Consider the following 115,343-nt stretch of genomic DNA (forward strand, 5'->3'; position numbering starts at 1 on the left):
TGCGAGGCCATTCTGCGATGAACCACTTCCGCCGCCACATCCTTTGCAATGCACTTGCCGTCGCCATGGGCATCGGTGGCGCGGTGTCGAATGCCCACGCACAGGAGGCCGCCGACAGGAAGAGCTTCGATGTGCCGGCACAAGCCGCTGCTTCGGCACTCAATGCGTTCGCCGAGCAGGCCGACATCACCCTGGTGTTCTCCCGGGATCTGGTGGCGGGCATCACGACACATCCGCTGGAAGGCACCTATACCGCTGTCGATGGCCTGCAGGCCATGCTGGAAGGCACGGGACTGACCATCCGGAGGATCAATGAGGGCACGATATCGATAGGAAATGAAACGCCCTCGACCGGCACCGACCAAGGCACTTCGCAACAAGTGGCCGAGGGCAAGACGCTCGATACCGTCACCGTCACCGGTACGCGCATTCGTGGCGGCGAGACGCCGTCGCCGGTCATCGCCATTGGGTCCAAGCGGATTCAGGAAGAAGGCTTTCACGACTTGGGCGAGGTGATCCGCAGCATCCCGCAAAACTTCTCGGGTGGACAGAATCCGGGGGTCGTCAACGGTTCCGCCGGCAGCCTTGCCAACCAGAACCTCGCCGGAGGCTCGAGCCTGAACCTGCGCGGCCTGGGTCCGGACGCAACCTTGACGCTGCTCAACGGCCGGCGCCTGTCGTACGGCGGCTTCGTGCAGGCTGTCGATATCAGTGCGATCCCGGTCGAAGCCGTGGAGCGCCTCGAAATCGTCCCGGACGGGGCTTCCGCGATCTACGGTTCCGATGCAGTCGGCGGTGTTGGCAACGTGATCCTCAAGCGCGACTTCGACGGAGTGGCGATAGGGGTGCGTTACGGTGACACGACCGATGGTGGGCTGAGCACGCACGAATACAACCTCACCGCGGGCACGACCTGGTCCACTGGCGGCCTGATCGCGACTTACAAGGATGTCTCCGCCGATCCCATCTACGCCGATCAGCGCGACTACACCCAGAACATGTACGACCCCTACACGATTTACTCGGGCAATGACCTGCACAGTGGCCTGCTCAGCGCCCACCAGTCGCTTGGCGATGTCGTGGAGTTGCGCCTGGATGCGCTCAGGACGGAACGCAGTGGAACCGTCTATCAAGGATTCTCCGGCCTCTACGCCATCGCCGCGCCCGAAACCACGACATCTCTGCTGTCACCCAACATCGAGGTCCTGCTGCCTAGCGACTGGACGCTGTCGATCGGGGGAAGCTGGGGCGAGGAAAAGACCGACTACTCCACATCGACGGTGCTGCCGACAAAGGTGTCGTCGGGTGGAACCTTCTACGGCAACAAGAGCCGCACGTACGAGGTGGGCGCCGAAGGTCCGTTGTTTACCCTGGCCGGTGGCGATGCGCGGCTCGCCGTCGGTGCCGGTTACAGGTCGAACGAGTTCGTGCAGCGCAGCCTGACAACCGGGAGTACCAGTGCAAGTGGAGATAACAACAGTCGCTTTGCCTATGCTGAAATCAACCTGCCCCTGATCGGCCCGGATCAGGACATGCGCGGCGTGAAGAGGCTGGAACTGAGCGCTGCGGTGCGCGGTGAGGACTATGACAGCTTCGACGGTGTCACTACTCCCAAAGTCGGCCTGATCTACGGCCCCCACGACGATTTCACCCTGAAGGCATCCTGGGGCAAGTCCTTCAAGGCGCCTACGCTGTTGCAGCAAGGCCAGGCCCAATCCACCTATCTCTACACTGCGAGCTACTTCGGCGGCACCGGATATGCCGCCGACGCCACGGTATTGATGCCCTACGGCGGCAACCCCGACTTGAAGCCCGAACGGGCAGAGACCTGGAGCGCGTCGCTGGCATTTCACCCCGCGGCATTGCCCGACCTGGAAACGGAGTTGACCTGGTTCGACATCAACTATACCGACCGCGTAGTGCAGCCTCTTCCCAATTTGTCCCAGGCCCTTGGCAGCCCTGCTTACGCCAAGTTCATCGATTATTCCCCGACGGCCGCGAAGCAGGCGAATATCCTCGCAACGACTTCCGCGTTCTACAACTATGCCGGCGCCGCCTACGATGCGAGCAAGGTGGTTGCGATCGCCAACGACCTGTACACAAACGCAGCGCGGCAACGGATCAAGGGCCTCGATCTGTCGGGTTCGTACCGGTTCGATCTTGGTGCCGGCCGGTTGACGATCCGCGGCTCGGCCAATTGGCTGCACAGCCGGCAACAGACCAGCTCGAACCAGGCTGCCTTTGACCTGGCGGGCACCCTGTTCAACCCGCCGAAGGTCACCGCTCGCATCGGTACGGTCTGGAATCACGGCGGCTTCAGCGCCTCGACCTTCGCCAACTACGCCGGTGGCGTGACCAACACATTGAATGGCGTGAGGTCGGCCTCGTTCACTACCTTCGATGCCACCCTGCGCTATGCCACCGGGGAACGCGACGATGCGTTGTCCGGCCTGGTGTTCGAGCTGTCGGCGCAGAATCTGCTCGATCGGGCGCCGCCGTCGTACACGCCCACTTCGGCCACGGCCTTTCGCTACGACTCGACAAATTATTCGGCGATCGGCCGCTATCTGAGCATCGCGATATCCAAGCACTGGTGATACCGGCGCATCGTCCGGGCAGGTGACTCGACCCGCAACACCGCCTGAAGCGCAGGGCCAGTCCCGGCTTGCGCGACTTCGTCCCTCGCCACCAGCGTCCACGGCGGACATGACGGGCGGAATGCCGGTCATGACAGACCGTCCCGGGAAAGCGGTGCGGCGGGCCGTGCCCTTGCCCAATCCATGCCACGTGAACGCGCTTGCGAGAAAACGATGATGAAGATTGCATGGATGCCAGCATGGGATCCGAAGCTGGCTTCGCGGGTGCTACTCGGCTCAGCGGCGCTGTTGCTGGCGCTCACCGGGGCGGAAGCATGCGCACAGAAGAGTGGTGCTGCCGTCGGCGCAGTGTCGGGCAGGAGCGCGAGCGGTCTACTCCGTCCTCCGGTTCTCGAGGACTTCCTGAAGCTGACGGAACTCGGCGCTGTTCGGCCATCTCCCGACGGCGCGCTGCTCGCCGTCGAGGTATCTCGCCCGCGCAACGTGGAAGTACAAACGCTTGATGCCGAGCGGCAGGATATTTGGCTGATCGATGTGGCGACCGGCCGGAGCACGCGCCTGACGGATGGCTCGAACGACGCGCGAGCGGCGTGGAGCCCCATCTGGTCTCCCGACAGCCAAAGCCTGGCATTCCTTCATGGTGATGGAATCGACATGGTGCCGGTCGTCTGGAAACGCTCGACCGGAAGCCTCGCTGCCGTTGCCCCTCGGAATGTCGACTTCCAGGTGAACTTCGGCAGGTCCGATTCGCCCGTTGCGCGGGAGTGGGCTGGATGGGTCGACAACCACACGCTGCTGATGCAACTCCAGGTCGGTGGGCCGTCGCGCAGCGACCGGAGCTACCCGGCGGGCAGGCCGGACAAGATATGGAATGAGCGATGGGCAGACCTGCGCGAGGGTCGGGCGTCCGCAACGGTATGGGACTCCCGCAAGCCTTCGGTCTGTGGCGTCGAGGATGTTCTGGCGCTCGTGGATATCGAGTCCGGCCACATCACGGAATTGCTTGCCGGTGCGGTGCGCGCAGTGTCGTTGTCGCCTGACCGAGGGTTCGCAGCAGCAATCGTTGCGACGGCGCCGAAGCCACCTGGCACAGCCGGACTCCAGGCATCGGTCCTCGAATACAACCAGACGCACATGGATGCACACGTCGAGACGGAACTCCACATGGTGGACCTTGCTGCGCGGAAAGACCTTGGCGCCGTACCCGGCGTAAACGGTTTCAACTTCGTTTCTCCAAGGCGATTCCCCCGCTGGGCAATCAATAGCCGCCTCATGACGGTGCCGGTCTACCTGGGACCGGAACGCAACTTCGTGGCAAGCATTACGGTGCCCGACATGCAGGTGCAACGTGTCGAGGCTGAATCCACGCTCGATGCCGAAGTGCTTGCCGAACTGTTGTCCCTCAACGGCGGGCAAGTGCAGTACCTGGCCAGTCGAAGTCCGTTTGCCGCAAGCGACATGATTTCCCGGAGATCCGGAGCCTGGGGGTTTCGGGTCCCGGGGCGCGTGCTGCGTACTCCCGACAACCGGGTCGCCGTTGTTGTCGAGCAACAGCTTCAGGTACTGGATCGTGAAGGGCGTATCGAGCTCTCGCTACCGTTGCAAGGCGAAATGGCGTTGCCGAAGCCCGGGGACCCTTCGAGCGCAGGCCTTGCCATCGCCCGGGGCGAAGACTACCTGCATGTCGACCTTCGTCTCCCGGAAACCCGCGCCACTCCCATAGCGAAGCCCTCACGCGAGGCAGTGCTGACCGCGATCGTGGGCGACGATCGCGCTTACGTGTTTACGGAAGCACGAAACAATGGAACGTATCTTTGGGTCGGGAGAGACGGATCGTGGAAGCAGCTTGAATGGAACAAGCATCTTGGGGCGATCCGTCCAGCCAGGCAGCGCATATTCCACTACACGCTACGTTCGGGCCAATCCGTAGCCGGTCGCCTGTGGCTTCCGGACGATCACGTCGAAGGACGGTCATCTCCCGCCGTAGTGCTGGGTTATCCCGGGACCGTGGTCAATGGGACCCGAAAGAACTCACTCAACAATTTCCATCTCTACCACCAAAATTTGCTGGCGGCTGCCGGCTATGTGGTGATCGAGCCAACGATCCCCTACGGCGACCAGGCCACGGACGAGCCGCTCCAGCATTTCGCGGACACAGCTCTCAGCGCCTTGGATGGCGCCATTAGGCAAGGTTATGCCGACCCGCAGAAAGTCGGATTCGTCGGCCACTCATTCGGCGGTTACCTGGGTCTCGCACTGGAGGTCAAAACCGACCGCTTCCGGGCGATTGTGGTATCGGCAGCCTTTCCGGATTTGATCGATCTGGCGCAGACCCCCTATCCATCCGAAGCCCTTAGTGAATGTGCGCCAAGCCTGATGAGGCTGCGCGGGCCGCTATACCTCGAAACAGAAGGCATGGCGCTGGACATGAAGGGCCCTCCGCACGAACAGCTCGATCGCTACTTGCGCAACAGTCCGTATTTCCAAATAAAGTCCGCTCGAACACCCTTGCTTCTCACTTACGGCGAGTTCGACACGGTGCCTACTTCGGTGCGCAAGCTCTATGTCGCTCTGGATCGGCAGGGCGTTCCCGTGCAGCTTGCGCAATATTGGGGAGAGGGGCACAACCTGCAGGCCAAAGCCAATATCCGCGACTCCTGGCAGCGCTCCCTGGAATGGCTCGACTACTACGTGAAGGCACAGCCGGCAAGCAGGACTGCCAAGTAAACGAGCGAAGTACAAAGGGAGCGGACAGGGAGGCAGTTGCCCCGGATCGGCCGCCACCGTCGCCCTCGGCCGCTCGATTCACCGGCGCGCGAGCCCGAAGCGAGGCGCTGGCTCCGCCAGCGGGATGCTGCGATGACCCATGGCATAGCCCTGCTTCGGGCCGTCAATGTCGGTGGTGCCGGCAAACTGCCGATGAGCGAACTCAAGACCCTGTACTAAACCATCGGCTTCGCGGACGTGCACACCTGCATCGTCAACGGCAACGCACGCCTCACCAGCAAGCTCGGCGAATCCGCGGTGAGAAAAAGCTGGAACAGCAACTGCACGACTATGCCGGCAAACCGGTCGGCGTGCCGATACGCAGCACCGCCGGGATGGCCCAGGTGCTGGCTGGCAACCCTTTTCCGAAAGCACCAGGCAAGCGCGTGGTGGCGATCTTTCTCGACGCTGACGCGCGATGACGCTCGCAAGCTCCGGCAGGCTGGCGGCACAAAACAGGATCGCCACGCCCCGACGATGGGAGGCGAGGGAGGGCCTACTTGGCAGCAAAGCGGCGCCAAGGATTTCTCAAATTCTGTGACGCACGTCACACACTGCGACGTACAAGCGTGCGATTTCACGGGCCGTCATAAAGACGCAATGCGAAACAGCCAACGAACGGGCCGAAAATCCGACCCTTTGCGTGACGCCAAATCCTTGTACCACCCCGCCCGGGAGGCATTCGCAGACAGGGAGTTCAGCTATGGATGCGATCCACTCCAAGAGCGTGTTCGTGTACGGACAAGTCAAATGCGCCCTGCGGTCGGGGCGCTATGCCCCCGGGCAGCGGATCGATCCAGCCGTGATTGCCGCGGAGTTCAACACCAGCCCCACGCCCGTCCGATTCGCCCTTTACCGGCTGGTCGGCGAAGCGCTGCTGGTCGATCATGCCCGCAGTGGGCTGCACGTTCCGCTGCTCACCGAAGTCGCCATGCGCGATCTCTATGACTGGATGGAGCGCCTGTTGTCGATGGCATGCGACATCGGCGTGGCGCCGACGGCCCGGAAGACAGAGCTGCTGGAGCTTGCCTCCGCCGACGACGACCTGGTCAAGCTGACCTGGCAACTGTTCGACGCCATCGCCCGCGCGACAGCCCAAGGGTTCCTGCACCATGCCGTGAAGCAGGCCAACGACCGGCTGGCGCCGATACGCCGGGCCGCGCAAGGGTTGTTCGGGAACCGCTTCGAAGAGCTTACGGAGCTGAACCGGCACTGGCAGGCTCGCGACATGCGGACCCTGAAATCCGCACTGCACGACTATCACGAGCGCCGCAAGCAACTCGTGCCGTGCATCGTGGCCCTGCTGAGCGAAGGCAGCGACTACCTTCACTAGACCTCGCCGACGTGCCCTGCCGGCGGGTCCGCCTTGCGCGACCACGGCGGTTGCCCGCTTCGGCCGCTGCCCTGCCAGCAAGCGGGCCTTAGGCAGCCGCTTTTCGGGGCCCGGAAGATGCCAGGGTTCCGGGCGCAGGTTTTCGTCTGCGCCGCGGAACGTGGCTCGCCTGGACCTCAGGCCGTTTTCTTGGCCGCTTTCCTGGCAGCGGTCTTTGCAACTTTCCTGGCCGCGCCCTTCCTGGCGGCCTTCGCCGGAGCCGCCTTGGGTGCGCCCTCGATCAGGAGGCTCTCGGCGGTGGTGCCGCGCTTCTTCAGCGCCTGAACGAACCACAGCGGCCGCTTGCCACGGCCCGACCACGTCTGGGCGGCGTTCGCAGGGTTGCGGTACTTGGGGGCCACTACCGACTTCGGCCCCTTGGCGCCCTTGCCACCACGTGCCGGATACACGTCGGCCAGGGTGAGGCCGCTGCTTTTCAGCAGGCGCTCGATTTTTTCCCGTACCTCTTTGACGTGATTGGCATGGGCAGCCTGCATCTGCGATTGGGCATCGGCGATGAGCGCTTTGAGTTCGGTAGGGGACAGCGTTTCAAGATTAATGGCCATGATTGTGCTCTTCGGCAGTGGGTCAAAAACGGGAGTCTATCCGAGTGAACAGGAATTTACCTACAAAAAGAAGAGGCATTCCCCTACACGTCGTCCGTTTGCTTCACGGCCTGAGTGGCGATGCGTGGATGAGCGCCTTAGAACCGGCGCCGAAGAGCCTCACGTACAGCTCAGCCCGAAGCTGACCAGCGCCAGCGAGTCGATCACGAGCGGCAGGTTCGGGCGATCGAGTTCAGCGGTGCGCGTACTGCGCGGCCATGCCGCCAGCCGATGAAGCGTCGAAGCAGGGGCCCGGGATTGCAGGGCGGCCGTCGCGTTCCCGGAATAATCATCGAGTGACAGCGCAAAAATCATTTGAAAATCAAATTTTCCGACTTCTACGCTGCCTGCGTCATGGAACTGCCATGACGTGAACGTAGGAGATCGAGATGAACACGAACGAGAACATCCGCAACGACACACCGGAAGACGTCATCGAGCTCGGCGTTGCCAGTGTCGAGACCAGGGGAGTACTGCCAATTGGCAATGAGTTCATGGGCCATGCCACCACTCCGGGAATCACCGAGTAACAAACGCGAGGCGCACCATACGGTGCGCCTCGCACTCGGTTATGTGAAGGCGAAGATGACCAGTTACTCGCTCCGCGACGATCTCTCATTCTGCCTAGTCGATGGCCACCCGATCTTCCTGGACATGGGCGGCGATCGTTACTTCAGATTATCGGGCAGCATGGAGCGTGCCTTCATGGACTGGCTCGACAACGCCGGCACTGAAGCCGACATTGCACTACTTGTCGAGCGAAATATTCTCACAAACTTATCGACCCACTCGAGGGATCCATGCGGGCCGACACAGAAGCCGCGGCTGAGCGCACTGGAACTACCTTTCACCTCTGTTCCATGCAGCGTCCGGACCCTAGCCGAAGTCTTCGCCACGGTTAGCTGGACACAGATTGAGCTGAAGACAATTGGAATCAAGAGGACTGTCGAACGAGAGCTCAGAGCTGACGGCAGGCTGGGAAGAGCGGAGACCGAAAGCAGCCAGCCACAGCTGTTGGACGCTGCGCATAATTTTCTGGAAGCGAGAAGACTCATACCTCTCGGTACACGCTGTCTTCTCGATTCCCTCGCGATGGCTAAGTTTCTGAAGAGACGGCGCCTGTGCGTCAACGTCATAGTTGGTGTCACCTGCGACCCGTTCTCCGCTCACTGCTGGGTGCAGGCAGGGGATTTGGTGCTGAACGACACGCTGGGGAACGTCATGATCTACTCGCCCATCAGGGTGCTTTGATGCGGTACACCTATCTCGTGCTTGTCGATTGGAAGGAGCAGACGGGTCAAGCGGAGTACTCCGAACCTGTGGCACGCCTGAAGGAGAACGGGATACGACCGAGATGGCAGGCCGGCGCCTCTTGCGTCCTGGCATCGAGCGACACGCCTATCATTGACTTGTCGCAAAACGGATCGATCATCGGCGACCTTTACTTCCGCGATGGCGAGCGGATCGTTGAAGCGGGGCAGCTTCCTACGCTGACTTCCGTTCCCGCAGCCCGTGATTACATCCTGTCGAACTGCTGGGGCGACTACATCCTTGTACAGCCTGTACCGGGCGACTGGCGTGCCCTCACGGTGACGCGGAGCCCATCCCATGCGTGCGAGCTTCCATGCCTGTATACGTTGAATGCGAACGAGGGCTTCGTCACTTCCGATGTCACACTTGGGACCCGTGCAGGTCTTTATCATCGGCACGTTGACTATGAGTCCATCGCGTATCGCTTGATCTACCCGAACCTCAAAACGAGTCGAACGACGCTGTCGGGAATCAGCGAGCTACTTCCGGGTCTCACACTGCACCTACGCGATGGCAGCGCCGACCTAGCCCGCCACTGGGATCCATGGAACTTCGTCCGCCCGGATGTGCGCTACGAGGATCGCAACGAGGCCGCATCTGCAATACGAAGCAGCGTGGAGATGGTCGTCAAGTCACTGGCTGATCTCGACCAGTCGGTCCTCCTAGAGCTCTCAGGCGGGCTGGACTCCTCGATCATAGCGGCTTGCCTGAAACGCTCGAGCGCAAAAGTGAGCTGTGCGACGATGATGGCACCGGTACCGGGCGCCGATGAGCGTGAATATGCCGCGGCGGTTGCCGACATGCTGGGCGTGGAATTGCTCGAGACCGAGCTTGGATTCGACGATGCGGCATTCGATTTCCCGGTGCCTCACGAGCTTGTTTCACCGTCCGTGGGGCCACTTCAATATGCCGTGGACCGCCTCTTGCAGTCATCGGCAGCGCGCTGCGAAGCGAACAGTTTCTTCTCCGGCGCTGGTGGAGACGCCGTATTTGGCTACCTCACCAGCGCCGCACCTGCAGCCGACGCGTTCATGGCGGCAGGAATTGGTACCGGCCTGCGCTCCATCGTCGACCTCTCCACGTTTCATCAATGTACCTATTGGAAGGTAGGCCGCCTTGCGCTACGCAAAATGCTGCACAAGACCCAGCAATACAAGGCGGACTTCTACTTGGTCTCTCCGCGGTTGCACGCCCTGGAACCCGAGTTGCATCCTTGGTCGATACACCCGCCCTACGCTCTTCCCGGAGATAGGCAACGCATCGCCGACCTCAGCACGGCACAGGCCTACAAGGACACTGGCCTGCGCAGCTTCGTCAAGCCGATCAGGATGCCGCTTCTGTCGCAGCCAGTCATCGAGACGTGCCTGCGCGTTCCGAGCTGGATGTGGTTCCATGACGGGCAGAATCGCGCTGTTGCCAGGCAGGCGTTCTCGGAGCTGCTTCCACAGAAAGTCATCGCGAGGAAGAGCAAAGGCACACTCACTGCCTACCTAGGTGCACTCCATCGAAGAAGGAAGCATGAGATCACCAACTTCCTCGCCGACGGCCAACTGCAAGCGCATGGCCTTGTGGACGTCGACGCATTGCGCCGACTGGAGCAGCGCGAACAAGTCCCGGACGACGGGTCTTTCATGCGGCTGTTCCAGCTGTGCGCCTTGGAGAACTGGGTTCGACAGCAGCGCCAATAGCCCTGAACCGAGCGCTAGTGCGGCTGCACAGCAGGCAGGCCTTGGCGCATCTGTCGCCAAGTGGCGTACTGGCTGGCCTTTGCCGAATCCGCGTCTTCCTCGCCGAGCAGCCAGAACCGGAACCAGTCCAGATTCCGCTGGTAGACAGCCAGCTTGTGCCGAGGTTGCGACTTCTGATGCTGCTCATGGGGGAACACATATACATCGGCACGGTGCCTTCGAACGAGGGGCACTATAAAGTCCAGCGAGTACCTGAATTCCCGTTCGGGCATCTGCATCAGGACGGGAGCACGCATCCGCTCGATATGGTAGGTCGGCGACAGCTGCCGCCAGTGATCCGGCGTTTCCTCAAGGGTTCCGAGCTGCCAATAGCGACGCATGCGCGAGTGCTCCGCCTCCCCACCCAGGCTCATCATCAGGCTACCCATCGGAGTGACCACTGGCGAGCTCACTGATATGGCGCGAAGCAGATCGGAGTGTATCGCGGTCCATACGGCGACTTCGGATCCAAAGCTCAGCCCGCCCATGCCGACGCGGGTCGGATCAATGACCCCCTGCTTCGCCAGCATCGTCACCGCCTCCTCTACCGCCGACAGCCCTTGCTGATAGCGCGCGACCGCATCATCCGACAAGGGTGCAGCGTTTATGCAGAGTGCCGCGATGCCGCTCCCTGCAAAGGTGGCAAGGGGCCACTCGTCCCCTACGCTGCCGCGCAGAAAACCCGTACATCGGTAGTAGACGATAAACAGGGGTGGTGGCCTGCCGTCTCCCGCGGTCGAGGGATAGAACTGCCCGGTGTAACGCCTACCCTGCGCATCGGTCCAGGTGACGAATCGAACGCGTACAAACTTCTTCATGTCCTGAGCGAGCGTCTGGTTGGGAGCGAAGAGAACCGTCCGACTTCCCGATTCCAGATCGATACGTTCCAGCCTCGGTGGCACATCTGCTTCGGCAGCGACGCACACCAGGGCCGAGGCGGAGGCTGCACATGGCTCCGCCCCCCAGCGCCCACCTCCTGTGATCTGACCACGCGAGCGAACCACCGGCAGTACATCGCCGGTGACGACGTTCCAGCGAAAAATCGACTGTTCCAGTTCGCTGTCACGCTCGGACACGGTGAAGAGGATCTCGTCGCTTCCCGGTCGCCAGACGATGTCGGTGATCTGCTTGCCCGTGCATGGCTCGGCGGTGCATTTGACCAATCGGCCAGACTTTATGCCGGGCAGCATGGACAGGACAACAGAATGCTGGCCTGCCCGCCCCTGCTGATCGCTTTGCTCACGAAGCACCGCAATCCGCTTGCTTCCGCGATCCTCCGCAATCCGCAATATCTCGCCGTCAGCAGGCGGCAGATCGGCAGCCTTCACCGGAGCTACAGGGTGTCGACCCAATGCCAGCTCGGTCGTGACGCCGGTGGAAAGCTTCAACGCCTTCCAGTGGTCAGGCGCATCGGACAATAGCGGCAGACGCACACCGCCCCTGAGCCGTTGCGTCGCCAGGCGACCGTCCTGGAATCCCGAGCGGAACAGCGCTTCTCCAAGCATCACGGTCCGATCGATATGGACACCCCGGTCATACTCGGCAAGCTCGGCATCGCTGACCGCCTGGCGTGTGGCGCCGACACTGTAATAGAGCACCGAACCGTCAGGATTCAGCGAGAAGCTGCGCACGTTTGCGGTCCCGTGCGTGAGCTGCTCGGTACGCGAGCCGTCCACCGCCGCGCGCCAGACCTCGATCCGCGCGTCATGGACCGCACGGAAGAAGATCCACCTTCCGTCGGACGACCACACTGGCAGCTCCGGCTTGGACGACCCGCCGCCGTCCGACAGCATCTCGCCACCGTCCCCCAGACGCCTCGGTGGCGATGCGCCGTCAACAGGCTGTACATACCAGACCGTCTCATAGGTATTCCGCTCGATCGACGCCTGCTCGGTCCGAAAGGCAACCAGCCGCCCATCCGGTGAAACCGATACATTCTTGATGTCGACAACCTCGACAAGCTGGCGGATGGTCGCAGCGACTCCACAAGGAGCATGGAGAAGCAGACCCAGCAATCCCGCACACGCCACCGCGCGTACGGTCTCTACAGCAATTTTTCCGCTCATGATTACCTCGTAGTTAGGCCGGCACCACCCGGAAAAGCGGTGGCAGATCCCGTCCGGCATTCGGTCCCGCCCGCACCGCGGGTCACAAAGACCGTCACCACCGCTTGGATACGGACAAGCTCACGAATCGACCGATGGCCGAATAGTTGGTCGAGTCGTACGGCGGCTGATCCGGCGAAAGAACCACATAGGACGGCGGAGCCCGATTCAGCAGGTTCTGCGCGGACAGCGCCATCTCGATGCCTGACAGGACACCTGTCGATTGACTGGTGACGTAGCGCAACGTGGCATCGAACGTCGTGAACGAAGCCGTCTTGCGGCCACTCACCCGGTCCGTCACACCGCTTCTGTAGTTGGCAAAGGTGGAGGCTGAAAAGCCGCCCTGGTTCCACGCTGCACCAGCCCGAGCGTTGACCCTGGCGGGATTGAAGAGAGTCCCGGCCACGTCGTAGGGCGCCTGCGTGGCCGAGTTCTGCTGCGTGCTATCGAGCCAGGTTGCGGAACCGATCACCGTGAGCCTGCCGGCACCGAGCTCGAAGCGATTGGACGCACTTAGATCCAAGCCCTTGACGCGCTGACTGGCAACATTGACGTACTGGTTGTACAGGATGGCCACGACGTTATTCGGGTCGTATGGGAGGCCTGAGTAGTTGTAGAACGCGGCAGAAGAGTCGATCGCGCTCCGGGTCGCCTGCGGCGTCGGCGCGTAATCGATGAACTGGACATAGTCCGGGTTGCCGATCGCACGGCTGTAGTCGGTGATCGGCTGCACCACGCGGCTGGTGTAATCGACGTCGAACCAGGTCAGCTCCGCTTCCAGCCCCTTGAACGATTCCGGGTGGAACGCCAGGGAAATGCTCTTGGTGGTAGCGCGCTCTGGCTTCAGATCCGGATTGCCGCCAGAGAGTTCCAGCGCAGTGGCATTGGGCCCGCCAGTCGACCCACCGTAATAGCTTTCAGGATCCAACACGGCCGACTTGGCCTGGAAGCGCTGGAGCAGCGTCGGCGCCTTGAAGGACTTGCCCCAGGACACTTTCAGGGTGAAGTCCGCATTGGGGCCATAGATAAGGCCCACTTTGGGCGTGGCGACGCGGCCAAAACTGCTGTAGTCCTCTCCCCTCACCGCAGCCGTCAGATCCAGGCGACGGATGCCGATGATCCCCTGCTCCGACCCGACGAGGGGCAGGCTTAGTTCCGCATAGGCAAACCGACTGCTTTCCTCGCCCCGTGTGGTGTCGGTGCCCATCAGCAGGTTGTGTTGGGTGTACTCGTTCTTCCTGTAGCCAGCGCCGACTGCAAGGCGGGCATCGCCACCCGGCATGACCATCAGCGGCCCTTCCGCTCCCGCCTCCCAGGAGAGCGCGCGGTTGCAATAGCAGTCACGGACGAAGGTCTGGGACATGGACGAGCCGATGTCCACGATCGATTCTCGCGGGATGCTTTCATCCCTGCCCCAACTACCACCCATCGACAGTGTCCAGTCGCCTGGCAGCGAGATATCCAGGGTCGGTGCGACCAGAGAGGTCTTCGTTTCAGTGTTCACGTGAAAGTAGTAGGGCGCCAGGCCCGAGTTCCACGGATACATGTCCTGCGAACGGGTGGTCCTCAGGGCATCCAGCCGAAATTCCACCGATTCCCCGAACGACTGGTGTGCGCTGACCAGCCCACTGCGCAGTTCACTCTGCGGGTAGAGCGTATTGGGATCAAACATGTAGTCGGTGTAATCGCGCTGGCGCGCGTAGATCGGATCGGTGGAGGTGTCCAGGAAGGTGGCAAGCAGCCCGCCGTTGGACCAGCCGGCGCCGGCGGTGGCGGTGTACTCCCGCGTAGCCAATCCGCCATCGGTCGCGCCGCCATAGCGCACCCCGACCTTCGCCCCCTCGTAATCCCGCTTTAGGATGACGTTGCCCACTCCGCCAACCGCATCCGAGCCATAGATGGCCGAAGCCCCGTCCGGGACGATCTCGATGCGATCGACCGCCTCCACAGGAATGGCGCTGATGTCCACCGCCTGCACGAAGCCGCCATAGGAGAGGCGCCGCCCATCGAGTAGCGTGAGGGTCGCGTCCGGCCCCAGCCCGCGCAGATTCAGCGACGAGCCACCCGTGATGTTCTGGTTTGCAATGCCGCCTGCACCGGCTGTCGCCCCAACGACAACACCCGGGTTTTGCCCTCCACTGAAGTTCTGCGGCACGCTGCGGACGACCTCGCCGAGATCGGTGAAACCTTCCTGCTGAATTTGCTCGCTGCCGATCGTGATGACTGGTGATGGCGAGCTGCCGCCGCGGATGCGCGTCCCGGTGACGGTCACGGTCTGCAGGCTGGTTGCCGCTGACGCTGCAGACTTGTCGGTCGATTTTTCCGGTTGCGCTTTGCCCGGCGCCTTGGTCACCGGCGCCCTGCCCTGCATGACCGCGTCTGTCATGGTGTCCTGGGCCATGGCCCACTCGCTTGTGCCGGTGATGGCCACGAGCAAAGCAATGGAAATGGCGTTGCGTAGCGTGCGTGTCTTCATGCTGCGTCCTTTGCTTTCCCCTGATTGGCGCCTTGCTGGTCGCTGCTTGATCACAGGCTCGGATCGCACTTCAGCGCCTACACACCTGCCGCCAGCTAAGCCGCCATGTCTCTGTTTTCACCTCTCTCCGGCTCCGGCTGGATACATTTGCGCCGGATCACCAGCAAAAGGCCCCATAGCTACGATAAACGTAGCTTCGTTAACACTACGTTTTACGTAGTATCAATGTCAAGCGCCCACCGGGAAGCTGCTGCGTATCGAAACTGATATGCGCTTATGACCGAGAAGTGCCCGGCAACCATCTACGGCCGTCGCCTACGCGAGGCACGAAACAGCTATGGCTTCTCTCAGACGGAGTTGGGGGTAGCGGCAAGACTTGATCAGTCAGTAGCGAGCAGCCGCGTCAGCCGCTACGAGACGGGCAAGCACGAGGTGAAACTTGGGCTGCAGAAATTGTTCGCCAAGGCTTTGGCACTGCCCTTGAAATATTTCTACATCGAGGACGACGAGGAAGCACGACTGATCGCGGAAGCTTCGCGCAGCGACAAGCCGCTCAAGCTGAAAGAAGCGGTCAAGAGAAAGATCAAGGGAAAGTAGATCCCCAGATGGGAACGGACCCTCGCCATCCTCTTGGCTCTCGATCGCTGCATAAACGACGTGCTTGAGAAGTGCGGCCGCCGTGCGATCGGCTGTCATCATGCCCACTTGTTCGCACGCGCACCTGGACTTCTTGGCTCGCGATACGCTTATTACGTTTAACGTAGTATCGCATATGCGCGCGTATCTGGAAGCTTCCACACATGGAAGTTCAATACGCACGCGACCGTGGTTGAGAAGGGACCACTCCCTGTGTATAGCCGTCGGCTGCGCGAAGCACGCGAGGCCTACGGCATTTCACAGCGCGCCCTAGGAATTGAAGCCGGATTGGACGAATTCGTCGCCAGCACGCGGGTCAACCGCTATGAGACGGGTGTGCACCAGCCCGACTTGCAGACCCTTCAGCGCCTCGCAGCAATCCTCAAGCTACCAGTTGCCTACTTTTACGCCGAAGATGACGAGCTTGCGCAGTTGATTGCCAATTTCAAAGGACGAAGCAAGAGTAAGCGCTGATTACGCTGTCATGCCCACGTCAGTTCACCCTAAATGAAACACGGGTGCCTACCTTAGTTGTCGGAGACACCCTACAAGACGCCGGCTCCGCCGCTCATACCCGAAAGCGGCCAAGTTGCAGAAACATGGCAGCCATGGACGAGCATATCGACATGGACAGCCCGCTCTCCCGTGCCTACTGGTGCGGCAACTTCAGCTGCAGCGACGCAGAGCTGGCCAGCACAGTGCGCATCATGGGAAGCACAGCAGTGGGTCTTGTCGGGCTCTACCTAGCCACTCACAGCTCAGAACCCCGTGACGTCGATCAGCATGACCCGCCATGGACGCTTGACGAATGGGTCGGAGCCCGATCCACGGACTCTGCAACGCCTGGTGAAGGTTCTCAACTTCCAGGCGACTGAACCGCCCCGGCTTTCCCGGAAGCTGTTTGGTTTGAGTCACGCCGCCTTGGGCAGCGTGGCCTCGAAATCGACCGAAATCGGGACGGAGGAAGTTAAGCAGAAGGCCAGAGCACGATGAACTCAGGAACCAAACGATTCAACCTCCTCCGCCCCGGTTTCGGAAGTCCTTTCGCTATGCGGTCCAACGCATAAGTGCGTATTATGCGTCAGATCGCATAAAACTAAAATATGCGCCAAATCCGATATTGATGCTCTATCGGAAAGAGCGCATAGTGCGAGCAAGGAGGCCGTCATGCATGACCTTGCCCGCACCCCCAAGCAGACCGGAACCCACATCCGCCGACAGCGCAAGCGCTTGGGCCTGAGCCAGCGCGAACTGGGGGACCGCGCCGGTTTGCGGCAGGAAACGATCTCGTTGATCGAGAACGGCAATGCCGCGACGCGCCTGGACACCCTGCTGATGGTGCTGGCCGCACTCGACCTGGAACTCCAGATCGCTCCACGCAACCGCGACGACGACATCGGGGCCCTGATCGGATAATGGCCAGAGCCCGTCGCCATCCGCCGCTGCGCGTCTACCAGAACGATCAGCTGGTGGGTCATCTGCTCAAGGAGTCGGGCGGCGCGATCGAGTTCCGCTACGCCCAGGAGTGGCTGGACCGGCAAGGCGCCTTCCCGGTTTCGCTGTCGCTCCCCCTGCGCGAGGACACCTGGCGGGGCGAGCCCGTTGTCGCCGTGTTCGAGAACCTTCTGCCGGACTCGGCCGAGCTGCGCAAGCGCGTGGCCGAGAAGGTGGGTGCCGCCGGCTACGACGCCTACAGCCTGCTGGCCGAAATCGGCAGGGACTGCATCGGCGCGCTGCAATTCATTGCCGGCGATGCGGAGAAGTTGGACAGCACGGCCGCACCCACAGGCGAAACCGTCGACGACGAAGCCATCGAGCGCCTGCTCAACTCGCTGGCGCACGCACCGTTCGGCCTCTCCCGCGACGACGACTTCCGGATCTCGGTCGCTGGCGTGCAGGAGAAGACCGCCCTGCTCCGACTCGGCGACCAATGGCTCAAGCCGCACGGGACCACGCCGACGACCCACCTGTTCAAGACACCGATCGGCAAGCTGAAGAACGGGATGGACCTGTCCCACAGCGTGGAGAACGAGTTCTACTGTCTGCGGCTGCTCCAGCATCTCGGCCTGCCCGTCAACCATGCGCGGATCATGACCTTCGGCCGGACCAAGGCGCTGGTGGTCGAACGATTCGATCGCGTCTGGGACCACGACCGCCTGATCCGCCTGCCTCAAGAAGACTGCTGCCAGGCGCTGTCGGTTCCACCTGCACGCAAGTACCAGAACGAAGGCGGTCCCGGCATCGTCGAGCTCGCGAACCTGCTGAAGGGTGCCGACTCGCCGGCGGATGATCAACGGACGCTGTTCCAGGCGCAACTGGTCTTCTGGCTGATCGGGGCGACGGACGGGCACGCCAAGAACTTCAGCCTCTTCCTCCGCTCCGGCGGCCGGTATGCGCTTACACCACTCTACGACGTGTTGAGCACGCAACCCAACCTCGACGCACACGAGATCGAGCGCAAGCGGATGAAACTCGCGATGTCGGTCGGCACGCAGCGCCACTATCGCATCGACGAAGTCCAGATTCGGCACTTCTTCCAGACAGGCGAAGCGGCAAGACTCTCGCCCACGCTCCTGAAGCGTGCGATCGAAGACATCGCCCACCGGATGGACAAGGCTCTGGCGGCGCTCGAGGCCGACCTGCCGGCAGACTTCCCGCAACCACTGCACGCATCCATCAGCCAAGGCGCCCGACAACGGCTGCGGGTACTGCAAGCGGGCTTGAAACAGTAACTGCGCGATAGGCGGCAGCTCGAATTTCGCGACCTGCAGTGCCAACGGATCGTCGCCGCGTGGGATGTTCGTCCAAGCTGGAGGCCGGCCCGAAACCAGGACGGAGAAAGTTAAGCAGAAGGCCAGAGCACGATGAACCCAGGAACCCGGGGCGATTCAATCAATATTACGTATCACCCATTCGCCACGCTGACAGAATATTTCAGACACAAGCCCGTCTTGTTCGTTCCGAATCACAGGGCCGAAGCTGAAGCCATTCCCAACATTTCTCCGCAGAATAGAATTGAATTGACTTAAATTAATTCTCATTCTTTTGATCTCAATCCCACCTGGATAATCAAAGCCACGTACTGGAAAAGTGCAACCACCTGGCCATTCATGTCCTTCAAGCTGCCCTACAAGTATATACTGGCCATTGCCCACTATGTCATTTGACTTACACCATGCCAAGAAAGAATAATCGTTTATTACATTAGCGCCGCTTGATGCTGAGACTGCGCCGTATAAATATGGCTTATCAAGTACTCTGGAGTCGGAATAGTAATCAAGAATTTCCGAGCACCCAATTTTATTGAAATAACTTCTAATATCTAATGGAACGGTATGGGTTTCCGAGGCATTCAGAGAAAGGGTAATCAACATAAGCACCAAAATAAACAAAGTTTTCATACTCACCTCATGGCTTGACGCAGATGTTGGCATTGTGGCTGGGGAATAGTGCCAGGAGGGAGGCTTATCCCAGTCGGATCCGAAACATGGTTTTGAACCTCTTTCCAAGCTGTAATGGCATCTTCCCTGACAGCGGCCATAAACACGAACCATAAACGAAAAGGGCGGCATCGCTGCCGCCCTCTCGATCCATCAGCGCATCGCAAGCGCACTCACCCGCACTTGCTATACCCGCAATTCAGACAAGTCTGGCAGTTGTCCATCAGCACCAGCGCCTTGGTGTTGCACTTGTCGCACATCATCGAGCCAGGCGGAAAGGTGAGTGTGTCGGCGGACGCGGTTTCGGCCGGCGCGGCGGCCGCTGCACTCACTTCAGAGTTTTTTTTTGCGCCGAGTGCCTCGTAGGCCGCACGCTTCTCGGCGATCAGCTTGCGCGTCGCCTCGTCCATCTCCGGGTCGTGGATCAGCCCGATGTTCTTCATGTGCTGTTCCACCACCGAGCCGATCTCGGCGACGATGCTGGGCATGTAGACGCCGCCGGCCTTGAAGTAGCCGCCGCGGGGGTCGAACACGGCCTTGAGTTCTTCCACGATGAAGGTGACGTCGCCGCCCTTGCGGAACACGGCGGAGAGGATGCGGGTGAGCGCCACGATCCACTGGAAGTGGTCCATGTTCTTCGAGTTGATGAAGATCTCGAACGGGCGGCGCTGCTCGTACTTGGTGCCGGCGTTGAGCACGATGTCGTTGATGGTGACGTACAGCGCGTGCTCGAACAGCGGCGACTTGATCTTGAAGGTGGAGCCGACCAGGGTCTCGGGGCGTTCCACGCTTTCGTGCATCTGGATCACTTCGGCCATCGGCGTCTCTTTCGGCGCGGCGGCAGTGACCGTGGGGGCGGCAACCTTGTCTTCGGGCTTGACCACGTTGTAGCCGGTGATCTTCTTGTCGATCTTGATCGCCATGGTGTTCGCTTCTTTTCTTATAGGGTGTTGGCGCCGGTGTGGACGCGGCGTGCGGCGAGATCATCCGGCCCGGCGCGACGGCCGGGCCGGATGAGGGTGTTGCCTACTTCCGTTTTGCGGCGGCCTTCCTGGCGGCAGGCTTGCGCGCTGCCGGCTTGACGCCCGCCTTCTTGCTGGCAGTGGACCTCTTGGCCGTCTTGGCGACGGCTTTCCTGCTGGCGGACTTCTTCGCTGCCGCCTTCTTCGGCGCGGCCTTCTTGCTGGCCGTCTTCTTGCTGCTGACCTTCTTTGCGGCCTTGGCGGCTTTCTTCTTCGCTACCTTGGCGACTTTCCTGGCGACCTTCTTCACCGCCTTCTTCGCGGCGCCGGCTTTCCTGGCGACCTTCTTGACGGCTTTCTTAGCAGCGGCCTTCTTCACCGCCGCTTTCTTCGCAACCTTCTTGGCCGTTTTCTTCACGGCTTTCTTGGCGGCAGCCTTCTTCGGCGCGGCCTTTTTTGCAGCAGCCTTCTTGGGCGCTGCCTTCTTCTTGGCGGCGGCCTTCTTCGGCGCTGCCTTCTTGGCCGCGGCCTTCTTCGGAGCGGCCTTCTTCTTCGCTGCCGGCTTCTTCGCCGGTGCGGGTGCGGCGACCGGGGCGGCCGGCGGCGGCACTTCCGGCAGGACCGGCAGGACGACGGCGGGCGCCTCGGCGGCGGCCGGCGTGGCGTTGGTGTCTTTCACTTCAATTTCGTTATCGATGGACATGCTGGTGTTCCCCTCCGGTGGACCGCTTGAGTTGCCGCCCGCGGCTGCATGGGCGGCGGTTCAGAACTTGCCGTAGTAGCCTTCCTTCAAGGCATCGAAGAGGTTGGCGGCAGAGTGCATTTCGCCGTCGTACTCCACCTGCTCATTGCCTTTCAGTTCGACAACGCTACCGTCTTCGAGCTCGAAGCGGTAGAGGGTGTTTTCAAGGTCCGCTTCCTTGACCAGCACGCCCTGGAACGCGGCGGGGTTGAAGCGGAACGTGGTGCATCCCTTCAGGCCCTGCTTGTAGGCGTAGAAGTAGATGTCCTTGAAGTCCTCGTAGGGGTAGTCGGTGGGCACGTTCGCGGTCTTGGAGATCGACGAATCGATCCACTTCTGCGAGGCGGCCTGGATGTCCACGTGCTGTTTCGGGCCAATGTCGTCGGCGGCGACGAAGTAGTCCGGCAGCTTGTTGGCCGGATCGTCGCTGGAGACCTTGGCGTCGGCGTTGATCAGGGCGCGGTAGGCCAGCAGCTCGTAGCTGAGCACCTCGACCTTTTCCTTGGTCTTCCTGCCCTCGCGGATCACGTTGCGCGAATAGCTGTGGGCGAAGCTGGGCTCGATGCCGTTGCTGGCGTTGTTGGCCAGGCTGAGCGAGATGGTGCCGGTGGGCGCGATCGAGCTGTGGTGGGTGAAGCGCGCGCCGGTCTCGGCCAGCTGCTCGACCAGGTTCGGCGCCACCGTGGCGATGCGCTGCATGTAGCGGCTGTACTTCGCGTGCAGCACGCGGCCGGGGATGGCGTCGCCGACCTTCCAGCCGTCGGCCGCCATTTCCGGGCGCTTGCGCAGCATGTCGCCGGTGACGGTGTAGTCGCGCAGCAGGATCGGCGCGGCGCCCTTTTCCTTGGCCAGCTCCAGCGCGACTTCCCAGCCGGCCACCGCCATCTCGCGCGAGACGTCTTCGGTGAAGCTCACCGCGTCGGCCGAGCCGTAGCGCATCTTCAGCATGGTCAGCGTGGACCCCAGGCCGAGGAAGCCCATGCCGTGGCGGCGCTTGCCCATGATCTCGTTGCGCTGCTGCTCCAGCGGCAGGCCATTGATCTCGACCACGTTGTCGAGCATGCGGGTGAACACCTTGACCACTTCGCGGTATTCGTCCCAGTCGAAGCGCGCCTTCGGGCCGAACGGGTCGCGCACGAAGGTGGTCAGGTTGACCGAGCCGAGCAGGCACGAGCCGTACGGCGGCAAGGGCTGTTCGCCGCAGGGGTTGGTGGCGCGGATGTGCTCGCACCACCAGTTGTTGTTCATCTCGTTGACCTTGTCGATCAGGATGAAGCCGGGCTCGGCGTAGTCGTACGTCGAGACCATGATCATGTCCCACAGGTGCCGCGCGCGGATGTGGCCGTAGATCTTGCAGGCGACCAGGCCGTCCTCGCGGTCGACGTAGTTCTCGTGGGTGGGCCACTCGCGCCAGACCACCTGGGCCGGGTCGGCCAGGTCGATCTCGTCCTGTTCCTTCACGTGCACCGGGAACACCAGCGGCCAGTCCTGGTCGTGCTCCACCGCCTGCATGAAGCCGTCGGTGATCAGCAGGCTCAGGTTGAACTGGCGCAGCCGGCCGTCCTCGCGCTTGGCGCGGATGAATTCCTTGACGTCCGGATGACCGATGTCGAAGGTGCCCATCTGCGCGCCGCGTCGGCCGCCGGCCGACGACACGGTGAAACACATTTTGTCGTAGATGTCCATGAAGGACAGCGGGCCCGAGGTGTACGCGCCGGCGCCGGACACGTACGCGCCGCGCGGGCGCAGCGTGGAGAATTCGTAGCCGATGCCGCAGCCGGCCTTCAGGGTCAGGCCGGCCTCGTGCACCTTCTCCAGGATGTCGTCCATCGAGTCGCGGATGGTGCCGGAGACGGTGCAGTTGATGGTGGAGGTAGCCGGCTTGTGCGCCAGCGCGCCGGCGTTGGAGGTGATCCGGCCGGCCGGGATCGCGCCACGGCGCAGCGCCCACAGGAAACGCTCGTACCAGTGGCCGCGCAGCTCGTCGCTGGCCTCCACGTCGGACAACGCACGCGCCACGCGCTGGTAGGTCTCGTCGATGGTGGCGTCGACCGGCTCGCCGGACTTCGCCTTCAGGCGATACTTCTTGTCCCAGATGTCGTAGGACGCCGGCTGCAGCGGAATTTCCACGGCGGCGTCGCGATGGGCGGCTGGATTCATGCTTGAACCTGGGTTCGCGCTGGGGACTGAACTGGTGGCTGGTGCACGCGCTGTGCTCATCGGCTTCTAAGACCTCTCGCTGCGACCTTGCGGCCGGCGTTGTTTTTTATTTGATACGGCAATGTCGCTCACGCCGTGTTGGCGACACCTGAAGGGCCAGCGGGGATAGCCCCGCGGCCCTTGCGCCAGCTGATTCCCGACGGCAACGACTCTCCCCAAGAGTGCGACGGTCGACACCAGTGCTTGTCTTGGCGCCGTCTCGTGAACACAAGATGTTGTGATTGATGTCGGGTAGGCAAGGTAACCCTCCTCGCGGCTGGTTGTAAAGTCCCGCAAGCACACGCGGCCATGCGGAACCGTGGCGCCGCGCCCCGGTCGAAGCAGCGCCGTTTTTTGCCGCTTGAGGAGGACCCCATGTTGCAGTTGCCTTCCCGCCCTGCGTCCTGGTTGACCAGCTTGCTGACGGTGGCCGTCATCGCCTTCGCCAGCGTGTCGGCCGGTGGCCGCGCGGCCACCTTGCCGGCAGCGGTCGGCGGCCAGCCGCTGCCGTCGCTGGCACCGATGCTGACGCGGGTGACGCCGGCGGTGGTGAACATCTCCACCACCACGCGGGTGCAGGTGCGCGACGCGTATTTCGACGACCCGATGGTGCGCCAGTTCTTCGGCCTGCCGGCGACGCCGCGCGAGCGGGTCGAGCAGAGCCTGGGCTCGGGCGTGATCGTGGACGCGGCGAAGGGCTACGTGCTGACCAACAACCACGTGGTCGGCGGCGCCGACGACATCAGCGTGACGCTGCAGGACGGGCGCACGTTCAAGGGCAAGCTGCTCGGCACCGACCCGGCCACCGACGTGGCGGTGGTGCAGATCCCGGCGCAGAACCTCAAGGCGCTGCCGCTGGCGGATTCGTCCGCGCTGCAGGTGGGCGACTACGTGGTGGCGGTGGGCGACCCGTTCGGGCTGGGCCAGACGGTCACCGCCGGCATCGTCTCGGCGCTGGGCCGCTCCGGCCTCGGCAACTCGGGCTACCAGAACTTCATCCAGACCGACGCCTCGATCAACCCGGGCAACTCCGGCGGCGCGCTGGTCAACCTGCGCGGCGAACTGGTCGGCATCAACACCATGATCTTCTCGCCGTCCGGCGGCAACGTGGGCATCGGCTTCGCGATCCCCAGCAACCTCACCAGCGAGGTAATGGCGCAGCTGCTGGCGCACGGCAAGGTGCAGCGCGGCAGCCTGGGCGTGCAGACCCAGGCGATCACCCCGCGCATCGCCAAACTGCTCGGGCTGAAGGACAGCAACGGCGTGGTGGTCACCGGCGTGGCTGACGGTTCGGCCGCCGCGCACGCCGGCCTGCAGCCGGGCGACGTGCTGACCACACTGAATGGCAAGGCGCTGCACAGCGTGCAGGAACTGAACAACGCCGAAGGCCTGCTGCCGCTGGGCAGCACGTTGCGCCTGGGCGTGCTGCGCGAAGGCAAGGTGCGCGAGGTCAGCGCCACGCTCACCGCAGAGAAGCTGGCCAGCGTCGACGGCGGCCAGCTCGACCCGCGCCTGGCCGGCGTGCGCTTCAGCGAACTGAGCCAGAACCAGCGCAACCAGGGCTGGTACGGCGCGGCGATCAGCGCGGTGCAGCCGGGCAGCCGCGCGGCACGCGCCGGGCTGAGTACCGGCGACGTGGTGATCGGCGTGGGCAACCAGCGCATCACCAGCCTGCACATGCTGCGCGGGCTGGCCGGGGTGAAGCCGCGCCAGCTGGTGCTGGTGGTCGCCGACGACGACGGCGCGCGCTACGTGGTGGTCAACTGAGAGGTCGCGGATTTTCCGGCCTCCCGGACCGGCCATGGCGAGGGCGGGATGCCCGAGTCGAGACAACGCGGGAGCCGGTGCCCGATGGCCGGGCGCAGATCCGTCACGCAGGCGACGGATCCGCGCGAACGCGTTCGGGCATGTGCCGGACGCGCGGATGGAAAATTCCACGGGATGCAGGATTTTCCCCAGGTTCCCGCCCGGGCAAGCCGTTCAGGCGAAAGCGTGGCCGGGATCGCCCCCAAGCCGTGTCGCGGCGCACAGCTTGGGCGCCTGCCGCCGCGCAAACCCATGAAGGCGCTTGATGTTCTGCATTCAGGCCGATGAAATATCCTCGCCGTTTCATCCTGCATGCGCCTGCGAGGCGCCATACTCGCGCCTTCCCTTCCACAGCCAAGTCACGTCGAGACTCCTCACCATCATGTCTGTCCGCCTTGCCCGCCTGTTGTCCATCACCCTGATCGGGGCCTGCCTCGCCACTCCCGCGTTCGCCAAGAGCAAACCGAAGGCGCATGCCAGCGCCCCGGCCAAGAGCAGCCTGGTCTGGCGCGGCGACGTCGCCACCGCGAACGGCGTGGTCAACGAAGTGGCGAAGGCGTGGGAGAAGGCCGGCCACGGACGGATCGAACTGCAGCCGTTCAACACCGCCTCGGGCATCGATGCGGTGGCCTCGGGCAGCGCCGACCTGGCCGGCAGCGCGCGCGCCAGCGACAACAGCGCACAGAACGCGAACCTCACCTTCACCCCGGTGGCGTGGGATGCGCTGGTGATCATCACGCAGTCGTCCAACCCGATCCGCAACCTCACCCTGAAGCAGGTGCACGACATCTACTACGGCCGCATCCACAACTGGAGCGAAGTCGGCGGCAACAACGCGCCGATCGACGTGTACGCGGTGGCCAGCCCCGGCGACGGCGTGGAATACAGCCTGCGCAGCCTGCTGTTCGGCCGCGGCAACCAGCCGGTGGCGGCCCCACGCCTGTACGTCAACACGCGCAAGCTGGAGGAAGGCATCGCGCTGAACCCGAACGGCTTGGGCGTGAGCACCCTGGCCAGCATCAGCGGCAACCCGAAGCTCAAGGCGATCCCGATCAACGGCAAGCCGGCCACCGCCGCCAACATCGCCGACGGCAGCTACCCGCTGTTCACTCCGCTGTACCTGGTGACCAACCCGCGCAGCCCGAAGGCCGCCCAGGCGCAGGCCTTCATCGACTTCATGCAGACCGAGCCGGCCAAGGCGGCGCTGCGCAAGCACGCGGTGCTGCCGTACCAGGGCGACGGCGCGCTGGTGGCGCTGGACGCCTCGCGGCGCAGCCGGATCCTGGCCGAGGTCGGCGCGCGCCCGGTCACCGGCACGCCGGTGTCGGCGCCGGGCGCCACCTACGCCGCGCGCGCCGCGATCGCGCCGACCTCGCCCGATACCGTGGCGGCCCGGCAGGCGGTCGAGCGCCGCCGCGCCGAAGCGCAGGACAACGCCCGCCTGAGCCGCATCCAGGGCAGCGTGAGCGACGTCACCGTCACCAGCGCGGACCATGCGAGCGGCAGCGCCACCACGCGCGAACAGGCCGCGGGCACGGACTTCGGCAAGGTCGACGCGGACGCCCGCCAGGCCGTGACCACCTACAAGGTGGCCAAGGGCGACACGCTGTCGACGATCGCCAAGCGGCATTCGGTCGAGGTGACCCAGCTGCGCGAGTGGAATCACCTGAAGAACGACCAGATCAAGCTGGGCCAGGTGCTGCGCATCCGCAACCGCTGAGCCTGCGCGGACGTGCCGATCCTCGCGCTGACGCTCGACCTCGACGACACCTTGTGGCCGGTGCTGCCGGCGCTGGAACGCGCCGACCAGGCGGTGGATGCCTGGCTGCGGCAACATCACCCCGAGGTCGCCCGCGCCTGGCCGATCGCAGCCATGCGCGAACTGCGCATGCGGGTGGCCGCCGAGCGGCGGGACCTGGCGCACGACTTCACCCGCCAGCGCCAGCTCACCCTGCAGCACGCGTTCGCCGCCTGCGGCGTGGACGACGCGCCGGTGGCAGCGCTGTGGGAAATCTACTTCGCTGCGCGCAATAGCGTGGAGCTGTATCCGGACAGCCTGCCCGCGCTGGAACGGATCACCGCGCGCTGGCCACTGGCCAGTTTGACCAACGGCAACGCCGACCTGCAACGCATCGGCATCCACGCCCACTTCGCCCACCACATTTGCGCGCGCGACAGCGGCGTGGCCAAGCCCGACCCGCGGATCTTCCTGGCCGCGGCCGAACGGCTGGGCGTGGCACCCGGGCAGCTCCTGCACGTCGGCGACGACCCGGCCATGGACATCGCCGGTGCCCGCGACGCCGGCCTGCGCACCGCCTGGATCAACCGCGAAGGCCTGCCCTGGCCGACCGAGCTGGGCGCTCCGCCGGAACTGGACCTGCGCGACCTGACCACGCTCGCCGACTGGCTCGACGCGCAGGCGGCTGCGACCAAGGGCCCATAGGCAGCCCCGGACAATGCGCGCATCATTGCCGATTGACCCTTGCACCGCCGCCCCGAAGGATTCCGCATGTCCGCCCTGATCGAACGCCAGTCCGGCAACCGCCACAGCATCGCCATCGAGACCACCGACGCCGCGCACTACGCCGCGAGCCGCCGCCGGCTCACCGCGGCGCAGCGGCGCTGGCTGGGCGACAACGGTTTCGCGGCCGCACCCGGCACCTTCGCGCTGCTGTCCGACGCTGCCGGCAAGCTGGTGCGCGTGCTGGCCGGCGTCGACACGCATGACCCGCTGGCGGCGCTGGCCGCGCTGCCGTGCAGCCTGCCCGAGGCGGACTACCACCTCGCCGACGAAGGCGTGCTGGACGATCCGGCCCAGGCCGCGCTGGGCTGGGCCTTGGGCGCCTACCAGTTCACCCGTTACCGCCCGGCGAAGCGCGCGCCGGCCCGGCTCGCCGTGCCGGCGGCGCAGCTGCAGGAACTGGCGCCGCTGGTCGAAGCCACCGCGCTGGTGCGCGACCTGGTCAACACGCCGACCGAGCACATGGGTCCGGAGCAACTGGGCGACGCGATCAGGCAGCTCGGCAAGATGCACAAGGCGAAGGTGCGCGACTGGGTCGGCGACGAGTTGCTCAAGGCGAACTTCCCGACCATCCACGCGGTCGGCCGCGCCAGCCATCGCGCGCCGCGGCTGGTCGAGCTGAGCTGGGGCAAACGCGAGCATCCCCGGCTCGTGCTGGTCGGCAAGGGCGTGTGCTTCGACAGCGGCGGGCTCGACCTGAAATCCGCCGACGGCATGCGCTGGATGAAGAAGGACATGGGCGGCGCGGCGCACGCGATCGCGCTGGCCGGACTGGTGATGCAGGCGCAGTTGCCGGTGCGGCTGACCCTGCTGGTCCCCGCGGTGGAAAACTCGGTGAGCGGCAACGCGCTGCGCCCGGGCGAGGTGGTGGTCACCCGCGCCGGCCATGCGGTCGAGATCGACAACACCGACGCCGAAGGCCGCCTGATCCTGTGCGACGCATTGGCTTACGGCTCCGAACAGCAGCCCGACCTGCTGCTCGACTTCGCCACCCTCACCGGCGCCGCCCGCGTGGCACTGGGCCCGGACCTGCCGGCGCTGTTCGCCAACGACGAGGTCGCGGCGGCCGGCGTGCTGGCCGCCGGCCGCCGCGTCAACGATCCGCTGTGGCAGCTGCCGCTGTGGCGGCCGTACCGCAAGATGCTCGATTCGTACCTGGCCGACTTCGCCAACGCCGGCCCGTCGCGCCATGCCGGCGCGATCACCGCGGCGCTGTACCTGCAGCGCTTCGTGCCGGACGGCACGCCGTGGCTGCACCTGGACACCTACGCCTGGAACGACGCCGACCGCCCCGGCCGCCCGCGCGGCGGCGAGGCGATGGGGCTGCGCGCGACGTTCGCGTTCCTGCAGCAGCGCTACGGCGGCTGAGGCCGCTGGCCGCGACAGCATGACTTTCGGCGTTGTCGCGTCGGAGTGAAAGATTGCATGCTGCGGGATTCCCCGACCGGAGCCCGCCATGCCCCTTCGCCCGCACCTGCTTGTCGCCTGCGTGGCGCTCGGCCTCGCCGCCTGCACCAGCGTACCCGTCGCCAGGACCGCGCCTGCCACCCGGCCGGCACTGACTGCACAGACGCTCAGCTCGGGCGGGGTGATGCCGGCCGAACAGGCGCGCGTGCACTTCGATCATGCCGAACTGCATTTCACGGTCGACCCGGCCGCGCAGAGCATCGATGCCAGCGCGACGCTGAGCTTCACCGCCAAGTCCGCCACCGACGCGCTGCTGCTGGACCTGGACCGCAACCTGCCGATCAGCGCGATCGAGCTGGACGGCCAGGCGCTCGCCGCCGGCGCGTGGAGCAACCCCGACGGCCGCCTGCGCATCCGGCTGCCCGCGCCGCTGGCCGCCGGCGGCAAGCTGCGCGTGACGATCCGCTACGGCGGCAAGCCGCACGTGGCGAAGAAGGCGCCGTGGGACGGCGGCTTCGTGTGGAGCCACACCGCCGACGGCCAGCCGTGGGTCGCCAGCGCGGTGCAGGGCGAAGGCTGCGACCTGTTCTGGCCGTGCATCGACCAGCCGCAGGGCGAGCCTGACCTGGTCGACACCTACATCACCGTGCCGAAGACGCTGGCCGCGCCCGGCAACGGCGTGCTGGTCGGCATCACCGACGCGGGCGACCGGCACACGTACCACTGGCGCGCCAAGCATCCGGACACCTACGCGATCTCGATCAACGTCGGCCCCTTCAAGTTGCTCAAGGGGGACTACGCCAGCCGCTACGGCAACACCATCCCGATGGAGCTGTGGTACCTGCCCGAACACGCGGCCGGCGCGAAGCAGCTGTTCGGCGAGTTCCCGCGCATGCTGGATTTCTTCGAACGGCAGATCGGCCCGTACCCGTTCGGCGACGAGAAGATGGGCGTGGTGGAAACCCCGCACCTGGGCATGGAACACCAGACCATCAACGCCTACGGCAACCAGTACCGCAAGAACGGCTATGGCTACGACAGCCTGCTGCAGCACGAATTCGCCCACGAGTGGTTCGGCAACCAGCTGACCAACGCCGACTGGGACGACATGTGGCTGCACGAAAGCTTCGGCACCTACATGCAGCCGCTGTATAGCCAGTACCTCAACGGCGACATGGACTACTTCAGCTGGCTGCACAACCTGCGCCTGCTGCTGCGCAACCAGCACCCGATCGTCTCCGGCAGCAGCAAGACCGAGGAGCAGGTCTACGACGAGACGGCCGGCCCCGGCCAGGACATCTACAACAAGGGCGCGCTGATGCTGCACACGCTGCGCCAGCTGATCGGCGATGAGGCCTTCTTCGACAGCATCCGCCGCCTGGTCTACGGCCGCCCCGACCCGCAGCCGGGCAACTTCAGCCCACGCTACGCCAGCACCAACGACTACGTCGCGATCGTCGACCAGGTCACCGGACGCGACCTGCGCTGGTTCTTCGACGTCTACCTGCGCGACGCCGCGCTGCCGCGGCTGGACGAGCAGCGCGTGGGCGACACGCTGAAGTTGCGCTGGGTCACCGCACACGGCAAGCCGTTCCCGATGCCGATCGAGGTGCAGGTGGGCGACACCGTGCACACGCTGGCGATGGAGAACGGCAGCGGCCAGCTGCAGGTGCCGGCCGGCGGCCTGCTGATCGTCGACCCGCGCTCGAAGGTGCTGCGCGAGCTGCCGCACGTCGAGGCCTACCAGCAGTGGATGAAACAGCAGCGGGCGGCGAAGCCCGCGAAGAAATAGCCGCCACGACGCGGGCCGGCAGCCGCCGCCCGCGTCCCTATAATCATCGGGCCGGTTCAACAGCGGATCTTCCCGATGAGCAAGCCGCCCCATGCCACCCCTGCCATGCGTCGCGAGCAGGCGCTTGCCGCCTGGCAGTGCGGCGACATGGCGCTTGCCGAGCAGGCCTTCCTGCACCTGCTGGAAGTACAGCCCGACGACGCCGAGGCGCTGCAGTTCCTGGCCACCCGCCAGCTGGAACGGGGCGACATGCAGCAAGCGATCGAATGGCTGCTGGCGGCACACCGCGCACAACCGCAGGACGCGGCCATCCTGCATCGGCTGGGTGAGCTGCAGATGCTGGCCGGGGATCTGCCGGCCGCCGTCGACAGCCTGCGCCAGGGCCTGCAGCTCGCGCCCGGCATGTTCGTGGCGCGCCTGCGCCTGGGCGTCGCGCTCGAGCAGCAGGGACGCCGCCGCGAGGCCATGCTGGCCTACTTCGGCGCGATCGATGTCGCGCAGGCGCAGGGACGCTGGCTCGACGACGCCACCACCGCGCCGGGCCTGCGCGACGCGGTGAAGCACGCCGTGCGCTACGTGGCCGCCGGCCGTCGCGAACTGTTCGACGCGGTCATCGAACCGCTGCGCCAACGCTACGGGCGATCGGAGCTGGTCCGCGTCGACCAGTGCCTGGCCATCTACCTCGGCGAGCAGGCCGCGGCGCTGCCCGACCCGCGGCAGCGCCCCACCTTCCTGTATTTCCCGGGCATTCCCAGCCGCACGTTCTACCCGCGCGAGCGCTTTCCGGAACAGGCGCGGCTGGAAGCCGCCGCCGACGCGATACGCACGGAACTGCGCGCCGTGCTCGCGCACGCGCAGGACGAGCTGGTGCCGTTCCTGGGCACCAACACGAGCGAGGAACTGCTGGGTTCGTCCGGCCCGCGGGAAGCGGCGTGGGATGCCTTCTTCTTCTACCGCCACGGCGTGCGCCACGACCCGCAGTGCGCGCGCTGCCCGCGCACCAGTACGCTGCTGGACTCGCTGCCGCTGGTGCGGGTGCGCGAGCACGCGCCGGAAACGCTGTTTTCCGTGCTGCGCCCGGGCACGCACATCCTGCCGCACCGCGGAGTCACCAATACCCGCCTGGTTACCCATCTGCCGCTGATCGTGCCGCCGGACTGCGCCCTGCGCGTGGGCGGCGAAACCCACGCGTGGCAGGAAGGCCGCTGCGTCACCTTCGACGACACCTTCGAGCACGAGGCGTGGAACCGCAGCGATCGCGACCGCGTGGTGCTGATCCTGGACAGCTGGAATCCCGACCTCAGCGAAGCGGAGCGGGCGGCGGTCACCGACCTGGTCGCCGCCATCGGCGACTTCAACCGGTCCGCCGATATGGCGCCGCCACTCCTGCCGCGGGAATCCTGACCGGCCAGGTCGAGCGGCGGCCGGGGCGACGGCTGTTGTGCGTGCGGTCTTTTCTGGGAGTAGTCTTTTGGCCATCGGGCAGCGCTGGCGGAATCGTCGCGCGGCCCGACGTGTGCCCGGGGGGGGACTCGACGCAGTCGAAGGCTGGGAGCGAATGACAACATCCACTGGGGAGGCCACATGAAATACGGCATGAATCACTTGTCACTGGCGGTGCGCCTGGCGTTGACTGCGGGCATGCTCTCGGCCGCGGGCCTGGCCCAGGCCCAGGCACCCCAGACCGGCACCGCGCCACCGTCCGACCAGAACACGCCACCGTCCAAGAGCAAGGCCAAGAACCTGGAGGCGGTGGTGGTGACCGGCTCGCTGATCCGCCGCGTGGACGTCGAGACGGCCAGCCCGGTGGTAACGCTGGACCGTGCCACCATCAGCAACTCGGGCAAGCCCGTGCTGGGCGACGTGCTGCAGCAGATGCCGGCCATTTCCGGCAACGCCACCAATCCGCAGAACAACAGCAACGGCGGCGGCGTGGCCAGCCCGCTGCTGGAAGGCGGCAACGGCGCCTCGCGCGTCTCGCTGCGCGGCCTGGGCATCAACCGCACGCTGGTGCTGGTCAACGGCCAGCGCATGGCCAACCCGGACATCAACCTGATTCCGCCGGAGATGATCGAGCGGGTCGACGTGCTGGCCGAGGGCGCCTCCACGGTGTACGGCTCGGACGCCATCGGCGGCGTGGTCAATTTCATCCTGCGCAAGGATTTCAAGGGCGCCCAGTTCAGCCTGAACGACGGCATCTCCAGCCACGGCGACGCCCAGCGCCGCGGCTTCAACCTGACTGCCGGCAATACCGGCGAGAACTACAGCATCGCCGGCGGCATCGACTACAACAAGTACGACGCCGTGCTCGGCAAGCGGCGCAAGTTCTCCAGGCAGCAGTTGTACCTGTCCAGCGGCTCGGTGGTGGCGGCCGGCTCCAGCTCGATCCCGACCGGTCGCATCACGCTGCCCGCGTCGATCGCCAACCAGTATGGCTGCCCGATCAATTCGAGCGGTACGGCGCAGGTGACCCTGGCGAGCGGCAACGGCTCCTCGCTGGCCGACTACCGCTGCCGGCTCCCCTCGGACACCTACAACTACGCCGCCCTCAACTACATCCAGACCGCGCAGAAGCGCAGCAACGGCTTCGTGCTCGGCAGCTACAACCTCACCGACAACCTGACCGCGTTCGTCGATGCGTTCTACAACCGCACGGTCTCCAGCGGCCAGGATGCGCCGTCGCCGGTCGGTACCGGCGACGGCCTGATCATCCCTTCCAGCAACCCGATCAATCCGTTCGGCATCACCTTCAGCCAGAATCCCGTCCCGGGCGATCCGAACAGCGGCTACAACTTCCAGACCCGCCTCACCGGTGCCGGTACCCGCGTGCACAGCTTCACCACCAACACCGGGCAGATCAACACGGGGCTGCGCGGCAACTTCGGCCAGGACAGCAGCTGGATCTGGGATGCCTCGGTCAACTACAGCCATACCAAGCGCAAGCAGAGCGACACCAACGAGGTGGACATTCCGGCGCTGCAGGCTGCCGTCGACGGCGGTGCCAACATCTTCGACCAGGCGAGCGTCGGCGACCAACTGCGGAACGGCGTGAAAACGCCGATCTACGTGTTTACCCAGTCCACCAAGCAGGCCCAGTTCAACGCCAGCGGCGAGCTGTGGGACCTGCCCGCCGGCACCATGCAGCTGTCCGCCGGCGCGCTGTACCGCAAGCAGTTCATGAACTACACGGTGAGTTCGTTCGCCGTGCTCGATCCGGTGAGCACCACCTGCCAGATCCTGCAGGAAGCCTGCGGCTCGCCCGGGCGCGGCGATTTCGACGTCAAGGAGGTCTACGCCGAAACGCTGATTCCGCTGCTCTCCGAGCAGCCGTGGGCGCACTCGCTGAACCTCGACCTCGGCATCCGCAGCTCCAACTACAGCACCACCGGCACCACCACCAACGGCAAGGTCGCGATCGAGTGGCGTCCCACCGCCGACCTGCTGATCCGTGGCACGGTCTCCCAAGTGTTCCGCGCCCCCAACCTCAATGAACTCTACGACGGTCGCACGCTGGTCCAGCCGGTCTTGAACGACCCCTGCGTCAGGCGCACGGCGGCCGAACTGGCGGCGCATGCGGCAGCCTGCCAGTTCGTTCCAGAGAACTGGGCCGGCAACGATCCGGCGCAGGTCAACACGTTCTACTCGGGCGCCGCCACCGTTGGCTCGACGCTGAAGCCCGAGAAGGGCAAATCCATCAACATCGGTCTGGTCTACGACCCGGACTGGTTGCCCGGCCTGTCCACCAGCCTCGACTTCTGGCACATCTACCTGTCCGACACGTTGACGGCGATCCAGGCCGATATCGTCGTGAACTCCTGCTTCAACAACAGCAGCAGTCCGTACTGCTCGTTCATCCACCGCGAAGACAACACCAGCCGCCAGCCCGGCCAGGTGTTCCTGATCAATACCCCGGTGGTCAATCTCGGCACCCTGAGTACCACCGGCATCGACTACACGCTGCGCTACAAGATCCCGCATTTCGACCTGGGCAGCGTGGATCCGGGCAACTTCCGCGCGGGCCTCAGCACCAGCTACACGTCGACGTACAAGGTCAACGCCACCCCCGGCGAGCCGGGTGCGGAAACGGTCAACTACGCCGGCACCTACAGCCCGCAGTTCGGCAACATCTCGCGCTTGCGCGGCACCGTCACGCTCAACTGGGAGAAGGGCAACTGGAACGCCCAGTGGCAGTCGCGCTACATCAACAAGCTGACCGCGCTCAATGCCGACTACAACATCGCCGGCGTGAACATCCCGCTGGCTTCGGTGACCTATCACTCGATCCAGCTGGGCTACGCAGTGCCGTCGATCCACACCCGCTTCGACGTCGGCGTGGACAACCTTGCCGACAAGCAACCGCCGCGGGTCTACCAGAACAGCGGAAACTACAACGTGGATACCGCCACGTACGACGTGCTCGGCCGCTATTACTGGGCGCGGGCGACGATCAAGTTCTGACCGCCTGACGGAACCGGCAGCCACCGGGAGGGCCGCGGACATTCGCGGCCCTCTTGCATAATGGGTCACGCAAGACCATCGATGGAGTAGGCATGCCCACCGCGAGCACGGATCTGGCCAGAGCCATGGCCGGTGCCTGGAACGCCGGCGAACCGGAGCGGGTGATCGCCCTCGCCGGGCAGGCCACGCCGTCGCAGGAGAAAGATGAAGGCGTGTTGCTGCTGCTCGGCCTGGCGCAGCAGGCCACCGCCCGCCTGACGCAGGCCACGGCCACCTTCCGGCAACTGGCGCAATGGCGGCCGGACGTCTCGGCTTACTGGAACAACCTGGCCGTCGTCTGCCGCCAGGCCGGCGACCTCGCGGGGGCCGAACAGGCGCTGCTGACCGCGCTGCCGCTGGCACCGGACGACGCCGAAGTGCACTACAACCTGGGCCTGCTCTACGCGCAGCAGCAGCACTGGATACAGGCCCGGCAGGCATTGCTGGACGCGGTGCAGCTGAACCCGCATTTCCTCGAAGCCCGGCTGCAGGCGGCCTACGCCTGCCATGTCTGCGGCGACAACACCCAGCAGGAAGCGATGCTGGATGGCGCCGCCGGCTGGCCGCCGCAACCGGCCGAGCAAGCCCTGGTGCTGTCCGCCATGCTGTCGGTCCAGGGCGACCTGGACGCGGCGCTGCACACGCTGGCGCAGGCGCGATTGCCCGACGACGAAGCCGCAGCCGGCGTCATGCGCCTGCGCATCGCCGCGCAACGCGTCCTGCTGCACGAAAGGAACAACCGGATCGAGGCAGCGCAAGACGAACTGCGCCAGCTGCCGCTGCGGGCGCTCGATGCCCTGCCGCCGCAGGCACGGCAGGCCCGCGCCGACGGCTGGCGCGCGCACGCTGTAATGGCGATGCGCACCGGCACCCCTGCCGAGGCCGAAACGCTGTATCAGCGCGCGCTCGCCTGCGCCGCCGAGGATGAAAGCCGGGCCAGCGCCGCCTTCGGCCTGGCTTCCGCCCGCGACCGGCAGGGACGGTATCCCGAGGCGTGGCAGGCCCTGCAGCAGGCGCATGCCGCGCAACTCGACATCGCCCGCAACGTGGTGCCGGAGCTGCTGGCGGCCGACAGTCAGCCGCTGCAGGTGGCGGGCAGCGACGCCGGGACCGACACCGGCGTCGACTGGAAACCGCTGTCCTCGCCCGACAGCCGGCACAGCCCGGTTTTCGTGGTCGGCTTCCCCCGTTCCGGCACCACGCTGCTGGAGCAGATGCTCGACGCCCACCCGGATTTCCGTTCCATGGACGAGCGCGCCTACATCCATGAGCTGATCGAGGCCATGCAGCTGGTCGGCCAGCGTTATCCCGCGGACTTGGCGAAGCTGACGCAGCAAGACGCCAACCAACTGCGCGACGTCTACCGGCGCAGGGTCGGCCGGGTCCTGCCCGATCTGGGCGGGCGCCGCCTGGTGGACAAGAATCCGCTCAACATGCTGTGCCTGCCGATGATCATGCGGCTGTTTCCACATGCGCGCATCATCCTGTGCCTGCGCCACCCATGCGACGTGCTGCTCAGCTGCAGCATGCAGCCATTTCGCTCGCCGGCCTTCATGGTGCTGTGTTCCTCGCTGCAGCGGCTGGCGCAGGGCTACGCGAGTGCCTTCGAGCAGTGGTATCGCGATGTCGAGGCGTTCGCGCCACAGGTGCTGGAGTGGCGCTACGAAACCGTGGTCAGCCGGTTCGACGACCAGGTCGCGCGGCTCGGGCAGTTCCTGGAAACCGCCGATACATCGCCCATGAGGCGCTTCGCCGAACACGCCCGGCACAAGCGCTTCATCAGCACCCCCAGCTACGCGCAGGTCACCGAGGGCGTCCACCGCAAGGCGGTCGGGCGCTGGCAGCACTATCGCGAGCAGTTCGAGCCGGTGCTGCCGCTGCTGCAGCCGTGGATCGAGCGCCTCGGCTACGCCACGTAGGAACCCGCTCGCGGGCGATGCCCTTGAAGCCGGGACGACCAGACGTTCGTCTGCTGAAAGCCGGGATTCGCAAGAGCAGAAGCCTCGCCCGCCAGCGGGCTCCTGCGCGCAGAACGAAGAAGGCAGCGCCGTGCGCTGCCTTCTTCGTCGTGCGGGAACCGGCCGCTCAGTGCGTGGCGCTGCTCGTCGCCGGGGCCGGCGCCGCCACGCTGGCGACAGCGTGCGGCGAGAACTTGCCGCCGTACGGCAGCACTTCGCCGGCCAGCTTCGGATCGGCCTTGATCATGCCGATCGCGTCGAACAGGATGTGCGCGGTTTCGTTGAGCTGCACGTCCTTGGCCTTCTTCGCGTCCTTCTCCTGCTTGAGCTCGCTCTTCAGGCTGCGCTCGTTCGCGTTGAGGCCGTCGTCGAGGCTGCTCGCCTCGTCGGCGAGCGAGGCGTCGGTGCCGTCGATGGCCTTGTGCCGCGCGCGGAAATCGGCCTGGATCGCTTCCAGCTGCTTGCGCTCCACCTCGCGCGTGGCGAAGTTCAGCGAGACCGAGGTCTTCGCGCGCATCGTGCGGTATTGCGCCAGCTCGTCCAGCATCAGTTTCCACGCCGGCGAATGCGCCACGCGCTCGACGTGCTTGCGCAGCAGCTGCGGCAGGTAGGCGTTGAGATTGGCCACCGGCTGATAGTCGGCCGGCGCGATCCGGGTCCACTTCAACGCGTTGTCGTAGGTGGACTCGCCGAAGTCCTTGTCGTCGCCGTTCTTCGGGAATGCGATGTCGGGGGTCACCCCCTTCAGCTGGGTGGAGCCGCCGTTGATGCGGAAGAATTCCTGGATGGTCATCTTCAGTTCGCCCAGCTGCGGCTTCTCGCTGTCGCTCTGCGAGAAGCGGTCCAGGTCGACCAGGTTCTGCACGGTGCCCTTGCCGAAGGTCGGCTCGCCGACCACCAGGCCACGGTGGTAGTCCTGGATCGCCGCGGAGAAGATCTCCGAGGCCGACGCCGTGCCGCGGTTGACCAGCACCGCCAGCGGCCCGCTCCAGACCATGCCCGGATCGTCGTCGCCCTGCACCTCGACCTGGCCCCTGGAGTCGCGCACCTGCACCACCGGCCCCCTGTCGATGAACAGGCCGGTCAGCGAGTTGGCCTCGGCCAGCGAACCGCCGCCGTTGTTGCGCAGGTCCACCACCACGCCCTGCACGCCGGCCTGCTTCAGCTCGCCGAGCAGCCTGGCGACGTCACGGGTGGCGCTCTTGAAGTTCTTGTCGCCGGCGCTGCGCGCGCCGAAGTCGGAGTAGAACGTGGGCAACTCGATCACGCCGATCTTGCGGGTGACCTCGCCGTCCTTGACCTCCACGACCTTCTTCTTCGCCGCCTGCTCCTCGATGCTGACCTTCTTGCGCACCAGGGTAACCATCTCGTGCTTGCCGTCCACGCCGACGTCGGCGGGGATGACTTCCAGCCGCACGGTGGTGTCCTTCTTGCCGCGGATCAGGTTGACCACGTCGTCCAGACGCCAGCCGATCACGTCGACGATCGGGCCACTGTCGCCCTGGCCCACGCCGACGATGCGGTCGCCGACCTGGATCCGGCCGGACTTGGCGGCCGGCCCGGCCGGCACCAGTTCGCGCACCTGGGTGTAGTCGTCGCGCGGCTGCAGCACCGCGCCGATGCCTTCCAGCGACAGCTTCATCGAGATGTCGAAGTTCTCCGCCGCGCGCGGGCCGAGGTAGTCGGTGTGCGGGTCGGTGGTCTCGGCGTAGGCGGTCATGAAGGTCTGGAACGCGTCCTGGCCGTCGAGCTGCCTGACCCGCTCGATGTAGTTGGCGTAGCGCTTGTCCAGTGTCTTGCGGATCTCGGCATCGTCCTTGCCGGCCAGCTTCAGGCGCAGCCAGTCGTTCTTGGTGCGCTTGCGCCACAGGTCGTCCAGTTCGGCCTGGTCCTTCGGCCAGTCGGCGTGCTCGCGGTCGAAGGTGTAGCTTTCGTCGGCGGCAAAGTCGAAGCCCTGCTTGAGCAGGCCGCGCGCATAGCCCATGCGCTCCACCGCGCGCTGCACGTAGAGGTTGAACACCGCGAACGGCGCGGACAGGTCCTGGTTCCAGATCGCGTCGTCCAGTTGGGTCTTCATCGGCGCGAACTTCGCCATGTCGGCCTGGGTGAAGAATACCTTCTCGCTGTCCAGCAGCTTGAAGTACGCGGTGTAGATGCGCGAGGACATGGCATCGTCGAGCGGCTGCGCGTCGTAGTGGAAACGGGTCAGGAAGCGTGCCGACAGCTGCGCGGCCTGCGCTTCCTCGGGCGTGAAGGTGAGCGGCCAGGTGGCGGCCTTGCGGGCCTTGCCGGCACCGAGGTCGGCGGCCGACTGCGCGAGCGCGCAGGTCGCGGTGAAGGCAAGCAGCAGCAGGACCAGCGCGGGACGGAATTTCATGGAGGTTCTCAGGCGGATGCGGCGACGCCGGCCGCGTGGGCCTGCAGGTCGGCGTGATAGGAGGAGCGCACCAGCGGGCCGGAGGCGACGTGATGGAAGCCCATCGCCTCGCCCTCCCTGCGCAGGTCGTCGAATTCTTCCGGGGTCCAATAGCGCACCACCGGATGGTGGTGCGGCGTGGGCTGCAGGTACTGGCCGATGGTGATCATCTCGACGTCGTGCGCGCGCAGGTCGCGCATGGTTTCCAGCACCTGTTCCTGCGTCTCGCCCAGGCCGAGCATGATGCCGGACTTGGTCGGCACCTGCGGGTGCTGCGCCTTGAAGCGCTTCAGCAGATCCAGCGACCACTGGTAGTCGGCGCCCGGGCGCACTTCGCGGTACAGGTGCGGCACGGTTTCCAGGTTGTGGTTGAACACGTCCGGCGGGAACTCCTTCAGTACTTCCAGCGCACGCTCCATGCGGCCCTTGCCGCGGAAGTCCGGGGTAAGGATCTCGATGCGGATGTCCGGGCTGGCGTGACGGGTGGCGCGGATGCAGGCGGCGAAGTGTTCGGCGCCGCCGTCGCGCAGGTCGTCGCGGTCGACCGAGGTGATCACCACGTACTTCAGGCGCATGTCGGCGATGGTCTGCGCCAGTCGCGCAGGCTCCAGCGGATCGGGCGCCACCGGGCGGCCATGCGCCACGTCGCAGAACGAGCAGCGCCGGGTGCACACCTCGCCGAGGATCATGAAGGTGGCGGTGCCCTTGCTGAAGCACTCGTGGATGTTCGGGCAGGACGCTTCCTCGCACACCGTGACCAGCGAGTTCTCGCGCAGGCGCGCCTTCAGCTGCTGCACGGCGTTGCCCTGCGGCAACCGCACGCGGATCCAGCTGGGCTTGCGCAGGGTCGGCACACTGGTGTCGAAACCGGCGCGGTTCAGCGCGATCTTGTCGCTGCCCAGCTGCTTTTCGCCTGCCGGCGCACCGCTGACGACGGTGATCGGGATGACCTTGGGGGAAGAGGAGGAAATTTCGCTCATGTAGACAGCTCAGACCGCTGCGCGGGCGGGGAGTTCGGGCAGGATGGGGGCGGCGGGCTCGGCGACGAAGCCGAACTGGCGGCAGAACTCCTCCACCAGCACGTCTTCGACCGCAGCCAGCTGCGACGGGCCACCCAAGTCTAGCAGCTGCGTGACCGCCAAACCCTTGTAGCCGCAGGGGTTGATGCGGTGGAACGGCTCCAGGTCCATGGCCACGTTGAAGGCCAGCCCGTGAAAGCTGCAGCCACGGCGCACGCGCAGACCGAGCGCGGCGACCTTGGCGTCGGCCACGTAGACGCCGGGCGCGCCTTCGCGCCGCACGGCCATCACGTTCCAGTGCGCCAGCGTGTCGATCAGCGCCTGCTCGATCCGGTGCACCAGCTCGCGCACGCCGACGCCGGCCCGGCGCAGGTCGATCAGCGGGTAGCCGACGATCTGGCCCGGTCCGTGGTAGGTCACCTGGCCGCCGCGATCGACCGGGATCACCGGAATGTCGCCCGGCGCCAGCACGTGCTCCATCTTGCCGGCCTGACCCAGGGTGAACACCGGGTCGTGCTCCAGCAGCCACAGCTCGTCGGCGGTGTCGACGGTGCGGTTGTCGGTGAACGCGCGCATCGCCTGCCAGGTGGCCGCATAAGGCTGGCGACCGAGGCGGCGGATTTTCAGCGGCAACGACATGACAACAGACCTTGGGGAACGGAAAGCAGGGAACGTTGGGGTACTTCGAAGGCGATCAATGCCACCCGGGCGAAACGGACGCGGCCAGCTCTTTCGCCGCGCCCCGTTCCCTGCACTTCACAGCGTGTAACGGATGTCCGGATCGGCGCGCAGCGCCTGGTGCGCCGCCTCGTACTGCTCGCGGCTGTCGCAGCGGAAGCTCACCGTGACCGAGACGAAGTTGCCCGCGCCGGAGTGCCGGTGCCGCACGGTCTCGTGCAGCACGTGCAGGCCGGCAAGCTCCAGCAGCTGCGGCACGTGGACCGGCAGGTTCGCGCTGGCGCTGCCGACCGCGGTGATCTCGAACTCGCCGGGAAACTGGAAGCCCTTGCCTTCCTGTTTCGCCTTGCTGAAGTCGACCGGCTGTATCACTTTGCACCCGAGTCCTTGGACGGTACGGCCGCATCGGCCTTCTTGTCGCTGTGGAACCACAGCAGGATGCTGTCCCACAGGCGCGAGAAGAAGCCGCCCTGCGGCGCGTCGGCCAGCGCCACCAGTGGCACGCTCTGCACCGGCTGGCCGTCCAGCGTGATGCGCAGCGTGCCGATCTGCTGGCCCTTGGTGAACGGCGCGATCAGCGTGGCGGGGATGTCCATGGTCGCCTTGAGCTGGTCGTACTGACCGCGCTTGACGGTGACCAGCACGTTGTCGGCCACGCCCAGCGGCAACTGGTTCGCCGCACCCTTCCACAGCTTCGGCGTGGCCAGCGGCTTGCCGGCCTCGTACAGCTTGTGTGTCTCGTAGAAACGGAAGCCGTAACTGAGCAGGGCCATCGCCGAGTCGGCTCGTGCCTTCTCGCTGCTGGCGCCCATCACGATCGCGATCATGCGCGCCTCGCCCTGCTTGGCCGAGGCGGCCAGGCAGTAACCGGCGCCGGAGGTGTGACCGGTCTTGATGCCGTCCACGCTGGGGTCACGCCACAGCAGGGTGTTGCGGTTGTGCTGCTTGATGCCGTTCCACTCGAAATCCTTGATCGCGGAAATCGCATAGTCCTCGGGGAAGTCGTGGATCAGCGCGCGCGACAGGATCGCGATGTCGTGCGCGGTGGTGTAGTGGTTGGCGATCGGGTAGCCGGAGGCGTTCTCGAAGTTCGAGTTGATCATGCCCAGTTGCTTGGCATACGCGTTCATCAGCGCGGCGAAAGCCTGCTCGGAGCCGGCGGTGTGCTCGGCCAGCGCGATCGCGGCGTCGTTGCCGGACTGGATGATCATGCCGTACAGCAGGTCCTTCAGCGGCACCTGGCTGCCCAGCTTGAGGAAACTGGTGGAACCGTCGGTGCCGGCGCCGCCGCCGCGCCAGGCGTTCTCGCTGATGGTGACCGGGTCGGTCATGTGGATCTTGCCGTTGGCGACCTCGGCTGAGACCACGTAGTCGGTCATCACCTTGGTGATCGAAGCCGGCTCCACGCGCAGGTCGGGCTCCTTGCTGGCCAGGATCTGGCCGGTGGCGTAATCCATCAGCACCCAGCTCTTGCCATCGACGTCCGGCGGCGGCGGCACCGGTGCATCCGGTACCACCGGACGCGGCACCGGCGACGGGCGCGGCGGCGTCTGGGCAACGGCAACGCCGACCAGCAGGACGGCGGCGAACGGGATCAGGCTGCGGCGGAAAAAATTCATCGTGTGGTTCAGTCCGGTGGCTGGGCGGCGGCGCGGCGGCGACGACGCGATGGAAAAAGATGCGGAAAAACCTGCTCAGTCTACCGCGACCTGGGGTCGCGGCAGACCCATGCCCTCGATCCGCGCGGTGACCTGGTCGGCCCGGTCCACGCTGGCCAGCGGCCCGACCCGCACGCGGCGAACCTGCTTGCCATTGATCACCGCCGCGCTCACCTGCACCGCGCCGAGGTTGGCCTGGCGCAGGCGCTGCGCCAGCCGGTCGGCGTTGTCCGCGTCGGCAAACGCGCCTACCTGCAGGTAGATTCCAGGATGTCCGCTTGTGACCACGGTCGGCGGCGGCAGTTCCTGCAGCGGCTGCGCGGGGTCGATCCCGCGCACCTCGACCAGGCCGGTGCCCTTGGGGTAAACGCCGATCTTCACCGCGGCGGCGTAGGACAGGTCGATCAGCCGGTTGTCGTGGAACGGGCCGCGGTCGTTGACCCGTACGATCACGCTCTTGCCGTTCTCCAGGTTGGTCACCCGCGCGTAGCTGGGCAGCGGCAGCGTGGTGCTGGCCGCGCTGAACGCGTACATGTCGTAGGTTTCCAGGCTGGAGGTCTTGTAGCCGTGGAATTTGTTGCCGTAGAACGAGGCGATGCCGCGCTCGTTGTAGCCGCGTGCGCTGGGCAGCACGCGGTAAGTCCGCCCGAGCACGGTGTACGGCGACTTGTTGCCGTACAGCGAACGCGGCTCGACCTTCGGCACCGGCTCGACCAGCTTGCTGACGTCCAGCGGCGGCGGCACGCTGTCCTTGCCGTCGCGGTAACGACTGCTTTGCGGCTTGCTGAGGTCGTCGTGGAAATCGTCACGAGCGCCGCCCGGCGACTGGCCCCACGCACCACCGTGCCGGCTGCCGGCCTGCGAGGGCTTCGTCCGGTGGCTGCCGCAGGCGGCCAACAGCAGGGCCGCCAGCGCCAGCGCCACAGCGCCTGCCGCCCTCATGGCGCGGCTTCCGCCGGGCCCACGCCGGCGGCGATGGCCTGCGCCAGCTGGTCAACCGCCATCGCGTACAGTGGGCTGCGGTTGTAGCGGGTGATCACGTAGAAATTCTGGAAGGTGAACCAGTACTCCGGTCCGTTCGGGCCTTCCAGCGTCTGCAGGCTGGCCGACTCATCCGGCGGCAGGTGTTGCAGCGGCGCGTAGCCCCACGCCACCAGTTGTTCCAGCGGCCATTGCGGCTTGGCGTCCTTCACCGCGATCGGCCTGGGCGCGCCGTCGGGCTGCGCCCGCGCCGCCACCGGGCCGCCGCTGACCCAGCCGTGCTGCACGAAGTAGTTCGCCACGCTGGCGAAGATGTCCGGCAGCGAGTTCGACAGGTCGATATGGCCGTCGTGGTCGGCGTCCACTGCGAAGTCGCGGATACTGGTGGGCATGAACTGGCCCCACCCCTGCGCGCCGGCATAAGAGCCGGTGAGCGTGTCGACCGGCCCGGCCAGGTGGTTGTCCGGCAGGCTCAGCAGTTCCTTCAGCTGCGCGCGGAAGAACGTCGCCCGCGGCGGGTAGTACAGCCCCAACGTGACCAGTGCGTCGAGCACCTTGTACTTGCCGGTGTTGCGCCCGTAATTGGTCTCCACCCCGACGATCGCCACGATGTACTGCGGCGCCACGCCGTACTGCTTGCCGACCTGCTCCAGCAGCGCGCGGTGCGCGCGGTAGAACGCGATGCCCTCGCTGATGCGCTGCTCGGTGAGGAAGATCGGCCGGTAGTCCTTCCACGGCTTCGCCTCGGCCGGGCGGCTGATCGCATCGAGGATGGCCTGCTGCATCTTCGCGCCGTCGAGCAGCGCGTTCAGCGCCTGCGGGCTCTTGCCGGTGTCGCGCGCCACTTCGCGGACCAGTTCGGCCTGGCCGGGATGCGTCGTCGCCGTGGCCGGGGCCGGTGTACCCATCCACAGCAAGGCGAGGATGGCGAGGAAACGGACCGGGAACGGCACGGGCGCAACTGTCATGTCGTGGCTTGCCTCACAGAATGTCGATGTCGCCGGAAGCCTAGCACGCACGCGGGCGCGAGCCGGGCGCAAAGCCGGCGTTTCTAAAGGTGCATCTTGCGGTTGGCGTGGATCGACATCAGCACGCCGAAGCCGGTCAGCAGCGACACCGCCGAGGTGCCGCCGTAGCTGATCAGCGGCAGCGGCACGCCGACCACCGGCAGCATGCCGGCCACCATGCCGCCGTTGACGAACACGTAGACGAAAAAGCTCATGCCGATCGCGCCGGCGAGCAGTCGCGAGTAGGTGTCGCGCGCCTCCATGGCGATCCACAGGCAGCGGCCGATGATGAACGCATACAGCGCGATCAGCGCGCACACCCCGACCAGGCCGAACTCCTCGGAGAACACCGCGAAGATGAAGTCGGTGGTGTGTTCGGGCAGGAAGTCCAGCCGCGACTGCGTGCTGTGCAGCCAGCCCTTGCCGAAGACGCCGCCGGAGCCCACCGCGATCTGCGACTGGATGATGTGCCAGCCGTTGCCGAGCGGATCGGATTCCGGGTTGAGCAGGGTCAGCACGCGGTCGCGCTGGTACTGGTGCAGGAAGTGCCAGCCGACCGGGATCATCCCGGCCACCGCGCCGACCAGCAGTCCGATGCGCCACCACGCCATGCCGGACAGGAACAGCGCGAACGCGCCGGCCGCGGCCACCAGCACGGCGGTGCCCAGGTCCGGCTGCTCGGCGATCAGCCCGGCCGGGACCGCGATCAGCAGGCCGGCTACCGCGATGTCCTTCCAGCCCGGCGGCAGCTGCCGCGGGTGCAGGTACCAGGCCACCATCATCGGCATGGTCAGCTTGAGCAGTTCCGACGGCTGGAAGCGCATCACGCCCAGGTCCAGCCAGCGGATCGAACCGCGCCCCTCGCCCAGCACCGCCACCACCACCAGCAACGCGGTGCTGCCGGCGTACAGCCAGGGCGTCCAGTCACGCAGTACCGGCGGCGGAATGCGCGACACCAGCAGCAGCAATGCGCCGCCCAGCACGAAGCGGCCGGCCTGGCCGCCGACCAGCGACAGGTTGCCGTCGCCGGCGCTGTACAGCGTGACCAGACCGGTCAGCGCCAGCGCGAACAGGCCGAGCGCCAACGGCAGATCGATCCGCGGCCGGGTCAGGCTGCGGCGCAGGAAGCGGTGCGCGCGCGCGTACAACGGCTCGATCATGGCGCGCCTCCGCTGGTGGTCGCCTGCGCCGGCAGATCCTCGACCGGCTCGCCGTCCTCGATGTTGGTGTCGGGCGGCGCGCCCCCGGCCGGCACGGCAGCCGGCGCCAGCGGCGCGGCCGACACCGGCAGGCGCTTGGCGTCCGCAAGCACGCCGTCGTGCCCGGCCAGCCAGGTATCGAGGATCGTGCGCACGATCGGCCCGGCCGCCGAGGAGCCCCAGGCGCCGGATTCCAGGATCGCCGCCACCGCGATCTGCGGGTTGTCGGCCGGGGCGTAGGCCACGAACCAGGCACGATGGCGGGTCGCCAGGTACTCCGTGCTGCGGTTGGTCTCGTAGGCCTCGGTGCGACGCGAGAAACGCTCGGCAGTGCCGCTCTTGCCGGCCATCAGGTAGGGGAAACCGACGCCGAGCTGGCGACCGGTGCCGCGGGCGCCGTAGATCACCCGTTCCATGCCCTGGTTCACCGCGTCCCAGTCGGCCGGCTTGCGGATCACCGACGGCCCGCTGGGCGGATTGGCCAGCGGCTGCGGCTTCCCGTTGACGCCGCCTTGGGTCGCCATCACCAGCCGTGGTGCGTACGGCACGCCGTGGCCGGCGAAGGTGGCGATCGCATGGCTCAGCTGCAGTGGCGTCACCGCCCAGTAACCCTGGCCGATGCCGGCGATCACCGTCTCGCCGGGGTACCACGGCTGCCGGTAGTTGGCCGCCTTCCACTCGCGCGAGGGCAGCACGCCGGACGACTCGCCGATCAGGTCGATCCCGGTCGGACGGCCGAAGCCGAACTTGCCCATGTATTCGCTGAAGCGGTCGATGCCCATGTCCAGCGCAAGCTTGTAGAAATAGGTATTCACCGACTGCTCGATCGCGCCGGCCAGGTCGACCCGCCCCACGCCACCGCGCTGGTCGTCGCGATAACCGCGCTGCTGCCCGGGAATGTAGAACACACCGGTGGAGACCACGCTGTCCTGTGGCGTGCGCATACCGGTCTCCAGCCCGGCCAGGCCGACCAGCGGCTTCACCGTGGAGCCGGGCGGATACACGCCGCGCAGCGCGCGGTTGTACAGCGGCTTGTCGGGGTCGTTGGTCAGCGCGGCATAGTCGGCCCGGCTGATGCCGTTGACGAACAGGTTGGGGTCGAACGTGGGCACGCTGACCATCGCCAGCACCTGACCGTTGCGCGGATCGATCGCCACCGCCGCGCCGGGACGGCCGTCGAAGGCCGCCTCGGCAGCCTTCTGCAGGCGCACGTCGAGACTGAGATAGAGGTTCTTGCCTGGCGTGGGCGCATGCGTCTCCAGCACGCGCTGGGTGCGTCCGTCGGCATTCACCTCCAGCAGCTCGTAGCCCGGCGTGCCGTGCAGGATGTTTTCGTAGGAGCGCTCGATGCCGCTGCGGCCGACGTGGCTGGTGCCCTGGTAGCGCTTGGGATCGAGTCGCTCCAGGTCGTCCGCGTCGATGCGCCCGACATAGCCCACCACGTGCGCGAGCAGACCGCCCAACGGATAGCGCCGGGTCAGGTAGGGCACCACGTCGACGCCGGGAAAGCGCCAGCGGTTCACCGCGAAGCGGGCGATCTCGTCCTCGGTCAGGCGCATCTTCAGCGGCACGCTGTCGAAGCGCCGGCTCTGCTTGAGCTGCTTGCGGAAGGCGTCGAGGTCGTCCTGGTCCAGCGGCACCACCTGACCCAGCCGCTCCAGCAGCGCCGGCATGTCCTTGACCTGCTCGGGCACCACTTCGAGCCGGAACGCCGGCACGTTGTCGGCCAGCAGCACGCCGTTGCGGTCGTAGATCAGCCCGCGCGCCGGCGGGATCGCGCGCGGCTTGACCCGGTTGGCCTGCGAGCGGGTGACGAACTCGTCGTGGCGCAGCACCTGCAGGAACACGAAGCGGCCGACGAGCAGGCTCAGGCACAGCACGATCAGCGCGAAGCCGGCCAGCGCACGGCGCCGGAACAGCAGGTTTTCGCCGCGGGGGTCCTTGATCGAACGCCGGGGTTTCATGTCACTGGTTCATGGCTCATTGGATCCGCAGGCGCGCGCGCAAGTCGTCGAGCAGCAGGAACAGGAACGGCCACAGCGCGGCGCCGACGAACGGCGAAATCCACCAGCTGGCCGGCGGCAGCGACGCACCGGCCAGTACGCGCACGATCAGCAGCAGGATGCGGTCGTTCAGCAGCAGCGCCAGCACCGCCAACGCCTGCTGCCACATCGGGAAGAAGCGCAGCCGCGAGCGGAAACGCAATGCAATGAACGCCAGCGCGCACAGGCGCAGTGCCTGCTCGCCCAACACCACGCCGTTGAGCAGATCCGCCGCCAGGCCCACCGCGAAAGCCAGCCCCAGGGTAACCCGGTCTTCCGATTCCAGCGACCAGTACAACAGGACCAGGGCCGGCCAGTACGGCTTGAACGGCTCCAGCACGCCGGGCAGCGGCACCAGCATCGACAGCAGCGCGAACACCAGCGTGCCGACGAACCACCACAGGCTCAGCCGCTGCCGGTTCATCGCAACGCCCCGCTGACGGCTGGCGGCGCGACCGAGGCGGCACCGGTCGGCGCCAGATCAGCCGGTGGCCCCATCGGCGTCACCGGCGCGGGCGGGCCGTCCGGTTCGGCCAGGTCGTGCAAAAGCAATACGTCCTCGCTGCGATCGAGATCGGCCGACGGCTGCGCCATCGCCACCAGGAACATCCCGGTCGCCGCCGGCGCCACCGAGCGCACCTCGCCGACCGGAAAGCCCGGCGGGAAGCGGCCACCGAGGCCGGAGGTGAGCAGTTTGTCGCCCGCGCGCACGTCGGCGGCCAGCGGAATGTTCGGCAGGCTGAGTTGATCGCCGTCGCGCGAGCCGTAGGCCACCGTGCGCAGGCCGGTACGCTCGATCACCACCGGGAGCGCGTGGGCCGGGTCGGTGATCAGCATCACCGCCGAGGTGGTCGGCAGCACTTCCTTCACCTGGCCCATCACGCCGTGCGCGTCGATCACCGGCTGGCCGGGCCGGACGCCGTCGCGCGCGCCCATGTTCAGGGTGAGCTGGTAGCGATAGGCGCCCATGTCCACGCCGATCACCCGCGCCAGCTGCACGTTCAATTCGAGGCTGTGCTGGGTATCGAGCAGTTCCTTCAGCCGCTGGTTCTGCTCGGCGACGGCCGCCATCCGGTTCAACTTGGCGTTGGCCAGCAGCAGGTCCTCGCGCAGGCGCTGGTTCTGCTCGGTGAGCACCAGGCGATCGGCGAAGGCCACGCTCAATGCATGCACGCCTGCCGCGGGCAGGCCGGCCAGCCGGTACACCGGCTCGACCACGCTGGCCGCCGCGTAACGCAGGCGCCACAGCCAGCCGTTGCGATGGTCGAGCACCATCAGCACCACGGCCAGCGCGAGATAGACGATCAGGCGCAGCGTGCCGGCGGCGTTGCCGGCAAACAGCGGCGAGGACTCATCGCGCGTGCGCGCCACGGCCGCGCCTTACTCGGGCGCGAAGAAATCGCTGCCGTGCTGATCGATCAGCTCCAGCGCCTTGCCGCCGCCGCGCGCCACGCAGGTCAGCGGATCGTCCGCCACCTGCACGTGCAGGCCGGTCTCCTCGGAGATCAGCCGGTCCAGGTCGCGCAGCAGCGCGCCGCCGCCGGTGAGCACGATGCCGCGCTCGGCGACGTCCGAACACAGTTCCGGCGGGGTCTGCTCCAGCGCCGACTTCACCGCCGCCACGATACCGGCGAGCGGCTCGTGCAGTGCCTCGAGGATCTCGTTGGAGTTGATCGTGAACATGCGCGGCACGCCCTCGGCCAGGTTGCGGCCGGAGATCTCGATCTCCTTGACCTCGCCCTGCGGGAACGCGCAGCCGATCTGCAGCTTGATCCGCTCGGCGGTGGATTCGCCGATCAGGGTGCCATGGTTGCGCCGCACGTAGTTGATGATCGCCTCGTCGAAGCGGTCGCCACCCACGCGCACCGACTGCGAATAGACGATGCCGTTGAGCGAGATCACCGCCACTTCCGAGGTACCGCCGCCGATGTCCAGCACCATCGCGCCGCGCGCCTCGTGCACCGGGATGCCGGCGCCGATCGCGGCAGCCATCGGTTCCTCGATCAGGAACACGTCGCGGGCGCCGGCGCCTTCGGCCGATTCCTTGATCGCGCGGCGCTCGACCTGGGTCGAGCCGCACGGCACGCACACCAGCACGCGCGGGCTCGGGCGCAGAAAGCGCGACTTGTGCACCTGCTTGATGAAGTGCTGCAGCATCGCCTCGGTCATGGTGAAGTCGGCGATCACGCCATCCTTCATCGGTCGCACCGTGGCAATGTTGCCCGGCGTGCGACCGAGCATGCGCTTGGCGTCACTGCCAACCGCCGCGATCGTGCGCGGGCCGCCGGGACCGCGGTCCTGGCGGATCGCCACCACCGAGGGCTCGTTCAACACGATGCCCTGGCTACGCACGTAGATCAGCGTATTGGCCGTGCCGAGGTCGATGGAGATGTCGTTGGAGAAGATCCCGCGAAACTTCTTGAACATGGGTCCGCCGTGGTCCGGCCTGGCTAAAAAGTAAGCTCGCCAGTCTAGTCAGCGTGATTCGCATGCGCAAGGACAATAACGTTAAGAAACCCTTTTACAACACGACCATAAGCGCACTTTCTGCGCCTTGAAGTGAGCTGGGTCCGCTGCCGGAAGTCGCCAATTCGAGCAGATGGCGGTAGCATGCACCCTTTTGATCGGCGCCTTCCGGTCCGGCTCCAGGCCGGTCGTGGCGGCGCGCCCTTCACCACGACCTTGCCCGGGGACTCCCGCACATCATGCCTGCTGTCATCTGCGGATCGCTGGCCTACGACACCATCATGGTGTTCCAGGACCAGTTCAAGAACCACATCCTACCCGACCAGATGCACATCCTGAACGTGTCGTTCCTGGTGCCACGCATGCGCCGCGAATTCGGCGGCTGCGCCGGCAACATCGCCTACAACCTCAAGCTGCTCGGCGGCGATCCGCTGCCCGTGGCGGCCGTCGGTCAGGATTTCGGTCCGTACCGCAAGCACATGGAGCAATGCGGCATCCGGCTCGACGGCGTGCGCGAGTTCGACGACCAGTTCACCCCGCAGTGCTTCATCACCACCGACCTGGACAACAACCAGATCACCGCCTTCCATCCCGGCGCGATGTCCAGCGCGCAGGAAAACCACGTGCGCGACATCCCGCAGATCGACTTCGCGATCGTCGCGCCCGACGGCCGCGAGGCGATGCTGCAGCACGTGGACGAGTTCGCCACGCGAGGCGTGCCGTTCATCTTCGATCCGGGCCAGGCGATGCCGCTGTTCAGCGGCGACGAGTTCCGCGCGATGATCGGCAAGTCGACCTACGTGATCGTCAACGACTACGAGTCGCAGCTGCTGCAGACCCGCACCGGCTGGAGCGCTGCCGAGATTGCCGAGCGGGTGACGGCGTATATCGTGACGCAGGGGCCGCGCGGCTCGATCATCCACGCCGGCAGCGACACTTACCGCATCCCGCCGGCACGCGAACGCCAGATTGTGGATCCCACCGGCTGTGGCGACGCTTATCGCGCCGGCCACGGTAGAGCCGCTCGCGCAGTTGCGGATCCATCGCCGGATCAAAGCGCCGCTCCATCCGCCACAACGTCGCGAGCTGCTCGCGACTGTCCCAGAAGCCCACGGCCAGACCAGCCAGGAAGGCGGCGCCCAGTGCGGTGGTCTCGGCAATTTGCGGCCGCAGCACCGGCACGCCGAGCATGTCGCTCTGGAACTGCGCGATGAAGTCGTTGGCGATCGCACCGCCATCGGCGCGCAACTCCTTCAGCGGTATACCGGCATCCGCCTCCATCGCGGCCAGCACGTCACGCGACTGGTAAGCCATCGACTCCAGCGCCGCGCGCACCACATGCTCCTTGCGGGTGCCTCGCGACAAACCGAACATCGCGCCACGCACGTCGCTGTGCCAGTACGGCGCGCCCAGCCCGACGAAGGCCGGCACCAGATACACGCCTTCGCTCGAATCCACGCCTTCGGCGCACGCCTGCGAATCGCTGGCGCGCACCAGCATGTGCAGGCCATCGCGCAGCCACTGCACCACCGAGCCGGCGACGAAGATGCTGCCTTCCAGCGCGTACTCGACGGTGCCATCCAGTTCCCATGCGATCGTGGTCAGCAGACCATGCTGCGAGGGCACGGCTTGGGTTCCGGTATGCATCAACATGAAGCAGCCGGTGCCATAGGTGTTCTTGGCCATGCCGGGCTGGAAACAGGCCTGGCCAAACAACGCCGCCTGCTGGTCGCCGGCCACGCCACTGATCGGCACGCCGGCTGGCACGCCGGGCAGCGCCACGGTGCGGCCGTATACCTCGCTGCACGAACGCACCTGCGGCAACATGCTGCGCGGGATATCAAGCATGCCCAGCAGGTCGTCGTCCCACTGCCGCGAGTGGATGTCGAACAGCAACGTACGCCCGGCGTTGCTGACGTCGGTCACGTGCAGCCTGCCGCCGGTGAGATTCCAGATCAGCCAGCTATCGATCGTCCCGAACAGCAGGTCGCCCCGCTCCGCCCGGGTGCGTGCGCCCTCGACGTGGTCGAGGATCCAGCGGATCTTGCTGCCGGAAAAGTACGCGTCGATCAGCAAGCCGGTCTTCTCGCGCACCAGCGAGGCAAAACCATCGGCTTCCAGGCGCTCGCAGATCGCCAGGCTTTGCCGCGACTGCCAGACGATCGCGTTATGGATCGGCCTGCCGGAATGTCGATCCCAGACCACGGTGGTTTCGCGTTGGTTGGTGATGCCGATGCCGGCCAATTCGCCGGCCTCGACTCGCGCCGAGGCCAGCACGTCGGCGACCGTCGCCAGTACGCTGGCCAGAATCTCCTGCGGATCATGCTCGACCCAGCCCGGTTGCGGGAAGATCTGACGAAACTCGCGTTGCGCCGAGCCGACCACGGTGCCGGCCCGATCAAACAACATGGCGCGCGAACTGGTGGTGCCCTGATCGATCGCCAGTATGTAACGTTGCGCCACGACCTTTCCCTTCACGCGAACCCGACGACAAAGATTAGCAACTGAGCAAGCGCGGCGCCGGCGTGCCCCCGAAGAATCGACGAATGTGGCAGCCCCCTGCATTCCATCGTTGCCGGAGGCTCGGGAAAGAGCGTTGGCCATGCGTTTGCATGGATGGAGATTACGGTTGCCAAAGACGAAAGCCTCCCCGCGAGGGGAAGACTCTCCCGGGAAAAGCCTTGGACGGCAGTCTGTGGCGCCCCGCGCCGGATGATCCCCCCGGCAATCGCACGCAAAGAAAAACCCTCATCGTTGTCGATGAGGGTTTTCGGTATAAAGCCCCTGGCGGTGACCTACTCTTGCATGGCAAAGCCACACTACCATCGGCGCATGCGCGTTTCACTTCTGAGTTCGGGATGGGATCAGGTGGGACCACGCCGCTATGGCCGCCAGGGAAGGGGTGGGAGCAGCGCTTGAGCGCCGGCTCCACAGAGGGTGTAAACGAGTGACAAGCGTCGAGGTGAATCGGTTTACCGAGAGAAGTTCGTGCACGTGAAGCCACTTGGGGTTATATGGTCAAGCCGCACGGCTCATTAGTATCAGTTAGCTGAACGCATTGCTGCGCTTCCACACCTGACCTATCAACCACCTGGTCTTGATGGTGCCTTAAGGAGAGTCAAGCTCTCGGGAGATCTCATCTTGGGGCGTGCTTCCCGCTTAGATGCTTTCAGCGGTTATCACTTCCGTTCATAGCTACCGGGCAATGCCTCTGGCGAGACAACCCGAACACCAGCGGAACGTCCACTCCGGTCCTCTCGTACTAGGAGCAGCCCCCCTCAAATCTCCAACGCCCACGACAGATAGGGACCGAACTGTCTCACGACGTTCTGAACCCAGCTCGCGTACCACTTTAAATGGCGAACAGCCATACCCTTGGGACCGGCTACAGCCCCAGGATGTGATGAGCCGACATCGAGGTGCCAAACACCGCCGTCGATATGAACTCTTGGGCGGTATCAGCCTGTTATCCCCGGAGTACCTTTTATCCGTTGAGCGATGGCCCTTCCATACAGAACCACCGGATCACTAAGACCTACTTTCGTACCTGCTTGATCCGTCGATCTCGCAGTCAAGCACGCTTATGCCTTTGCACACAGTGCGCGATGTCCGACCGCGCTGAGCGTACCTTCGTGCTCCTCCGTTACTCTTTGGGAGGAGACCGCCCCAGTCAAACTACCCACCATACACGGTCCCTGGTCCGGATTACGGATCGAGGTTAGAACGTCAAGCACTTCAGGGTGGTATTTCAAGGATGGCTCCATGCAAACTGGCGTCTGCACTTCAAAGCCTCCCACCTATCCTACACAGAAGAACTCAACGTTCAGTGTAAAGCTATAGTAAAGGTTCACGGGGTCTTTCCGTCTTGCCGCGGGAACGCTGCATCTTCACAGCGAATTCAATTTCACTGAGTCTCGGGTGGAGACAGCGCCGCTGTCGTTACGCCATTCGTGCAGGTCGGAACTTACCCGACAAGGAATTTCGCTACCTTAGGACCGTTATAGTTACGGCCGCCGTTTACTGGGGCTTCGATCAAGAGCTTCGCCTTGCGGCTGACCCCATCAATTAACCTTCCAGCACCGGGCAGGCGTCACACCCTATACGTCCACTTTCGTGTTTGCAGAGTGCTGTGTTTTTGATAAACAGTCGCAGCGGCCAGGTTACTGCGACCCTTCAACGCTCAGTCACGCACGTGACCACGTCGAAGGGCGCACCTTCTCCCGAAGTTACGGTGCCATTTTGCCTAGTTCCTTCACCCGAGTTCTCTCAAGCGCCTTGGGATTCTCACCCTGCCTACCAGTGTCGGTTTACGGTACGGTTTTTCTCAAGCTGAAGCTTAGTGGCTTTTCCTGGAAGCGTAGTATCAGTCACTTCGCCCAAAAGGGCTCGTCTCGGTGCTCGGCATAAAGGATCCCGGATTTGCCAAAGATCCATGCCTACCGCCTTTCCCCGGGGCAACCAACGCCCGGTAGACCTAACTTTCTCCGTCCCCACATCGCACTTGAGAAAAGTGCTGGAATATTAACCAGCTTCCCATCGACTACGCATTTCTGCCTCGCCTTAGGGGCCGACTCACCCTGCGCCGATGAACGTTGCGCGAGGAAACCTTGGGCTTTCGGCGTGGGGGCTTTTCACCCCCATTATCGTTACTCATGTCAGCATTCGCACTTCCGATACCTCCAGCAGACCTTACGATCCACCTTCACAGGCTTACGGAACGCTCCTCTACCGCGTACACATAAATGTGCACACCCCGAGCTTCGGTGCATGGCTTAGCCCCGTTAAATCTTCCGCGCAGACCGACTCGACCAGTGAGCTATTACGCTTTCTTTAAAGGATGGCTGCTTCTAAGCCAACCTCCTGGCTGTCTATGCCTTTCCACATCGTTTTCCACTTAGCCATGACTTGGGGACCTTAGCTGCGGGTCTGGGTTGTTTCCCTTTTCACGACGGACGTTAGCACCCGCCGTGTGTCTCCCGGATAGTCTGTCCTGGTATTCGGAGTTTGCCATGGTTTGGTAAGTCGCGATGACCCCCTAGCCATAACAGTGCTCTACCCCCAGGAAGATTCGTCCGAGGCGCTACCTAAATAGCTTTCGAGGAGAACCAGCTATCTCCGAGTTTGTTTAGCCTTTCACTCCTATCCTCAGCTCATCCCCATCTATTGCAACAGATGTGGGTTCGGTCCTCCAGTGCGTGTTACCGCACCTTCAACCTGGCCAAGGATAGATCACTCGGTTTCGGGTCTACTGCCAGAGACTATGCGCCCTATTCAGACTCGATTTCTCTTCGCCTCCCCTATACGGTTAAGCTTGCCACTGACAGTAAGTCGCTGACCCATTATACAAAAGGTACGCAGTCACCCTTGCGGGCTTCCACTGCTTGTACGTATACGGTTTCAGGGTCTATTTCACTCCCCTCTCCGGGGTTCTTTTCGCCTTTCCCTCACGGTACTAGTTCGCTATCGGTCAGTCAGGAGTATTTAGCCTTGGAGGATGGTCCCCCCATGTTCAGACAAGGTTTCACGTGCCCCGCCTTACTCAATTTCACGCACGGTGCCCTTTCGCTTACCGGGCTATCACCGTCTATGGCCAGCCTTTCCAGACTGTTCAACTAAAACACTGTGCGCTTTTGGGCTAGTCCCCGTTCGCTCGTCGCTACTGAGGGAATCTCGGTTGATTTCTTTTCCTCCGGGTACTTAGATATTTCAGTTCCCCGGGTTCGCCTTGCATGGCTATGTATTCACCATGCAATACCGCTCGCGCGGTGGGTTTCCCCATTCGGACATTGCCGGATCAAAGCTTGTTGCCAGCTCCCCGACACTTTTCGCAGGCTGCCACGTCCTTCATCGCCTCTGACTGCCAAGGCATCCACCGTATACGCTTAGTCGCTTGACCATATAACCCCAAGTCGCCTCGGGATCACACGTCCAAACCACTTCGTTCGTGCCTTAACACTTGCCTCGGTTCGGTTCGAACCAAGACGCTTGTCACTCGTTTACTTGTTTTCAAAGAACATCACGCCGGCCTCAATGCCGGATGATTTCGAAATCTTGGGTGTGCTGATACTTCACGCTGAGTGGTGGAGCCAGTCGGGATCGAACCGACGACCCCCTGCTTGCAAAGCAGGTGCTCTCCCAGCTGAGCTATGGCCCCATGGTGGGTCTGGGTGGACTCGAACCACCGGCCTCACCCTTATCAGGGGTGCGCTCTAACCACCTGAGCTACAGACCCATGAAGGATGAATCCCAGAACCCGCGAGCCAAGCTACCTGGTTTCGTTCGACGCGGCCGTGAGCCCCGTTCGAAGCGGTTGTTGTGAAGAGTCCGGTCCGGACGGCCGGCTCGGCTCTTCGCAACACGGACGTTGCGTAAAGCAAACCCTTCGCGTGAAGTACAGGTGTCTTGTGTGGACGTCTTGCGTGATGACTCACGCCGTCGTTTCTTGAAAGGAGGTGATCCAGCCGCACCTTCCGATACGGCTACCTTGTTACGACTTCACCCCAGTCATGGACCACTCCGTGGGCGTCGTCCTCCTTGCGGTTAGACTAACGCCTTCTGGAGCAACCCACTCCCATGGTGTGACGGGCGGTGTGTACAAGGCCCGGGAACGTATTCACCGCGGCATAGCTGATCCGCGATTACTAGCGATTCCGACTTCATGGAGTCGAGTTGCAGACTCCAATCCGGACTGGGATCGGCTTTCTGGGATTGGCTCCACCTCGCGGTATTGCAACCCTCTGTACCGACCATTGTAGTACGTGTGTAGCCCTGGCCGTAAGGGCCATGATGACTTGACGTCATCCCCACCTTCCTCCGGTTTGTCACCGGCAGTCTCCTTAGAGTTCCCACCTTTACGTGCTGGCAACTAAGGACAAGGGTTGCGCTCGTTGCGGGACTTAACCCAACATCTCACGACACGAGCTGACGACAGCCATGCAGCACCTGTGTTCCGATTCCCGAAGGCACTCCCGCATCTCTGCAGGATTCCGGACATGTCAAGGCCAGGTAAGGTTCTTCGCGTTGCATCGAATTAAACCACATACTCCACCGCTTGTGCGGGCCCCCGTCAATTCCTTTGAGTTTCAGTCTTGCGACCGTACTCCCCAGGCGGCGAACTTAACGCGTTTGCTTCGACACTGATCTCCGAGTTGAGACCAACATCCAGTTCGCATCGTTTAGGGCGTGGACTACCAGGGTATCTAATCCTGTTTGCTCCCCACGCTTTCGTGCTTCAGCGTCAGTGTTGTCCCAGATGGCCGCCTTCGCCACTGATGTTCCTCCCGATCTCTACGCATTTCACCGCTACACCGGGAATTCCACCATCCTCTGACACACTCTAGCTGCCCAGTATCCATCGCCATTCCCAGGTTGAGCCCGGGGATTTCACGACAGACTTAAGCAACCGCCTACGCACCCTTTACGCCCAGTAATTCCGATTAACGCTTGCACCCTTCGTATTACCGCGGCTGCTGGCACGAAGTTAGCCGGTGCTTATTCCTCAGGTACCGTCAGACTGCACACGTATTAAGCATGCAGATTTCGTTCCTGATAAAAGTGCTTTACAACCCGAAGGCCTTCTTCACACACGCGGCATTGCTGGATCAGGCTTGCGCCCATTGTCCAATATTCCCCACTGCTGCCTCCCGTAGGAGTCTGGGCCGTGTCTCAGTCCCAGTGTGGCTGATCATCCTCTCAGACCAGCTAGCGATCGTCGCCTTGGTAGGCCATTACCCCACCAACTAGCTAATCGCACATCGGTTCGTCCAGCCGCGCGAGGCCTAAAAGGTCCCCCGCTTTCTCCCGTAGGACGTATGCGGTATTAGTCCCGGTTTCCCGAGGTTATCCCCCACGTCTGGGTAGATCCCGATGCATTACTCACCCGTCCGCCACTCGCCACCCAAGGAGCAAGCTCCTCTGTGCTGCCGTTCGACTTGCATGTGTTAGGCATGCCGCCAGCGTTCAATCTGAGCCAGGATCAAACTCTTCACTTAAGTTTTCGACCATCCGAAGATGATCTATCTTTCCGAAGCGTTCTTCCCAACCGAAAAAACTCATTACTGACTTTCTTTGGTGGGACGCTTGCATTGCTTGGACAGGTCGCAACCCATCAGCACAAGACGTCCACACAATTCACCTGCGCACACTGTCAAAGATCTTCACTTCTCCAACCACCCTTTCGGTGATCGCCCCGGGCCTTTCGCACCGGGTGAGCCGCCCATTCTACATCGCTTTTCACTTCCGTCAACATCCGCAGCGAAGAAATTTTTCGGTGTGGGATATCGCGAAAACCTTCGCGAAAGGGCGCCTCGCCGAAGGGGCGTGAATCATAGCGCCGCCCCGCACTCCTGGGAAGGGGGTACGCGAATTTTCAGGCCAAAGCGCGGCGCGACGGGCGCTACACTCGTCAGCCATCACCATGCGACAGGACGAGCAGCACGATGAAACGATGGCTTGCCCCGATCTTCCTGCTGCTGGCCGGATGCTCCGGTCATGCACCGGCACAGCCGACTGCCGCAGCCGTGATGCTGCACGGCCAGCGCTTTTCGGTGGAGCTGGCCACCGACAACGCCAGCCGCCAGCGCGGCCTGATGATGCGCACGGCGCTGGCGCCCGACCGCGGCATGCTGTTCGTGTTTCCCCACATCGGGCCGCAGGCGTTCTGGATGAAGAACACGCTGATCCCGCTGGACATCCTGTATTTCGATGCGGATCGTCGATTGGTCTCGATGCAACTAAACGTTCCGCCATGCAAGGCCGACCCTTGTCCGACCTATCCCAGCGACGCGCCGGCGATCTACGTGCTGGAGCTGCCCGCGGGCACGGCGCAGCGCATCGGGGCGGCGCCTGGAGACACGTTGACGATCGACGGCCACGTCGGGCTGGTGCGCTGAACGGCTGCGCCAGGCGCATCGAGCATGCCGACGCGATAAGGGATCAAGTCCTCGAGGCGCAGGTTTTCCAGTGCGTCCCAGTCGTCTTCGAACGGAATGAACTGTTGCATGGATGTTCCCTGTGTGGCGCGCCGCCTGATCGGCGCAGGAACATCAGAGCAGGCGGCCCGGTCAATGCGCTGACGGGATCGGGCCGTTTGCGGGCGAGAATCGGCGTTCAGTCGAGCTCGATCATCTCGAAATCGTCCTTGGTGGTGCCGCAGTCCGGGCAGGTCCAGGTATCGGGCACGTCTTCCCAGCGAGTGCCGGCGGGAATCCCTTCGTCGGGCACGCCCATGGCTTCGTCATAGATGTAGCCGCAGACGACGCACATCCATTTGCGCAAGGCGGTTTCGGTGGAACTCTGGCTCATGATCGGATTTCTTCGGATTGCTAGGGGAATGGAGCATTCTCGCAACTCGCTCGACAATACGAAAGCGCGACGACGCCGCTGCCCCTCCACAACGCTCGCGAGGCCATGATTTGAAGACGCCCACCCCCCAACCGGGCCGCGGCCTGTACGCCATCACCGATGGGCCGCGCGCCGATCTGCTCGACGTCGTCGCGCAGGCACTGGCCGGCGGCACGAGGCTGCTGCAATACCGCGACTTGAGCGACGACACGGCGCGGCGCCGCGCCGAAGCGACGGCGCTCGCACAGTTGTGCCGCGCCTACGGCGTGCCGTTGATCATCGACCACGATATCGCGCTGGCTCTGGCCGCTGGCGCCGACGGCGTGCATCTGGGCCGCGACGATGACGATCCCACCGCCGTGCGCGCCGTGCTGGGCGAACACGCGATCGTCGGCGTGTCGTGCTACGGCTCGCTGTCGCGTGCGCAGGCCGCCGCGCGCGCCGGCGCCAGCTACGTGTCGTTCGGCGCGTTCTTTCCTTCGCCGACCAAGCCGCAGGCAGCGTGCGTTCCGCTCGATCTGCTGAGGCAAAGCGCCGCGCTGGGCGTGCCGCGGGTGGCGATCGGCGGCATCACGCCGGACAATGGTGCTGCGCTGGTCGAAGCCGGCGCCGACTACCTGGCGGCCGTCACCGCCGTGTTCGCCGTCCCCGACGTGCGCGCCGCCGCGCAGCGCTTCGCCGCCCTGTATCCCTCCGATCGAGAATCCGCCCGATGAGCAACCACGAACTCTTCCAGCGCGCCCGGCAGCTGATGCCCGGCGGCGTGAACTCGCCGGTGCGCGCGTTCAAGTCGGTCGGCGGTGAACCGTTCTTCACCGCACGGGCGGACGGCGCCTGCCTGTGGGACGTGGAAGGCACGCGCTACATCGACTACGTCGGCTCGTGGGGTCCGATGATCGTGGGCCACAACCATCCGGCGGTGCGCGAGGCGGTCGAGCGCGCGGTAAAGGACGGCCTGTCGTTCGGCACGCCCTGTCCAGCCGAGGTGACCATGGCCGAGACGATCACCCGGCTGATTCCGTCGGTCGAGATGGTGCGCATGGTCAACTCCGGCACCGAGGCCACCATGTCGGCGATCCGCCTCGCGCGCGGCGCCACCGGCCGCAGCAAGATCGTGAAATTCGAAGGCTGCTACCACGGTCACGGCGACAGCTTCCTGGTAAAGGCCGGCTCCGGCGCGCTGACCTTCGGCGTACCGACTTCGCCGGGCGTGCCGAAGGCGAATGCCGATCTCACGCTGACCCTGCCGTACAACGACCTCGCGGCGGCGCAGGCGCTGTTCGCCGAACACGGCGGCGAGATCGCCGGCCTGATCATCGAGCCGGTCGCCGGCAACATGAACTGCATCCCGCCGTTGGACGGTTATCTGCAGGGCCTGCGCGAGCTGTGCACGCAGCACGGCACCTTGCTGATCTTCGACGAAGTGATGACCGGTTTTCGCGTGGCGCTCGGCGGCGCGCAGGCGCACTACGGCGTCACGCCGGACCTCACCACGTTCGGCAAGATCATCGGCGGCGGCATGCCGGTGGGTGCCTACGGCGGCCGCCGCGAACTGATGGAACAGATCGCCCCGAGCGGGCCGATCTACCAGGCCGGCACGCTCTCCGGCAATCCGGTGGCAATGGCCGCTGGGCTGGCGATGCTGGAGCTGATCCAGGCGCCCGGCTTCCACGACAAGCTGGCCGCCCGCACCCGCCTGCTCTGCGACGGCCTGCAGTCGGTGGCCGACGGCGAAGGCGTCGCGTTCAGCACCAATCGCGTCGGCGGCATGTTCGGCCTGTTCTTCAGCGCCGAAAAGGTGCACAGCTACGCGCAGGCCACGGCGGCGGACACGGCGCTGTTCAACCGCTTCTTCCACGGCATGTTGAAGCGCGGCGTGTACCTGGCGCCATCGGCGTTCGAGGCCGGCTTCATGTCCAGTGCGCACACCGACCAGGACATCGCCGACACGCTGGAAGCCGCGCGCGGCGCCCTGCGCGACGCGAAGGGCTGATTACCAGCTGCCGGTATTGGGCATCGACGCCCACGGCTCGCGCGGCGGCAGGTGGCCTTCCTGCAGCAGCTCGATCGAGATCAGGTCGGGCGAGCGCACGAAGGCCATGTGGCCGTCGCGCGGTGGGCGGTGGATGGTGCAGCCCATCGCCTGCAGGCGCGCGCAGGTGGCGTAGATGTCCTCCACGCGGAAGGCGAGGTGGCCGAAGTTGCGCGCGCTGCCGTAATCCTCGGTCGAACCCCAGTTCCAGGTCAGCTCGATTTCGGCCTCGGGGCTGTCCGGCGCCGCCAGGAACACCAGCGTGTACTTGCCTTCCGGCACCTCCTTGCGGCGCACTTCGCGCAGGCCCAGGCCTTCGCAGTAGAAACGCAACGAGGCCTCGAGGTCGCGGACGCGCACCATGCTGTGCAGGTATTTCATCGCGGATGCTCCTGATCGACAGGCCTCAGCCTGCCGCAAAATCGCTCAACGCCGCGTGCAGGCGCGCGAGGCCGTCGGCAAGTTCTTCGTCGGTGATGGTCAGCGGCGGCACGAAACGCAGCACGTCCGGCCCGGCCTGCAGCAGCAGCAGGCCATGCGCGGCGGCGCAGTCGAGGATCGCCCCCGCCTCGCCCCGGTACGCGTCGGCCAGCACCGCACCGATCATCAACCCGCGCCCGCGCACCTCGGCGAACAGCTGCAGTTCGTGGTCGATCCGGGCCAATCCCGCACGCAGGTCGTGCGCCTGCCGTTCCACATTCATCAGCACCGCCGGCGAGGCCAGCTTGGCCAGCGCAACGCGTGCCACCGCGGCGGCCATCGGATTGCCGCCGAAGGTGGTGCCATGCGCACCGTACTGCATCACCTCGGCCACCTTCGGGCCGGCCAGCATCGCACCGATCGGAAAGCCGCAGCCGAGCGCCTTGGCCAGGGTCACGATGTCCGGCGCAACATTGTCGTGCGCGTGCGCAAACAGCGTTCCGGTGCGGCCCATGCCGCACTGGATCTCGTCCAGCACCAGCAACGCGTCATGCTGATCGCACAGCTCGCGAACGCGCTTGAGGAACCCCGGTGCGGCCGGCAGCACGCCGCCCTCGCCCTGCACCGGCTCCAGCATCACCGCGGCGATGTCGCCGGTGGCGAAGGCCGCCTCCAGTGCAGCGACATCGTTGAAATCCGCATAGCCGAAACCCGCCGGCAACGGCTCGTAGCCCGCCTGGTACTTCGGCTGCGCGGTGGCGGTGACCGTAGCCAGCGTGCGGCCGTGGAACGCCCCCCTGAACGTGAGGATGCTGCGCCGCTCCGGCGGGCGCCCGTTCGACGCCGCCCACTTGCGCACCAGCTTGATTGCCGCCTCGTTTGCTTCGGCGCCGGAGTTGCACAGGAACACGCGCTCGGCGAACCCCGACGCGTGCACCAGCTCCTCGGCCAGCCGCAGCGGCGGCTCGGTGTAGAACACGTTGCTGCTGTGCCAGAGCTTGTGCGCCTGCGTCACCAGCGCGGCGAGCAGGTCCGGGTCCTGGTGGCCGAGCGCATTCACCGCGATGCCGGCGCCGAAATCCACATAGTCGCGCCCTTCGGTATCCCACACCCGCGCGCCCTTGCCGTGATCGAGCACCAGCTCACGCGGCTTGTACACCGGCAGCCAGTAGCGCTTGCCGAGCTCGATCAGAGCGGAAGATTGTTCGTGCATGTGACTCTCGGGGCGGCGGCGCGTGCCGCTGGGTGGATGACGGGTATGGCGTGGCGCGCATCGTAGAGCCGCGCCGCGACCGCACACAATCTCCGCTGCTGTAACACCAGCCGACGGACTGTATCGCCCGCGTTACAGCCCATCGCAATGCAGTCGTGGCGCGCATCGCCACACCCAGCAGCCACTCGACGCAGGTGGCCGCTGTATACGCGACGACACGGCAACGCCACGGCACGAATCGATCCGATGGCCGAAAACCGCACTGTGGCGGGCCATGTCGCGAATGGCACGCGGATTGCTCGTGCGGATTCGGGGATCAACGCTGAAGGGACATCCATGTATCCGTGCCGCTGTCATCGATTCCCTGACCGCATCTTGCTGGTGCTGCTGAGCGTGCTGCTGCCGGCCGGCGTATTGGCCGCCGATGCCCGCCAGGCCGTAAGGCCGGCGGTGGGCGATGCCATCGGCAGCGCCTTGAATGGCGGCAACGGGCACCTTGGGGTATCCGGCGACGACATCGGCAACGTGGCCGCGCAAGCGGCCAACGAGGGCGGTAACCCGGCAGTCCTGTAGCCGGGCACCAACGGAACCCCCCCGGCCCGTCCCCTGCGGGCCGGGGGGACTTCCTTCGCAGGGAAACGAACGCACGGAAGCCAGCGATGCGAGCTGTCTTCCTCATGGCTTTTTTTGCCTGTGGTCCTGGGCGTTGCCGGCGGGCGAGCCGGAGCCGCCGACGTGGGCTTCAGCGGCGTGCTGCCTGACGGCGCGCCTTGCAACCGCCCGGTCGCGGGCATGCAGGAGGGCCGTTACATCAACATGGTGCGCCAGCACACCGGCTATGGCTGCGGTGCCGCCGCGCTGGTCACGATCCTGCGCGACGCCGCACCAGACGCCCGATGCGCCGGACTACAGCGTCACCTTCAAGATTCCCTACACGTTCTGGGTCACCGGCCCGTTCAGGCCTGCCGCGGGTCGTTCCGCACGAAAGGGAAAGCCGCTGCCCCGCGAGCCCTCCAGCTCCAGCTGGTGCTTCTTGCACAGGCGATACACGGTGACTCGCGACACGTTGAGTCGTCGCGCGCATTCGCTGATGTTGTAGTGGCTTTCGCGCAGGCAGTTCAGCACCGCCTCGCGCTCGGCCGAGACTCGCGTCAGGTCGAGGCTGGAGCGGGCGGGAGCGGCGGGCCGCGCATCCGGCAGGTCAAGGTCGGCCGCACTGATCAACGTGCCCTCGGCAACGACGGCGGCACGTTGCACGCGGTTGAGCAGCTCGCGTACGTTGCCGGGCCAGCTGAACTCGCGCATGGCCTGCCGCGCGCTGCTGCTGAACGTGTGGGCGCGGCCGGGATGGCGGAGACGGAACGCATCCAGGAAATTCTGTGCGAGCAACTCGACATCGCCACCGCGTTCGCGCAGCGCGGGCATGCGCAGGCGCAGCACGTTGAGCCGGTAATACAGATCCTCGCGGAAGCTGCCTTGCGCCACCGCCGATTCCAGATCCACATGCGTGGCGGCCAGCACGCGCACGTCCAGCTTGATCGGCTGGCTCGAGCCCACGCGCTCCAGCGTGCCTTCCTGCAGCAAGCGCAGCAGGCTGGTCTGGGCGTCGAGCGGCAAGTCGCCGACCTCGTCGAGGAATACCGTGCCCCCGGCGGCTGCCTCGAAATGCCCGATGCGCCGCACGTTGGCGCCGGTAAAGGCGCCACGCTCGTGGCCGAACAGCTCGGACTGCACCAGATTCGGTGGCAACGCGCCGCAGTTGATGGCGACGAACGGCCGATCGCGGCGCGTCGACAGGCCATGCAGCGCGCGTGCTGCAAGCTCCTTGCCGCTGCCGGTCTCGCCGGTGATCAGCACCGGCAAGTCCACCGGGGCATATTTGCGCAGGCTGGCTACCGTGCTGCACATCACCGGGCTTTGCGCACCCATGATGCCAGGGATATCCGTCTTTTCCGCGGCAGGCATCCAGCCTTTGCCGAACTTCATCAAGGTATCGATGAGGCGCTGCATGTCGACCGGCGTCGTGAAGAAGCTCTCGCTGGCCCGCATGATGCGTTCCACCTCCGGCGTATCGGCGGCGACTTCCTGGGGCACCAGGGCAAGCCACGGCAGCCATGGGTGGTTGGCCATCAACCGGCCTATCGCCTGCACCATATCCACATTGCTGCAGCGCAAGTCGGCCATGGCCACCACGATATCGTCGCGCCGCATGCCCACGCCGTCCTGCAACCGCGCATCGCCGACCCTGGTACGCCAACCCGCCCGGGCCAGACAGGCGCATTCCTCATCCGTCGGCTGGCCAAACCAGACCACGCAACGCCTGGATACCTGATTGCCCGTCATGGCACTGACCCCCCTGTCCCCAAGGTCGCAGTTGCGGTTCGGAACGATCACCTGGCGACCGTTTCCGCTGACCTTTGCAGCCGCATCCTGCGCCCCGGTTGCTACAAAAGTGTGATGTGCAACGCGCAATATACGCCCGGGAAAACGAGCAATACGTGAAGAAACAAGACTTTCTGAACACCCACGGGCAAGGGGCCGACGACGGCGGGTCCACGCCAACCGCCCCGGTCAGGCTCCCCCGGTCGCGACGTGTCCCGCTCTTTCAGCCCAGGAACAGGTCCGGCAGCAGGGAGGCGCCCGGCCGTACGGCATAGCCGTCGAAGTCGACCACCCCGGCCTCGCGCAGAATTTCCTCGTCGATCGCGAAATGGCCGGTGTAATCGCGCGCCGGACGGGTCAGCATGACGTGGGCGGCGTCGGCCACGATCTCCGGCTTGCGGCAGTGTTCGGCCTTCACGCCGTCGATCATGCCGATCGCCGCGGTGGCGATCACCGTACGCGGCCACAGCGCGTTCACCGCGATGCCCAGCGGGGCGAATTCCGGGCTCATGCCCAGCACGCACAGGCTCATGCCCATCTTGGCGATGGTGTAGGCGGTGTGCGGCGCGAACCATTTCGGGTCGAGGCTGGGCGGCGGCGACAGCATCAACACGTGCGGGTTGGCCGCCTTTTTCAGGTACGGCAGGCAGGCCTGGGTGACCAGGAAGGTGCCGCGGGTGTTGACCTGGTGCATCAGGTCGAAACGCTTCATCGGCGTGCCTTCGGTGCCGGCCAGCCAGATCGCGCTGGCGTTGTTGACCACGATGTCGATGCCGCCGAAACGCTCGGCGGCCTGGGCGGCCGCAGCCACCACCTGGGCCTCCTCGCGGATGTCCACCTGCAGCGCCAGCGCCTTGCCGCCGGCCGCCTCGACCGCCGCCGCCGCGGTGTGGATGGTGCCGGGCAGCTTCGGGTTCGGCACGCCGCTCTTGGCCGCGATCACGATGTTGGCGCCATCGCGCGCAGCGCGCAGCGCGATCGCCAGGCCGATGCCGCGCGAGGCGCCACTGATGAACAAGGTCTTGCCGGCAAGGTTGGCCATGCGCGTCGCTCCGTCGGAAATGCGCCCAGTGTAGAGCCGCCGGGTCACGCCTTCTGGAAGCGCGGCAGGATGTCGCGCAACTCGGCCAGCCGCTGCACGGGATCGTCCAGTTCGAGCATGCGCTGCTGTTCGGCGGCATCCAGCGGCAACAGTTCGGCCAGCCGGAACCCCAGCCAGCTGGCGTCGTCGTAGGCGCCGCGCGGCGCATCGCGCCAGTGCGGCGCCATCGTCTCGACCAGCCGCTCCAGGATGGTCTGCAACAGGGCGAATTCCACCGGCACCGGCTGTTCCGGTTCGTCCGGCCAGACTCCCACGTCGCCGCGCAGCAGGCCGTCAGCGCGCACCCGGCTGCGTGCCACGCGAAAACGCGAACCGCCCTCGGCGATGATGCCGAGCAGGCCGTCGTCGTCGCGATGGAAGTCGCTGATTCGCGCGATCGTGCCGATCGCCGCCGGCACCGCCGGCTCGCCCACTTCCTGCCCCTGCAGGATCAGGCACACGCCGAAGCCGGTGCCGTGACGCGTGCATTCGCGCACCAGGTCGAGATAACGCGGCTCGAAGATGCGCAATTGCAGCCGGCCGCCGGGAAACAGCACGGAGGCCAGCGGGAACAGCGGTATCTCGACGAGCGGCGATTGGGACTGGGCAACCATGCATCGAGTGTACCCAGAGCCGACGTCCCGGTCTGCGACGGATGATTCAGCTCTGCCGCAGGCTCTCCACGAAGCGGCGCGGCGCCGCCTCGAAGCCGCCGTTGGACATGAAGATCACCTGGTCGCCCGCCCGTGCCTGCGTGCGCAGCGCGGTGATCAGCGCGTCGACCGTCGGCGCCGTGCTGCCGCGCCCGCCCAGCGCCGCGGTGACGCGGCCGGCATCCCACGGCAGTTCGGGACGATGCAGGAACACCACCGCGTCGGCATCGGCCAATGACGGCGCCAGCGCCTCGGCGTGCGCGCCCTGGCGCATCGAATTGGAGCGCGGCTCCAGCGCCACCAGGATGCGTGCGTCGCCGACCTTAGCGCGCAGCCCGGCCAGGGTGGTGGCGATCGCCGTGGGATGATGGGCGAAGTCGTCGTACACGCGCACGCCGTCCACTTCGCCGACCAGTTCCATCCGCCGCTTCACGCTCTCGAAACCGGCGAACGCCGGCAGCAGCGCGAGCGGGTCGGCGCCGGCCGCCGTAGCCGCGGCCAGCGCGGCCAGCGCGTTCATCACGCTGTGGTTGCCGAGCAGCGACCAGCGCACCTCGCCGATCCGCTCGTCGGCGTGCTGCACGGCGAAGGCCGAGCCGTCCGCCTCGATCAGCGTGGCCTGCCAGTCGCCGCGGCCGATGCCGAAGGTTTCCACCGGCGTCCAGCAACCCATCGCCAGCACCTCGGCGAGCCGTTCGTCGTGCGCGTTGACGATCAGCCGGCCGTTGCCCGGCACGGTGCGCACCAGGTGATGGAACTGACGCTGGATCGCCGCCACGTCGGGGAAGATGTCCGCGTGGTCGTACTCGAGGTTGTTGAGGATGGCGATGCGTGGGCGGTAGTGCACGAACTTCGAGCGTTTGTCGAAGAACGCGGTGTCGTACTCGTCCGCTTCAATGACAAACGGCTTGCCCTGCCCGAGCCGCGCCGACACACCAAAATTGCCCGGCACGCCGCCGACCAGGAAGCCCGGCGCCATGCTCGCGCTTTCCAGCAGGTGCGCCAGCAGGCTGGTGGTGGTGGTCTTGCCGTGGGTGCCGGCCACGGCCAGCACATCGCGATCGGCCAGCACCGTCTCGCCCAGCCACTGCGGGCCGGAGACGTAGCGCAGGCGCGCGTCGAGCATGTACTCGACCGCCGGATTGCCGCGGCTCATCGCGTTGCCGACCACCACCAGGTCGGGCGCCGGCTGCAGGTGTTCGGCCGCATAGCCGCTCATCAGGCCGATGCCGAGCGCCTCCAGCTGGGTGCTCATCGGCGGATAGACGTTGGCATCGGAACCTTCGACCGTGTGGCCCAGCTCGCGCGCGAGCGCCGCGACGCCGCCCATGAAGGTGCCGCAGATGCCGAGGATGTGCAGACGCATGCCGAGCGACTCCGTGAAATCCGCCCCGCCGGAGCGGGCAGCGCTCAGCCGTTCGCGGCAGCGGCTTCGCGCTGCAGCGCACGCTCGATCCGTGCAGTGACCTCGGCCAGCTCGCCGACGCCGTCCACCACCTGCAGCTTGCCGCGGCTGGCATAGAAGTCCGCCACCGGCGCGGTCTGCTCGGCATAGATCGCCAGGCGCCTGCGCACGGTGTCCGGGTTGTCGTCGGCGCGGCCTTCCGCCTTGAAGCGGATCTCGCAGCGCCCGATGATCGCCTCGTTCGGCACGTCCAGTTTCACCACCGCATCCAGCGGCTGGCCAAGCTTGGCCAGCAGGTGCTCGAGCGCATCGGCCTGGGCCAGGTTGCGCGGGTAACCATCGAGGATGAAGCCGGCCTTCGCGTCGGCCTGGGCCAGGCGATCTTCCAGCATGCCGAGCAGGATGTCGTCGGAGACCAGCTGGCCGGCTTCCATCACCGCCTTGGCCTTGAGCCCCATCGCGGTGCCGGCGGCGACGGCGGCGCGCAGCATGTCGCCGGTCGAGATATGCGGTACGCCCAGCGCCGTCTTCAATCGGGCCGCCTGCGTACCTTTGCCCGAGCCGGGCGCACCAAGTAGGACGAGTCGCATAATGCTCCACGAGTTCGGCGGGCCGCCGCACGCTGCTGCAGCCCGCCCGATGCACAGAATTGTCCGTCAAATTAGCCGCTGCACCGGGTGCCGTCAAACGGAGACCTTCGTCGTATCCGGCCAAGTACCTGTTGCAGAAGAGATTTACCGGCACCGCCAGCACGCTTCCACTGCCTGACCGAGGATCCCATGAGCTCGAACCGTCGTTCGCCCGCCATCACCGGCAACCTGCTGTACGCCCAGTCCGGCGGCGTCACCGCCGTGATCAACGCCACCGCCGCCGGCGTGATCGAAGCCGCCCGCGGCAAGGGGGTGAAGGTGTACGCCGCGCGCAACGGCATCCTCGGCGCGCTGCGCGAAGAGCTGATCGACACCTCGAAGGAATCGGCCGCCGCGATTGCCGCACTGCGCCACACCCCCGGCGGCGCGTTCGGCTCGTGCCGCTACAAGCTGAAGTCGCTGGAAGAGAACCGCGCCGAGTACGAGCGGCTGATCGAGGTGTTCCGCGCCCATGACATCCGCTGGTTCCTCTACAACGGTGGCAACGATTCGGCCGACACCGCGTTGAAGATCTCGCAGCTGGGCAAGGCGACGGGCTACGACATCCGCTGCATCGGCGTGCCGAAGACGGTGGACAACGACCTCGCCGTCACCGACTGCTGCCCCGGCTTCGGCTCGGTGGCGAAATACACCGCGATCTCCACGCTGGAGGCCAGTCTCGACGTAGCCTCGATGGCCGAGACTTCGACCAAGGTGTTCATCCTCGAAGTGATGGGCCGCCACGCCGGCTGGATCGCCGCCGCCGCCGGCCTGGCCGGCGAAGGCGCCGATGCGCCGCCGCACATCATCCTGTTCCCGGAGAACGCGTTCGACGAGACCGCATTCCTGGCGAAAGTGAAAGCCACCGTCGAACGCGTGGGCTGGTGCACCGTGGTCGCCTCCGAAGGCGTGCGCAACGCCGCCGGCCAATTCCTCGCCGAGGCTGGTACGCGCGACGCGTTCGGCCATTCGCAACTCGGCGGGGTGGCGCCAGTGCTGGCGGCGCTGGTGAAGGAGAAGCTCGGCTACAAATACCACTGGGCGCTACCCGACTACCTGCAACGCTCGGCGCGCCACGCCGCGTCGAAGGTCGACGCGGAACAGGCGTACGCGGTAGGCAAGGCTGCGGTCGACTACGCACTGGCCGGCATGAACGCGGTGATGCCGGTGATCGTGCGCACGTCCGACGCGCCGTACCGCTGGAAGATCGAGCCGGCAGCGCTGGCGAAGATCGCCAACCGCGAAAAGAAGATGCCGAAGAACTTCATAAGTCGCGACGGCTTCGGCATCACCGCCGCCGCGCGCCGCTATCTGGCACCGCTGATCCGCGGCGAGGCGGCGCCGCCCTACGGCAAGGATGGTTTGCCGGCCTACGTCACGCTGAAGAATATCGCGGTGAAAAAGAAGCTCGGCGAGCCCGGGCCGTTCGCCTGAATGCGCCAAGGCACCGCGAAGGCCGCATGCACGCAACCCGCCGAAAGTGTCGCCCGGCCCGACGAAATGAAAAGAGCCCCGTTGCCGGGGCTCTCTCATGGTCGAGCAGCGGAAGGCTGCGTCCGTCATCGAGCGGATCGCCTCATCCTTCGAGCGCGGATCCCCGATCAACCTGGTGCCCGGCATTGGCCTTGCTGGCTTCCCACGTCTCGCGCATTTCGCGCCAGCGACGATTGCGCTCGCTGAATGCGGGGTTCGAATTCTCGCGACCCAGCACCCAGAACTCCATCCAGTCGAGCACCAGCTCCTGGTTGGCGGCACGGTGCGCCGGGTTGATCGGGTTGTGCGTCCCGCCCGGGAAGCTCGCCGCCTCGATGGGTTTCTTCAGGATGCGCAAGCCCGCGTAGGCCTCCATGAACGCCGTCATTCCGATGACCGGCGGTCCCTTCAGATTTTCGCTCAGGTAGAGCAGCAGCAACGGCGATTGCATCTTGTCGAGCGTGAAGCTGGTCGAATTCTCGAGCCAGGCCTGCTTGTTGTGCCAGAACGGCTTGCCCTTCTCGCGCGAATAAAGCTCCTCGATGCCTTCCAGGTTGGGAAACAGCGATCGCGCCAGCACGTATTCGTTGAACCCGCCGGAGAACGAATCCTGCACGGCAACGGCCGCCGGCACGAATCCCTTGGCCTGCGTGGCGATGTAGAAGGTCCGGAAGCCCATCCGGGAATGGCCGAGCAGCCCGACTTTTCCGGCGTCGACCAAACCCCGCTCCTTCAGCGTCCGAACCGCCGCATCGACGCCACCCTGGAAGTCCGGCAATTCATCGACCGTGCTGTCCTTGATGCCGCTCTCGCGACTGTCGCTCAAGGTCAGCACCACGTAGCCGCGCGCCGCGAAGGTCTGCGCGGAGTGGCCAGGACGCAAGGTGACGCCATCCGGACTGAAGCGGTCGAAATTCACGTCGCCCAGTTGCACGATCAGCGGCAGCGCGCTTCGACCCACCGAGGCCTCCGGCAACACCAGCGCCCCGGACCACGGCTTGCCGCGTGCGTCGGTCCATTCCATCTTTTCCACGGGCAACAGCCTGGCCCGTGCGATCACCGGGTCCTCGGCCGACAGCTGCATCTCCTTGCCCTTGAGTGCCGCCACCAGTCGAGGCGGCTCGTTGACACTCTGCCGAATCTCGACCTTCACGCCTGCCGCAAGCCGGACGGGAGCGGCCTCATCCTGGTCCGCTGCGCGGGGCTTGACCTGGCGGCCCACCCATTGCGCCCCGCGTAGCCTGTACACCCAGTGGAAGCGCTCGGTGCCGCGCTTGTACGTCACGCTCAGTTCGCGACCCGGCTCCTTCCACTTGACCTCTGCCCCGGGCGGGTAAGGCTTTCCTTCCGCCCCCGGCAACGCGGCAACGACCCGGGTCGCCCGGGTGACCACGTCGTACTCGACGATGTACGACGAGCTTTTGCGCTTCGGATCGGAAGCATCCAGTGGCAGCATCGTGTTGACCAGGAGCACTCGCCTGGAATCCGGGAACCACAGTGCCGCCACCCGGGTGGAGTCGGAGACCGCCCAGCCAACCGGCGCCTCGACCAGCTTGCGACCCTCCAGCGTGGTCGAGTCGAACAGGTAGAACTGCGTCGAGGCGTCGCGGTCGTTCTTGATGTCGTGGCCCTTCCAGGCAGCCTGACCCTCCGACGACTTGGCCGCGACGATCCAGCGGCCATCGGGAGAGATGTCACCAAGGGTCCGGATGGTGTGCTGGCTCTCCACGTGGCCGAACTTGCGTGCCGCCCCGTCCCGGACCGAGAGGTAGGACTGGTAGCGCGGGATTTGCCACGAGAGCGCACGCTTGAAGTAGTCGCTGTCGACGTAGTTCACCGGGTACGGCAGGTCGGACTCCTGCCACAGGGTTTCGTGCGAAACCCGCTCCTGGAAAACAAGCCGGTCGCCGTCCAGCTTGAATGTTTCGACATAGGCCATGCCGGGCGACAGCGTTTTTACCGCACCCGTCGCGATCTCCAGCCTGCGCAATGCCGAATTGGATTCCTGATCGGTCTCGAGGAAATAAATGGCACTCGAGTCCGCCGTCCAGGTCGCCTGGCGGATGCCGAGCCGCCCCAAGTGGCTGAAGTCGCGGGTACGCGACTGGTGGGTGGCGACCGGCGCGGGCGCGGGCCGCCCCGCCTTGATCGCCGCTGCGATGGCGGCCGCATCGTGCACGACAAGCTGGTAGATCGAGAGGTCCTGGTCGATGTCGCCGCGCATGGTCAGCACGAAGAATTTCGTGCCGTCCGGCGAGGGCGTCACCTTGGCGTTGTCGGTGTAGTAGGAGCCTTGCGCACCGCTTCCGTCGTCGGAAACGTAGTAGGTCAGCTCGACCGAATCACGGACAGTCCAGGGTTGTTCACCGGCGAAGGCTGCCGATGGCATCATCAGCATGCTTGCCAGTACACCAAGTAAAAACCGGTTCATTCCTTACCTCCTGACAAAGGGGACATGCGGCACGCCCGCCTTGGCGTGCGGCATGCGTGGGATGGTCAATGGGGGGCAGGCCCGTGCAGCGGGGGCCCGACGAGCTAGCGCGTTGTTTTCACCAGGCAGCGCGCAGTTGCGCGCTGACGAAGCGTCCGACGGGATCGGCATTGGCGACGTCGTAGTTGAGGCCGTAGTAGGTGGCGACGTAGGGGGGCTTGCGGTCGAACACGTTGGTCGCGGCCAGTTTCAGTTCCATTTCCCGCAGCCACTGCCAACCCAGGTAGCGAGCGATGTCCGTCTGTACGGACAGGTCTATCGTCGTGGACGATGCCACGCCGGGTTTCCTGGGAAAATCGCCGACATACCGGTAGTAGGAGTCTTTATAACTATCGGTATAGCGAGCGGCGACGGTGGCCGACCAGTTTTTCCTGGCAAAATTCAGCGAGCTTCGAAAACGCAAGTCGACCGGGTAGCCGACCTCGTTCAGCTGCACCAGGGGCTCGCCGCCCGGCGCAAACTGCTTGGTCGAGCGCAGCATCTTCATGCCCGAAGTCTCCAGGCTCCAGCGGCCCGCTGCGCTCTCCCACTCGTAGGAGGCCAGGAAGTCGACTCCGGCCTGGCGGACTTTCGCCAGGTTCCGCGTACGCGTATCCACGATGTACTTGACGTCCGGAATGGCATCACGGGCATCGCACTCCGCAAAGTTCGCCATGTCGTAGCAGCCCGAGAAGCTGGCTTCGTCGAGATACGCCGCCACGTCGGCGGCGGCCGGCGACCTGGCGACCAGGAATTGATAGGTCGGGTCGAGTATCACGTAATCCTGCGAATAGGCACTCGGGAACGGCGAACCTATGCGGTCCCTGTAATTGACGTTGAAATAGGTGACAGAGAGGTTCAATCCGGATAGGCCGGTGGGCCGGTAGTCGAACCCCACGGACCAGTTCCGCGACTTTTCCGGACGCAGCTTGGCGGTCGAGCCCAGCAGGATCATGACGTTGGTTGGGCCGCTCTCGTCCACGAAATAGTCGTAGTAGGTAAAGGTCTGCAGGCCGTGGGCGGTCTGCGACAGGGTCGGCGCCTTGAACGACGTGCCGATGCTGCCGCGCAGGTTCAGGGACTCGAGCGGAGCCCAGGCCACGCCGAGCTTCGGGTTGATGCTGGATCCGAAATCGCTGTAACGCTCGCCGCGTGCAGCCAGCGAGAGCTCCAGCCGCTCAAGGCCAGGACGGCGATTGGCAGCGCCGAACAGCGGAACAGTCAGTTCGGCGAAGCCGGCGCTGACGCGACGACGGGTCAGGAAGTCGTCCGCCGAACCGTCGGAGTTGTGGTACACGCGCCGCAAGTCTTCCCAGCGTCCACCGGCCCCGGCGGCGAAGCGCACCTGGCCGCCACCGACCTGCATGAGTGGCCCGTCCGCGACCACGTCGAGCGCCTTGATCCGCGCGGTCAGGATGTTGTCGTAATTGTGCTGCAGCGTATCCAGGGTCGGGCCTATCCACATGGTCAGATCGAGGACATTGCGATCGCCCGAGCCGTCGATCCGCAGCTGCCAGTCCCGGTCGAGGTCGATGGAAATGCCGCCGCCTGCAGCGGTGTTGCGCGAGTCCGCCCGGGCCACACTGTAGCCGAGGAAGCTGGAGCGATAACTCGCCTTGCTGAGCCGCTTGCCGTGAGTCGCCTCCAGATGCGTCGAGACACGCTCGGAGAGGTCCTGCTCCACCGACAACATCATGCCGCGGTTGTCGGCGCCGGGCACCAGCACGGCGTCCGAGAACCTCGGGTTGATTTTATCGAAGCGGTCTTCGGCTTTCAGCGGGGTGGAACGCTGGGCGTCATAGGTAAAGAATGCCCTGCCACTGTCCCAGGAATGGCCGAACATCTGGGTGGCCTGCTTTTCGTACCTTCCGCCGTCGGTGACCGTGCCGTAGCGCAGGCGGGTTTCGGCGCCGTGCAGATCCTTGCGGGTGATGATGTTGATTACCCCGCCGACCGCATCGGCTCCGTACAGCGCGGAAGCGCCATCCGTGAGCACCTCGACGCGATCCACTGCGCTCAACGGGATCATCGTCAGATCGACGAAACTGTCGTTGCCGGCGCGCGCCATGCGGCGGCCGTTCAAGAGAACCAGGGTCGAATCCACGCCCAAGCCGCGCAGGTTCGCGCCGGCGCCGAAGCCCGTGGTCAGATAGTTGTTTTCGTCCGACTGATACAACGTCCCCTGACGGTCGCTGATCGAATTGAAGTTCTGCGGCAGATCGGCAATCACGTCGGCCAGCGTGAATCTTCCGCTGCGCTCGATCTGCTCGCGGCCTATCGTGATGATCGGCACGGAAAGGTTCGGGACGCCGCGAATGTTCGAGCCCGTCACGGTGACCGTATCGAGGTCGAGCACGGTCTTTTTCGACTCGCCCGGTGCGGTGGCCGAGGTTGAGCTGGCAGCCGGATTATCACCGGACCGGCTCCCTTGATTCGCCCCCTTCTTGACGATCATCAATACGCCGGACGGATCTCGCCGAACCTCGTGACCACTGGCTTGCAGCAGCTTCGAGAGTGCCTGCTCCGCAGTCAGCGCACCCCTGGCGCCGTTCGTTCGCAGCCCTGCGAGTTGATCCTCGCGATAGATGAATTCCGCACCGGACTGTTCGGTCAATGTGCGCAGGGCGGCGATGAGATCTCCGGACGGGATGTCGATCTGCTTGCGCGTGCCGGTTTGCGCGAACGCCGCGATGGACCATGAACACGCCAGCGCCAGCGCGGTAGCGCGGATGAAATGGGTTTTACACATGGATCCGTTTCCCCTGAATGCCTCTCGTCAGGGAGGCGTCCATCTCCGGGACGACGTCCTGCGCCAATACCCTCAATCGAAATGCCGGTCGGCACTCGCTTCCCGCTGCTCACCACGGAAAGGCCATGCCCAGCTGGCGGGTGCAGCCGCCGGACGAGGCATATGGCCGCCCCGGCGGGTCGTCGCGCCGACGCCAGTGTTGCAGCTGCGCATGCCGATCCGGCGCGGGAACGCCTACTTCGCCCGCAGGTGGATTTCGTTGCGAACGCGTTCGACGTGCAGACCGAAGCCTTGTTCCAGCACGCGGGCGAAGGCCTCGGCGTTGGTCCAGGCGAAACTGCCGCCTACCGGAATGGTGGCGATCGCGGGATCGTCCACGATCAGCTTGTGCACGCTGTAGCGATTGAATTCCGCCACGGCGTCAGCCAGCGGCGTGCTGCGGAACACGAGCAAGCCTTCGCGCCAGCTCAGCAGTGCGGCCATCTCCCGCGCCGACAGGTGGCGCACGCGCACGCCATCTCGATCGGCAACGGCCACGGCGCCGGCAGACAGCAGCGTTGCCGGCATGACATGGCGGCGAGTGGCGTCTTCCAGGCGAACCCGGCCCTCGGTCACCGCAACGCGCAAGCTCTCGCCGTCGCGGCGCACCGAGAAGCGCGTTCCGACGGCGACGACCTGGCGCTGCAGCACCTGCACCGCCAAGGGGCGACCCGGCTGGGATGCGACGTTGAGGAAGACCTCCCCACGCTCCAGCGTCAGGTGGCGCTGGCGCCTCGAATACGCCACCGCCACGCCGCTGTTGCTGCCAAGCTGGATCGTCGAGCCGTCGGTCAGCGTGATCGTCCGCATTTCGCCGACAGCCGTGGCATAACTGGCCCGCTCGATGGCGCCGAATTTCCACCAGCCCGTGAGCAGCAACAGCAACAGTGCGGCCGCCGCAGACCAGGGCAGCCAGCGGGGTCGCCGAACCCGCGTGTGCTCACCGGAGGCGACTTCAGTCCGCCGGGCGCGTCGACCGGGCGCAGGAATGGCCGGTGCGAAATCGTCGTTCGAGTGCGATTCGGGCCACGCGCCCGGTGGCGGTACGCGCTCCGGCGGCAGTCCGGCTCCCAGCGCCTTGAGGCGGGCGGCGCGCTGCCAGCCGGTGTTCAGCCGTATCCAGGCGACACGGTGGGCCGTGGAAGCATCCAGCCAGGCCTGGAATTCGGCTTGCTCCGCATCGCTCCAGTCGTCTTCGCGACGCACCAGCCAGGCTGCAGCGGTGCGTTCAATGTCCTCGTTGCTGGCCATGGGCGTCCTCCGGCAGTTGCAACCCTTCAGGCAGCGGACAATCGCTGCCGCCGAGCACCATCGCGGTGATGTCGCGGGTGGCATCGGCCAGGTGCTTTTCAACGGTCTTTTGCGCAATACCCATCCGCCTGGCGATCTCCTTGAGCGGCAATTCCTCCACCCGCCGCAGCCACAGCACCTCCCGTCGCCGCGGCGGCAGGCGGTCGAACGCGCGGACCACGCTGCGCAGCTCCCGCTGTGAAGTCAGCCAGCGATCCGGCGTGATCACGTCTGCCGGGACATGTGACGACGCCATTTCTTCCAATGCTTCCAGTGGCACCACCTTGCCGCGCCGCCAGCGGTCCACCATGAGATTGCGGGCGGCAGTGAACAAAAACGATTTTGGCTGAAGTGGCAGAGCCTTGGCAGCCGCTTCATAAACCCGGACGTAGACTTCCTGACGCAAGTCCGCCACGTCGTCGCGATGAGGCCACCAGCGCAGCAAATAGCGCACCAGTGCCGCTTCGTGCACAAGGATTTCGCCTGCGAACCAGTCATCCAGAGTTGTGTCCATGAGCGCCAACATTGGAGTCGTCCATGGGCGGACCTGACGGAGTATTGCAGTTCCATCTGCGACTTTGATCCAAAGCAGACCGGATTGAGGGTGATCTCTTTTTCGCTCGTCACGAAACAGTTTGTGCCGGGAAAAGCTGCCGGGAGCCGTGGCTGCGCCGGCTTCTCCGATGGTCGACATCGGCCCCGCCAACCGAAATGAGAGAACACGCCGGAGCCGCTGGCTTGGCCGCGCGGCGACGGGAGCGGCACGGCGACGCTGAGCCGCCCGCTTCCGTGACGGGCTTCACCATCCTGAGTGCCGCCTGAAACCGGGCCGTCGGAATCGGCTTGCGTTCAGCCGCAGGTTCTTACGATCCATCCTGCCCGGGTCGATCGCCGCGCCGTTGCGGCCACGACCCTCCACAGGAGACCCGAGATGAAACTCGTCAGCCGCCTGCTCCTCGCTCTTGCCCTGTGCACCACCGGCAGCTTCGTACTGGCCAGCCCTGGCCCCGGCCCGGGCGACCACGGCCGGCACGGCCACGACCGCGGTCACGACCGCCACCACGACGGCCGTCGCAAGCACGATGACCGCCGCCACGGCCATTACCATCGCGACTACCGCTACGCCGGCCCGCGCCATTACCCGGCGCGCCATCATCGCTGGGAGCGCGGCCACCGCTACTACGGCCCGACCTACGTGGTGCGCGACTACCGCCATTACCGCCTGCGTCCGCCGCCGCGCGGCTACCACTGGGTGCGCGCGAACAACGACTACCTGCTGGTCGCGATCGCCACCGGCATCATCCTGGACTACGCGCTGCGGTAAGTCCGCAGCGGGGTGAACCATCCGGGGCCATGCATCCGTGCATGGCCCTTTTCTTTGGGCTGATGGCGCTGCGCCGCACAACGGCCTGCGCCGCAACCTCTGCCTATACTCCCCGTGACCGCCCGTTCCGGACGGCCACATACAACCCATGGGGAGGCTCCGATGCTGCAGCAGTATGGCTGGTGGATCGTTGTTGCGTGTGCGGTGGTGGCGGTTCTGTATGGCGCGCTGTCCGCGCGCTGGATCCTGGCGAAATCGCCAGGCAACGAACGGATGCAGGAGATCGCCGCGGCCATCCAGGAAGGCGCGCGCGCCTACCTCAACCGCCAGTACACCACCATCGGCCTGGTCGGCGTGGTGCTGCTGCTGCTGATCGGCTTCTTCCTCAACTGGCCGACCGCGATCGGCTTTCTGCTCGGTGCGATCCTGTCCGGCGCGGCCGGCTACATCGGCATGAACGTCTCGGTGCGCGCCAACGTGCGCACCGCCGAGGCGGCGCGCAGCGGCCTCGGCGCGGCGATGGACGTGGCGTTCCGCGGCGGCGCGATCACCGGCATGCTGGTGGTCGGCCTGGCCCTGCTCGGCGTGGCCGGCTACTGGCTGGTGCTGGGCCACCTGGGCATCACCGGCGAGACCGCCTTGCACGCGCTGGTCGGACTGGCCTTCGGCAGCTCGCTGATCTCGATCTTCGCGCGCCTGGGCGGCGGCATCTTCACCAAGGGCGCGGACGTCGGTGCCGACCTGGTCGGCAAGGTCGAGGCCGGCATCCCCGAGGACGACCCGCGCAACCCGGCGGTGATCGCCGACAACGTGGGCGACAACGTGGGCGACTGCGCCGGCATGGCGGCCGACCTGTTCGAGACCTACGCGGTGACGGTGATCGCCACCATGCTGCTGGCGGGCCTCACCTTCGTCGACAATCTCGCTGCCGTGCTGTACCCGCTGGTGCTCGGCGGCGTATCGATCATCGCCTCGATCATCGCCACCTTCTTCGTGAAGGTGAAGCCCGGCGGCTCGATCATGGGCGCGCTGTACAAGGGCGTGATCGTCTCGGCGGTGCTCTCGGCCGTCGCGTTCTGGTTCGTCACCGGCAACCTGCTGCCGCAGGGCCTGACCGCCGGCGACGGCAGCGTCGTTTCCAGTCACGCGCTGTTCCACTGCTCGCTGATCGGACTGGTGCTGACCGGCCTGATCGTGTGGATCACCGAGTACTACACCGGCACGCAGTACCGCCCGGTGCAGCACATCGCGGCAGCCTCCACCACCGGCCACGGCACCAACATCATCGCCGGCCTCGGCGTGTCGATGAAGTCCACCGCGATGCCGGTGATCGTGATCTGCGCGGCGATCTGGGGCGCCTACAGCCAGGGCGGCCTGTACGGCATCGCGATCGCCGCCACCGCCATGCTGTCGATGGCCGGCATGATCGTGGCGCTGGACGCCTACGGCCCGATCACCGACAACGCCGGCGGCATCGCCGAGATGGCCGACCTGCCGCCGGAAGTGCGCGGCGTCACCGACCCGCTGGACGCGGTGGGCAACACCACCAAGGCGGTGACCAAGGGCTACGCGATCGGCTCGGCCGCGCTGGCCGCATTGGTGCTGTTTGCCGACTACACGCACAACCTCGACGTCGCGGCCCGGGCCAAGGCGCTGGCTGCGGGCGTCGACTATCAACCGATGACCTTCGACCTGTCCGACCACATGGTGATCATCGGCCTGCTGATCGGCGGCCTGATTCCCTACCTGTTCGGCGCGATGGCGATGGAGGCCGTGGGTCGCGCCGCCGGCGCCGTGGTGGAGGAAGTGCGCCGGCAGTTCCGCGACATCCCCGGCATCATGCAGGGCACCGGCAAGCCGGAATACTCGCGCGCGGTGGACATGCTGACCAAGTCGGCGATCCGCGAAATGATCGTGCCGTCGCTGCTGCCGGTGGCGGTGCCGATCGTGGTCGGCCTGCTGCTCGGGCCGAAGGCGCTGGGCGGCGTGCTGATCGGCACCATCGTCACCGGCCTGTTCGTGGCGATCTCGATGACCACCGGCGGCGGCGCCTGGGACAACGCGAAGAAGTACATCGAGGACGGCCACCACGGCGGCAAGGGTTCGGAGGCGCACAAGGCCGCAGTCACCGGCGACACCGTGGGCGACCCGTACAAGGACACCGCCGGCCCCGCGGTGAACCCGCTGATCAAGATCATCAACATCGTGGCACTGCTGCTGATTCCGCTGCTGTAGACCACGCTTTCCCGATGACGAGAATCCCGCCTTCGTGGCGGGATTCTTGTCTTGTGCCAGCGCGCGTGCATGCCAGCCTGACTTTAGTCACAGGCGCCTGCATGATCAGGTGGTTACGCTCGACGGACTGCGGGCCGCGCCCGCCATGTCCACCATGTTCACTCGCACAACTGGGAGCACACGATGAAATCGGTCTGGCTGATGCTGGCACTCGGCGTCACACTGACGGGCATGAACGACAGCCTTGCCCGCAACACGACACCCGCTCCCGCGGCCGCCGCAGGCAGCGACGACCCGTTCCTGTGGCTGGAAGACATCCACGGCGTGCGCGCGCTGGACTGGGTGAAGCAGCAGAACGCGACGACCGCAAAGCAGTTCGTCGACAACGCCGAATTCGCGCGCACCCGCGACCGCATCCTCGAAGTGCTCGACTCGGAGGCACGCATTCCCTACGTCAACCGGATGGGCGAGCACCTGTACAACTTCTGGCGCGACAAGGCGCATCCGCGCGGCATCTGGCGGCGCACCACGCTGGCCGAATACCGCAAGGCCGAGCCCAGGTGGGAGGTGCTGCTGGACGTCGATGCGCTGAACCAGGCCGAAGGCAAGCGCTGGGTGTTCAAGGGCGTGCAATGCCTGAAGCCGGCGTACGAGCGGTGCCTGGTCGCGCTGTCGCCGGACGGCGGCGATGCCGTGGCCACGCGCGAGTTCAGCATCCTGCACAAGGCCTTCGTCAAGGGCGGCTTCGAGCTGCCGGTGGCGAAGAGCCAGGTCGGATGGATCGACGAGAACCGCATCTACGTCGGCACCGACTTCAGCCCCGGCTCGATGACCGAATCGAGCTACCCGCGCATCGTCAAGGAGTGGAAGCGCGGCACGCCGCTGGCGGCCGCCGCCACTGTTTACGAAGGCAAGCCGAGCGACCTCGCGGTCAGCGCGCAGCACGACCGCACGCCTGGCTACGAGCGCGACTTCGTGCAGGTGGCGAAGGACTTCTACCACAGCGAGCTGTACCAGCGCGTGGGCGGCAAGCTGGTACGCGTCGAGGTGCCCGACGACGCCAACGCCGACGCCCACCGCGAATGGCTGCTGGTGCAGACCCGCTCGCCGTGGACGGTCGGCGGCGCCACCTACCCGGCCGGCGCGCTGCTGGCGGCCAACTTCGACGACTTCATGGCCGGCAAGCACCACTTCACCGTGCTGTTCCAGCCCGACGCACACACCTCGCTGGACTCGTACGCCTGGACGAAGAACCACCTGATCCTCAGCCTGATGGACGACGTCAAGAGCCGGCTGGAAGTGCTGACTCCGCCGCAGATGGCCACGCCCGGCGGTGACTGGCAGCGCGCGGCGATGCCGGGCGCGCCGGCGCTGAGCACGATCAACGTGGTCGACACCGATCCCGACCACAGCGACGAGTACTGGCTGGACGTCACCGGTTTCCTGGCGCCGTCGTCGCTCGAGCGCGGCGTGCTGGGCAGCGCGGCGGCCGAGACGATCAAGCAGGCGCCGGCGTTCTTCGACGCCGCGAAGTACGCCGTCAGCCAGCACTTCGTGCAGTCGAAGGACGGCACCCGCGTGCCGTACTTCGAGATCGCCCCGAAGGGCATGCAACTCGACGGCAGCAACCGCACCCTGCTGTACGGCTACGGCGGCTTCGAGGTCTCGCTGCAGCCGCAGTACAGCGGCAGCGTCGGCCGCGCGTGGCTGGAACGCGGCGGCGTCTACGTGATCGCCAACATCCGCGGCGGCGGCGAGTACGGCCCCGCCTGGCACCAGGCCGCGTTGAAGGCCAATCGTCCGCGCGCTTATGAAGACTTCGCCGCGGTGGCGGAAGACCTGATCCGGCGCGGCGTGACCTCGGCGAAGCACCTCGGCGCCGAAGGCGGCAGCAACGGCGGCCTGCTGATGGGCAACATGCTCACGATGTACCCGCAGCTGTTCGGCGCGATCGCCTGCGAGGTGCCGCTGCTGGACATGAAGCGCTACATCCACCTCTCCGCCGGCGCCTCGTGGATGGCCGAGTACGGCAACCCCGACACGGCCGACTGGAACTTCATCAAGACCTTCTCGCCGTACCAGAACGTGCGCAAGGACGGCCACTACCCGCCGGTGCTGTTCTACACCGCCACCAGCGACGATCGCGTCGGCCCGGTGCAGGCGCGCAAGATGGCCGCGAAGATGCAGGCACAGGGCCACCGCAACGTGTGGTTCTACGAGAACCTGGAAGGCGGCCACGGCGCCGGCGCGGACAACCAGCAGTCCGCCCACATGCACGCGATGGCTTACGACTTCCTGTGGGACCAGCTGAAATAGTCCCGGTCCACCGCATCGTGCGGCACCCGCGAGCCGGCACCCGCCGGCTCGCGTCGTATGGCGGCGGCCGTGGACAGGCTCTGCGCTAAGCTTTCGCGATCCGCCACCCCTTTTCCGCCGCCATGCATCCACGCCCCACCATCAGCCCCGAACTGCGCGAGTGGATCCTCGCCACCACGCACGCCGGCCACGGTGTGCCGGAAGTGCTGAAGCTGATGAAGGAGCACGGCTACGACCCGCGGCAAAGCCGCGGCATCGTCGCCGAGGTGCTGAAGCTGCCGCTGGCGACGCTACTGGCCAGTACCGCGAAGAGCTCGCCGCAGGGGCTGCGCGCGACACACCCCGAAGCGCCCGAAGTCCGCGCCGACGGGCATGCCATCGGCGTCTCGCTCAGCGTCGACACGCCGGTGCTGCGGGTGCTGGAGAACATCCTCGACGGGCAGGAGTGCGACGAGCTGATCGCACTGGCACGACCGCGCCTGCAGCGCGCGCTCACCGTCGACAGCGAAGGTCGTCAGCAGGTGGATCGGCGGCGCACCAGCGAAGGCATGTTCTTCACCCTGGACGAAGTGCCGCTGGTCGGCCGCATCGAACGGCGCCTGGCCGCCCTCACCGGCGTGCCGGCGAGCCACGGCGAAGGGCTGCAGATCCTGCACTACCTGCCGGGTCAGGAGTACGAGCCGCACTTCGACTGGTTCGACCCGGAGCAGCCCGGCTACGAGGCGATCACCGCGGCCGGCGGGCAGCGCATCGCCAGCGTGGTGATGTACCTGAACACGCCGGCACGCGGCGGCGGCACGGCATTCCCCGAACTCGGCCTCACCGTCACCGCACGGCGTGGCGCGGCGGTGTATTTCGCTTACGAGGGCGGCGACCGCAGCTCGCTGCACGCCGGCCTGCCGGTGCTCGAGGGCGAGAAGTGGATCGCCACCAAGTGGCTGCGCGAGCGGCCATACAGGAAGCCCGGCAAAGCCTGACCGGCAGCGGAACGAAGCCCGGCTGTTGCTGCATCGCAGCAGCGTTTGGCGTATCCTTGCAGGCTTTCTTTCCCTCTTCACCGCCAAGGACAGTCCATGGGTCTGCACCTCGTCTCCGCCGGCCGCAACGTGCCGGAAGAAATCAACGTCATCATCGAGATTCCCAAGGATGCCGAGCCGGTCAAGTACGAGGTGGAGAAGGAAAGCGGCGCGATCTTCGTCGACCGCATCCTGTCCACCCCGATGCGCTACCCGTGCAACTACGGCTACGTGCCGCGCACGCTGGGCGGCGACGGCGATCCGCTGGACGCGGTGGTGATCCTGCCGCTGCCGCTGGCGGTCGGCTCGGTAATCCGCTGCCACCCGGTCGGCATGCTGAAGATGACCGACGAGGCCGGCAGCGACGAGAAGCTGGTGGTGATCCCCTCGCCGAAGGTGTTTCCCGGCTACGCGCACATCAACGACATGAAGGGCGTCTCGCCGCACTGGCTGCAGCGCATCGGCCACTTCTTCGAGCACTACAAGGACCTGGAACAGGGCAAGTGGGTGAAGGTGGACGGCTGGGTCGGCGCCGCCGAGGCGAAAGCCGAGATCCTGGCCGGCTTCCAGCGCTACCAGGACGCCATCAGCGGCTGAGCCCGCCGCCCGAGACCGGCTCCGACGAACCCCGCTGCGGCGGGGTTCGTCGTTCATGCGCTCAGCCGCGTCTGAGCAGTTCGCGCAGGTCGATCAGCGCCGCGTTGGCGCGCGACACGTAGTTCGCCATCACCAGCGAGTGGTTGGCGAAGAAGCCGAACGGCGAACCGTTCAGCACCATCGGGCTGCGCAGCGGGCGCTGCGCCTCCTCCAGCTCGCGGATCACCTGCTCCAGGCTGACGTCGGCGTGCTTGGAGCGCAGGATCGGGCCGAAGTCGCGCCGGAACGCCTTGAGCTGTTCCAGCAGCGTCCAGGTGTAGCCGCGCGCCTCGTAGAAGTTGTCGTCGATCTTTGTCCACGGCGTCTTCACCAGGCGGCCGCCGCCGGGCGCGGCGACTGTGCCGGCGGCGGCCGGCTCGTCGGCGCCGGCCACCTCGCCGATGCGGATCTGGCCCACGCTGGCCGACAGCCGCTGCGACAGCGAGCCCAGCCTTGCGGAAGCCAGCTGCAGGTAGTCGGCCAGGTTGTCGGCACGCGCGTAGAAATGCGCATTGCTGTCGTCGGCGTCGCCGAGCCGGGCCAGATAGCCGTCCAGACGGCTGATCGCCTTGCGGTACTGGCTTTCCGAGCTGGGCAGCAACCAGCGGTCGTTGGGGCTGTTGAGCAACGGATCGGCCTCGGCCAGGTCCTTGTCTTCGGTGGACTGCGTCTGCGAGCGGCTGAAGTCGTTGCGCAGCGCGCGCACCAGGTCGCGCGAGGCGGTCAGCGAGCCGAATTCCCAGTTGGGCATGTTGTCCATCAGCACGCCCGGCGGCAGCTTGTCGTTGCTGAGGTAACCGCCGCGCTTGTCGAGCAGGGTGCGCACCGAGGTGATCAGGGTGACCGTGGTGGTCGCGCCGGTGCTGACCGGCCGCTTCAATGCCTGCATCTGCGCCTGGGTCGTCGCCACCGGATCGAACAGCGGCGGTTCGGTGTCCCACCACCACATCAGCGTCGCCACGCCCAGTACCAGCAGCGCGAGCAAGGCCAGGATGGCGCGGCGGAGGCCGTGGCGCGGGGAATTCAGGGTATCCGGGGTCTGCATCGCACGGCTCCTGCGGGGAATGGGCAAAGCTTACCGTCTCGACGCTGCACCGCGTGACCGCCGCCCGACCCGGCGCAAGCCCCACCTCGTCGCGCCGATGAGGCGTAGGATCGGACACCACCGCGCGCGCCGCCCTGCCTGCACCGAGGAAAAGGAACGGGCGGCCTTCGAACCACCGTGGAGTCGTCCCATGAAAGCCGTCGCCCTGACCCGCTACCTGCCGATCGACGACCCGCAATCGCTGTTCGACGTCGAGCTGCCCACGCCGACGCCAGGCGCGCATGACCTGCTGGTGCGGGTGGAGGCGGTCTCGGTGAATCCGGTCGACACCAAGCTGCGCGCGCCCAAGCCGCAGATCGAGGCGCAGCCGAAGGTGCTCGGCTTCGACGCCGCCGGCGTGGTGGAGGCGACCGGCAACGCGGTCGACGGCTTCCGCCCCGGCGAGCGCGTGTACTACGCCGGCGACGTCACCCGCCCCGGCAGCAATGCGCAGTTCCAGCTGGTCGACGCACGCCTGGCCGGCCACGCACCGCGCTCGCTGGACCTGGCCGAGGCGGCGGCGCTGCCGCTGACCGCGCTGACCGCGTGGGAACTGCTGTTCCAGCGCATGCCGTTCGACAGCGAGCACGGCGGCGAGGACAAGTCGCTGCTGGTGATCGGCGGCGCCGGCGGAGTGGGCTCGATGGCGATCCAGCTGGCGCGGCGCGCGGGCTTCAGGGTGATCGCCACCGCCTCGCGCAGCGAGACCATCGACTGGTGCCGCACGATGGGCGCGCACCACGTGATCGACCACCGCCACGCGCTGGCGCCGCAACTGGAGGCGCTGGGCTTCGGCCAGGTCGACGCGGTACTGAACCTGGCCGACACCGACCGCTACTGGGACGCGATCGGCCAGCTGCTGGCGCCGCAGGGCCACGTGGGCCTGATCGTGGAACCCGCCGGCGCGCTGAGGATCGGCGACCCGTACAAGGCCAAGTGCATCGGCATCCACTGGGAATTCATGTTCGCGCGGTCGCGCTTCCACACCCGTGACATGGCCGAGCAGGGCCGCATCCTCGCGCGCATCGCCGACCTGATCGACGCCGGCGAACTGCGCGGCACGCGTACCGCGACGCTGGCGCCGATCAACGCGGCGAACCTGCGCGAGGCGCACCTGCGACTGGAATCGGGCCACACCATCGGCAAGCTGGTGCTGGCCGGCTGGTAAGGCGCCGTCGCGCGCTCAGCTGCGCTTGCCCGCCGCTTTCCTGGCGGGCGACGGCCTGGCCGGCTCGCCCTTCTTGCCGAGCTGCTCCAGCAGCGTGTTCATGTCCTCGGCGTGCTCCTCCTCCATCGCCAGGATGCCTTCCAGCATGCGGCGGGTGGTCGGGTCGTCGGTGCCGATGTAGTTGATGATCTCGCGGTAACTGTCGATGGCGATGCGTTCGGCGACCAGGTCTTCCTTGATCATGTCGACGATGTCCTCGCCTTCGACGTAGTCGGCGTGGCTGCGGCTGAGCAGGCCTTCCGGCGACAGGTTCGGCTTGCCGTCGAGCTGGGTGATGCGCTCGGCGATCAGGTCGGCGTGGCCCTGCTCCTCGTCCGCGTGCTGCAGGAACTCGGTCTTGATCGCCTGCGAGTGGATGCCCGAGGCCATGTAGTAGTGGTACTTGTAGCGCAGCACGCAGACGATCTCGGTGGCCAGCGCATGGTTGAGCAGTTTGACCACCGTCCCGCGATCGGCGCGGTAGCCCGCCGTCATCGCACCCTTGTCGATGTCCTGGCGTGCGCGCTTGCGGATGTTCTCGATGTCGCTGACGAACGGCTTGGTCTTGGCCATGGCTTGCTCCTGCAGACGTGGAATGGGCGCCGACGGGCCTGCCGACGACGCCGGAAGTCCGGCCAGTGTGGTAACGCGCATGAAAAAGCCGGGTGAAGAGGACTTCACCCGGCTCGTTTCGACCGCGGCGACTCAACGCGGGCGATAGGCGCGCAGGAACATCTCGACGCCGGCCCGCGCCGTGCGTTCGATTTCCTCGGCATAGCTCTCGGGGCATTCGGCGCAGCCGAACATCTGGCGCATCATCAGGTTGCCCTTGATCAAGGAGAGGAACTGCACGCTGGCACGCGGCACGTCGTCGATGTCGAGCTGGCCGGCGTCAACCGCCTGCTGCAGCAGGCGTTCCATCAGGCCATGCGTGCGCGCCGCGCCTTCCTCCCAGATCAGCCTGCCGTAGCGCGGGTTGCCCTGGCGGCAATCACTGAGGATGGCGCGGAAGGTGCCCACGGTTTCGGCGTTGCAATCGAGGTGGGCGTGGGTCAGCGCCACCCGCAGCAGGGTATCGCGGATGTCGGAGGCCGGATCGAAGTAATAGGTATCCTCCGGCAGCAGGTCCTGGATGTGCGAGCGGATCACCTCGCGGAACAGGTTGTCCTTGTCGCCGAAATGGCTGTAGACGGTGAGCTTGGACACGCCGGCATCCGCCGCGATCGCGTCCATGCTGGTGCCGGCGAACGCATTGCGGATGAACAGCGCCTTGGCCGCCACCAGAATCGCCGCACGCTTCTCCATGTCCTTCGGGCGACCGGGACCCTGGGATTTGACCTGCGCGCTGCTCATGCCACCACCTTTACGCCTTCACAAAGAAATGCCCAAGCTTTATTATACGCTCCGGTTCAATTATTTTCCAGAACGGTACCGCGACGCCGCCACTGTCCGCCTACGCGCGTCGGGCGCCATGACGAACGTCAACGCAACGCGATGACTTCCGGCACTTCGTGGCTCCACGGGCAGCCGTCAGGCTTGCCAGCGTCCGGGCGCGTCATTGTGGCGGCAGGCGCCAGCGCTTATCCTTTCTGGTCCTTTTTCGACCCCGGCGAGACACGGCAAATGGTGATGAACATCGAACAGGCGCGGGCGAACATGGTGGAAAACCAGGTGCGCCCGTGGGAAGTGCTGGACGGCCGCGTGCTGGACGTGATCGGCCGCGTGCGCCGCGAGGATTTCGTCGCCCCCGAGCACCGCCGCCTTGCCTTCGCCGACCTGTGCCTGCCGCTGGGCCACGGCGAGGTGATGATGAAACCGGTGGTGGAAGGCCGCGTGCTGCAGGCGCTGGAACTCACGCCCGCCGACCGCGTGCTGGAGATCGGCACCGGCTCGGGCTACCTCACCGCCTGCCTGGCCAGCCTGGCCGCGCAGGTCGTCAGCGTCGACATCCACGCCGACTTCACCGTCGCCGCCGCCGCGCGCCTGCAGCAGGCCAGCATCGCCAACGCCGGCCTGGCCACCGGCGAGGCAGTCAACGACTGGCAGCCTGATGGCCTGTTCGACGCGCTGGTGGTGACCGGCGCGGTGCACGCGGTGCCGCCGCGCTGGTTGACCTGGCTGAAACCCGCTGCACGCGCGCTGGTGGTGCGCGGCCAGTCGCCGGCGCAGCAGGTCGTGCTGCTGACCCACGAGGGCAACGGCCGCTATCGCGAAGAAGCCCTGTTCGAAACCGACCTGCCCTACCTGGTCCACGCCGAACCGCCGCGGCGGTTCGTATTCTGACTCTCGTCCCCGTTCTTCCCCCACGAGGCACCCCATGCGCTTGAAGCTGCTTACCCTCACCTTGGCCCTGGCCGCCATCTCGCTGCCCAGCCACGGCGAGGATCTGCTCGACGCCTACCGCGAAGCACGCGCCAACGACCCGGTGCTGTCGCAGGCCGACGCCTCGCGACTGGCCACCGGCGAAGGGGTGGCCCAGGCACGCGCGCTGCTGCTGCCGCAGATCAACGCCAGCATGAGCCTGAACCAGACTCGCGGCGGCAACCTGGTCGGCCATGCGCGCTCGCGCTCGATCAACGGCACGCTCAGCCAGACCGTGCTCGACTTCAGCAAGTACGCCAACCTCAAGGCCGCGCACTCGGCGGCGGACGCGCAGGACGAGCTGTACCAGGCCGCCGCGCAGGAACTGTACGTGCGCGTCGCTTCCGCCTATTTCGGCGTGCTCACCAGCGAGGACGAGTTGACCTACGCCAAGGCCAACGAGGACGCCTTCCGCCAGCAGTACGAGCAGTCCGACCAGCGTTTCAAGGTCGGCCTCTCGGCGATCACCGACGTGTACCAGGCCAAGGCCTACTACGAGGCCGCCAAGTCGCAGACCATCGCCGCGCAGAATGCGCTCAACGATGCCCGCGAGGCGCTGGCCCAGATCACCGGCAAGCCCACCGGCGACCTGAAGAAGCTGCGCGACGACCTGCCGATGGATCCGCCTTCGCCGGCCGACCAGGACAGCTGGGTCAAGCAGGCGCTGGAAACCAACCCCAACCTGCTCACCCAGAAATACAACGTGCGGACCGCCGAGCACAACATCAGCGCCGCGCGCGCCGGCCACCTGCCCACGATCACCGCCGGCATCACCTACGGCAAGGACGCCGGCTGGTCCGACACCAACGTCTCGGCGCGCTACCGCGATCCGGCCTCGACCACGATCGGGCTGACTCTCAACGTGCCGATCTTCTCCGGCGGCCTGACCCAGTCGCGCGTGCGCCAGTCGATCTACCAGCGCGACGCGGCCACCGACGCGATGGAGGCGCAGCGCCGCCAGGTGGTGCGCGACACGCTCAACTACTACCGCTCGGTGATCGCCGGCATCGCCCAGGTGGAATCGGCGAAGGCCTCGGTGGAATCCGGCCGCAAGGCGCTGGAAGCGACCCGCGCCGGCTTCGAGGTGGGCACCCAGACCATGACCAACGTGCTGCTGGCGATCCAGACCCTGACCTCCTCGGAGAGCAGCTACTCGCAGGCCCGCCACCAGTTCATCCTGAACAAGCTGCTGCTGAAACAGACGGCGGGCACGGCCGACCTGAAGGACATCGAGACGATCAACGCGCTGCTGCAGTAAGCGCCTGTCCGCGGCTCCCGGGCAGCGCACGCGCAAATCCCAAAGACGGCCGGGCCACACCCGGCCGTCTTTGGTTTTGCGGCCGGTCATTCCTGCAGCAAGGCGTCGATCAGCTGCATGACCCGCTGCACCGCGCCGCGCTCGCGCTCGAAGACGGACTGCGCGGCCTGCCCCATCCGCTCGCGCTTCGCCGCGTCGAGCAGCAGCTGCAGCGCGGCCGGCCCCAGCTGGACGGCATCGGCCACGCGTTCGGCGCCGCCTTCCTCGATCAGGCTGCGGGTGATCTCCTCGAAATTGAAGGTGTGCGGCCCCACCAGCACCGGCACCGACAGCGCGGCCGGCTCCAGCACATTGTGGCCACCGATCGGCACCAGGCTGCCGCCGACGAAGGCCAGGTCGGATGCCGCGAAGAACGGCATCAGTTGCCCCATGGCATCGATCACGAAGACCTGGTGCGATACCGACGGCACGCCTTCGAGGCTGCGCGTGGCGACCGTGAAGCCGAGACTGCGCACCGCGTGCTCGACCAGCCTGAAGCGCTCCGGATGGCGCGGCGCCAGCAGCAGCAGCGCGTCGGGCAGGCGCTTGAGCACCTGCAGGTGCGCCTCCAGCACCGCCAGCTCCTCGCCTTCGTGGGTGCTGGCCGCCATCCATACCGGCCGCCGCGCCCCCCAGTGCCCGCGCATCGCGGCGCCTTCCGTCACCGCGCCGTCCGGTATCGGCATGTCGAACTTCATGTTGCCGGTGACCAGCACCTGTTCGGGATCGGCCCCGAGCAGGCGGTAGCGCGCCGCATCGGTGCGCGACTGCGCGGCGATCAGGCGCACGCAGCGCAACGCCGAGCGCAACAACCCGCGCAGCGGCTTGTAGCCGCGCAGCGAGCGTTCCGACAAGCGCGCGTTGACGATCATCAGCGGGATGCCGCGCCGGCGGCAGGCGAAGTACAGGTTCGGCCAGATCTCGGTTTCCACGATCAGCGCCAGCCGCGGCCGGACCTTCTTCAGGAAGCGGCCCACCGCGTACGGCAGGTCGTACGGCAGGTAGACGTGGAACACGCTGTCGCCGAACAGCTGCTGCACGCGCGCGGTGCCGGTCGGCGTGACCGTGGTGATCACCAGCGGCGCGTTCGGGTAATCCCGGCGCAGCGCCTTGATCAGCGGCTCGGCCGCGTTCACCTCGCCCACCGACACCGCATGCACCCACAGACTGCCGCTGAAACCGGGCGGATCGAAGAAGCCGAAGCGTTCCGGCCAGCGCCGGTGATAGGGCCGCGAACGCACTCCGCGCGCCAGCAGCCGCAGCACCAGCAGCGGCGTCGCCAGATACATCGCGAGGGTATAGAGGTAGCGCAACGTCGGGGCCCGTCAGTCCAGCGCGGCAGTATACGAGAGCGAAGCATGCTGCACCGGCCATCGCGGCCAGGGCGGGCGACACGCTCCGCTCGCGCCGCCGGCTGCCGGCTCGCTGCCTCCACTACAATGTGCGCGATGCCCGGCATGCCCCGCCCCAACTTCACCCGTCCCCTGCTTGCGCCGCGCCACTGGCCGGCCTGGCTGGGTGTGGGCGTGATCTGGTTGATCGCGCGGCTGCCGCAGCGCGCGCTGATGTGGCTGGGCCGCCGGCTCGGCGCACTGGTGCGGCGGGTTCCTTCCGCGCGCCGGCGCATCGCCGCGGCGAACATCGCGTTGTGCTTCCCCGAACTCGACGCTGCCGCGCGCGCCGCGCTGGTCGACGCGAATCTGCGCGACATCGGCCTGATGCTGGTGGAATTCGCGCTGGGCTGGATGGGCAGCGACCAGCGCATCGCCGGCATCCCGACCCGCATCGATGGACTGGAACACCTCGCAGCAGCGCGCGCGCAAGGCAGGGGCGTGCTGCTGGTGGGCGGACACTTCTCGCACCTGGAGCTGTGCGCGCGGCTGGTCTCGCAGCGCATCCGCATCGCCGGCATGTACCGCCGCATGGACTCGGCCGTGTTCGAATGGGTGGTGCTGCGTGCGCGACTGGACTATGCCGACGCGATGTTCGAAAAGGACGACATCCGCGGCACCGTGAAATACCTGCGCGGCGGCGGCACGCTCTGGTACGCGCCGGACCAGGACATGCGCAGCAAGGACACCGTGTTCGCGCCGTTCTTCGGCGTGCCGGCGGCCACCATCACCGCCACTCATCATCTGGCGCGGATGTCCGGCGCGCTGGTGATCCCGTTTTTCCATCGCCGCCTGCCCGATGGCGAGGGTTACGCGCTGCGCCTCGGCGCGCCGCTGGACGGCTTCCCCGGCGTCGACGTGGAAGCCGACACCACCCGCATCAACGCCTGCATCGAGCAGATGGTGCGCGAGGCGCCCGAGCAGTACCTGTGGGTGCACAAGCGTTTCAAGACCCGCCCGCCCGGCGCGCCCGCGATCTACTGAGTCGTAAGCCGGGCGAAAGCCAGGTCCGCCGAGAATGGCGCCGCTTCGGGATCGGGGTCGACTCCGGCGACCCGCCCCGCATTCGAGTGGCGACTTTGCGCAAGCGTCCCGATCCGCGCAGGTCGCCGGCCCGCCCGGCCCGGCGGCACCGCCAGGCCTGTGCGGACCCGCCACTCCTTTGCGCCACACCGGCACGGGAGTTGGAAAGTGAGCGACGACGCCGCGCGGGGCGCACCGCGCCTGCCCATCCTGATGTACCACAACGTCGCGCGTGCCCCGCGCGGCCTGCGCGTGTATCGCAGCCTGTTCGTGAGCCCGGCCGCCTTCGCGCGACAGATGTGGCTGCTGCGCCGGCTCGGCTACACCGGGCTGTCCATGTCGGCCGCGATGCCGTACCTGCGCGGCGAGCGCCGCGGCCGTGTCGCCGTGATCACGCTGGACGACGGCTACGTGGACAACCTGGACGCCGCCCTGCCCATCCTGCAGCGCCACGGCTTCAGCGCCACCTGCTACGTGGTCAGCGGCAGCATCGGCCGATACAACCAGTGGGACGCCGAGCGGCTGGGCGTGCGCAAGCCGCTGATGTCGGCGGAGCAGTTGCGTGACTGGCAGCGCGGCGGCATGGAAATCGGCGCGCACAGCCGCAGCCACCCCCGTCTGACGCAATGCGACGACGCGCAGCTGCGCGACGAGATCCATGGTAGCAAGGCCACGCTGGAAGATCGCCTCGGCACGGCGGTCACGCAGTTCTGCTACCCGTACGGCGACGCCGACGAGCGCGTGGCTGGCATGGTGCGCGAGGCCGGCTTCGCCGCCGCGACGACCACCCGGCGCGGCCGCGCCACTGCCGGCATGGACCTGTGGCAGCTGCCGCGGGTGCAGGTGGCGCGCCACCACCTGCTGCCGCAGTTCGCCCTGCGCGTGCTGTCGCGCTACGAGGATCGCCGCGCGTGAAGCTGCTCTTCGTCGGCACCCATCCCGAAAACACCGGCACCGCCAGCCACTTCGTCGCCTTGGCGCAGGCGATGGCCACGGCCGGGCACCGGGTCGGCGCCGTGGTCTATCCCGGCGGACTGATCTGGCAGGGGCTGACCGGCTCCGGCGTCCAGCGCTACGGCGCGAAGTTCTGCAACGTGTTCGACCTGCGCGGCTATGTCGCCGTCATCCGGGCGGCACGGCAGCTGAAACCGGACTGGCTGGTGGGCAATTTCGGCAAGGAGTACTGGCCGCTGATCCTGATCGGACGGCTGCTGCACATCCCGGTGGCGCTGTTCCGGCATCGCACGCCACCGATGAAACGCCTTTCCGCCTGGCTGATCCCCCGTCTTGCGCAACGCTTCCTCGCCGTCTCGGAGCATGCGCGCCGGGCCTACCTGGACCAGGGTGTTCCCGCCCAGCTGGTGCGGGTGCTCTACAACCCGGTCAACATGGAACTGTGCCGGCCCGATCCGCGCCGTCGCCGCGAGATCCTGCGCGCACTCGGCCTGGACGAGGAAGCGATCGTGCTCGGCTACAGCGGCCGCATGCACGGCGGCAAGGGCATCTTCCCGCTGTTCGAAGCGGTCAGTGCGGCGATGGCGCAACAGCCGCGGCTGCATTGCCTGTGGCTGGGCGACGGCCCGGACGCCGCGGCGCTGCGCCAGCGCGCCGCCGCGGACCCGACCGCGGACCGGCACCACTTCCCGGGCTGGATCCCGGACGTGCTGCCCTACTACAGCGCGCTCTCCATGCTGGCCTTCCCGTCGGTCGCCACCGAAACCTTCGGCCGGGTCTCGGTCGAGGCGCAAGCTGCCGGCGTCCCCGTGCTGGGCAGCGACATCGGCGGCATTCCCGAAACGCTCGAGGCGGGCGTGACCGGCCTGCTGCTGCCGCCGGGCGACGTGGCGGCGCGGCGCGAGGCGATCCTGAAGCTGTGCGATCCGGCCCTGCTGGCGTCGATGGGCGCTGCCGCGCACGACTACGTGCAGCAGCGTTTCAGCATGCCGGTGATCGCCGCCCAGTTCCTGCAGATCCTTGGCGGCTGACGCGCCGAATCAGTCCCGCGGTCGCCGTCGCTCGTACAGCTTGGCGTACTTCAGGAACGCATAGAACGCATGGATGCGCGCGGCGATGAAGCCAGCCCAGCCCGAGCGCCAGTGTCCGCGCAGTACGTAATAGCGCAGGAATGCCACCGCCGGATACGCCACCATGCGCAGTCGCAGCCAGCCGACGCGGCGCCCGGCCAGGTCGGCCTGTTGCAGGCTGGAGTAGCGGTTCGCCTTGGCCACGCGACCGGCGATGTCGGGCTCGCCATGATGGTCGATGACCACGTCGAGCGCGCCCACCGGGCCGTCCACCAGCACCTCCTCATGCACCTCGTGGCCGCTCATCCGCGCGCGTTGCCGGTCGAACAGGCGCACGTAACGGTTGAGCCGGCCGCGCCGCGACTGCCAGCGCCAGAACTGCCACTCGCGCCGCCACAACTGGTAGCCCGCATGGGCCGGCGCCAGCAGTGCCTGCTGCAACCGCGCAGCGGCGTCCGCGTCCAACGACTCGTCGGAATCCAGCAGCAGCACCCAGCGATGGCTGGCCAGATCGATCGCCGCCTGCTTCTGCGCGCTGTAGCCGGCGAACGGCTGGGTGTGGATACGCGCACCGTAGTGCGCGGCGATCGACGCGGTGGCGTCGGTCGAGCCCGAGTCCAGCACCACGATCTCGTCGGCCCAGCTCACCCCGCACAGACAGGCGTCGAGCGTCGCAGCGCTGTTGAACGTGGTCACCACCACCGACAATGCTTCACGCCCCATCGCGCGTCTCCGGGGCGAGTGCTTCCTTGAGGGGTCCGGCAGGGATGCCGGCAGCGAATAAACCAGCGCACCACAGCCCGAGCAGCCAACCGAACAGCAACCCCCACCACGCCGAATAGAACGCCAGGTGGGTGTTCAGCGGGAACAGCATCACGCCAAGCGCCAGCGTGGCCGGAAACGCCTGCTCGCGCGCCGCCGCGCCGACCCGCCGCCACGCGCGCCAGGCCAGCGCCACGCCGGCCAGCCACAGCGCGAGGCCGAGCGTGCCGGTCTCGTCCAGCACCTCCAGCACCAGCTGATGCGCATGACAGGCGCCCTCACCGACACCGCAGGCTTCCGTGGTCACCACGAAATGGTCGTTCGCCGCGGCATATTGCGGATACGCGTAGCGGAAGCCGCGCACGCCGACGCCATTGATCGGGTGCGCCATGAACATGGCGACGCCGGTGTGCCAGATTTCGAGCCGGCCGCTGAGCGCGGTGTCGATGGACTGGTCGGTGCCCTGCAACGCGAACAAGGTGCGCTCCATGCGATCGTGGAAGCGCGGGGAAGTCTTCCAGGCAATGCCGCCGGCCAGCGCCAGCAGCACCGCCGCGGCTGTGCAGAAGCCGGCGAAACGCAGCGGCGCACGCGCCTCGCGCCAGGCAAAGCCCAGTGCCACCAGCGCATAGCACAGCCACGCCGCGCGCGAGCCGGCCAGCAGCACCGGCCCCAACATCAGCAGGAAGGCGAGCAGCAGGCCCGGCAAGCCCCAGCGCCGCCGCGCCGCCCACAGGGCGAACGGCGACAGTACCGCCAGGGTCGGGCCGAGCTTGAGGTTGTCCGCGCCGAAGATGCCGGAGACGCGTTCGGCCTCGGCGCGCCCGCCCAGGCTCCAGCCGGTCAGCGCCTGCACCCAGGCGTCGGCGCACCACAGCGCCAGCACCCACGCCACCGCCACGTACAACGCGTGCAGCTTGTCCGCACGGCGGATCGCGAAGCAGGCGTACAGGCCCAGCGGCACGTAGCGCAGCAGCGCGAGCACCGTGCCCCAGCTCTTGCCCGGCCGGATCGCATCCGGCGCCGACAGCAGCGCCGCTCCCACATAGGCCGCCAGCAGCCACAGCAGCAGCTGCGCGCCGGGGTGCCCGCGCAGCGCCTGCGGCTCGCGCATGAACAACAGGATCACGCCGAGCAGGCACAGCACGGTACCCAGCTCCGAGCTGCGCCCGAACGGCAGCAACGCGACCACCAGCCAGAACGGCAGCAGCGGGGAACGCAGCGCGGCCTTGAGCGAGGCGGTGAAGGAATGCATGCGCGGACCGTGACAAAGACGATCCCGCATTGTAGGCGAGCAGACGCGCCCGCCGCCGCCTCAGCCGGCGGCCAGCTCGTCGTACAGCGCCAGCGTGGCCTGCTGCATGTCGCTCAGGCGATAGCTCTGCAGCGGCGGGATCGGCGGCGCCACGCGCAGCAGCTCGGCGGCCCGCTCGACTAGCCGTTCGCGGTCGCCCGGCGGCACGCGGCCGGCCGGATACAGCTCGGCCAGCAGCTCGCCCACGCCGCCATGGGCGTAGCCCAGCACCGGCCGGCACAGCGACAGCGCCTCGATCACCGTGCGCCCGAACGATTCGGGCTTGTTCGACAGCTGCAGCACCAGCGTCGAGATCGCGTAGACATCGCGCACGTCGTGCCGCGGCGGCGTCAGCACCACCTGCGAGGTCACTCCGCGCAACCGGATCAGTTCCCGCAACTCGGCCACATAGGCCTCGCGCCCAGGCTCGATCACGCCCAGCAGCAGCAAGCGTGCCTCGATGCCGCGGCGCTTCAGGTCGGCCAGCAGTTCGATCGCGTCGTGGTGCCCTTTCAGCCGCGTGCCGCGCCCGGGCAGGGTCAGCAGCGGCGCGCCTGCCAACGTCGGGAATTCGGCAAAGAACGCCTTCTGCCAGGCGTCGTCCGGCCGGTGCCCGTAGGGGAACGCCGCCGGGTCGATGCCGCGCGGGATCACCCGTACCCGCCCCGGCTCCAGCCAGCGGTAATGGCTGAGCACGTAGTCGCGCAGGGTCTGCGAGACGGCTATCACGCGCTCGCCGCGCAGCAGGATCGCGCTGTAGCGGCCGGGCGAGTTGAGCCCGTGCACGGTGGTGACGAAATGCGGTCGCGGGGTCATGCCCTTCAGCGCCCACCAGCCCATCCAGGCCGGCAGCCGCGAGCGGGCATGCACGATGTCCGGCTTCAGTTCACGCAACACCCGCCGCAACGCCCCGAGGCGGCCCAGCGTCCCCAGCGACTTGCGCCCCAGGTCCAGCGTGACGTGCTCGCTGCCCTCGGCCACGAGCTGCCCGGCCAGCCGCCCGCCGGCCGAGATCACCACCGAACGGTGGCCGGCCTGCACCAGCGCACGGGCGATCTCCAGCGCCGAACGCTCCGCGCCGCCGGAATGCAGCGCGGGGATCAACTGGACCACGGTCAGCAGCTTGGCGGGCACGGCGATGCCGGACATGAGCTCGGGGCTGGAAGCTTTCATTCCCTGAAGGCAAGCAAAAACAATGCCGCAGGCAGTGCTGGCCAGCCCGGGCGATCAGTCGCGCAACACGTAGTGCGCGCCACAGTAGGCGCAGGTTGATTCGCCGCCGTCGTCGACGATCGACAGGTACACCCGGGGGTGGGAATTCCACAGCATCATGCCGGGCATCGGGCAGGACAACGGCAGGTCCGCCCGCGTCACTTCGTAACGATTTTCGGCATTTGCCGGCACCAGCGGTACCTGCGGAACATGCGGGGAGGACATCGGCGGACTCCGGGCTGGACATCAAGCCGCAAATGGTAGCAGGCTGCAGCCTCCTGTCGTGGAGACAGCGCAGGAAAACCGGGGGAAGCAGCCGTGGCGAAACCGCCGCCGGCCTGCCGCAACGACCGTCATGCAGTGAGCACACCAGCCTCGACCCGGCGCACGCGCCGGGCCAACCATCATGAGATTAGGAGCTGACCATGGATTTCGGAAAGATCATCGAGCGCATCAAGGCCATCCTGGCCACGCCGAAGACCGAGTGGCCCGCCGTCGTCGCCGAACCGGCCTCGGTGAGCGGCCTGTACACCGGCTACATCGCTCTCGTCGCCGCACTGCCGGCGATCGCCGGCTTCATCAAGGGCACCCTGATCGGCACCAGCGTGTTCGGCATCACCGTGCGCAGCTCGGTCGGCGGCGGCATCACCCATCTGGTGCTGGGCTACGCGCTGTCACTGGTGCTGGTGTACGTGATGGCGCTGATCGTCAACGCGCTGGCGCCCAGCTTCGGCGGCCAGAAGGACATGGTGCAGGCGCTGAAGACCGTCGCCTACAGCTGGACTGCCTACTGGATCGCCGGCATCGCGGTGATCGTGCCATGGCTGGGCTGGCTGGTCGTGCTGGCCGGCGGCATCTACAGCATCTACCTGCTGTACCTGGGCCTGCCGCACACCATGAAGTGCCCGCCGGAAAAAGCCGGCGGCTACACCGCGGTCAGCGTGATCATCGCGATCGTGCTGGGCTGGATCGTCAGCCTGATCGTCGCCGGCGTGGTCGGCACCGCCGCGATGACCGGTGCGGCGATGGGCGGCCTGCACATCACCGGCAGCAACGGCGACCGCGTCACCGTCGACAGCAACAGTGCGCTGGGCAAGCTGGCCGCGATGGGTGAGCGCATGGAGCAGGCCGGCAAGCAGATGGACGCCGCACAGAAATCCGGCGACAGCAAGGCGCAGTCCGAGGCGATGGGCAAGATGATGGGGGCGATGTCGGGCGCCGACGGCACGGTCGAAGCGCTGGCGCCGGACCAGATCAAGGCGTTCCTGCCCGACAGCCTGGGCAGCCTCAAGCGCAACAGCCTGTCGGCCCAGCGCAACAGCGCGATGGGCATGCAGATCTCCCAGGCCAGCGCCAGCTATGCCGCCGACAACGGCCAGCACATCACGCTGGAAGTCTCCGACACCGGCGGCGCCAAGGGCTTCATGTCGCTGGCCGCGGCGATGGCGCCGGAGGAAGAGAAGCAGACCGACCACGGCTACGAGAAGACCTACAGCGCCAACGGCAACCTGGTCCACGAGGAATGGGACACCCAGTCGAAGTACGGCGAATACAGCATGGTGGTCGGCAAGCGCTTCACGGTGAAGGCGAACGGCAACGTCGACAGCATCGACCAGCTCAAACAGGCGGTGGCCAGCATCGACCTGGCCAAGCTGGAGTCGCTGAAGGACGCCGGCGTGAAATCGAACTGAGCGCCGGCTTCGCCGCCCGACAAAAAAACCGCGCCGTCACCGGCGCGGTTTTTCGTCTCCCCGCAGCGGCGGGCTTACTTCTTCTTCGGCACCGAGGCTTCGGTGGTGATGCGGATGCTCAGCTCGTCGCCGACGTTGGGCACGTAGCCGCCGACGCCGAAATCCGAACGCTTGATGCTGGCGGTGGCATCGAAGCCGATCGATGGCGCCTTGGTCATCGGGTGCGGCCCGAGCTTGTTCAACGTCGCGTCCAGCACCACCGGCCTGGTCACGCCGTGCACGGTGAGGTTGCCGGTGACCTTGAACTTGTTGCCGCCCAGCGGCTGCACCGCCGTGCTCTTGAAGGTCACCAGCGGGTACTGGCCGGCATCGAGGAAGTCCGCCTTCTTCAGGTGCTCGTCCAGTGCCGGCACGTGGGTGTCGAGCAGGTCCAGCGGCAGGCTCACTTCCACACTGGAGTTGGCCGGGTGCTGCTCGTCGAACACCAGGGTGCCCTCGCCCAGGCCGAGGTTGGCGGTGGGGTTGGAGTAGCCGAAATGGTTCCAGCTGAACAGCACCATCGTGTGGTTCGGGTCGAGCTTGTAGGTGACCGGGGCGGCCTGCACCGAGACGGCGGCGCCGAGCAGGCCGGCGAGAACGAGATACTTCAATGCGCGCATGAACATGGCTCCTGTAAACGATGGAAAAAATGGCGAATCAGGCGATCGTGCAGGCTTCGTCGAAGGCCAGCCGCGGGCTGCGCGGGAACAGGTTGCGGCTGGCATCGCCATAGCCGATGCTGATCAGGAAATTCGACTTGACCGCGGTGCCGGCGAAGAACGCCGCGTCCACGCCGGCGTTGTCGAAGCCGGACATCGGGCCGCAGTCCAGTCCGACCGCGCGCGCCGCCAGCAGCAGGTAGGCGCCCTGCAGGGTGGCGTTGCGGAATGCGGTGGTGTCGATCAGCGGCTGGTTCCCGACGAACCAGCTCCTCGCGTCGGTATGCGGGAACAGCTTCGGCAACTGCTCGTAGAACTGGTGGTCGGTGGCCACGATCGCGGTGACCGGCGCCTCCATGGTCTTGGCACGGTTGCCCTCGGACAGGAACGGCTCCAGCTTCGCCTTCGCCGCCTTCGATTTCACGAACACCACCCGCGCCGGCGAGGAGTTCGCGCTGGTCGGCCCGAACTTGGCCAGCTCGTAGATCTGCCTTAGCTGCTCGTCGCTCACCTCCTTCGGCAGCCACGCATTGAACGTGCGGGCGTGACGGAACAACTGGTCGAGACTGGCCTCGGAAAGCAACTCGCTCATCGGTATCCTCTGTGGAAAGACGCGCCGGCAATGACGCCATCCGGCCAGTTTATAGGTGGTCGCACGCGAACAGTCCACCCATAAAAGGAACATACAGTGTTCATTCGGGAAACAATGCCGCGACGCTTGCGCCCATGCTGAATCTGCATGGCGAATGCTGGGTGATCACCGACAACGCCGCCGGCAACCAGCGCCAGGCGCTCGCGCTGGCCGAACACCTGCAACTGCCGCTGCGCCACCTGGTACTGCAGCCGCGGGCGCCATGGTCGTGGCTGGCACCGCGGCTGACACCGGGTGGCCGACTCGCCCTGCCCGCTCGCCAGCGCCGCCTGTTCGCGCCGCCGTGGCCGACGGTGGCGATCGGTTGCGGCCGCACCGCCGCGCTGTACACCCGCCTGCTGCACCGGTTGGCGGACGGCCGCTGCCACACCGTGCAGATCCTGGACCCACGCCTCGATCCTGCGCACTGGGACACGGTGATCGCGCCCCGCCACGACCAGCTCGACGGCCCCAACGTGCTGTGCCCGCTCGGTTCGCTGAATTCGGTGGACGACGAATGGCTGGCCGACGGCCGCGATGCCTGTCCCGGCTTTGCCGAACTGCCACAACCGCGCGTGGGCGTGCTGCTCGGCGGCCCGCGCCACGGCATCGCGCTGGACGCCGACTACGCCCGCCGGCTGGCCGTGCGCCTGCTCGAACGCCGGAACCGCGACGGCGGCAGCCTGCTGGTGCTGGGCTCGCGACGCACCCCGCCGGTGCTGGTGGAAATTTTCCGGCGTGCGCTGCACGACGTGCCCGGCCTGGTCTGGGCCGGCCCCGACGACGGCCGCAACCCCTATCCCGGCGTGCTCGGCTGGGCCGATCGGCTGGTGGTCACCCCTGACTCGGTGAACATGCTCTCGGAAGCCTGTGCCGTCGGCTGCCCGGTGGAGACCCTGGCCGCCGCGCCGCTGCCGCCGAAGATCGCACGTTTCCATCAGGCGCTGCGTGCGGCCGGCCTGCTGCACGACCTCGGCGCGGCGGCGCCGGCGCGGCAGGCGCCGCTGCGCGAAACCGCCGCCATCGCCGCCACGCTGCGCGAGCGCATCGCGCTGCGGCAGGCGGCGCAACGGCCGGGCTGAAGCGGGCCTCAGCTGAACGCGAAGCCCAACGCGTCGGTGACCGCGCGCACGCCGCCGCATAGCTGCTCCAGTTCCGCGTCGCGCGGCACGACGCGCGGGCGCAGGTCGAGCGTGCAGGCCAGCGCGCGCTGCAGCAGGTCGGCGTGGGCCACGGCGAGCAGGGCCGCCTGGTCGCTGTCGAGCAGGCCGGCAACGCGACAGGCTTCGATCAGCCCGGCATTCGCGGTGACGCCGAGCAGCGCCGGCTGCTCGACCGCGTGCGCCAGCACCAGCCCCTGCAGCGCGAATTCGATGTCGAGCAAGCCGCCGTGGCCCTGCTTCAGGTCGAATCGGCGCTGGTCCGAGCGGTCGCGCTCGGCGCGCCAGCGTGCGCGCATGCTGCCGACCTCGACCAGCACGGCGGCACGCTCGCGTGGCACCGCCAGGATCGCGCGTCGCGCCGCGGCCAACTCGGCGTTGAGCGCGGCGTCGCCGGCCACCGTCCGCGCGCGCAAAAGCGCCTGGTGCTCCCACGTCCACGCGCGGCTCTGCTGGTAGGCCACGAACGCGTCGAGGCTGCTCACCAGCAGGCCCTTGGAACCATCCGGGCGCAGCCGCGTGTCGACTTCGTACAGGCGCCCGCCGCGGGTCAGCACGGTGAGCCAGTTCATCACCCGCTGGGCCAGGCGCTGGTACCAGCGCGAGCCCTCGATCGGCCGCGCGCCGTCGCTGGTCGCGTGCGCGCGGCGACCGTCGTAGACGAACACCAGATCCAGGTCGGAGGCGAAACCCAGCTCCTCGCCGCCGAGACTGCCGTAGCCGAGCACGGAAAAGCCGGAGCCTTCGCCGGGCAGGCGACCATGCTGTGCGACCAGCTCGCGCTCGGCCAGCGCCAGCACCGCACCCACCACCGACTCGGCCAGCGCGGCCAGCCGGCGCGCGGTGGCCACCGCGTCGGCGCGACCGTCGTTGAAGGCCAGGCCGAGGCGGAACGCGGTGGAGGCCTTGAACTCGTTGATCCGTTCCAACTCCGCCTCGGCCTCGCGCTCCTCCAGCGTGCCAAGCACGCGGGCAATCTCGGCGGTGATGTCGGCGCGCTTGAGCGGCAACTGGTCGATGCGCGGGTCGAGCACGTCGTCCAGCAGCAGCGGCTGCGCGATCACCCGCTCGGCCAGGAAGGCGCTGTCGGCGAACAGCCGCACCAGCCTGCGCCGCGCCGCCGGCTGCTCTTCCAGCAGGGCAAGATAGGACGAGCGCCGCGCCACCGCCTGCATCAGCCGGCACAGCCGCAGCAGGCTGGCCGCCGGCGCGGCGGTGGCGCGGGCGGCGTCGAGCAGCTGCGGCATCAGGTGGTCGAGCCGCTCGCGCGAGCGCGGCGACATCGCGCGCACCACAGCGGCCTGCGGCAGTTTCAGCAGGGCGTCGGCCAGCTCGTCGCCGGGCACGAAACCGGAGGCTTCCAGCGTGGCGGCATCCAGCGACTCGTCGCAGGCGCGCTGCCACAGCACCTTGTCGGCCGCCGGCACGCGGGCGGTGCGGCCGCCCTGCGGCATCAGCACGGCGGCGAATTCCTCGCTGACGCCGGCACGCTGCCTGACCAGCGCCGCGTGCAGGCTGTCCCAGTCGGGATAGTCGAGGCCGCGCGCGATGCGCTCGCGGCTCAACGCATCGGCGGGGATGTCGTGGGTCTGCGCGTCGCGCAGCATCTGCACGCGGTTCTCGACCCGGCGCAGCAGCACGTAGGCCTCGCGCAGCATGCGCGCGCGCGCCGCGCCGATGTGGCCACGCGCCTCGCACGCGGTCAGCGCAGCCAGCAGGCCGCGCACGCGCAGGCTGGGCTCGCGGCCACCGCGGATCAGCTGGGTCAGCTGCACGATGAACTCGATCTCGCGGATGCCGCCGGGGCCGAGCTTGAGGTTGTCGGCCAGATCCTTGCGCGCCACCTCGGCGTCGATCAGCGCCTTCATCTCGCGCAGCCCGGCGAATGCGGTGTAGTCGAGGTACTTGCGGTACACGAACGGACGCAGCAGTTCCTGCAGCTGCTTGCCGGCGGCGCGGTCGCCGGCCACCGGGCGCGCCTTGATCCAGGCGTAGCGCTCCCAGTCGCGGCCCTCGCTCTGGTAGTACTGCTCCATCGCGGCGAACGACAGCGCCAGCCGGCCGGCGTTGCCGAACGGGCGCAGGCGCAGGTCGACCCGGGCACAGATGCCGTCCATGGTCGGCTCGTTGAGCAGACGCACCAGCTGGCGGCCGAGCCGCACGAAGTATTCGCTGTTGTCGAGCGCCCGCGCGCCGTCGGTCTGGCCGCCGCGCGGATAGGCGAACACCAGGTCGATGTCGGAGGAGAAATTCAGCTCGCTGCCGCCGAGCTTGCCGAAACCGATCACCAGCAGCCGCTGCAACGCGCCGTCGTGGTCGCGGCTGGCGCCGTAGCGCGCGACCAGCGCGCGCTCGGACCAGCCCAACGCCGCGTCCAGCAGGACCTCGTACAGCACGCTGGTGGCCGACAATGTTTCCGACAGCTCGTCCAGCGCGTTGACGTCGCGGAACACCAGCCGCAGCGCCTCGGCCTGGCGGAAGCGGCGCAGCGCGGTCATGCAGGCAGCCTCGTCGTCGGGCAGCTTCAGCGCCTCGATGCGCGCGCTGGCGTCGCTGCCCGAGCGCAATCGCTCCAGCCCGGCCGGCGCCAGCAGTTGCGGCTGGCGGCACCACACGTCGAAGGCGAAATCGCTGGCCAGCAGGGTGCGACGGATCCGTTCGGCCACGCCGGCGTCGTCGTGCAGCGGCACCCCGGCGGCGCGGCAACGGGCGGCCAGTTCGCCATAGCGGTCGTCGATGAGCGCTCGCAGCGCGGCGGATTCCGGGTAGGCCATCCGGTCATTGTGCCGCATGCCGGGCGCTCGCCGGCACCCCGCGGGCGAACCGTGACGACCGTCCGAACGGGCCCGGCGCCTACCCGCTGTTCATGCAAATGCCATTACATTGACGCGTCCAGCCCATGACAGCAATTGCAGGACTGCCATGCCCCCGAAACCACCCCATCCACCGGCACGCTGGCGCAGCGTCGTTTCGCGCATCACGCTGCTGCTGCTGCTGGCGCTGGCCTTCGTGCTGGCGACCGGGCTGCTGGATGGCGGCGTCGGGGTAACCCCGCTGCGCCTGTTCGACCAGGCCCGCTATCCGCTGGCCAACGCATGGCCGGGCCTGCTGCTGGCCGGGGTGCTGCTGGCGATCAGCCGGCGCGCGCTGCTGTCGTTCGCGCTGGCGTACCTGTTGCAGGGGCTGCTGTACGCGGCGAACGTGCTGAAGGTGGCTAACCTCGGCACCCCGCTGCTGCCGGACGACTTCCGTATCGTCGGCCAGCTGCACAAGGGCGGCATGCACATCCTGTCCGGCTACCTGCCGCACAGCCCCTGGCCGTACCTGGGCCTGCTGGTCGCGGTGGCGCTGGTCGTGGCGGCGTGGCGGCTGGAACCACCGCTGTTCGCGCGGCACACGCGCGGCGCGCGCCTGCTCGGCGGCGGCGTGCTGGCGCTGGCGCTGGCCAGTCTGCTGGCTGGCCTGCCCGCCTGGGCGAAGGTCTACAACGCGAAGACGTTGTGGCTGGAACCGTGGTCGGCGATTTCCACCACCACCCACTCCGGCCTGGTCAGCTCGCTGATGCTGTTCCACCTGGAATACTCCAAGGGCGAGCGCAAGCCGGACCGGGCCGCGGCCACGCAACTGATCGCGCAATCCACGCCGGCATTGCTGCAGTCGATGCAGACGCCGCCGGCCGCCGGCGAACTGCCCGACATCGTGGTGGTGCAGAGCGAGTCGTTCTTCGACCCGACCATCATGCGCGGCTACGAACACAGCAACTTCGCACCGAACCTGCGCCGACTCGCCGCGCACGGCACCAGCGGCAGGCTGCACGTGCCCACCTTCGGCGGCGGCACCATCCGCACCGAGTTCGAGTTCCTCACCGGCCTGTCGCTGCGCTACTTCGACAACCTGCAGTTCCCCTACCTGCAGATGAGCCACAAGGCGCTGCCGGGACTGGTGCGCACGCTCAACCGGCACGGCTACACCACGCTGGCGCTGCACGGCAACGACCCGGCGTTCTGGAACCGCACCACTGCGTTCAAGGCGATCGGCTTCGACCGCTTCGTGTCGCAGTCGTCGTTCCCGCCCACCGCGGCGAACGACGGCAAGTACATGGCCGACAGCGCGATGACCGACGAGATCATGGCCCAGCTGAAGGACGACGGCCCGCCGCAGTTCATCTTCGCCATCAGCATCGAGGCGCACGGCCCATACGACGTCGAGCCCGCCCACGTCGCCGAGCGCGACGCGATCCCGGTGCCCGCCGGCATCGAAGGCCGCGACAAGCTGGAGCTGCAGACCTACCTCTATCATCTGAAGCACGCCGACGCCGAACTCGGCCGCCTGGTGAAACTGCTGGCCCAGCGCCAGCGCCCCAGCGTGGTGCTGTTCTACGGCGACCACTTGCCGGCGCTGAGCAACAGCTACCAGATCACCGGCTTCGTCGACGGCGGCGACATGCTGGGCCAGGCGGGCGTGTGGCTGCTGGTTGACCCGAAGCATCCGGGCAAGCGCCGCAGCGTTGACACCGCGTCATGGCTGCTGCCCGGCAAGCTGCTGGCGCACGTCGGCATCCACGACGATCCGTACTTCGCGCTGACCGAACTGGTCGGCCCGCCGCTGGCCGCGCTCACCCGTGCCCCCGGCTCGCCGCCACTGGCCGAAGGCGACGAGCAGCAGCAACTCGACAGGGCCATGGCCGGCATCGACCAGTTGCGCCTGAAAGGCAAGCTGGATGGCCTGCTGCCGCAGCCCTCGCCCGACACCCTCGCCCGCCACGATGCGGCGCCGGGGCCGTCACCCGCCGCCGCCCGCTGACGCGCACGACCCGACGCCAGCGCCGGCAAGGCCGGCGAGATGGGCCAAGGCGTGGGTGGCGAGGTGCGCGATGCCGCGCACACGGCGATCCAGTCCACCAACCGCGCCGCCGGCTCGGTCGGCGACGCGGTGCAGGGCGTCAACGCCAGCGGCAATGCCCAGGTCAGTGGCAACGCCAGCAGCCGCGGTCGCTGAGGCATTCATCGACGCGGTCCCGAAGCCCCGGGAGGCAACTCCCGGGGCTTCGTTTCGAAGGCCAATCCAGCCGGCACGGCATGGACATTTTTGCCGCATGCAACGAGCCGCCGCGCAGGCGCAGCCGCAATGCGACCAAAGAAAAACCCCGCCAGGGCGGGGTTTTTCGTGTTGCGTATCCCCGACTTCGCCGCTGTGCGGCGGGGCACGGGGACCAACGGCCTGGCTACATCAGAAGTCCATGCCGCCCATGCCGCCCATGCCGCCGGGAGCGCCGCCGTGGCTGTGCTCTTCCTTCTTCGGCAGCTCGGCCACCATCGCTTCGGTGGTGATGGCCAGGCCGGCCACCGAGGAGGCGTACTGCAGCGCGGAGCGGGTGACCTTGGTCGGGTCCAGGATGCCCATCGCGACCATGTCGCCGAACTCGCCGGTGGCAGCGTTGTAGCCGAAGTTGCCCTTGCCTTCCTTCACCTGGTTGACGATGACGGACGGCTCGGCGCCGGCGTTGAACACGATCTCGCGCAGCGGCGCTTCCAGCGCGCGGCGGGTGATCGCGATGCCGAGGTTCTGGTCCTCGTTGTCGCCCTTCAGGTTCTCGACGGCCTTCAGCGCGCGGATCAGCGCCACGCCGCCGCCGGGAACCACGCCTTCCTCGACCGCTGCACGGGTGGCGTGCAGGGCGTCTTCGACGCGGGCCTTCTTTTCCTTCATCTCGACTTCCGTCGCCGCGCCGACCTTGATCACGGCCACGCCGCCGGCCAGCTTGGCCACGCGCTCCTGCAGCTTCTCGCGGTCGTAGTCGGAGGAGGTCTCCTCGATCTGCGCCTTGATCTGGCCGATGCGCGACTGGATGCGCTCGGCTTCGCCGGCGCCGTCGATGATGGTGGTGTTTTCCTTGGTGATCACCACGCGCTTGGCGCGACCCAGATCGGCGATGGTGGCCTTCTCCAGCTGCAGGCCCACTTCCTCGGAGATCACCTGGCCGTTGGTCAGGATCGCGATGTCCTCGAGGATGGCCTTGCGGCGGTCACCGAAGCCCGGCGCCTTGACGGCGGCGACCTTGACGATGCCGCGGATGGTGTTGACCACCAGCGTGGCCAGCGCCTCACCCTCGACTTCCTCGGCCACGATCAGCAGCGGCTTGCCGGCCTTGGCGACGGCCTCCAGCACGGGCAGCAGCTCGCGCACGTTGGAGACCTTCTTGTCGTGGATCAGGATGTACGGGTCGTCCAGCTCGACCTGCTGGCTCTGCTGGTTGTTGATGAAGTACGGCGACAGGTAGCCGCGGTCGAACTGCATGCCCTCGACCACGTCCAGCTCGTTGTCCAGGCCCGAGCCTTCCTCGACGGTGATCACGCCTTCCTTGCCGACCTTCTTCATCGCGGTGGCGATGATGTCGCCGATGGCGGCGTCGGAGTTGGCGGAGATGGTGCCGACCTGGGCGATCGCCTTGTCGTCGGCGGTGGGCTTGCTGAGGTTCTTCAGCTCGCCGACGGCGGCGATCACGGCCTTGTCGATGCCGCGCTTCAGGTCCATCGGGTTGATGCCGGCGGCGACGGCCTTGAGGCCCTCGCGGATGAACGCCTGCGCCAGCACGGTGGCGGTGGTGGTGCCGTCACCGGCGTTGTCGGAGGTCTTGGAAGCGGCTTCCTTGACGATCTGCGCGCCCATGTTCTCGTAGGCGTCGGCCAGCTCGATCTCCTTGGCTACGGACACGCCGTCCTTGGTGATGGTGGGAGCGCCGAAGCTCTTCTGCAGCACGACGTTGCGGCCCTTCGGGCCCAGGGTGACCTTGACGGCGTTGGCGAGCGTGTTCACGCCCTTGAGGATGCGGGCGCGGGCGTCTTCGCCGAAACGGACTTCTTTGGCAGCCATAAAATTTTTCCTTGAAAAATTTTGAAATAAGTAAAGGGTTGTTGCAGCAGGTTGCCGAACTGTTCGGTGTGCGCGCTAGAACGCGCTCAACCGGGCCCGGCCGAAGGCCTCAGCCCTCGATCACCGCCACGATGTCGTCTTCCTTCAGGAAGACCAGCTCTTCGCCGTCGATCTTGATTTCCTGGCCGGCGTACTTGCCGAACAGCACCACGTCGCCCGCCTTCAGCGACATCGGGCGCACCTTGCCGTCGCTCATGATCAGGCCGGTGCCGGCGGCGACGACCTTGCCGCGGGTGGGCTTCTCGGTGGCGCTGTCGGGGATGACGATGCCGCCGGCGGAGACGCGCTCTTCTTCGAGGCGCTTGACGATGACGCGGTCGTGCAACGGACGCAGTGTGCTCATGGATGACTCCAGCTGACTTGAGTTGTTGATGGACAAGGCTTTTCAAGACCCGAACCAGCGATCTTGTTAGCACTCGAAGTGAATGAGTGCCAATTTTACGGGTATGCAACCCCGCTGCAAGAGCCTGGCGAACGGGGGGATACAGCAGCTTATTGGGCGGACCGGACTTCGTTTCAAGGGCTGGCTGCCAAATCGCCCATCGCCACGCACAGCCGGCGCGACCCGGGTACGCTTCAGGCATGACCGATCCCGCCGCCGTGCTGCTCTGCTATTGCACCTGCCCCGATGCCGCCAGCGCACAGGCCATTGCCGAGGCGCTGGTCGGCGAGCGGCTGGCCGCCTGCGTCAACCGCCTGCCCGCCGTCCATTCCACCTACCGCTGGCAGGGCGCGGTGAACACGGACACCGAGGAGCTGCTGCTGATCAAGACCACCGCCGCCCGTTTCGACGCGTTGAAAACCCGCCTGCTCGAACTGCACCCGTACGAGCTGCCCGAGCTGGTCGCGGTGCCGGTGGCACGCGGCCACGCCGCCTACCTGGACTGGGTGCGCGCGGCGACCGGCGAGGCGCCACAAGACTGCTGACAGAAGCTGGCAGTGGCAGGGCGTCACTGCGTGCTTGCCCACTGTGCCTCTCCCAAGATGAAAAAGATCGACTACGCCGTACTGTTGTCGCTGGGCGCCCTGTGGGGCGGCTCGTTCCTGTTCATGCGGATGGGTGCCGGCGCGTTCGGCGCGCTGCCACTGGCCGGGCTGCGCGCGATCGGCGCGGCGCTGTGCTTCCTGCCGTTGCTGGCCTCGCGCGCGCGGCTCGCCGAATGGCGCGCGCACTGGTGGCCGATCGCGGTGGTCGGGCTGACCAACTCGGCGCTGCCGTTCGTGCTGTTCACCTTTGCCACGCGCAGCCTGCCGGCGGGCTTCGCCTCGATCATCGACGGCATGACGCCGATGTTCGCCGCGCTGATCGGCTGGCTGTGGTTGGGCCAGCGACTGGACGCCTGGCGCGGCGTCGGCTTGGCGACCGGCTTCGCCGGCGTGGTCTGGCTGGCCGAGGACAGCCTCGCGCTGGGGTCAGGCGCGGGCGCCGCACTGCTGGCCGGCGTCGCCGCCACCGCGCTGTACGGCTACGCGGTGCATTACACCCACCTGCGCCTGGCCGGGGTGACGCCGCTGGTGGTGACGGTGGGCAGCCATATGGTCGCCGCGATGCTGCTGTTGCCGACCACGCTGCTGGCGTGGCCCACACAGCCCCCGCCGCTGCAGGCGTGGCTGGCGGCTGCGGGGCTGGCGGTGCTGTGCACGGCGCTGGCCTACGTGCTGTTCTTCTGGGTGCTGGCGCGGGTCGGCGCGGCGCGCATCATGGTGATCCCCTACCTGATCCCGGCGTTCGGCGTGCTGTGGGGCGCACTGCTGCTGGGCGAGCCGGTGAGCGCGCGCATGCTCGGCGGCTGCGCGGTGATCCTGCTGGGTACTGCGCTCACCACCGGCCTGATCGGTGGCAGTCGGCGCCGCCCGGTGCTCGCCGCCGAGGAGCCCTGAGCCACTCCCTTGCCCGAAGCATCACGGCGAGCGGCCCGCGGCGAGCAGCGGACGCACGGCGCCGGCCAGGTCCGCCGGACCAACGATCCGGCGCACGACACGTCCCTGCGCATCGGTCAGCAGCACGGTGGGCACCTGCATCACGCCGAAGCGGCGAAACAGCGCGCCGTCGGCATCCAGCACGAGCGGCATGCCGACACGGTGCTCGTCGCGCCAACGAACCAGGTCATCGCGATTGGCCCACAGCCCCGAGCTGATGCCGATCCAGCGCATCGACCCACGCCGCGACAAGGCCGTCATCTGCTCGCGCACGGCGCGGCAGCGGGCGGCCAGCACGGGCCGGCTGTCGGCCAGATACGACTCGCACCAAGGCGAGAGGAAAACGAGCGCGGTCGGTCGCCTGTCGACGGCATCGGCGAGGCGGAACGCGGCACCGTCCAGGGTGGTCAGCGCCAGCGCCGGCAGGCGGCCACCCACCACGACCGCTGACGGCGGCGGTGGCGTCTTCGCGCCGGCGGCTACCGCTCGCGCAGGCGCCTTGCGCGCCGCCTGCAGGGCGGCGTCGAGCCTGGCGTCCGCCATGTGCCCCACGTAGGCGATGCGCCCGTCGCGACCGATCACCACGTGCTGCGGCGTCACCCGCAGGTTGAAAGCCGCGCCCAGCGTGCCGTCCGCATCGAACACGATCGGCATCCTCAGCCCCGCCTTGCGGCGGTAGGCGCGCACCGCATCCACGCTGTCGTCGAAGCCGACGTCGATCGCGATCACCGCCAGCTCCGGGCCGGCCTGCTCGAACGTACGTTCCAGGTGCGGCATCTGCTCGCGGCAGGGCGCGCACCAGGTGGCCCAGAACTTCAGGTAGACGGCTTTACGCCCATACAGCCCCGCCAGGTCCACCAGCTTGCCGTCGATCGTCTTCAGCGTCAGCGGCGGTGCGGGCGCACCCACCAGGCCGCGGCCGGCCGCCTCCGCCCGCTGCTGACCGGTTTCGGCCCGCGACGGCGCGCATGTCCACGGCAACAGCAACAGCAGCAACACGGCAAAACGGTTCACGGCAGTCTCCACGAGCGGGATTGCTGCATGCTCGCGGTTCCGCGGCTGCATCAGAAGAGCCACTCTGTGGCAAAACGAGGGAGCCACGCCGAAAGTGGACCGGCGAAATTGGCCGGATGTGGTCCTCGCGTCGCGTCACGGCCACGCCTACCCTGCGTCCTGCGGGCGCCGGAAGACACGAGGCCGCAGCCGGCGAACCCGCCCGTCCGCTAGGTCATAATGTCTACCTGCCCATCCCCACGGGCCCCAGTTGCCGGAGTCGTGATGCAACCGTTGCCTTTCGGCCGATTGGCCGCCCGCCTGCCCGTGCTTGCCTTCCTGCTGCTGAGCCTGCTGCTCAGTGCGCCGCCCGCCCCGGCACAGGACACCGCCGAGCTGCTGCCGGTGACCGAGGCATACAAATTGAGCGCCGACGCCACCACCCCCGGCGTGCTGAAGCTGCACTGGACCATCGCGCCGGACTACTACCTCTACCGCGGCCGGATGAAGTTCAAGGGCGGCGACGGCGTCACCCTCGGCGAAGCGCAGCTGCCGGACGGCGAGAAATTCCACGACGAATATCTCGGCGACGTGGAGACCTACCACCACGGCGTCGACGCCAGCATCCCGTACACGGTCGCCGCCGGCACCACGCGGCTCACGCTCAGCGTGCAGTACCAGGGCTGCCACGAGGTCGACCCGAAGATCTGCTATCCGCCGCACACCGAGAAACTGGACTTGCCGCTGCCGACCCGTACCGACGCCACGGCGGCGGCAGGCAACGCGCTGGGCGCAGCGCTCGGCCGGCTCGGCAGCAGTGCCGGCGGTGGTTCCGTCGGCGCACCGCTGCCGGCCGAACAGGCGTTCCGCTTCGAGGCGCTGGCGCAGGGTCCACAGCAACTGCTGCTGCGCTGGACGATGCCCAAGGGCTATTACCTGTACCGCGACCAGACCACGCTGAAGCTCGCCGATGCCGCCGGCCTCACGCTGAAGCCTGCGTGGCCGGCCGGCACCGCGCACCACGACGAGCACTTCGGCGACGTCGTGGTGTACTTCGACCAGGTCGAGCTGCCGGTAACGGTGGAAGGCGACCTCGCCGGCCGCCAGCGGCTCACCCTGCAGGCCAGCTTCCAGGGTTGCCAGGACGGTGGCCTGTGCTATCCGCTGATGACGCGCGCGGTGGACATCGACCTGAACAGCGGCGCCGTGGCGTCCCGCGCCGTGGCAGCGGAACCGCCGCCGGCCGAACTGGCCGGCGGCCCGCTGCAGGTGAGCCTGGTCGCCGCACTGCTGCTGGCGCTGGGCGGCGGGCTGGTGCTGAACCTGATGCCGTGCGTGCTGCCGGTGCTGTCGATCAAGGCGGTCAGCGTGCTGGAAAGCGGCGAGAACCGCGCCACCGCGCGCCGCCACGCACTGTTCTACACCGCCGGCGTGCTGTGCAGCTTCACCGCGCTGGGGCTGGGCATCCTCGCGCTGCGCGCGGCGGGTCATGCATTGGGCTGGGGCTCGCAGCTGCAGCAGCCGCTGCTGGTGGGCGCGCTGGCCTGCGTGATGCTGGCGGTGGGCCTGTCGATGTCCGGCGTGGTGCAGTTCGGCGCCTCGCTGGGCAATACCGGCGCGTCGCTGGCATCGCGTTCCGGCCCGGCCGGCGACTTCTTCACCGGCGTGCTGGCGGTGGTGGTGGCCAGCCCGTGCACCGCGCCGTTCATGGGCAGCGCGCTGGCCTACGCGTTCGCCGCGCCGATGCTGTCGGCGCTGCTGGTGTTTGTCGCGCTGGGCCTGGGGCTGGCGCTACCGTTCCTGGCGGTCGGCTTCGTGCCTGCGCTGGCGCGCCTGCTGCCGAAGCCGGGGCGCTGGATGGAAACCCTGAAGCAGGTGCTGGCGTTCCCGATGTACCTCACCGCCGCGTGGCTGGTATGGGTGCTGGCGAACCAGCGCGGCGCCGACGCGGTCGGCCTGGTGCTGGTGGCGATGGTGCTGCTGGCGATGACGCTGTGGTGGTTCGAGCGCAGCCGCACGCGCGGCGTGGCCAGCCGGATCGCGGTGGCGGTACTGGCGCTCGCTACCCTGGCGCCGATGTACCTGCTGGCCCACGTGCCGCCGCCGTCTGCTGCCGCCGCGACCGAGCAGGGCGTAGTCGCCTACAGTCCGCAGAAGCTCGCCGAACTGCGGGCGGCCGGCACGCCCGTGTTCGTCGACATGACCGCCGACTGGTGCGTCACCTGCAAGGCGAACGAGCACGCGGTGCTCAACACGCAGGCGTTCCGCGACCTGCTCGAACGCACCGGCGCGGTGTACATGAAGGGCGACTGGACCGACGTCGACCCGGACATCAGCGCGTTCCTCGCGCAATACCACTCGCCCGGCGTGCCGCTGTACGTGGTGTTTCCGAGGAATGGCGGTCCGGGCAGGCAGCTGTCCACCGTGCTGACCCCCTCGATGGTCGAGCAGGCGCTGACCGCAGCGGCACGCTGATGGCCGGCCGCGGCAACTGGGTGATCCTGGGCTTGGCGGTGCTGGCCGCTGCGCTGGGCGGTTACACGCAGCACCGCCAGCAGGTCGCCGACACGCC

General features: G+C 66.6%; 89 protein-coding genes, 2 tRNA genes, 3 rRNA genes and 1 pseudogene (1 of these 95 running past the window's edge). 43 read left to right on the top strand and 52 right to left on the bottom strand.

All coding sequences use genetic code 11. The features are described from left to right. Window positions 1-17: 17 nt before the first annotated feature. From R5H19_RS15070 to R5H19_RS15080, 3 genes are all read left to right on the top strand, one after another. Window positions 18-2,597: a TonB-dependent receptor gene (locus R5H19_RS15070; protein ID WP_318159857.1), complete on the top strand. Its 2,580-nt coding sequence runs from the start codon at window positions 18-20 to the stop codon at window positions 2,595-2,597. 213 nt (window positions 2,598-2,810) lie between these two features. Continuing rightward, the gene (locus R5H19_RS15075) at window positions 2,811-5,324 is read left to right on the top strand and encodes an alpha/beta fold hydrolase (RefSeq protein WP_318159858.1); all 2,514 of its coding nucleotides are present in this window, start codon (window positions 2,811-2,813) and stop codon (window positions 5,322-5,324) included. Window positions 5,325-6,066: 742 nt separating this feature from the next. Further along, the gene (locus tag R5H19_RS15080; RefSeq protein ID WP_318159859.1) at window positions 6,067-6,696 is read left to right on the top strand and encodes a GntR family transcriptional regulator; all 630 of its coding nucleotides are present in this window, start codon (window positions 6,067-6,069) and stop codon (window positions 6,694-6,696) included. 176 nt (window positions 6,697-6,872) lie between these two features. Here R5H19_RS15080 and R5H19_RS15085 read toward each other — a convergent pair whose 3' ends face one another. Continuing rightward, window positions 6,873-7,301, bottom strand: coding sequence for an H-NS histone family protein (locus R5H19_RS15085; RefSeq protein WP_318159860.1), 429 nt, complete (start codon window positions 7,299-7,301; stop codon window positions 6,873-6,875). 159 nt (window positions 7,302-7,460) lie between these two features. Continuing rightward, a complete protein-coding gene (locus tag R5H19_RS15090) occupies window positions 7,461-7,655 on the bottom strand; it encodes a hypothetical protein (RefSeq protein ID WP_318159861.1) in 195 nt (64 codons plus the stop codon). A gap of 74 nt (window positions 7,656-7,729) precedes the next feature. Here R5H19_RS15090 and R5H19_RS15095 point away from each other — a divergent pair, with 74 nt between their 5' ends. From R5H19_RS15095 to R5H19_RS15105, 3 genes are read left to right on the top strand one after another with little or no spacing between them, the layout of a single operon-like run. Then, window positions 7,730-7,870, top strand: coding sequence for a benenodin family lasso peptide (locus tag R5H19_RS15095; protein ID WP_318159862.1), 141 nt, complete (start codon window positions 7,730-7,732; stop codon window positions 7,868-7,870). Window positions 7,871-7,925: 55 nt separating this feature from the next. Further along, window positions 7,926-8,591, top strand: a complete 666-nt coding sequence (locus R5H19_RS15100) for a lasso peptide biosynthesis B2 protein (RefSeq protein ID WP_318159863.1) — start codon at window positions 7,926-7,928, stop codon at window positions 8,589-8,591. After that, window positions 8,591-10,339: an asparagine synthase-related protein gene (locus R5H19_RS15105; RefSeq protein WP_318159864.1), complete on the top strand. Its 1,749-nt coding sequence runs from the start codon at window positions 8,591-8,593 to the stop codon at window positions 10,337-10,339. The genes R5H19_RS15100 and R5H19_RS15105 overlap by 1 nt, the downstream gene beginning before the upstream one ends. 14 nt (window positions 10,340-10,353) lie before the next feature. Here R5H19_RS15105 and R5H19_RS15110 read toward each other — a convergent pair whose 3' ends face one another. Further along, window positions 10,354-12,444: an Atxe2 family lasso peptide isopeptidase gene (locus tag R5H19_RS15110; RefSeq protein ID WP_318159865.1), complete on the bottom strand. Its 2,091-nt coding sequence runs from the start codon at window positions 12,442-12,444 to the stop codon at window positions 10,354-10,356. Between the two features lie 94 nt (window positions 12,445-12,538). Beyond that, the gene (locus tag R5H19_RS15115; RefSeq protein ID WP_318159866.1) at window positions 12,539-14,959 is read right to left on the bottom strand and encodes a TonB-dependent receptor; all 2,421 of its coding nucleotides are present in this window, start codon (window positions 14,957-14,959) and stop codon (window positions 12,539-12,541) included. A gap of 276 nt (window positions 14,960-15,235) precedes the next feature. Between R5H19_RS15115 and R5H19_RS15120 the strand changes: the two genes are divergently transcribed. The 4 genes from R5H19_RS15120 to R5H19_RS15135 all read left to right on the top strand — a co-directional run bounded on the left by R5H19_RS15120 (window position 15,236) and on the right by R5H19_RS15135 (window position 18,327). Further along, window positions 15,236-15,556, top strand: a complete 321-nt coding sequence (locus tag R5H19_RS15120; RefSeq protein WP_318159867.1) for a helix-turn-helix transcriptional regulator — start codon at window positions 15,236-15,238, stop codon at window positions 15,554-15,556. 252 nt (window positions 15,557-15,808) lie between these two features. Then, window positions 15,809-16,069 (top strand): helix-turn-helix transcriptional regulator, encoded by a 261-nt coding sequence (locus R5H19_RS15125; RefSeq protein ID WP_081491652.1) that lies wholly within the window; start codon window positions 15,809-15,811, stop codon window positions 16,067-16,069. A 693-nt stretch (window positions 16,070-16,762) separates the two neighbouring features. Beyond that, entirely contained in the window at window positions 16,763-17,011 is a 249-nt protein-coding gene (locus R5H19_RS15130; RefSeq protein WP_318159868.1) for a helix-turn-helix domain-containing protein, read from the top strand. After that, complete coding sequence (locus R5H19_RS15135; RefSeq protein ID WP_318159869.1) at window positions 17,011-18,327, top strand: type II toxin-antitoxin system HipA family toxin; 1,317 nt, start codon at window positions 17,011-17,013, stop codon at window positions 18,325-18,327. Before R5H19_RS15130 ends, R5H19_RS15135 begins: the two co-directional genes overlap by 1 nt. Before the next feature lie 156 nt (window positions 18,328-18,483). Here the strand turns inward: R5H19_RS15135 and R5H19_RS15140 are convergent, their stop codons facing one another. The 4 genes from R5H19_RS15140 to R5H19_RS15155 all read right to left on the bottom strand — a co-directional run bounded on the left by R5H19_RS15140 (window position 18,484) and on the right by R5H19_RS15155 (window position 22,899). After that, window positions 18,484-18,996 (bottom strand): hypothetical protein, encoded by a 513-nt coding sequence (locus R5H19_RS15140; protein WP_318159870.1) that lies wholly within the window; start codon window positions 18,994-18,996, stop codon window positions 18,484-18,486. Between the two features lie 212 nt (window positions 18,997-19,208). After that, the gene (locus R5H19_RS15145; RefSeq protein WP_318159871.1) at window positions 19,209-19,958 is read right to left on the bottom strand and encodes an NrdJb; all 750 of its coding nucleotides are present in this window, start codon (window positions 19,956-19,958) and stop codon (window positions 19,209-19,211) included. Window positions 19,959-20,061: 103 nt separating this feature from the next. After that, window positions 20,062-20,700, bottom strand: coding sequence for a hypothetical protein (locus R5H19_RS15150; RefSeq protein WP_318159872.1), 639 nt, complete (start codon window positions 20,698-20,700; stop codon window positions 20,062-20,064). Between the two features lie 60 nt (window positions 20,701-20,760). Continuing rightward, complete coding sequence (locus tag R5H19_RS15155; protein WP_318159873.1) at window positions 20,761-22,899, bottom strand: adenosylcobalamin-dependent ribonucleoside-diphosphate reductase; 2,139 nt, start codon at window positions 22,897-22,899, stop codon at window positions 20,761-20,763. A gap of 414 nt (window positions 22,900-23,313) precedes the next feature. Here R5H19_RS15155 and R5H19_RS15160 point away from each other — a divergent pair, with 414 nt between their 5' ends. The 8 genes from R5H19_RS15160 (at window position 23,314) to R5H19_RS15195 (ending at window position 36,880) form a co-directional block, all read left to right on the top strand. Next, complete coding sequence (locus R5H19_RS15160) at window positions 23,314-24,705, top strand: DegQ family serine endoprotease (protein ID WP_318159874.1); 1,392 nt, start codon at window positions 23,314-23,316, stop codon at window positions 24,703-24,705. 421 nt (window positions 24,706-25,126) lie between these two features. After that, on the top strand, window positions 25,127-26,464 hold the full coding sequence (locus tag R5H19_RS15165; protein ID WP_318159875.1) for a substrate-binding domain-containing protein: 1,338 nt from the start codon (window positions 25,127-25,129) through the stop codon (window positions 26,462-26,464). 12 nt (window positions 26,465-26,476) lie between these two features. Continuing rightward, window positions 26,477-27,187: an HAD family hydrolase gene (locus R5H19_RS15170; RefSeq protein ID WP_318159876.1), complete on the top strand. Its 711-nt coding sequence runs from the start codon at window positions 26,477-26,479 to the stop codon at window positions 27,185-27,187. 66 nt (window positions 27,188-27,253) lie between these two features. Continuing rightward, window positions 27,254-28,633 carry a leucyl aminopeptidase family protein gene (locus tag R5H19_RS15175; RefSeq protein ID WP_318159877.1) on the top strand — a complete coding sequence of 460 codons (1,380 nt, stop codon included), beginning with the start codon at window positions 27,254-27,256 and terminating at the stop codon, window positions 28,631-28,633. Between the two features lie 88 nt (window positions 28,634-28,721). Beyond that, on the top strand, window positions 28,722-30,464 hold the full coding sequence (locus R5H19_RS15180) for a M1 family metallopeptidase (protein ID WP_318159878.1): 1,743 nt from the start codon (window positions 28,722-28,724) through the stop codon (window positions 30,462-30,464). Window positions 30,465-30,539: 75 nt separating this feature from the next. Further along, window positions 30,540-31,868: an aspartyl/asparaginyl beta-hydroxylase domain-containing protein gene (locus tag R5H19_RS15185; RefSeq protein WP_318159879.1), complete on the top strand. Its 1,329-nt coding sequence runs from the start codon at window positions 30,540-30,542 to the stop codon at window positions 31,866-31,868. 192 nt (window positions 31,869-32,060) lie between these two features. Further along, on the top strand, window positions 32,061-34,922 hold the full coding sequence (locus R5H19_RS15190) for a TonB-dependent receptor (protein ID WP_318159880.1): 2,862 nt from the start codon (window positions 32,061-32,063) through the stop codon (window positions 34,920-34,922). A 92-nt stretch (window positions 34,923-35,014) separates the two neighbouring features. Next, a complete protein-coding gene (locus R5H19_RS15195) occupies window positions 35,015-36,880 on the top strand; it encodes a sulfotransferase (RefSeq protein WP_318159881.1) in 1,866 nt (621 codons plus the stop codon). 166 nt (window positions 36,881-37,046) lie between these two features. On the opposite strand, the gene R5H19_RS15200 is transcribed toward R5H19_RS15195, so the two are convergent. The 12 genes from R5H19_RS15200 to R5H19_RS15255 form a co-directional block, all read right to left on the bottom strand. Next, window positions 37,047-39,296 carry a carboxy terminal-processing peptidase gene (locus R5H19_RS15200; protein WP_318159882.1) on the bottom strand — a complete coding sequence of 750 codons (2,250 nt, stop codon included), beginning with the start codon at window positions 39,294-39,296 and terminating at the stop codon, window positions 37,047-37,049. Window positions 39,297-39,304: 8 nt separating this feature from the next. Beyond that, window positions 39,305-40,315 carry a lipoyl synthase gene (gene lipA, locus R5H19_RS15205; protein WP_318159884.1) on the bottom strand — a complete coding sequence of 337 codons (1,011 nt, stop codon included), beginning with the start codon at window positions 40,313-40,315 and terminating at the stop codon, window positions 39,305-39,307. Window positions 40,316-40,324: 9 nt separating this feature from the next. After that, window positions 40,325-40,993, bottom strand: coding sequence for a lipoyl(octanoyl) transferase LipB (gene lipB / locus R5H19_RS15210; protein WP_318159885.1), 669 nt, complete (start codon window positions 40,991-40,993; stop codon window positions 40,325-40,327). Window positions 40,994-41,110: 117 nt separating this feature from the next. Next, window positions 41,111-41,401 carry a DUF493 family protein gene (locus tag R5H19_RS15215; protein ID WP_318160204.1) on the bottom strand — a complete coding sequence of 97 codons (291 nt, stop codon included), beginning with the start codon at window positions 41,399-41,401 and terminating at the stop codon, window positions 41,111-41,113. Next, the gene (locus R5H19_RS15220; RefSeq protein WP_318159886.1) at window positions 41,401-42,651 is read right to left on the bottom strand and encodes a D-alanyl-D-alanine carboxypeptidase family protein; all 1,251 of its coding nucleotides are present in this window, start codon (window positions 42,649-42,651) and stop codon (window positions 41,401-41,403) included. The genes R5H19_RS15215 and R5H19_RS15220 overlap by 1 nt, the downstream gene beginning before the upstream one ends. 75 nt (window positions 42,652-42,726) lie before the next feature. Beyond that, window positions 42,727-43,632: a septal ring lytic transglycosylase RlpA family protein gene (locus R5H19_RS15225; RefSeq protein ID WP_318159887.1), complete on the bottom strand. Its 906-nt coding sequence runs from the start codon at window positions 43,630-43,632 to the stop codon at window positions 42,727-42,729. Continuing rightward, a complete protein-coding gene (mltB, locus tag R5H19_RS15230; protein ID WP_318159888.1) occupies window positions 43,629-44,639 on the bottom strand; it encodes a lytic murein transglycosylase B in 1,011 nt (336 codons plus the stop codon). The genes R5H19_RS15225 and mltB overlap by 4 nt, the downstream gene beginning before the upstream one ends. A gap of 83 nt (window positions 44,640-44,722) precedes the next feature. Next, entirely contained in the window at window positions 44,723-45,838 is a 1,116-nt protein-coding gene (gene rodA / locus R5H19_RS15235; protein ID WP_318159889.1) for a rod shape-determining protein RodA, read from the bottom strand. Next, window positions 45,835-47,841, bottom strand: coding sequence for a penicillin-binding protein 2 (gene mrdA / locus R5H19_RS15240; RefSeq protein ID WP_318159890.1), 2,007 nt, complete (start codon window positions 47,839-47,841; stop codon window positions 45,835-45,837). The genes rodA and mrdA overlap by 4 nt, the downstream gene beginning before the upstream one ends. Before the next feature lie 16 nt (window positions 47,842-47,857). Further along, complete coding sequence (gene mreD, locus R5H19_RS15245) at window positions 47,858-48,343, bottom strand: rod shape-determining protein MreD (protein ID WP_318159891.1); 486 nt, start codon at window positions 48,341-48,343, stop codon at window positions 47,858-47,860. Beyond that, on the bottom strand, window positions 48,340-49,290 hold the full coding sequence (mreC, locus tag R5H19_RS15250; protein ID WP_318159892.1) for a rod shape-determining protein MreC: 951 nt from the start codon (window positions 49,288-49,290) through the stop codon (window positions 48,340-48,342). The genes mreD and mreC overlap by 4 nt, the downstream gene beginning before the upstream one ends. A gap of 9 nt (window positions 49,291-49,299) precedes the next feature. Continuing rightward, entirely contained in the window at window positions 49,300-50,346 is a 1,047-nt protein-coding gene (locus tag R5H19_RS15255; protein ID WP_318159893.1) for a rod shape-determining protein, read from the bottom strand. Window positions 50,347-50,624: 278 nt separating this feature from the next. Between R5H19_RS15255 and R5H19_RS15260 the strand changes: the two are divergent. Next, window positions 50,625-51,395 (top strand): annotated as a pseudogene (locus tag R5H19_RS15260) (carbohydrate kinase family protein); the annotation flags it as partial. On the opposite strand, the gene glpK reads toward R5H19_RS15260, so the two are convergent. The 6 genes from glpK to R5H19_RS15290 form a co-directional block, all read right to left on the bottom strand. After that, window positions 51,301-52,848: a glycerol kinase GlpK gene (glpK, locus tag R5H19_RS15265; RefSeq protein ID WP_318159894.1), complete on the bottom strand. Its 1,548-nt coding sequence runs from the start codon at window positions 52,846-52,848 to the stop codon at window positions 51,301-51,303. The pseudogene R5H19_RS15260 and the gene glpK sit on opposite strands and share 95 nt — an antisense overlap. Window positions 52,849-53,167: 319 nt before the next feature. After that, window positions 53,168-53,281: ribosomal RNA gene (rrf, locus tag R5H19_RS15270) — 5S ribosomal RNA — on the bottom strand. A gap of 118 nt (window positions 53,282-53,399) precedes the next feature. Further along, window positions 53,400-56,281, bottom strand: a 23S ribosomal RNA gene (locus R5H19_RS15275). 182 nt (window positions 56,282-56,463) lie between these two features. Continuing rightward, a tRNA-Ala gene (locus R5H19_RS15280) sits at window positions 56,464-56,539 on the bottom strand. Window position 56,540: 1 nt separating this feature from the next. After that, window positions 56,541-56,617 (bottom strand) — tRNA-Ile (locus tag R5H19_RS15285). Between the two features lie 213 nt (window positions 56,618-56,830). Continuing rightward, window positions 56,831-58,376 (bottom strand): 16S ribosomal RNA (locus tag R5H19_RS15290). Together the 16S, 23S and 5S rRNA genes with 2 tRNA genes alongside form the textbook arrangement of a ribosomal RNA operon. Window positions 58,377-58,823: 447 nt before the next feature. On the opposite strand from R5H19_RS15290, the gene R5H19_RS15295 reads away from it, so the two are divergent. Then, window positions 58,824-59,276, top strand: a complete 453-nt coding sequence (locus R5H19_RS15295; RefSeq protein ID WP_318159895.1) for a DUF192 domain-containing protein — start codon at window positions 58,824-58,826, stop codon at window positions 59,274-59,276. A 217-nt stretch (window positions 59,277-59,493) separates the two neighbouring features. On the opposite strand, the gene R5H19_RS15300 is transcribed toward R5H19_RS15295, so the two are convergent. Then, window positions 59,494-59,688 (bottom strand): rubredoxin, encoded by a 195-nt coding sequence (locus tag R5H19_RS15300; protein WP_318159896.1) that lies wholly within the window; start codon window positions 59,686-59,688, stop codon window positions 59,494-59,496. A gap of 110 nt (window positions 59,689-59,798) precedes the next feature. Here R5H19_RS15300 and thiE point away from each other — a divergent pair, with 110 nt between their 5' ends. Continuing rightward, complete coding sequence (gene thiE / locus R5H19_RS15305; RefSeq protein ID WP_318159897.1) at window positions 59,799-60,443, top strand: thiamine phosphate synthase; 645 nt, start codon at window positions 59,799-59,801, stop codon at window positions 60,441-60,443. Beyond that, window positions 60,440-61,720, top strand: coding sequence for a glutamate-1-semialdehyde 2,1-aminomutase (hemL, locus tag R5H19_RS15310; protein WP_318159898.1), 1,281 nt, complete (start codon window positions 60,440-60,442; stop codon window positions 61,718-61,720). The genes thiE and hemL overlap by 4 nt, the downstream gene beginning before the upstream one ends. On the opposite strand, the gene R5H19_RS15315 is transcribed toward hemL, so the two are convergent. Together R5H19_RS15315 and R5H19_RS15320 are read right to left on the bottom strand one after the other, a co-directional pair. Beyond that, on the bottom strand, window positions 61,721-62,140 hold the full coding sequence (locus tag R5H19_RS15315; RefSeq protein WP_318159899.1) for a lactoylglutathione lyase: 420 nt from the start codon (window positions 62,138-62,140) through the stop codon (window positions 61,721-61,723). Window positions 62,141-62,165: 25 nt separating this feature from the next. Continuing rightward, the gene (locus tag R5H19_RS15320; RefSeq protein WP_318159900.1) at window positions 62,166-63,392 is read right to left on the bottom strand and encodes an acetylornithine/succinylornithine family transaminase; all 1,227 of its coding nucleotides are present in this window, start codon (window positions 63,390-63,392) and stop codon (window positions 62,166-62,168) included. Between the two features lie 246 nt (window positions 63,393-63,638). Here R5H19_RS15320 and R5H19_RS15325 point away from each other — a divergent pair, with 246 nt between their 5' ends. Beyond that, window positions 63,639-63,965, top strand: a complete 327-nt coding sequence (locus R5H19_RS15325) for a hypothetical protein (protein ID WP_318159901.1) — start codon at window positions 63,639-63,641, stop codon at window positions 63,963-63,965. A 357-nt stretch (window positions 63,966-64,322) separates the two neighbouring features. On the opposite strand, the gene R5H19_RS15330 is transcribed toward R5H19_RS15325, so the two are convergent. From R5H19_RS15330 to R5H19_RS15350, 5 genes are all read right to left on the bottom strand, one after another. Continuing rightward, window positions 64,323-65,735, bottom strand: coding sequence for a sigma-54 dependent transcriptional regulator (locus R5H19_RS15330; protein WP_318160205.1), 1,413 nt, complete (start codon window positions 65,733-65,735; stop codon window positions 64,323-64,325). Window positions 65,736-65,997: 262 nt separating this feature from the next. Next, window positions 65,998-66,816, bottom strand: a complete 819-nt coding sequence (locus R5H19_RS15335; protein WP_318159902.1) for an NAD(P)-dependent oxidoreductase — start codon at window positions 66,814-66,816, stop codon at window positions 65,998-66,000. A 44-nt stretch (window positions 66,817-66,860) separates the two neighbouring features. Then, the gene (locus tag R5H19_RS15340; protein ID WP_318159903.1) at window positions 66,861-67,469 is read right to left on the bottom strand and encodes an LON peptidase substrate-binding domain-containing protein; all 609 of its coding nucleotides are present in this window, start codon (window positions 67,467-67,469) and stop codon (window positions 66,861-66,863) included. A 46-nt stretch (window positions 67,470-67,515) separates the two neighbouring features. Continuing rightward, the gene (mpl, locus tag R5H19_RS15345) at window positions 67,516-68,874 is read right to left on the bottom strand and encodes a UDP-N-acetylmuramate:L-alanyl-gamma-D-glutamyl-meso-diaminopimelate ligase (RefSeq protein WP_318159904.1); all 1,359 of its coding nucleotides are present in this window, start codon (window positions 68,872-68,874) and stop codon (window positions 67,516-67,518) included. Window positions 68,875-68,918: 44 nt separating this feature from the next. Next, a complete protein-coding gene (locus R5H19_RS15350) occupies window positions 68,919-69,503 on the bottom strand; it encodes an adenylate kinase (protein ID WP_318159906.1) in 585 nt (194 codons plus the stop codon). A gap of 189 nt (window positions 69,504-69,692) precedes the next feature. On the opposite strand from R5H19_RS15350, the gene R5H19_RS15355 reads away from it, so the two are divergent. After that, entirely contained in the window at window positions 69,693-70,976 is a 1,284-nt protein-coding gene (locus tag R5H19_RS15355; protein WP_318159907.1) for a 6-phosphofructokinase, read from the top strand. A 142-nt stretch (window positions 70,977-71,118) separates the two neighbouring features. On the opposite strand, the gene R5H19_RS15360 is transcribed toward R5H19_RS15355, so the two are convergent. The 4 genes from R5H19_RS15360 to R5H19_RS15375 all read right to left on the bottom strand — a co-directional run bounded on the left by R5H19_RS15360 (window position 71,119) and on the right by R5H19_RS15375 (window position 78,077). Then, a complete protein-coding gene (locus R5H19_RS15360; protein ID WP_318159908.1) occupies window positions 71,119-73,446 on the bottom strand; it encodes a hypothetical protein in 2,328 nt (775 codons plus the stop codon). A 118-nt stretch (window positions 73,447-73,564) separates the two neighbouring features. Then, the gene (locus R5H19_RS15365; protein WP_318159909.1) at window positions 73,565-76,234 is read right to left on the bottom strand and encodes a TonB-dependent receptor; all 2,670 of its coding nucleotides are present in this window, start codon (window positions 76,232-76,234) and stop codon (window positions 73,565-73,567) included. Between the two features lie 234 nt (window positions 76,235-76,468). Further along, window positions 76,469-77,524, bottom strand: coding sequence for a FecR domain-containing protein (locus tag R5H19_RS15370; protein WP_318159910.1), 1,056 nt, complete (start codon window positions 77,522-77,524; stop codon window positions 76,469-76,471). Next, on the bottom strand, window positions 77,502-78,077 hold the full coding sequence (locus tag R5H19_RS15375; RefSeq protein ID WP_318159911.1) for a sigma-70 family RNA polymerase sigma factor: 576 nt from the start codon (window positions 78,075-78,077) through the stop codon (window positions 77,502-77,504). Before R5H19_RS15375 ends, R5H19_RS15370 begins: the two co-directional genes overlap by 23 nt. Window positions 78,078-78,494: 417 nt before the next feature. On the opposite strand from R5H19_RS15375, the gene R5H19_RS15380 reads away from it, so the two are divergent. From R5H19_RS15380 to ppa, 5 genes are all read left to right on the top strand, one after another. Then, window positions 78,495-78,887 (top strand): RcnB family protein, encoded by a 393-nt coding sequence (locus R5H19_RS15380; protein ID WP_318159912.1) that lies wholly within the window; start codon window positions 78,495-78,497, stop codon window positions 78,885-78,887. Between the two features lie 162 nt (window positions 78,888-79,049). Next, a complete protein-coding gene (locus R5H19_RS15385) occupies window positions 79,050-81,122 on the top strand; it encodes a sodium-translocating pyrophosphatase (RefSeq protein ID WP_318159913.1) in 2,073 nt (690 codons plus the stop codon). A gap of 183 nt (window positions 81,123-81,305) precedes the next feature. Then, entirely contained in the window at window positions 81,306-83,438 is a 2,133-nt protein-coding gene (locus tag R5H19_RS15390; RefSeq protein WP_318159914.1) for a prolyl oligopeptidase family serine peptidase, read from the top strand. 122 nt (window positions 83,439-83,560) lie between these two features. Continuing rightward, window positions 83,561-84,415 carry a 2OG-Fe(II) oxygenase gene (locus R5H19_RS15395; RefSeq protein WP_318159915.1) on the top strand — a complete coding sequence of 285 codons (855 nt, stop codon included), beginning with the start codon at window positions 83,561-83,563 and terminating at the stop codon, window positions 84,413-84,415. Window positions 84,416-84,511: 96 nt separating this feature from the next. After that, a complete protein-coding gene (gene ppa, locus R5H19_RS15400; protein WP_318159916.1) occupies window positions 84,512-85,051 on the top strand; it encodes an inorganic diphosphatase in 540 nt (179 codons plus the stop codon). 61 nt (window positions 85,052-85,112) lie between these two features. On the opposite strand, the gene R5H19_RS15405 is transcribed toward ppa, so the two are convergent. Then, the gene (locus tag R5H19_RS15405; RefSeq protein ID WP_318159917.1) at window positions 85,113-86,135 is read right to left on the bottom strand and encodes a DUF2333 family protein; all 1,023 of its coding nucleotides are present in this window, start codon (window positions 86,133-86,135) and stop codon (window positions 85,113-85,115) included. 190 nt (window positions 86,136-86,325) lie between these two features. Between R5H19_RS15405 and R5H19_RS15410 the strand changes: the two genes are divergently transcribed. Continuing rightward, on the top strand, window positions 86,326-87,342 hold the full coding sequence (locus tag R5H19_RS15410) for a zinc-binding alcohol dehydrogenase family protein (RefSeq protein ID WP_318159918.1): 1,017 nt from the start codon (window positions 86,326-86,328) through the stop codon (window positions 87,340-87,342). Between the two features lie 15 nt (window positions 87,343-87,357). On the opposite strand, the gene R5H19_RS15415 is transcribed toward R5H19_RS15410, so the two are convergent. Continuing rightward, window positions 87,358-87,954, bottom strand: coding sequence for a DUF892 family protein (locus R5H19_RS15415; RefSeq protein ID WP_318159919.1), 597 nt, complete (start codon window positions 87,952-87,954; stop codon window positions 87,358-87,360). Between the two features lie 132 nt (window positions 87,955-88,086). Further along, window positions 88,087-88,734, bottom strand: a complete 648-nt coding sequence (locus R5H19_RS15420; RefSeq protein WP_318159920.1) for a TetR/AcrR family transcriptional regulator — start codon at window positions 88,732-88,734, stop codon at window positions 88,087-88,089. 270 nt (window positions 88,735-89,004) lie between these two features. Between R5H19_RS15420 and R5H19_RS15425 the strand changes: the two genes are divergently transcribed. Continuing rightward, window positions 89,005-89,664: a protein-L-isoaspartate O-methyltransferase gene (locus R5H19_RS15425; protein ID WP_318159921.1), complete on the top strand. Its 660-nt coding sequence runs from the start codon at window positions 89,005-89,007 to the stop codon at window positions 89,662-89,664. A 34-nt stretch (window positions 89,665-89,698) separates the two neighbouring features. Beyond that, a complete protein-coding gene (locus R5H19_RS15430; RefSeq protein ID WP_318159922.1) occupies window positions 89,699-91,000 on the top strand; it encodes a TolC family outer membrane protein in 1,302 nt (433 codons plus the stop codon). An 86-nt stretch (window positions 91,001-91,086) separates the two neighbouring features. Here the strand turns inward: R5H19_RS15430 and waaA are convergent, their stop codons facing one another. Beyond that, the gene (gene waaA, locus R5H19_RS15435) at window positions 91,087-92,352 is read right to left on the bottom strand and encodes a lipid IV(A) 3-deoxy-D-manno-octulosonic acid transferase (protein ID WP_318159923.1); all 1,266 of its coding nucleotides are present in this window, start codon (window positions 92,350-92,352) and stop codon (window positions 91,087-91,089) included. Window positions 92,353-92,496: 144 nt separating this feature from the next. Between waaA and lpxL the strand changes: the two genes are divergently transcribed. From lpxL to R5H19_RS15450, 3 genes are all read left to right on the top strand, one after another. After that, window positions 92,497-93,414, top strand: coding sequence for an LpxL/LpxP family Kdo(2)-lipid IV(A) lauroyl/palmitoleoyl acyltransferase (gene lpxL, locus R5H19_RS15440; protein ID WP_318159924.1), 918 nt, complete (start codon window positions 92,497-92,499; stop codon window positions 93,412-93,414). 252 nt (window positions 93,415-93,666) lie between these two features. Next, window positions 93,667-94,368, top strand: a complete 702-nt coding sequence (locus R5H19_RS15445; protein ID WP_318160206.1) for a polysaccharide deacetylase family protein — start codon at window positions 93,667-93,669, stop codon at window positions 94,366-94,368. After that, window positions 94,365-95,438, top strand: a complete 1,074-nt coding sequence (locus tag R5H19_RS15450) for a glycosyltransferase family 4 protein (protein ID WP_318159925.1) — start codon at window positions 94,365-94,367, stop codon at window positions 95,436-95,438. Before R5H19_RS15445 ends, R5H19_RS15450 begins: the two co-directional genes overlap by 4 nt. A 9-nt stretch (window positions 95,439-95,447) precedes the next feature. On the opposite strand, the gene R5H19_RS15455 is transcribed toward R5H19_RS15450, so the two are convergent. The 4 genes from R5H19_RS15455 to R5H19_RS15470 form a co-directional block, all read right to left on the bottom strand. After that, window positions 95,448-96,200, bottom strand: coding sequence for a glycosyltransferase family 2 protein (locus R5H19_RS15455; protein WP_318159926.1), 753 nt, complete (start codon window positions 96,198-96,200; stop codon window positions 95,448-95,450). Beyond that, complete coding sequence (locus R5H19_RS15460; protein WP_318159927.1) at window positions 96,190-97,494, bottom strand: O-antigen ligase family protein; 1,305 nt, start codon at window positions 97,492-97,494, stop codon at window positions 96,190-96,192. The genes R5H19_RS15455 and R5H19_RS15460 overlap by 11 nt, the downstream gene beginning before the upstream one ends. 60 nt (window positions 97,495-97,554) lie before the next feature. Next, window positions 97,555-98,682 (bottom strand): glycosyltransferase, encoded by a 1,128-nt coding sequence (locus R5H19_RS15465; RefSeq protein ID WP_318159928.1) that lies wholly within the window; start codon window positions 98,680-98,682, stop codon window positions 97,555-97,557. A 78-nt stretch (window positions 98,683-98,760) separates the two neighbouring features. Further along, window positions 98,761-98,970: a zinc-finger domain-containing protein gene (locus R5H19_RS15470; RefSeq protein WP_318159929.1), complete on the bottom strand. Its 210-nt coding sequence runs from the start codon at window positions 98,968-98,970 to the stop codon at window positions 98,761-98,763. Between the two features lie 200 nt (window positions 98,971-99,170). On the opposite strand from R5H19_RS15470, the gene R5H19_RS15475 reads away from it, so the two are divergent. Continuing rightward, window positions 99,171-100,436: a Yip1 family protein gene (locus R5H19_RS15475; RefSeq protein WP_318159930.1), complete on the top strand. Its 1,266-nt coding sequence runs from the start codon at window positions 99,171-99,173 to the stop codon at window positions 100,434-100,436. Window positions 100,437-100,510: 74 nt separating this feature from the next. On the opposite strand, the gene R5H19_RS15480 is transcribed toward R5H19_RS15475, so the two are convergent. Both R5H19_RS15480 and R5H19_RS15485 read right to left on the bottom strand, forming a co-directional pair. Beyond that, window positions 100,511-101,095 (bottom strand): YceI family protein, encoded by a 585-nt coding sequence (locus R5H19_RS15480; RefSeq protein WP_318159931.1) that lies wholly within the window; start codon window positions 101,093-101,095, stop codon window positions 100,511-100,513. A 37-nt stretch (window positions 101,096-101,132) separates the two neighbouring features. Beyond that, the gene (locus R5H19_RS15485; RefSeq protein WP_318159932.1) at window positions 101,133-101,726 is read right to left on the bottom strand and encodes a malonic semialdehyde reductase; all 594 of its coding nucleotides are present in this window, start codon (window positions 101,724-101,726) and stop codon (window positions 101,133-101,135) included. A 134-nt stretch (window positions 101,727-101,860) separates the two neighbouring features. Between R5H19_RS15485 and R5H19_RS15490 the strand changes: the two genes are divergently transcribed. Next, entirely contained in the window at window positions 101,861-102,847 is a 987-nt protein-coding gene (locus tag R5H19_RS15490) for a mitochondrial fission ELM1 family protein (protein WP_318159933.1), read from the top strand. Window positions 102,848-102,855: 8 nt separating this feature from the next. Here the strand turns inward: R5H19_RS15490 and glnE are convergent, their stop codons facing one another. Then, the gene (gene glnE, locus R5H19_RS15495) at window positions 102,856-105,717 is read right to left on the bottom strand and encodes a bifunctional [glutamate--ammonia ligase]-adenylyl-L-tyrosine phosphorylase/[glutamate--ammonia-ligase] adenylyltransferase (RefSeq protein WP_318159934.1); all 2,862 of its coding nucleotides are present in this window, start codon (window positions 105,715-105,717) and stop codon (window positions 102,856-102,858) included. 130 nt (window positions 105,718-105,847) lie between these two features. Between glnE and R5H19_RS15500 the strand changes: the two genes are divergently transcribed. Together R5H19_RS15500 and R5H19_RS15505 are read left to right on the top strand one after the other, a co-directional pair. Then, the gene (locus R5H19_RS15500) at window positions 105,848-107,728 is read left to right on the top strand and encodes an LTA synthase family protein (protein WP_318159936.1); all 1,881 of its coding nucleotides are present in this window, start codon (window positions 105,848-105,850) and stop codon (window positions 107,726-107,728) included. 39 nt (window positions 107,729-107,767) lie between these two features. Then, window positions 107,768-107,923 (top strand): hypothetical protein, encoded by a 156-nt coding sequence (locus tag R5H19_RS15505; RefSeq protein WP_318159937.1) that lies wholly within the window; start codon window positions 107,768-107,770, stop codon window positions 107,921-107,923. 231 nt (window positions 107,924-108,154) lie between these two features. Here the strand turns inward: R5H19_RS15505 and groL are convergent, their stop codons facing one another. After that, on the bottom strand, window positions 108,155-109,798 hold the full coding sequence (gene groL, locus R5H19_RS15510) for a chaperonin GroEL (protein WP_318159938.1): 1,644 nt from the start codon (window positions 109,796-109,798) through the stop codon (window positions 108,155-108,157). Window positions 109,799-109,907: 109 nt separating this feature from the next. Beyond that, window positions 109,908-110,201, bottom strand: coding sequence for a co-chaperone GroES (locus tag R5H19_RS15515; RefSeq protein WP_007514157.1), 294 nt, complete (start codon window positions 110,199-110,201; stop codon window positions 109,908-109,910). A 239-nt stretch (window positions 110,202-110,440) separates the two neighbouring features. On the opposite strand from R5H19_RS15515, the gene cutA reads away from it, so the two are divergent. Both cutA and R5H19_RS15525 read left to right on the top strand, forming a co-directional pair. Next, the gene (cutA, locus tag R5H19_RS15520) at window positions 110,441-110,785 is read left to right on the top strand and encodes a divalent-cation tolerance protein CutA (protein WP_318159939.1); all 345 of its coding nucleotides are present in this window, start codon (window positions 110,441-110,443) and stop codon (window positions 110,783-110,785) included. Window positions 110,786-110,842: 57 nt separating this feature from the next. Beyond that, entirely contained in the window at window positions 110,843-111,739 is an 897-nt protein-coding gene (locus tag R5H19_RS15525) for a DMT family transporter (protein WP_318159940.1), read from the top strand. Between the two features lie 21 nt (window positions 111,740-111,760). Here R5H19_RS15525 and R5H19_RS15530 read toward each other — a convergent pair whose 3' ends face one another. Further along, on the bottom strand, window positions 111,761-112,792 hold the full coding sequence (locus tag R5H19_RS15530) for a TlpA disulfide reductase family protein (RefSeq protein ID WP_318159941.1): 1,032 nt from the start codon (window positions 112,790-112,792) through the stop codon (window positions 111,761-111,763). A gap of 264 nt (window positions 112,793-113,056) precedes the next feature. On the opposite strand from R5H19_RS15530, the gene R5H19_RS15535 reads away from it, so the two are divergent. Further along, entirely contained in the window at window positions 113,057-115,246 is a 2,190-nt protein-coding gene (locus tag R5H19_RS15535; RefSeq protein WP_318159942.1) for a protein-disulfide reductase DsbD, read from the top strand. Beyond that, a protein-coding gene (locus tag R5H19_RS15540; RefSeq protein ID WP_318159943.1) for a TlpA disulfide reductase family protein crosses the window boundary here: on the top strand, window positions 115,246-115,343 show its start. The gene runs 439 nt beyond the window's last position; only the first 98 of its 537 coding nucleotides appear in the window; its start codon is at window positions 115,246-115,248; its stop codon lies beyond the right edge, outside the window. Before R5H19_RS15535 ends, R5H19_RS15540 begins: the two co-directional genes overlap by 1 nt.

The organism is Rhodanobacter sp. KK11 (assembly GCF_033345435.1).
In the GTDB taxonomy this organism is placed as follows: Bacteria; Pseudomonadota; Gammaproteobacteria; order Xanthomonadales; family Rhodanobacteraceae; genus Rhodanobacter.

What these genes read in the sequence shown, in the direction of transcription:
- hemL (WP_318159898.1), top strand. Translation starts at nt 60,440, where the DNA reads ATGAGCAACCACGAACTCTTCCAGCGCGCCCGGCAGCTGATGCCCGGC.
- R5H19_RS15430 (WP_318159922.1), top strand. Translation starts at nt 89,699, where the DNA reads ATGCGCTTGAAGCTGCTTACCCTCACCTTGGCCCTGGCCGCCATCTCG.
- R5H19_RS15480 (WP_318159931.1), bottom strand. Translation starts at nt 101,095, where the DNA reads ATGCGCGCATTGAAGTATCTCGTTCTCGCCGGCCTGCTCGGCGCCGCC.
- R5H19_RS15155 (WP_318159873.1), bottom strand. Translation starts at nt 22,899, where the DNA reads ATGAATCCAGCCGCCCATCGCGACGCCGCCGTGGAAATTCCGCTGCAG.
- R5H19_RS15110 (WP_318159865.1), bottom strand. Translation starts at nt 12,444, where the DNA reads ATGAGCGGAAAAATTGCTGTAGAGACCGTACGCGCGGTGGCGTGTGCG.
- R5H19_RS15300 (WP_318159896.1), bottom strand. Translation starts at nt 59,688, where the DNA reads ATGAGCCAGAGTTCCACCGAAACCGCCTTGCGCAAATGGATGTGCGTC.
- R5H19_RS15420 (WP_318159920.1), bottom strand. Translation starts at nt 88,734, where the DNA reads ATGAGCAGCGCGCAGGTCAAATCCCAGGGTCCCGGTCGCCCGAAGGAC.
- R5H19_RS15335 (WP_318159902.1), bottom strand. Translation starts at nt 66,816, where the DNA reads ATGGCCAACCTTGCCGGCAAGACCTTGTTCATCAGTGGCGCCTCGCGC.
- rodA (WP_318159889.1), bottom strand. Translation starts at nt 45,838, where the DNA reads ATGATCGAGCCGTTGTACGCGCGCGCGCACCGCTTCCTGCGCCGCAGC.
- R5H19_RS15295 (WP_318159895.1), top strand. Translation starts at nt 58,824, where the DNA reads ATGAAACGATGGCTTGCCCCGATCTTCCTGCTGCTGGCCGGATGCTCC.
- R5H19_RS15350 (WP_318159906.1), bottom strand. Translation starts at nt 69,503, where the DNA reads ATGCGACTCGTCCTACTTGGTGCGCCCGGCTCGGGCAAAGGTACGCAG.
- R5H19_RS15415 (WP_318159919.1), bottom strand. Translation starts at nt 87,954, where the DNA reads ATGGCCAAGACCAAGCCGTTCGTCAGCGACATCGAGAACATCCGCAAG.
- R5H19_RS15140 (WP_318159870.1), bottom strand. Translation starts at nt 18,996, where the DNA reads ATGAAAACTTTGTTTATTTTGGTGCTTATGTTGATTACCCTTTCTCTG.
- R5H19_RS15395 (WP_318159915.1), top strand. Translation starts at nt 83,561, where the DNA reads ATGCATCCACGCCCCACCATCAGCCCCGAACTGCGCGAGTGGATCCTC.
- R5H19_RS15070 (WP_318159857.1), top strand. Translation starts at nt 18, where the DNA reads ATGAACCACTTCCGCCGCCACATCCTTTGCAATGCACTTGCCGTCGCC.
- R5H19_RS15100 (WP_318159863.1), top strand. Translation starts at nt 7,926, where the DNA reads ATGACCAGTTACTCGCTCCGCGACGATCTCTCATTCTGCCTAGTCGAT.
- lipA (WP_318159884.1), bottom strand. Translation starts at nt 40,315, where the DNA reads ATGAGCGAAATTTCCTCCTCTTCCCCCAAGGTCATCCCGATCACCGTC.
- R5H19_RS15080 (WP_318159859.1), top strand. Translation starts at nt 6,067, where the DNA reads ATGGATGCGATCCACTCCAAGAGCGTGTTCGTGTACGGACAAGTCAAA.
- R5H19_RS15360 (WP_318159908.1), bottom strand. Translation starts at nt 73,446, where the DNA reads ATGAACCGGTTTTTACTTGGTGTACTGGCAAGCATGCTGATGATGCCA.
- R5H19_RS15330 (WP_318160205.1), bottom strand. Translation starts at nt 65,735, where the DNA reads ATGACGGGCAATCAGGTATCCAGGCGTTGCGTGGTCTGGTTTGGCCAG.
- R5H19_RS15085 (WP_318159860.1), bottom strand. Translation starts at nt 7,301, where the DNA reads ATGGCCATTAATCTTGAAACGCTGTCCCCTACCGAACTCAAAGCGCTC.
- R5H19_RS15255 (WP_318159893.1), bottom strand. Translation starts at nt 50,346, where the DNA reads ATGTTCAAGAAGTTTCGCGGGATCTTCTCCAACGACATCTCCATCGAC.
- R5H19_RS15320 (WP_318159900.1), bottom strand. Translation starts at nt 63,392, where the DNA reads ATGCACGAACAATCTTCCGCTCTGATCGAGCTCGGCAAGCGCTACTGG.
- R5H19_RS15525 (WP_318159940.1), top strand. Translation starts at nt 110,843, where the DNA reads ATGAAAAAGATCGACTACGCCGTACTGTTGTCGCTGGGCGCCCTGTGG.
- ppa (WP_318159916.1), top strand. Translation starts at nt 84,512, where the DNA reads ATGGGTCTGCACCTCGTCTCCGCCGGCCGCAACGTGCCGGAAGAAATC.
- R5H19_RS15075 (WP_318159858.1), top strand. Translation starts at nt 2,811, where the DNA reads ATGATGAAGATTGCATGGATGCCAGCATGGGATCCGAAGCTGGCTTCG.
- R5H19_RS15325 (WP_318159901.1), top strand. Translation starts at nt 63,639, where the DNA reads ATGGCCGAAAACCGCACTGTGGCGGGCCATGTCGCGAATGGCACGCGG.
- R5H19_RS15150 (WP_318159872.1), bottom strand. Translation starts at nt 20,700, where the DNA reads ATGTCCATCGATAACGAAATTGAAGTGAAAGACACCAACGCCACGCCG.
- R5H19_RS15145 (WP_318159871.1), bottom strand. Translation starts at nt 19,958, where the DNA reads ATGGCGATCAAGATCGACAAGAAGATCACCGGCTACAACGTGGTCAAG.
- R5H19_RS15380 (WP_318159912.1), top strand. Translation starts at nt 78,495, where the DNA reads ATGAAACTCGTCAGCCGCCTGCTCCTCGCTCTTGCCCTGTGCACCACC.
- R5H19_RS15425 (WP_318159921.1), top strand. Translation starts at nt 89,005, where the DNA reads ATGGTGATGAACATCGAACAGGCGCGGGCGAACATGGTGGAAAACCAG.
- R5H19_RS15535 (WP_318159942.1), top strand. Translation starts at nt 113,057, where the DNA reads ATGCAACCGTTGCCTTTCGGCCGATTGGCCGCCCGCCTGCCCGTGCTT.
- groL (WP_318159938.1), bottom strand. Translation starts at nt 109,798, where the DNA reads ATGGCTGCCAAAGAAGTCCGTTTCGGCGAAGACGCCCGCGCCCGCATC.
- R5H19_RS15455 (WP_318159926.1), bottom strand. Translation starts at nt 96,200, where the DNA reads ATGGGGCGTGAAGCATTGTCGGTGGTGGTGACCACGTTCAACAGCGCT.
- mrdA (WP_318159890.1), bottom strand. Translation starts at nt 47,841, where the DNA reads ATGAAACCCCGGCGTTCGATCAAGGACCCCCGCGGCGAAAACCTGCTG.
- cutA (WP_318159939.1), top strand. Translation starts at nt 110,441, where the DNA reads ATGACCGATCCCGCCGCCGTGCTGCTCTGCTATTGCACCTGCCCCGAT.
- R5H19_RS15505 (WP_318159937.1), top strand. Translation starts at nt 107,768, where the DNA reads ATGGGCCAAGGCGTGGGTGGCGAGGTGCGCGATGCCGCGCACACGGCG.
- glnE (WP_318159934.1), bottom strand. Translation starts at nt 105,717, where the DNA reads ATGCGGCACAATGACCGGATGGCCTACCCGGAATCCGCCGCGCTGCGA.
- R5H19_RS15475 (WP_318159930.1), top strand. Translation starts at nt 99,171, where the DNA reads ATGGATTTCGGAAAGATCATCGAGCGCATCAAGGCCATCCTGGCCACG.
- lpxL (WP_318159924.1), top strand. Translation starts at nt 92,497, where the DNA reads ATGCCCCGCCCCAACTTCACCCGTCCCCTGCTTGCGCCGCGCCACTGG.
- R5H19_RS15165 (WP_318159875.1), top strand. Translation starts at nt 25,127, where the DNA reads ATGTCTGTCCGCCTTGCCCGCCTGTTGTCCATCACCCTGATCGGGGCC.
- R5H19_RS15515 (WP_007514157.1), bottom strand. Translation starts at nt 110,201, where the DNA reads ATGAGCACACTGCGTCCGTTGCACGACCGCGTCATCGTCAAGCGCCTC.
- R5H19_RS15185 (WP_318159879.1), top strand. Translation starts at nt 30,540, where the DNA reads ATGAGCAAGCCGCCCCATGCCACCCCTGCCATGCGTCGCGAGCAGGCG.
- R5H19_RS15160 (WP_318159874.1), top strand. Translation starts at nt 23,314, where the DNA reads ATGTTGCAGTTGCCTTCCCGCCCTGCGTCCTGGTTGACCAGCTTGCTG.
- mltB (WP_318159888.1), bottom strand. Translation starts at nt 44,639, where the DNA reads ATGACAGTTGCGCCCGTGCCGTTCCCGGTCCGTTTCCTCGCCATCCTC.
- R5H19_RS15135 (WP_318159869.1), top strand. Translation starts at nt 17,011, where the DNA reads ATGGCCAGAGCCCGTCGCCATCCGCCGCTGCGCGTCTACCAGAACGAT.
- R5H19_RS15405 (WP_318159917.1), bottom strand. Translation starts at nt 86,135, where the DNA reads ATGCAGACCCCGGATACCCTGAATTCCCCGCGCCACGGCCTCCGCCGC.
- R5H19_RS15460 (WP_318159927.1), bottom strand. Translation starts at nt 97,494, where the DNA reads ATGCATTCCTTCACCGCCTCGCTCAAGGCCGCGCTGCGTTCCCCGCTG.
- R5H19_RS15095 (WP_318159862.1), top strand. Translation starts at nt 7,730, where the DNA reads ATGAACACGAACGAGAACATCCGCAACGACACACCGGAAGACGTCATC.
- R5H19_RS15225 (WP_318159887.1), bottom strand. Translation starts at nt 43,632, where the DNA reads ATGAGGGCGGCAGGCGCTGTGGCGCTGGCGCTGGCGGCCCTGCTGTTG.
- R5H19_RS15485 (WP_318159932.1), bottom strand. Translation starts at nt 101,726, where the DNA reads ATGAGCGAGTTGCTTTCCGAGGCCAGTCTCGACCAGTTGTTCCGTCAC.
- R5H19_RS15180 (WP_318159878.1), top strand. Translation starts at nt 28,722, where the DNA reads ATGCCCCTTCGCCCGCACCTGCTTGTCGCCTGCGTGGCGCTCGGCCTC.
- R5H19_RS15375 (WP_318159911.1), bottom strand. Translation starts at nt 78,077, where the DNA reads ATGGACACAACTCTGGATGACTGGTTCGCAGGCGAAATCCTTGTGCAC.
- R5H19_RS15090 (WP_318159861.1), bottom strand. Translation starts at nt 7,655, where the DNA reads ATGATTTTTGCGCTGTCACTCGATGATTATTCCGGGAACGCGACGGCC.
- R5H19_RS15370 (WP_318159910.1), bottom strand. Translation starts at nt 77,524, where the DNA reads ATGGCCAGCAACGAGGACATTGAACGCACCGCTGCAGCCTGGCTGGTG.
- R5H19_RS15120 (WP_318159867.1), top strand. Translation starts at nt 15,236, where the DNA reads ATGACCGAGAAGTGCCCGGCAACCATCTACGGCCGTCGCCTACGCGAG.
- R5H19_RS15130 (WP_318159868.1), top strand. Translation starts at nt 16,763, where the DNA reads ATGCATGACCTTGCCCGCACCCCCAAGCAGACCGGAACCCACATCCGC.
- R5H19_RS15410 (WP_318159918.1), top strand. Translation starts at nt 86,326, where the DNA reads ATGAAAGCCGTCGCCCTGACCCGCTACCTGCCGATCGACGACCCGCAA.
- R5H19_RS15175 (WP_318159877.1), top strand. Translation starts at nt 27,254, where the DNA reads ATGTCCGCCCTGATCGAACGCCAGTCCGGCAACCGCCACAGCATCGCC.
- R5H19_RS15195 (WP_318159881.1), top strand. Translation starts at nt 35,015, where the DNA reads ATGCCCACCGCGAGCACGGATCTGGCCAGAGCCATGGCCGGTGCCTGG.
- mreD (WP_318159891.1), bottom strand. Translation starts at nt 48,343, where the DNA reads ATGAACCGGCAGCGGCTGAGCCTGTGGTGGTTCGTCGGCACGCTGGTG.
- R5H19_RS15390 (WP_318159914.1), top strand. Translation starts at nt 81,306, where the DNA reads ATGAAATCGGTCTGGCTGATGCTGGCACTCGGCGTCACACTGACGGGC.
- R5H19_RS15190 (WP_318159880.1), top strand. Translation starts at nt 32,061, where the DNA reads ATGAATCACTTGTCACTGGCGGTGCGCCTGGCGTTGACTGCGGGCATG.
- R5H19_RS15365 (WP_318159909.1), bottom strand. Translation starts at nt 76,234, where the DNA reads ATGTGTAAAACCCATTTCATCCGCGCTACCGCGCTGGCGCTGGCGTGT.
- R5H19_RS15200 (WP_318159882.1), bottom strand. Translation starts at nt 39,296, where the DNA reads ATGAAATTCCGTCCCGCGCTGGTCCTGCTGCTGCTTGCCTTCACCGCG.
- R5H19_RS15355 (WP_318159907.1), top strand. Translation starts at nt 69,693, where the DNA reads ATGAGCTCGAACCGTCGTTCGCCCGCCATCACCGGCAACCTGCTGTAC.
- R5H19_RS15465 (WP_318159928.1), bottom strand. Translation starts at nt 98,682, where the DNA reads ATGTCCGGCATCGCCGTGCCCGCCAAGCTGCTGACCGTGGTCCAGTTG.
- mpl (WP_318159904.1), bottom strand. Translation starts at nt 68,874, where the DNA reads ATGCGTCTGCACATCCTCGGCATCTGCGGCACCTTCATGGGCGGCGTC.
- R5H19_RS15340 (WP_318159903.1), bottom strand. Translation starts at nt 67,469, where the DNA reads ATGGTTGCCCAGTCCCAATCGCCGCTCGTCGAGATACCGCTGTTCCCG.
- R5H19_RS15315 (WP_318159899.1), bottom strand. Translation starts at nt 62,140, where the DNA reads ATGAAATACCTGCACAGCATGGTGCGCGTCCGCGACCTCGAGGCCTCG.
- R5H19_RS15115 (WP_318159866.1), bottom strand. Translation starts at nt 14,959, where the DNA reads ATGAAGACACGCACGCTACGCAACGCCATTTCCATTGCTTTGCTCGTG.
- R5H19_RS15220 (WP_318159886.1), bottom strand. Translation starts at nt 42,651, where the DNA reads ATGAATTTTTTCCGCCGCAGCCTGATCCCGTTCGCCGCCGTCCTGCTG.
- R5H19_RS15470 (WP_318159929.1), bottom strand. Translation starts at nt 98,970, where the DNA reads ATGTCCTCCCCGCATGTTCCGCAGGTACCGCTGGTGCCGGCAAATGCC.
- R5H19_RS15490 (WP_318159933.1), top strand. Translation starts at nt 101,861, where the DNA reads ATGCTGAATCTGCATGGCGAATGCTGGGTGATCACCGACAACGCCGCC.
- R5H19_RS15445 (WP_318160206.1), top strand. Translation starts at nt 93,667, where the DNA reads ATGTACCACAACGTCGCGCGTGCCCCGCGCGGCCTGCGCGTGTATCGC.
- lipB (WP_318159885.1), bottom strand. Translation starts at nt 40,993, where the DNA reads ATGTCGTTGCCGCTGAAAATCCGCCGCCTCGGTCGCCAGCCTTATGCG.
- R5H19_RS15385 (WP_318159913.1), top strand. Translation starts at nt 79,050, where the DNA reads ATGCTGCAGCAGTATGGCTGGTGGATCGTTGTTGCGTGTGCGGTGGTG.
- R5H19_RS15105 (WP_318159864.1), top strand. Translation starts at nt 8,591, where the DNA reads ATGCGGTACACCTATCTCGTGCTTGTCGATTGGAAGGAGCAGACGGGT.
- R5H19_RS15500 (WP_318159936.1), top strand. Translation starts at nt 105,848, where the DNA reads ATGCCCCCGAAACCACCCCATCCACCGGCACGCTGGCGCAGCGTCGTT.